The organism is Gordonia sp. PvP123 (genome assembly GCF_040547295.1).
Taxonomy (GTDB): Bacteria; Actinomycetota; Actinomycetes; order Mycobacteriales; family Mycobacteriaceae; genus Gordonia; species Gordonia terrae.
In genome coordinates this window covers 114,092-229,434 of record NZ_JBEPPN010000003.1, presented here as the reverse complement: position 1 = coordinate 229,434, position 115,343 = coordinate 114,092, and the positions used below count along the sequence as shown (strand labels likewise).

General features: G+C 66.6%; 96 protein-coding genes, 4 tRNA genes and 1 riboswitch (2 of these 101 running past the window's edge). Of the genes, 58 read left to right on the top strand and 42 right to left on the bottom strand.

From position 1 onward, the window contains the following. Window positions 1-584, top strand: the 3' portion of a protein-coding gene (locus ABIC25_RS06515; RefSeq protein WP_248644777.1) for a polyprenyl synthetase family protein. It extends 433 nt beyond the left edge of the window; 584 of the gene's 1,017 nt are visible here — the last part of the coding sequence; the start codon falls outside the window, past its left edge; its stop codon occupies window positions 582-584. A 27-nt stretch (window positions 585-611) separates the two neighbouring features. On the opposite strand, the gene htpX is transcribed toward ABIC25_RS06515, so the two are convergent. Together htpX and ABIC25_RS06505 are read right to left on the bottom strand one after the other, a co-directional pair. After that, window positions 612-1,469: a zinc metalloprotease HtpX gene (gene htpX / locus ABIC25_RS06510; protein WP_248644778.1), complete on the bottom strand. Its 858-nt coding sequence runs from the start codon at window positions 1,467-1,469 to the stop codon at window positions 612-614. Window positions 1,470-1,628: 159 nt separating this feature from the next. Further along, window positions 1,629-2,120 carry a YajQ family cyclic di-GMP-binding protein gene (locus ABIC25_RS06505; protein ID WP_004021740.1) on the bottom strand — a complete coding sequence of 164 codons (492 nt, stop codon included), beginning with the start codon at window positions 2,118-2,120 and terminating at the stop codon, window positions 1,629-1,631. A gap of 127 nt (window positions 2,121-2,247) precedes the next feature. Here ABIC25_RS06505 and ABIC25_RS06500 point away from each other — a divergent pair. The 11 genes from ABIC25_RS06500 (at window position 2,248) to rplA (ending at window position 9,106) form a co-directional block, all read left to right on the top strand. Next, window positions 2,248-2,328, top strand: a tRNA-Tyr gene (locus ABIC25_RS06500). Between the two features lie 117 nt (window positions 2,329-2,445). Continuing rightward, window positions 2,446-2,518: transfer RNA gene (locus ABIC25_RS06495), tRNA-Thr, on the top strand. Window positions 2,519-2,539: 21 nt separating this feature from the next. Further along, window positions 2,540-2,613 (top strand) — tRNA-Met (locus ABIC25_RS06490). A 93-nt stretch (window positions 2,614-2,706) separates the two neighbouring features. After that, window positions 2,707-2,874, top strand: coding sequence for a 50S ribosomal protein L33 (gene rpmG / locus ABIC25_RS06485; RefSeq protein ID WP_003929651.1), 168 nt, complete (start codon window positions 2,707-2,709; stop codon window positions 2,872-2,874). Window positions 2,875-2,971: 97 nt separating this feature from the next. Beyond that, window positions 2,972-4,069 carry a fused (3R)-hydroxyacyl-ACP dehydratase subunits HadA/HadB gene (locus ABIC25_RS06480; RefSeq protein WP_239399914.1) on the top strand — a complete coding sequence of 366 codons (1,098 nt, stop codon included), beginning with the start codon at window positions 2,972-2,974 and terminating at the stop codon, window positions 4,067-4,069. 250 nt (window positions 4,070-4,319) lie between these two features. After that, window positions 4,320-5,948 carry an ABC-F family ATP-binding cassette domain-containing protein gene (locus tag ABIC25_RS06475; RefSeq protein ID WP_435529051.1) on the top strand — a complete coding sequence of 543 codons (1,629 nt, stop codon included), beginning with the start codon at window positions 4,320-4,322 and terminating at the stop codon, window positions 5,946-5,948. A 222-nt stretch (window positions 5,949-6,170) separates the two neighbouring features. Further along, window positions 6,171-6,243: transfer RNA gene (locus ABIC25_RS06470), tRNA-Trp, on the top strand. Between the two features lie 39 nt (window positions 6,244-6,282). Then, the gene (gene secE / locus ABIC25_RS06465) at window positions 6,283-6,756 is read left to right on the top strand and encodes a preprotein translocase subunit SecE (protein ID WP_004021738.1); all 474 of its coding nucleotides are present in this window, start codon (window positions 6,283-6,285) and stop codon (window positions 6,754-6,756) included. 70 nt (window positions 6,757-6,826) lie between these two features. Next, window positions 6,827-7,705: a transcription termination/antitermination protein NusG gene (nusG, locus tag ABIC25_RS06460; RefSeq protein WP_239399910.1), complete on the top strand. Its 879-nt coding sequence runs from the start codon at window positions 6,827-6,829 to the stop codon at window positions 7,703-7,705. A gap of 164 nt (window positions 7,706-7,869) precedes the next feature. After that, window positions 7,870-8,304, top strand: a complete 435-nt coding sequence (rplK, locus tag ABIC25_RS06455) for a 50S ribosomal protein L11 (protein WP_004021736.1) — start codon at window positions 7,870-7,872, stop codon at window positions 8,302-8,304. Between the two features lie 85 nt (window positions 8,305-8,389). Continuing rightward, complete coding sequence (gene rplA, locus ABIC25_RS06450) at window positions 8,390-9,106, top strand: 50S ribosomal protein L1 (RefSeq protein ID WP_004021735.1); 717 nt, start codon at window positions 8,390-8,392, stop codon at window positions 9,104-9,106. 101 nt (window positions 9,107-9,207) lie between these two features. On the opposite strand, the gene ABIC25_RS06445 is transcribed toward rplA, so the two are convergent. The 4 genes from ABIC25_RS06445 to ABIC25_RS06430 all read right to left on the bottom strand — a co-directional run bounded on the left by ABIC25_RS06445 (window position 9,208) and on the right by ABIC25_RS06430 (window position 14,213). Next, on the bottom strand, window positions 9,208-10,974 hold the full coding sequence (locus ABIC25_RS06445; protein WP_354560526.1) for an HNH endonuclease signature motif containing protein: 1,767 nt from the start codon (window positions 10,972-10,974) through the stop codon (window positions 9,208-9,210). Window positions 10,975-11,215: 241 nt separating this feature from the next. Beyond that, window positions 11,216-12,295: an ABC transporter substrate-binding protein gene (locus ABIC25_RS06440; RefSeq protein WP_354560524.1), complete on the bottom strand. Its 1,080-nt coding sequence runs from the start codon at window positions 12,293-12,295 to the stop codon at window positions 11,216-11,218. Window positions 12,296-12,306: 11 nt separating this feature from the next. Then, window positions 12,307-13,110, bottom strand: coding sequence for an ABC transporter ATP-binding protein (locus ABIC25_RS06435; RefSeq protein WP_435529052.1), 804 nt, complete (start codon window positions 13,108-13,110; stop codon window positions 12,307-12,309). A 23-nt stretch (window positions 13,111-13,133) separates the two neighbouring features. Next, on the bottom strand, window positions 13,134-14,213 hold the full coding sequence (locus ABIC25_RS06430) for a FecCD family ABC transporter permease (protein WP_354560520.1): 1,080 nt from the start codon (window positions 14,211-14,213) through the stop codon (window positions 13,134-13,136). Window positions 14,214-14,260: 47 nt separating this feature from the next. After that, window positions 14,261-14,442: riboswitch (cobalamin riboswitch) on the bottom strand. Window positions 14,443-14,558: 116 nt separating this feature from the next. Between ABIC25_RS06430 and ABIC25_RS06425 the strand changes: the two genes are divergently transcribed. Continuing rightward, the gene (locus tag ABIC25_RS06425) at window positions 14,559-15,512 is read left to right on the top strand and encodes an L-lactate dehydrogenase (protein WP_101820155.1); all 954 of its coding nucleotides are present in this window, start codon (window positions 14,559-14,561) and stop codon (window positions 15,510-15,512) included. Window positions 15,513-15,518: 6 nt separating this feature from the next. Here the strand turns inward: ABIC25_RS06425 and ABIC25_RS06420 are convergent, their stop codons facing one another. Continuing rightward, window positions 15,519-16,403 (bottom strand): alpha/beta hydrolase, encoded by an 885-nt coding sequence (locus tag ABIC25_RS06420; RefSeq protein ID WP_354560518.1) that lies wholly within the window; start codon window positions 16,401-16,403, stop codon window positions 15,519-15,521. Between the two features lie 218 nt (window positions 16,404-16,621). Between ABIC25_RS06420 and ABIC25_RS06415 the strand changes: the two genes are divergently transcribed. From ABIC25_RS06415 to ABIC25_RS06405, 3 genes are all read left to right on the top strand, one after another. Next, window positions 16,622-16,894, top strand: coding sequence for an excalibur calcium-binding domain-containing protein (locus tag ABIC25_RS06415; protein WP_354560517.1), 273 nt, complete (start codon window positions 16,622-16,624; stop codon window positions 16,892-16,894). A 74-nt stretch (window positions 16,895-16,968) separates the two neighbouring features. Then, the gene (locus ABIC25_RS06410) at window positions 16,969-17,670 is read left to right on the top strand and encodes a YoaK family protein (protein WP_354560515.1); all 702 of its coding nucleotides are present in this window, start codon (window positions 16,969-16,971) and stop codon (window positions 17,668-17,670) included. Between the two features lie 10 nt (window positions 17,671-17,680). Then, complete coding sequence (locus ABIC25_RS06405) at window positions 17,681-18,511, top strand: DUF2786 domain-containing protein (protein ID WP_239399898.1); 831 nt, start codon at window positions 17,681-17,683, stop codon at window positions 18,509-18,511. Here ABIC25_RS06405 and ABIC25_RS06400 read toward each other — a convergent pair. Beyond that, complete coding sequence (locus ABIC25_RS06400; protein ID WP_354560513.1) at window positions 18,508-19,449, bottom strand: YhjD/YihY/BrkB family envelope integrity protein; 942 nt, start codon at window positions 19,447-19,449, stop codon at window positions 18,508-18,510. The genes ABIC25_RS06405 and ABIC25_RS06400 overlap by 4 nt on opposite strands. Before the next feature lie 83 nt (window positions 19,450-19,532). On the opposite strand from ABIC25_RS06400, the gene ABIC25_RS06395 reads away from it, so the two are divergent. Continuing rightward, complete coding sequence (locus ABIC25_RS06395) at window positions 19,533-20,051, top strand: TIGR04338 family metallohydrolase (protein WP_354560512.1); 519 nt, start codon at window positions 19,533-19,535, stop codon at window positions 20,049-20,051. Between the two features lie 82 nt (window positions 20,052-20,133). Here the strand turns inward: ABIC25_RS06395 and ABIC25_RS06390 are convergent, their stop codons facing one another. The 3 genes from ABIC25_RS06390 to ABIC25_RS06380 all read right to left on the bottom strand — a co-directional run bounded on the left by ABIC25_RS06390 (window position 20,134) and on the right by ABIC25_RS06380 (window position 25,965). Next, a complete protein-coding gene (locus ABIC25_RS06390) occupies window positions 20,134-21,747 on the bottom strand; it encodes a purine-cytosine permease family protein (RefSeq protein WP_004021723.1) in 1,614 nt (537 codons plus the stop codon). Between the two features lie 116 nt (window positions 21,748-21,863). After that, window positions 21,864-23,876: a hydantoinase B/oxoprolinase family protein gene (locus ABIC25_RS06385; protein WP_239399892.1), complete on the bottom strand. Its 2,013-nt coding sequence runs from the start codon at window positions 23,874-23,876 to the stop codon at window positions 21,864-21,866. A 37-nt stretch (window positions 23,877-23,913) separates the two neighbouring features. Beyond that, window positions 23,914-25,965: a hydantoinase/oxoprolinase family protein gene (locus ABIC25_RS06380; RefSeq protein WP_354560510.1), complete on the bottom strand. Its 2,052-nt coding sequence runs from the start codon at window positions 25,963-25,965 to the stop codon at window positions 23,914-23,916. A 308-nt stretch (window positions 25,966-26,273) separates the two neighbouring features. Between ABIC25_RS06380 and ABIC25_RS06375 the strand changes: the two genes are divergently transcribed. Beyond that, entirely contained in the window at window positions 26,274-27,806 is a 1,533-nt protein-coding gene (locus ABIC25_RS06375) for a PucR family transcriptional regulator (RefSeq protein ID WP_354560508.1), read from the top strand. Here ABIC25_RS06375 and ABIC25_RS06370 read toward each other — a convergent pair. The 3 genes from ABIC25_RS06370 to ABIC25_RS06360 all read right to left on the bottom strand — a co-directional run bounded on the left by ABIC25_RS06370 (window position 27,747) and on the right by ABIC25_RS06360 (window position 32,390). Next, window positions 27,747-28,865, bottom strand: a complete 1,119-nt coding sequence (locus ABIC25_RS06370) for a transporter substrate-binding protein (RefSeq protein ID WP_239399886.1) — start codon at window positions 28,863-28,865, stop codon at window positions 27,747-27,749. The genes ABIC25_RS06375 and ABIC25_RS06370 overlap by 60 nt on opposite strands. Window positions 28,866-28,960: 95 nt before the next feature. Further along, window positions 28,961-30,988 (bottom strand): CocE/NonD family hydrolase, encoded by a 2,028-nt coding sequence (locus tag ABIC25_RS06365; protein ID WP_033206350.1) that lies wholly within the window; start codon window positions 30,986-30,988, stop codon window positions 28,961-28,963. A 214-nt stretch (window positions 30,989-31,202) separates the two neighbouring features. After that, the gene (locus ABIC25_RS06360; protein WP_354560506.1) at window positions 31,203-32,390 is read right to left on the bottom strand and encodes a glycoside hydrolase family 76 protein; all 1,188 of its coding nucleotides are present in this window, start codon (window positions 32,388-32,390) and stop codon (window positions 31,203-31,205) included. Between the two features lie 279 nt (window positions 32,391-32,669). On the opposite strand from ABIC25_RS06360, the gene rplJ reads away from it, so the two are divergent. The 15 genes from rplJ (at window position 32,670) to ABIC25_RS06285 (ending at window position 54,082) form a co-directional block, all read left to right on the top strand. Next, entirely contained in the window at window positions 32,670-33,200 is a 531-nt protein-coding gene (gene rplJ / locus ABIC25_RS06355; protein ID WP_004019499.1) for a 50S ribosomal protein L10, read from the top strand. A gap of 86 nt (window positions 33,201-33,286) precedes the next feature. Next, a complete protein-coding gene (gene rplL / locus ABIC25_RS06350; RefSeq protein WP_004019500.1) occupies window positions 33,287-33,676 on the top strand; it encodes a 50S ribosomal protein L7/L12 in 390 nt (129 codons plus the stop codon). 435 nt (window positions 33,677-34,111) lie between these two features. Continuing rightward, window positions 34,112-35,338 (top strand): ABC transporter ATP-binding protein, encoded by a 1,227-nt coding sequence (locus ABIC25_RS06345; protein WP_064569568.1) that lies wholly within the window; start codon window positions 34,112-34,114, stop codon window positions 35,336-35,338. A gap of 2 nt (window positions 35,339-35,340) precedes the next feature. Beyond that, window positions 35,341-36,147 (top strand): MlaE family ABC transporter permease, encoded by an 807-nt coding sequence (locus ABIC25_RS06340; protein ID WP_004023366.1) that lies wholly within the window; start codon window positions 35,341-35,343, stop codon window positions 36,145-36,147. Window positions 36,148-36,149: 2 nt separating this feature from the next. Then, window positions 36,150-37,031 carry an MlaE family ABC transporter permease gene (locus tag ABIC25_RS06335; protein ID WP_004023367.1) on the top strand — a complete coding sequence of 294 codons (882 nt, stop codon included), beginning with the start codon at window positions 36,150-36,152 and terminating at the stop codon, window positions 37,029-37,031. A gap of 1 nt (window position 37,032) precedes the next feature. Then, window positions 37,033-38,403 (top strand): MCE family protein, encoded by a 1,371-nt coding sequence (locus ABIC25_RS06330; RefSeq protein WP_064569567.1) that lies wholly within the window; start codon window positions 37,033-37,035, stop codon window positions 38,401-38,403. Next, the gene (locus ABIC25_RS06325) at window positions 38,400-39,482 is read left to right on the top strand and encodes an MCE family protein (protein ID WP_004023369.1); all 1,083 of its coding nucleotides are present in this window, start codon (window positions 38,400-38,402) and stop codon (window positions 39,480-39,482) included. The genes ABIC25_RS06330 and ABIC25_RS06325 overlap by 4 nt, the downstream gene beginning before the upstream one ends. Window positions 39,483-39,487: 5 nt before the next feature. Continuing rightward, window positions 39,488-40,594, top strand: a complete 1,107-nt coding sequence (locus ABIC25_RS06320) for an MCE family protein (protein WP_064569590.1) — start codon at window positions 39,488-39,490, stop codon at window positions 40,592-40,594. Next, window positions 40,594-41,925, top strand: a complete 1,332-nt coding sequence (locus ABIC25_RS06315; RefSeq protein WP_354560504.1) for an MCE family protein — start codon at window positions 40,594-40,596, stop codon at window positions 41,923-41,925. Before ABIC25_RS06320 ends, ABIC25_RS06315 begins: the two co-directional genes overlap by 1 nt. Then, the gene (locus ABIC25_RS06310) at window positions 41,925-43,256 is read left to right on the top strand and encodes an MCE family protein (RefSeq protein ID WP_004023372.1); all 1,332 of its coding nucleotides are present in this window, start codon (window positions 41,925-41,927) and stop codon (window positions 43,254-43,256) included. The genes ABIC25_RS06315 and ABIC25_RS06310 overlap by 1 nt, the downstream gene beginning before the upstream one ends. Then, window positions 43,253-44,494 (top strand): MCE family protein, encoded by a 1,242-nt coding sequence (locus ABIC25_RS06305; RefSeq protein ID WP_004023373.1) that lies wholly within the window; start codon window positions 43,253-43,255, stop codon window positions 44,492-44,494. The genes ABIC25_RS06310 and ABIC25_RS06305 overlap by 4 nt, the downstream gene beginning before the upstream one ends. A 100-nt stretch (window positions 44,495-44,594) precedes the next feature. Continuing rightward, window positions 44,595-45,233: a hypothetical protein gene (locus ABIC25_RS06300; RefSeq protein ID WP_033206430.1), complete on the top strand. Its 639-nt coding sequence runs from the start codon at window positions 44,595-44,597 to the stop codon at window positions 45,231-45,233. Further along, window positions 45,233-46,213: a hypothetical protein gene (locus ABIC25_RS06295; protein ID WP_354560502.1), complete on the top strand. Its 981-nt coding sequence runs from the start codon at window positions 45,233-45,235 to the stop codon at window positions 46,211-46,213. Before ABIC25_RS06300 ends, ABIC25_RS06295 begins: the two co-directional genes overlap by 1 nt. Window positions 46,214-46,573: 360 nt before the next feature. Continuing rightward, window positions 46,574-50,062: a DNA-directed RNA polymerase subunit beta gene (rpoB, locus tag ABIC25_RS06290; RefSeq protein WP_004023376.1), complete on the top strand. Its 3,489-nt coding sequence runs from the start codon at window positions 46,574-46,576 to the stop codon at window positions 50,060-50,062. 63 nt (window positions 50,063-50,125) lie between these two features. Next, a complete protein-coding gene (locus ABIC25_RS06285; protein WP_004023377.1) occupies window positions 50,126-54,082 on the top strand; it encodes a DNA-directed RNA polymerase subunit beta' in 3,957 nt (1,318 codons plus the stop codon). Between the two features lie 78 nt (window positions 54,083-54,160). Here ABIC25_RS06285 and ABIC25_RS06280 read toward each other — a convergent pair whose 3' ends face one another. After that, window positions 54,161-54,865 (bottom strand): TetR/AcrR family transcriptional regulator, encoded by a 705-nt coding sequence (locus tag ABIC25_RS06280; RefSeq protein WP_354560501.1) that lies wholly within the window; start codon window positions 54,863-54,865, stop codon window positions 54,161-54,163. A gap of 111 nt (window positions 54,866-54,976) precedes the next feature. Here ABIC25_RS06280 and ABIC25_RS06275 point away from each other — a divergent pair, with 111 nt between their 5' ends. Beyond that, window positions 54,977-56,431: an MFS transporter gene (locus tag ABIC25_RS06275; RefSeq protein ID WP_354560500.1), complete on the top strand. Its 1,455-nt coding sequence runs from the start codon at window positions 54,977-54,979 to the stop codon at window positions 56,429-56,431. Window positions 56,432-56,440: 9 nt separating this feature from the next. Here ABIC25_RS06275 and ABIC25_RS06270 read toward each other — a convergent pair whose 3' ends face one another. The 5 genes from ABIC25_RS06270 to ABIC25_RS06250 form a co-directional block, all read right to left on the bottom strand. Beyond that, complete coding sequence (locus tag ABIC25_RS06270) at window positions 56,441-57,433, bottom strand: alpha/beta hydrolase (RefSeq protein WP_354560499.1); 993 nt, start codon at window positions 57,431-57,433, stop codon at window positions 56,441-56,443. Between the two features lie 46 nt (window positions 57,434-57,479). Continuing rightward, window positions 57,480-58,994: an acyl-CoA synthetase gene (locus ABIC25_RS06265; RefSeq protein ID WP_354560498.1), complete on the bottom strand. Its 1,515-nt coding sequence runs from the start codon at window positions 58,992-58,994 to the stop codon at window positions 57,480-57,482. A 34-nt stretch (window positions 58,995-59,028) separates the two neighbouring features. After that, entirely contained in the window at window positions 59,029-59,865 is an 837-nt protein-coding gene (locus ABIC25_RS06260; protein WP_101820171.1) for an SDR family oxidoreductase, read from the bottom strand. Window positions 59,866-59,918: 53 nt separating this feature from the next. Then, a complete protein-coding gene (locus ABIC25_RS06255; protein ID WP_354560496.1) occupies window positions 59,919-60,716 on the bottom strand; it encodes a maleylpyruvate isomerase N-terminal domain-containing protein in 798 nt (265 codons plus the stop codon). A 70-nt stretch (window positions 60,717-60,786) separates the two neighbouring features. After that, window positions 60,787-62,241 (bottom strand): aldehyde dehydrogenase, encoded by a 1,455-nt coding sequence (locus tag ABIC25_RS06250; RefSeq protein WP_354560495.1) that lies wholly within the window; start codon window positions 62,239-62,241, stop codon window positions 60,787-60,789. A gap of 114 nt (window positions 62,242-62,355) precedes the next feature. On the opposite strand from ABIC25_RS06250, the gene ABIC25_RS06245 reads away from it, so the two are divergent. After that, the gene (locus ABIC25_RS06245; protein ID WP_354560493.1) at window positions 62,356-63,441 is read left to right on the top strand and encodes an AraC family transcriptional regulator; all 1,086 of its coding nucleotides are present in this window, start codon (window positions 62,356-62,358) and stop codon (window positions 63,439-63,441) included. On the opposite strand, the gene glsA is transcribed toward ABIC25_RS06245, so the two are convergent. From glsA to ABIC25_RS06210, 7 genes are all read right to left on the bottom strand, one after another. Then, entirely contained in the window at window positions 63,372-64,586 is a 1,215-nt protein-coding gene (gene glsA / locus ABIC25_RS06240) for a glutaminase A (RefSeq protein WP_354560491.1), read from the bottom strand. The genes ABIC25_RS06245 and glsA overlap by 70 nt on opposite strands. Window positions 64,587-64,617: 31 nt before the next feature. Continuing rightward, window positions 64,618-64,989: a VOC family protein gene (locus ABIC25_RS06235; protein WP_064569555.1), complete on the bottom strand. Its 372-nt coding sequence runs from the start codon at window positions 64,987-64,989 to the stop codon at window positions 64,618-64,620. Window positions 64,990-65,194: 205 nt separating this feature from the next. Further along, window positions 65,195-66,010, bottom strand: coding sequence for an endonuclease domain-containing protein (locus tag ABIC25_RS06230; RefSeq protein WP_435529053.1), 816 nt, complete (start codon window positions 66,008-66,010; stop codon window positions 65,195-65,197). A gap of 410 nt (window positions 66,011-66,420) precedes the next feature. After that, complete coding sequence (locus tag ABIC25_RS06225; RefSeq protein WP_354560488.1) at window positions 66,421-67,302, bottom strand: AlbA family DNA-binding domain-containing protein; 882 nt, start codon at window positions 67,300-67,302, stop codon at window positions 66,421-66,423. Between the two features lie 67 nt (window positions 67,303-67,369). Further along, window positions 67,370-67,696: a hypothetical protein gene (locus ABIC25_RS06220; RefSeq protein ID WP_004021206.1), complete on the bottom strand. Its 327-nt coding sequence runs from the start codon at window positions 67,694-67,696 to the stop codon at window positions 67,370-67,372. Window positions 67,697-67,842: 146 nt separating this feature from the next. Next, on the bottom strand, window positions 67,843-68,382 hold the full coding sequence (locus tag ABIC25_RS06215; RefSeq protein ID WP_354560486.1) for an RNA polymerase sigma factor: 540 nt from the start codon (window positions 68,380-68,382) through the stop codon (window positions 67,843-67,845). A 63-nt stretch (window positions 68,383-68,445) separates the two neighbouring features. Then, window positions 68,446-68,796 carry a hypothetical protein gene (locus tag ABIC25_RS06210; protein ID WP_354560485.1) on the bottom strand — a complete coding sequence of 117 codons (351 nt, stop codon included), beginning with the start codon at window positions 68,794-68,796 and terminating at the stop codon, window positions 68,446-68,448. Between the two features lie 215 nt (window positions 68,797-69,011). On the opposite strand from ABIC25_RS06210, the gene ABIC25_RS06205 reads away from it, so the two are divergent. Genes ABIC25_RS06205 through ABIC25_RS06195 form a run of 3 tightly spaced genes read left to right on the top strand, consistent with a single transcriptional unit; the run spans window position 69,012 to window position 74,057 of the window. Beyond that, window positions 69,012-70,394, top strand: coding sequence for a dynamin family protein (locus ABIC25_RS06205; protein ID WP_354560483.1), 1,383 nt, complete (start codon window positions 69,012-69,014; stop codon window positions 70,392-70,394). A gap of 3 nt (window positions 70,395-70,397) precedes the next feature. Further along, entirely contained in the window at window positions 70,398-72,281 is a 1,884-nt protein-coding gene (locus ABIC25_RS06200) for a dynamin family protein (protein ID WP_354560481.1), read from the top strand. A gap of 45 nt (window positions 72,282-72,326) precedes the next feature. Continuing rightward, complete coding sequence (locus ABIC25_RS06195; RefSeq protein ID WP_354560480.1) at window positions 72,327-74,057, top strand: Hsp70 family protein; 1,731 nt, start codon at window positions 72,327-72,329, stop codon at window positions 74,055-74,057. A gap of 48 nt (window positions 74,058-74,105) precedes the next feature. On the opposite strand, the gene ABIC25_RS06190 is transcribed toward ABIC25_RS06195, so the two are convergent. Beyond that, a complete protein-coding gene (locus ABIC25_RS06190; protein ID WP_239399841.1) occupies window positions 74,106-74,693 on the bottom strand; it encodes an Rv1733c family protein in 588 nt (195 codons plus the stop codon). 306 nt (window positions 74,694-74,999) lie between these two features. Between ABIC25_RS06190 and ABIC25_RS06185 the strand changes: the two genes are divergently transcribed. Next, window positions 75,000-75,677, top strand: coding sequence for a hypothetical protein (locus tag ABIC25_RS06185; RefSeq protein WP_354560828.1), 678 nt, complete (start codon window positions 75,000-75,002; stop codon window positions 75,675-75,677). Between the two features lie 36 nt (window positions 75,678-75,713). After that, the gene (locus tag ABIC25_RS06180) at window positions 75,714-76,844 is read left to right on the top strand and encodes a DNA polymerase IV (protein WP_354560478.1); all 1,131 of its coding nucleotides are present in this window, start codon (window positions 75,714-75,716) and stop codon (window positions 76,842-76,844) included. 234 nt (window positions 76,845-77,078) lie between these two features. On the opposite strand, the gene ABIC25_RS06175 is transcribed toward ABIC25_RS06180, so the two are convergent. Together ABIC25_RS06175 and ABIC25_RS06170 are read right to left on the bottom strand one after the other, a co-directional pair. Further along, the gene (locus ABIC25_RS06175; RefSeq protein ID WP_354560476.1) at window positions 77,079-78,275 is read right to left on the bottom strand and encodes an alkaline phosphatase family protein; all 1,197 of its coding nucleotides are present in this window, start codon (window positions 78,273-78,275) and stop codon (window positions 77,079-77,081) included. Beyond that, the gene (locus ABIC25_RS06170; RefSeq protein ID WP_354560475.1) at window positions 78,272-79,096 is read right to left on the bottom strand and encodes a GNAT family N-acetyltransferase; all 825 of its coding nucleotides are present in this window, start codon (window positions 79,094-79,096) and stop codon (window positions 78,272-78,274) included. The genes ABIC25_RS06175 and ABIC25_RS06170 overlap by 4 nt, the downstream gene beginning before the upstream one ends. A gap of 73 nt (window positions 79,097-79,169) precedes the next feature. On the opposite strand from ABIC25_RS06170, the gene ABIC25_RS06165 reads away from it, so the two are divergent. From ABIC25_RS06165 to ABIC25_RS06150, 4 genes are all read left to right on the top strand, one after another. Then, window positions 79,170-79,685, top strand: coding sequence for a YtxH domain-containing protein (locus ABIC25_RS06165; RefSeq protein ID WP_248644807.1), 516 nt, complete (start codon window positions 79,170-79,172; stop codon window positions 79,683-79,685). 85 nt (window positions 79,686-79,770) lie between these two features. Then, window positions 79,771-80,502 (top strand): YcnI family copper-binding membrane protein, encoded by a 732-nt coding sequence (locus tag ABIC25_RS06160; protein WP_239399829.1) that lies wholly within the window; start codon window positions 79,771-79,773, stop codon window positions 80,500-80,502. Beyond that, window positions 80,495-81,043, top strand: coding sequence for a copper resistance CopC family protein (locus ABIC25_RS06155; RefSeq protein WP_239399827.1), 549 nt, complete (start codon window positions 80,495-80,497; stop codon window positions 81,041-81,043). The genes ABIC25_RS06160 and ABIC25_RS06155 overlap by 8 nt, the downstream gene beginning before the upstream one ends. A 6-nt stretch (window positions 81,044-81,049) precedes the next feature. Next, on the top strand, window positions 81,050-81,955 hold the full coding sequence (locus ABIC25_RS06150) for a CopD family protein (protein WP_354560474.1): 906 nt from the start codon (window positions 81,050-81,052) through the stop codon (window positions 81,953-81,955). Between the two features lie 486 nt (window positions 81,956-82,441). Here the strand turns inward: ABIC25_RS06150 and ABIC25_RS06145 are convergent, their stop codons facing one another. Next, on the bottom strand, window positions 82,442-83,365 hold the full coding sequence (locus tag ABIC25_RS06145; RefSeq protein ID WP_004023404.1) for an alpha/beta fold hydrolase: 924 nt from the start codon (window positions 83,363-83,365) through the stop codon (window positions 82,442-82,444). A gap of 30 nt (window positions 83,366-83,395) precedes the next feature. Here ABIC25_RS06145 and ABIC25_RS06140 point away from each other — a divergent pair, with 30 nt between their 5' ends. Further along, window positions 83,396-84,298, top strand: coding sequence for an alpha/beta fold hydrolase (locus ABIC25_RS06140; protein ID WP_354560473.1), 903 nt, complete (start codon window positions 83,396-83,398; stop codon window positions 84,296-84,298). 45 nt (window positions 84,299-84,343) lie between these two features. On the opposite strand, the gene ABIC25_RS06135 is transcribed toward ABIC25_RS06140, so the two are convergent. Then, complete coding sequence (locus ABIC25_RS06135) at window positions 84,344-84,682, bottom strand: hypothetical protein (protein ID WP_354560471.1); 339 nt, start codon at window positions 84,680-84,682, stop codon at window positions 84,344-84,346. A gap of 426 nt (window positions 84,683-85,108) precedes the next feature. Here ABIC25_RS06135 and ABIC25_RS06130 point away from each other — a divergent pair, with 426 nt between their 5' ends. Genes ABIC25_RS06130 through ABIC25_RS06115 form a run of 4 tightly spaced genes read left to right on the top strand, consistent with a single transcriptional unit; the run spans window position 85,109 to window position 91,860 of the window. Beyond that, a complete protein-coding gene (locus ABIC25_RS06130) occupies window positions 85,109-86,656 on the top strand; it encodes a hypothetical protein (RefSeq protein ID WP_354560470.1) in 1,548 nt (515 codons plus the stop codon). After that, the gene (locus ABIC25_RS06125; RefSeq protein WP_354560468.1) at window positions 86,653-88,095 is read left to right on the top strand and encodes a glycosyltransferase family 2 protein; all 1,443 of its coding nucleotides are present in this window, start codon (window positions 86,653-86,655) and stop codon (window positions 88,093-88,095) included. Before ABIC25_RS06130 ends, ABIC25_RS06125 begins: the two co-directional genes overlap by 4 nt. Then, window positions 88,088-90,049 (top strand): hypothetical protein, encoded by a 1,962-nt coding sequence (locus ABIC25_RS06120; protein WP_354560466.1) that lies wholly within the window; start codon window positions 88,088-88,090, stop codon window positions 90,047-90,049. The genes ABIC25_RS06125 and ABIC25_RS06120 overlap by 8 nt, the downstream gene beginning before the upstream one ends. After that, window positions 90,046-91,860, top strand: coding sequence for a hypothetical protein (locus ABIC25_RS06115; RefSeq protein ID WP_354560464.1), 1,815 nt, complete (start codon window positions 90,046-90,048; stop codon window positions 91,858-91,860). Before ABIC25_RS06120 ends, ABIC25_RS06115 begins: the two co-directional genes overlap by 4 nt. A gap of 61 nt (window positions 91,861-91,921) precedes the next feature. On the opposite strand, the gene ABIC25_RS06110 is transcribed toward ABIC25_RS06115, so the two are convergent. Further along, window positions 91,922-92,206, bottom strand: coding sequence for a hypothetical protein (locus tag ABIC25_RS06110; RefSeq protein WP_354560463.1), 285 nt, complete (start codon window positions 92,204-92,206; stop codon window positions 91,922-91,924). A 733-nt stretch (window positions 92,207-92,939) separates the two neighbouring features. On the opposite strand from ABIC25_RS06110, the gene ABIC25_RS06105 reads away from it, so the two are divergent. The 9 genes from ABIC25_RS06105 (at window position 92,940) to ABIC25_RS06065 (ending at window position 105,209) form a co-directional block, all read left to right on the top strand. Beyond that, window positions 92,940-94,451, top strand: a complete 1,512-nt coding sequence (locus ABIC25_RS06105) for a sugar transferase (RefSeq protein ID WP_435529045.1) — start codon at window positions 92,940-92,942, stop codon at window positions 94,449-94,451. Beyond that, on the top strand, window positions 94,451-95,752 hold the full coding sequence (locus ABIC25_RS06100; protein WP_354560461.1) for a UDP-glucose dehydrogenase family protein: 1,302 nt from the start codon (window positions 94,451-94,453) through the stop codon (window positions 95,750-95,752). Before ABIC25_RS06105 ends, ABIC25_RS06100 begins: the two co-directional genes overlap by 1 nt. Continuing rightward, window positions 95,749-97,860, top strand: a complete 2,112-nt coding sequence (locus ABIC25_RS06095) for a polysaccharide pyruvyl transferase family protein (RefSeq protein WP_354560460.1) — start codon at window positions 95,749-95,751, stop codon at window positions 97,858-97,860. Before ABIC25_RS06100 ends, ABIC25_RS06095 begins: the two co-directional genes overlap by 4 nt. Then, window positions 97,857-99,287 (top strand): oligosaccharide flippase family protein, encoded by a 1,431-nt coding sequence (locus ABIC25_RS06090; protein WP_354560458.1) that lies wholly within the window; start codon window positions 97,857-97,859, stop codon window positions 99,285-99,287. Before ABIC25_RS06095 ends, ABIC25_RS06090 begins: the two co-directional genes overlap by 4 nt. Further along, window positions 99,280-100,602 carry an O-antigen ligase family protein gene (locus ABIC25_RS06085; protein ID WP_354560456.1) on the top strand — a complete coding sequence of 441 codons (1,323 nt, stop codon included), beginning with the start codon at window positions 99,280-99,282 and terminating at the stop codon, window positions 100,600-100,602. Before ABIC25_RS06090 ends, ABIC25_RS06085 begins: the two co-directional genes overlap by 8 nt. Before the next feature lie 15 nt (window positions 100,603-100,617). Next, on the top strand, window positions 100,618-101,583 hold the full coding sequence (locus tag ABIC25_RS06080) for a glycosyltransferase (protein ID WP_354560454.1): 966 nt from the start codon (window positions 100,618-100,620) through the stop codon (window positions 101,581-101,583). A gap of 218 nt (window positions 101,584-101,801) precedes the next feature. Beyond that, complete coding sequence (locus ABIC25_RS06075) at window positions 101,802-102,491, top strand: polysaccharide pyruvyl transferase family protein (RefSeq protein WP_354560453.1); 690 nt, start codon at window positions 101,802-101,804, stop codon at window positions 102,489-102,491. After that, window positions 102,484-103,998, top strand: coding sequence for a tyrosine-protein kinase domain-containing protein (locus ABIC25_RS06070; RefSeq protein WP_354560451.1), 1,515 nt, complete (start codon window positions 102,484-102,486; stop codon window positions 103,996-103,998). The genes ABIC25_RS06075 and ABIC25_RS06070 overlap by 8 nt, the downstream gene beginning before the upstream one ends. A gap of 83 nt (window positions 103,999-104,081) precedes the next feature. Next, complete coding sequence (locus ABIC25_RS06065) at window positions 104,082-105,209, top strand: cellulase family glycosylhydrolase (RefSeq protein ID WP_354560450.1); 1,128 nt, start codon at window positions 104,082-104,084, stop codon at window positions 105,207-105,209. Window positions 105,210-105,299: 90 nt separating this feature from the next. On the opposite strand, the gene ABIC25_RS06060 is transcribed toward ABIC25_RS06065, so the two are convergent. The 9 genes from ABIC25_RS06060 to ABIC25_RS06020 all read right to left on the bottom strand — a co-directional run. Continuing rightward, window positions 105,300-107,426: an acyltransferase family protein gene (locus ABIC25_RS06060; RefSeq protein WP_354560449.1), complete on the bottom strand. Its 2,127-nt coding sequence runs from the start codon at window positions 107,424-107,426 to the stop codon at window positions 105,300-105,302. Between the two features lie 335 nt (window positions 107,427-107,761). After that, a complete protein-coding gene (locus ABIC25_RS06055) occupies window positions 107,762-108,757 on the bottom strand; it encodes a YveK family protein (RefSeq protein WP_354560447.1) in 996 nt (331 codons plus the stop codon). After that, a complete protein-coding gene (locus ABIC25_RS06050) occupies window positions 108,754-110,058 on the bottom strand; it encodes an O-antigen ligase family protein (RefSeq protein ID WP_354560446.1) in 1,305 nt (434 codons plus the stop codon). Before ABIC25_RS06050 ends, ABIC25_RS06055 begins: the two co-directional genes overlap by 4 nt. Continuing rightward, window positions 110,055-110,777, bottom strand: coding sequence for a hypothetical protein (locus tag ABIC25_RS06045; protein WP_354560444.1), 723 nt, complete (start codon window positions 110,775-110,777; stop codon window positions 110,055-110,057). The genes ABIC25_RS06050 and ABIC25_RS06045 overlap by 4 nt, the downstream gene beginning before the upstream one ends. Then, window positions 110,777-111,466 (bottom strand): hypothetical protein, encoded by a 690-nt coding sequence (locus ABIC25_RS06040; protein ID WP_354560443.1) that lies wholly within the window; start codon window positions 111,464-111,466, stop codon window positions 110,777-110,779. Before ABIC25_RS06040 ends, ABIC25_RS06045 begins: the two co-directional genes overlap by 1 nt. Then, on the bottom strand, window positions 111,463-112,119 hold the full coding sequence (locus ABIC25_RS06035; protein ID WP_004022695.1) for a YveK family protein: 657 nt from the start codon (window positions 112,117-112,119) through the stop codon (window positions 111,463-111,465). The genes ABIC25_RS06040 and ABIC25_RS06035 overlap by 4 nt, the downstream gene beginning before the upstream one ends. Then, entirely contained in the window at window positions 112,116-114,131 is a 2,016-nt protein-coding gene (locus ABIC25_RS06030; protein ID WP_354560441.1) for a GDSL-type esterase/lipase family protein, read from the bottom strand. Before ABIC25_RS06030 ends, ABIC25_RS06035 begins: the two co-directional genes overlap by 4 nt. Further along, window positions 114,115-114,963, bottom strand: a complete 849-nt coding sequence (locus tag ABIC25_RS06025; protein WP_033204992.1) for a glycosyltransferase — start codon at window positions 114,961-114,963, stop codon at window positions 114,115-114,117. The genes ABIC25_RS06030 and ABIC25_RS06025 overlap by 17 nt, the downstream gene beginning before the upstream one ends. Further along, on the bottom strand, window positions 114,950-115,343 hold the end of the coding sequence (locus tag ABIC25_RS06020) for a glycosyltransferase (RefSeq protein ID WP_354560439.1). The gene runs 740 nt beyond the window's last position; 394 of the gene's 1,134 nt are visible here — the last part of the coding sequence; its start codon lies beyond the right edge, outside the window — the gene reads right to left on this strand; its stop codon occupies window positions 114,950-114,952. The genes ABIC25_RS06025 and ABIC25_RS06020 overlap by 14 nt, the downstream gene beginning before the upstream one ends.

Here is a 115,343-nt window from a genome sequence, read left to right as displayed (position 1 = left end):
CCGAGACCTTCGCCGAACTCGTCACCGGGCAGATGCGCGAGACGGTCGGAGTCAAGCCCGGCGCCGACCCCATCGACCACTACCTGCAGGTCGTCTGGGAGAAGACCGGCTCGCTGATCGCCGCCGCCGCCCGTTTCGGCGCGATGGCCTCGGGGGCCACGCCCGACGACATCGAACGGCTCTCGCGCATCGGCGACATCGTCGGCGTCGCCTTCCAGGTGTCCGACGACATCATCGACATCAGCTCGGTGTCGGTGGAGTCGGGCAAGACCCCCGGCACCGATCTGCGCGAAGGCGTGCACACGCTTCCGGTTCTCTACGCCGTCGCCGGAGACGACGCGACGTCGGCCCGGTTGCGCGAACTGCTGGTCGCCGCCGATGGCACCGCCCGGCCGCTGACCGACGACGCCGAGGTCGCCGAGGCGATCGAACTGCTCGGCTCGTCGGCGGGTATGACCGCGGCCCGGGCCAAGCTCCAGGAGTTCGCCGACGAGGCGCACGCGATGCTCGCGGAGCTGCCGGAGTCGCCGGCCCACCGCGCGCTGGCGTCGCTGGTGGACTACACGATCGAACGCGTGGGCTGAGGGCTTCGCCCAACCGCAGCGACGCGGTCACCGACCGTCGCGGGCCATCTCCTGCAGCCTGCGGATGCGTTCCGCGGTCGGCGGGTGGGTGGCGAACATCTTGGCCATCCGGTCGGTGGCACGGAACGGGCTCTCGATCATCATGTGCGACTGCGCGGCGATGTCGGGCTGCGGCGGCAACGGGGCGGCCTGCACGCCCCCCGAGATCTTCGCGAGCGCCGACGCCAGGGCGAGAGGGTCCCCGGTGAGTTCGGCGCCGGACTGATCGGCCTGGAACTCGCGTGATCGGGAGACGGCCAGCTTCACCAGGGTGGCCGCGATCGGTCCCAGGAGTGCGATCAGCAGCATGGCCAGCGGGTTGGGTGCGTTGTCTCGACCGCCGAACGCGCCCATGAACATCGCGAAATTGGCGAGGCCGCTGATGACCGCCGCCATCGCGCCGGCGATGGAGCTGATGAGGATGTCGCGGTTGTACACGTGCGACAGCTCGTGACCCAGCACGGCGCGCAACTCGCGCTCGTCGAGCAGGTGCAGGATGCCGGTGGTGCAGCACACCGCGGCGTTCTTGGGGTTGCGACCCGTCGCGAACGCATTCGGTGACTCGGTGGGGGAGATGTAGAGCGCGGGCATCGGCTGATGTGCCGTCGTCGCCAGCTCACGCACGATGCGGTACATGACCGGCGCCTGCAGTTCGGTGACCGGCTGCGCGTGCATCGCCTTCAGCGACATCTTAGCGCTGTTGAAGTAGACGTAGGCATTCATGCCGACGGCGACGACCACCGAGCCCCAGAGGATCAGAGGGCTCTGGAACAGCGCGCCGATGCCGACGATGATCGCCGACATCAGGCCCAGCAGAGCCGCCGTCTTCAAGCCGTTGAAATGCATCGGGTCCTCGTCTGTCCGGCGCCGCGGGTCTCGGGCTCCTCGGGCCGGTGCGAGACAACCCGCTGCCGGCCGAGGAGTGCTGGCGCCCTCATCCAGTCAAACGACGCAGCACCCGTCTGGGTTTCCGCGGACGGATTCCGGTTCGGGCGCAGGCGCGGATCAGCGGTAGTTGACGAACTGCAGGGCGATGCCGAAGTCCTCGCCCTTGAGCAGCGCGATGACCGCCTGCAGGTCGTCGCGCTTCTTGCTCGACACACGAAGTTCGTCGCCCTGGATCTGCGCCTTGACGCCCTTGGGGCCCTCGTCGCGGATCTTCTTGGAGATCTTCTTGGCGTGGTCGGAGTCGATGCCCTGCACGAGCGAGCCCGTGATCTTGAAGGTCTTGCCCGAGCCGACGACCTCGCCGGCGTCGAACGCCTTGAGGGAGATGTCGCGGCGGATCAGTTTCTCCTTGAACACCTCGAGGCCCGCCTGCGCGCGCTCCTCGGCGTCGGAGGTGATCACGATGTTCTCCTCGCCGGACCACTCGATGCCGGTGTTGGTGCCGCGGAAGTCATACCGCTGGGACAACTCCTTGGCAGCCTGGTTGAGGGCGTTGTCGACCTCCTGGCGGTCGATCTTGCTCACCACGTCGAACGATGAATCAGCCATGTCCGACAGGGTATGTCATGGCCATGGGAGTCCGGTTGACCAGCCGGTTTGCGCGTGGACGTGGTGTTCGTTGTATTCTTCACGGCGTTGTTCGAACGGCTGTCGCGACGGCCTGGGAGAGCGGCACGGCAGGTTGCCCGAGCGGCCAAAGGGAGCGGATTGTAAATCCGTCGCGCAAGCTACATAGGTTCGAATCCTATACCTGCCACAGCGTGGTCCATCTTCGCGAAACTGCACTTCAGACGGTCTCCGACCAGCGATTTGTCTAGCGCAGACGCGAGTGTGTAACCTCGTTAAGGCTCTCGGGCTCAACCGCCCGGGGCACGCCCCCTTAGCTCAGTCGGCAGAGCGTTTCCATGGTAAGGAAAAGGTCGACGGTTCGATTCCGTCAGGGGGCTCGCTGGACGAGAAGTCCGCGGGGCGGTGTAGCTCAGCTGGTTAGAGCGCACGACTCATAATCGTGAGGTCGAGGGATCGAGTCCCTCCACCGCTACACATCGGGTCCGACCGGAACCGAGCGCAAGGGTCGCAAGCCCTGAGGGAACTTCCGAACCCGACCACGTACCACCCGAAAGAAGGCAATCAAGTGGCCTCCTCAACAGATGTTCGCCCCAAGATCACCTTGGCCTGCGAGGTGTGCAAGCACCGTAACTACATCACGAAGAAGAACCGCCGCAACGATCCCGATCGCCTCGAGATCAAGAAGTTCTGCCCGAACTGCGGCAAGCATCAGGCGCACAAGGAATCGCGCTGACGCTGTCGTCGGCCTTTCCGAAGTACATCCAGCAGCGGGCTGCCTCTCCACGAGGCGGCCCGTCTTGCTGTGGTGGGCCCGAAGGGAGTAGTGCTCAATGTCACAGGTAAGCGGAGCCGAGATCCGGGATCGTGCGGACGAGGCGTCGAACGGTGGTGCGAAGCCGACTCCCGAGGAGATCGCCGCCCACACCCAGAGCCTCGTCGGGTTCCACTACACCGTCGACGACTACTACGAGATCGGCCGCGAGGAGATCCGTAAGCACGCCATGGCCGTGCAGGATGCGCATCCCACGCACTGGAGCGAGGAAGGCGCCCGGGCCTTTGGCCACGATCGCCTGATCGCCGCACCCACTTACGTGTCCGTGCTCGGCATCATCGCCCAGCGCAAGCTGTTCGAGGACGTGATCACCGGCTACGACATGTGGCAGATCATGCAGACCGATCAGCGCCTGGTCTACCACCAGCCGATGAAGGTCGGGGATCGTCTGATCTGCGACGTCTCTCTCGAATCGTTCCGGCACGTCAGCAGCCCCGAGATGATCGACCTGATGGTCACCAAGAACGTCATCTGGAACCAGTACGACGAGCCGGTCATGACCACCTGGACGTCGTTGGCCGCGCGCCCCGGCATGGATGTCGATCCAGAACTCGAGGCCTCCCTCGACCACGTGATGATCAAGGTCGACGCCATCGGCGAATCCGGCCACACCGTCGAGCCGAAGGCCGGTCGTTATGACCTCGACGACCCGACGCAGTCGCCCGGTGCCTTCGGTGCCGTCGACTTCGACACCCTCACCGTGGGGCAGGAACTGACGCCCAAGCGCTATCTGCTGACGCGTGGCAACCTCGCGAACTACGCGGGCGTCGCCGGCGACCCCAATCCGATCCACTTCTCCGACCACGTCGTGAGCGCGGCCGGGATGGACGACGTGGTCGCCCACGGCATGCAGACGATGGGTCTCGGCGCGAGCTTCGTCTCCGAGTTCATCGGTGACCCGGCTGCCTTCTGCGAATACAACGTCCGCTTCACCAGCCCGGTGTACGTCCCCGCGGACGACAGCGCGGCCGTCGACTTCACCGGCAAGGTGAAGTCCCTCGATCCCGCGACCCGCCGCGGAACCATCGCGATCACCGCCAAGCAAGGCGATCGCCGCATCTTCGGGCGCGCTCAGGCGGTCATTCAATTCAATTGATCGGGCGTGATCGTCGCTGTTAGGGTCGCTACCCATGTACTCCGGCATCGCCTCGTTGAAGCTCTGGACTCGTCGCTGACGGCGACGAGTGCCTTGTGAGTCCCTCCCTGTAGTTCTCGTACGCCGTCCCGGTATCCGACGCCGGGCGGCACTGTCGTGTTGTCCGGCTCCCGACTCGATGAGAGCCCTGTTTCTCATCGGATGCAGACGAGCTGAGAACACATCCATGACTTCTGAACGCAGTTCCCACATGTCCGACCGGCAGCTGCCGACCGGTTCGGCCGCCCATGTCCGAGCCGAGGGCGTCAGCATCGTGCGCGGCGACCGCCGAGTCCTCCACGAGGTCGACGTGACCGTGTCCGTGGGGTCTCGGCTGGCCGTGGTCGGCGACAACGGTCGCGGCAAGACCACGCTGCTCCATGTCCTCGCCGGGACGATCAGTCCGGACGAGGGCACCGTCACCCGCGCCGGCAGCGTCGGGTTGGTCGAACAGGACCTGGCGACCGGCGACCGTCGAACCGTCGGAGACCTGATCTCCGATGCCGTCGGCGAGTCCCGCACGGCTCTGGCCAGATTCGAGGCGGCGACCGACGCGCTGGCCCGCGAGGAACCGGAGGCCGACGAGGCCTACGCTGCTTCGCTCGACCTGGTGACACGCCTCGACGCTTGGGATGCCGAGCGCCGTATCGACATCGCGCTCGCCGGGATGGCGGCCTGTACAGACCGCGAGCGACTCCTGTCGACCCTGTCGGTGGGCCAGCGGTACCGCGTGCGGCTCGCGGTGGTGTTGGGTGCGGCCACCGACCTGCTGCTGCTGGACGAGCCGACCAACCACCTCGACGCGGACTCGTTGACCTTCCTGACCCGCCGCCTGCGCGAACATCCAGGCGGTGTCGCGGTCATCAGTCATGACCGGGCGTTCCTGCGGGACGTCGCGACCGAGTTCCTCGATCTGGACCCCACGCGGGACGGGCGCCCGCGGTTCCATCGTGATGGTTACGACGGGTGGGTCGCGGGTCGAGCCCGGGAACGGGAGCGCTGGGTGCGCGACCATGCCGCGCAGCAGGCTGCCCACCAGGAACTCGTCCGGGCGGCCGGTGTCGCCCGCGGTCGTCTGCAGACCCACTGGACGCCTGGCAAGGGGACCGGCAAGCACCAGCGAGCGTCCCGGGCGGGCGGGGCCGTACAGCTGTTCAACCGCCGCGTCGAAGAACTGGAGCGGCATCGGATCACCGTCCCGGTTCCCCCCACGCCGTTTCGCTGGCCGGCGTCGGGAACGCGTGCCGGGCTTCGGCTCCTGGACGGATGGGATCTCACCGTCGACGGACGTCTCGACACGCCGGTGTCGGTCTCGCTCGTCGGAGGTTCACGCCTGCTTCTCGCCGGGGCGAATGGAACCGGCAAATCGACCCTTCTCGCGGTGCTGGCCGGACTGGTCCCGCCCGGTGGCGGCCGACTCGACGTACCACGAAGTACCCGGGTGGAGATCATGACGCAAGAGATCCCGCAGTGGGCGCCGGGGAGGACAGCCCTCGACATCATCGACGAGCAGCGACGTCGCCTCGACATGCGGGGCGACGATGCTCCGGCGTTGCGGAGCCTCGGGCTGCTCGACGCCGACGCCGTCCGCACGCCGGTGTCGAGGCTGTCACAGGGTCAGCAGCGACGACTTCACCTGGCGTCGTGTCTGATCGCCAGGCCGGACGTCCTGCTCCTCGACGAGCCGACGAATCATCTCTCGGCAGGCCTCGTCGACGAGCTGACCAACGGCCTCGACCAGGCAGACTGCGCGGTCGTGGTGGCCACGCATGACCGGCAGATGCGGCGGGATCTCGACAGCTGGCCGGTCATCGAACTCGTCGGTGGGCCTGTGACCTGAACGACGGTCTGACGGCGCGGGTGTACGGTCGTCGGGGGAGCGGAGGCGAGCTCGTTTTGGGTCCACCGCGCCGGTGATCTACACTGAAGTGTCTGATTGATTCAGACTTGCGCGCTACCCATAGGGTGGCGCGTTGGTTTTGTCGGCCACGAAACGCCGGCGGGTCGCGAGACCGGATCGAGAAAGACGGCAACGCCGACCACCCCGGTGGGGGCGTCGCAAAGGGGCGTAGCTCAATTGGCAGAGCAGCGGTCTCCAAAACCGCAGGTTGCAGGTTCAAGTCCTGTCGCCCCTGCCCTGGTGAAGGGCACACGCTGACGAGAGGACCGCGAAGTTGAGCAAGCGAGACCGGGCCGCCCGCGCCAAAGACGCCGCAGAGGGTTCTGCGGCCGATTCGGCTGCGGCTGAGCTCGACGGTCGCGACGAGGCCACCGACGCGGGAACGGTCGACGAGACGTCGACCGAGACCGCCAAGGAGCTGCGTCCGTCCGGTAAACGCTCTGCTCGCGGGCGTCGCTCGTCGGCGGGTGCAACCGATGGTGACACCGACTCCGGATCGGGGTCCGTCGCCGTCAAGGAACGCAAGACCAAGAAGAAGGCGTCTGCCGGGGAGAGCCGGAATCCGATCGTCAAGATCTGGCTCTTCCTGACGCAGGTCGTCGCCGAGCTGAAGAAGGTCATCTGGCCTACGCGGCGCGAGATGATCACCTACACGATCGTCGTGCTCGTGTTCGTCATCGTGATGACCGCGTTCATCTCCGGCCTCGACCTCGCCTTCGCCAAGGGCGTCCTCTGGTTGTTCGGCTGACCCACGCGGTGGGCTCGGCCGGCGACGAGGAGTACGACCGCCAGATGAACCATAAGGAGCGTGGGCTGCAGTGAGCACCCCGGAGAACGAACTCGCCTCGACCGATTCCGTCGACGTGGCCGATGCCGACGTCGACGCAGCCGATGTCGACGCGGCCGTGACCGACGCGGTGGACACCGAGGGTGACGCGGTTGCCGACGACGCTGTCGTCGAGGGTGACGAGGCCGCGGCCGAGGACACGGTCTCCGAGGATGCCGCCGACGCCACTGATGCGGACGCCGACGCAGCTCCGGCCGAGGAAGCCCCGGGTGAAGAAGCCGAGGTCGATCCGGTCGAGGAACTGCGCAAGCAACTCCGGCGCGCCCCCGGTGACTGGTACGTGATCCACAGCTACGCCGGCTACGAGAACAAGGTGAAGGCCAACCTCGAGACCCGCGTGCAGAACCTCGACGTCGGCGACTACATCTTCCAGGTCGAGGTGCCGACCGAAGAGGTCACCGAGATCAAGAACGGCCAGCCCAAGAAGGTCAACCGCAAGGTGCTGCCGGGTTACATCCTCGTCCGCATGGAACTCAACGACGAGTCGTGGGGCGCCGTGCGCAACACGCCGGGCGTGACCGGTTTCGTCGGGATGACCAGCAAGCCGTCGCCGCTGTCCCTCAACGAGGTGCTGCAGTTCCTGATGCCGCGCACCGAGGCGAAAAAGCCCGCCGCATCGCGCGGGTCTGCGGCCGACGGTGTCGAGGCCGCAGCGGCAGCAGCGTCGAACGTCATCGAGGTCGACTTCGAGGTCGGCGAGTCGGTCACCGTCATGGACGGCCCGTTCGCCACGCTTCCCGCGTCGATCAGCGAGGTCAACGCCGAGCAGCGCAAGGTCAAGGTGCTCGTGTCGATCTTCGGTCGTGAGACGCCGGTCGAGCTCGGGTTCAATCAGGTCGAGAAGATCTAGCCCTTCGAGGCTCGCTTCGCTCGCACCTCAGGGAGCGGGAGGGGCACGGCTTCGCTCGCACCTCAGGGAGCGGAGGGGACCCGGACCGGGTCCGGATTGAAAAACACAGACTTTCACGTCTCCAGCGGGCGTGAATTCGCAAGGAAACAAGCAAGGAACAGAAGATGCCTCCCAAGAAGAAGAAGCTCGCCGGGATCATCAAGCTCCAGATCTCGGCAGGCCAGGCCAACCCGGCCCCGCCCGTGGGTCCGGCGCTCGGTCAGCACGGCGTGAACATCATGGAGTTCTGCAAGGCGTACAACGCGGCGACCGAGTCGCAGCGCGGCAACGTCATCCCGGTCGAGATCTTCGTGTACGAAGATCGCTCCTTCGACTTCAAGTTGAAGACCCCGCCGGCTGCGAAGCTCCTCCTGAAGGCCGCCGGCCTGCAGAAGGGCTCGGGCGAGCCCCACACCAACAAGGTCGGGAAGGTGAGCATGGACCAGGTCCGTGAGATCGCCAAGACCAAGGCCGAAGACCTCAATGCCAACGACATCGACCAGGCCGCGAAGATCATCGCCGGTACTGCTCGGTCCATGGGCATCACGGTCGAGGGCTGATCTCCACTTACGAACATCCCGTGGGAGGGCCGGCTCGGCCCGCACCACACACCCTGCCGACTGACGGCGGAGAAGGAACAGAGCAATGAGCAAGAAGAGCAAGGCCTACGCGGCCGCGGCCGAAAAGGTCGACAAGACCAAGCTGTACAGCCCGCTGGAGGCTGTGGAGCTGGCCAAGGACACGTCGTCGAAGAACACCGACGCGACCGTCGAGGTCGCGATTCGGCTGGGCGTCGACCCCCGTAAGGCAGACCAGATGGTTCGAGGCACCGTCAATCTGCCGCACGGTACGGGTAAGACCGCCCGCGTGATCGTGTTCGCCGCAGGCGACAAGGCCGCCGAGGCCACCGCCGCCGGTGCCGACGAGGTCGGCGCCGAGGATCTGATCGAGCGCATCCAGGGCGGTTGGCTGGACTTCGACGCCGCGATCGCCACCCCGGATCAGATGGCCAAGGTCGGCCGCATCGCGCGTGTCCTCGGACCCCGCGGCCTGATGCCGAACCCGAAGACGGGCACCGTGACCACCGACGTCACCAAGGCCGTCAACGACATCAAGGGCGGCAAGATCAACTTCCGCGTCGACAAGGCTGCGAACCTGCACTTCGTCATCGGCAAGGCGTCGTTCGACCCGGCCAAGCTGGCCGAGAACTACGGCGCTGCGTTCGACGAGATCATGCGCGCCAAGCCGTCGGCTGCCAAGGGCCGCTACATCAAGAAGGTCACCGTCTCCACCACGACGGGCCCGGGCATCCCGGTCGACCCGGCGGTCACCCGCAACTTCGCGGAGGCACCGCAGGCCTGATCTCGCATCAGGCGTACTGAACACCCACGAGGGGTCCGGCATTTCGATGCCGGGCCCCTCGTGTTGTTTCTGCGTGGTTCGCCTCGCCGTATCGCGTGCACTCACGCGTGGTCGGCGAGGATGCGTGCGAGGGCTGCTTCGACTGGGGTCAGGGGCTGGGTGATGAGGCGCTCCGGCAGTGCCGGTGGGTGGATGAGTTGTCGGTAGGCGAGTTCGAGGCGTCGGCCGCGGTCGCCATAGCCGACGGCGTCGGGGCGCGACGGGTTTGGGCGCGACGGGTCGCCGGGCCCCTTGCTCCCTGAGGAGCGCCCGAAGCTTGCGGAGGGCGCGTCAGACCTGCTCCCTGAGGAGCGCCCGGAGCTTGCGGAGGGCGCGTCACGAAGGGTCCGGCGACCGAGTCTGCGAAACCCTCGGGTGGTCGGTCCGTGGATCTCGGCGCGTATGTCGCGTAGGTGTTCGGCGAATCGCCGGGGTATGTCGGGTAGGCGGTTGATGTGTTCGGGGTTGGGTGGTGCTCCGGGTTCGGCGTTGAGTCGCCAGATGCAGCGGCCTTCGTCGGGTCCGGTCCGTGCGATGTGGGTGGTGTATTGGCCGGGTTGGTCGCCGACCATGCGGTTGTGGCGTGGGCAGGCGGGTGCGAGGTCGTCGATATTGGTGAGACCGCCCTTGGCCCAGTCCTTGTGGGCGTGATGGAGTTCGACCTGGGTGGCGGGTTGGTCGCAGCCGGGTGCGGAACAGACTTCACCGTCGGGGCGGGCGAAGGAGACGAGGCGTTGTTCGCGGGTGGCGAGGCGTTTGCCGCGTCCGAAGTACAGCGGGACGGCGGTGGCGTCCTTGAATACTGCCAACCATGGTTGAAAGTCGCCGGCCATCGCGATCAGGTCGGGGATGGGCAGCAGGGTGCCGGTGGCGGTGGTGGCGAGTCCGGCTTCGCGGATCAGGTCGTTCAGGTCGGCTTTGATGATCAGATGGGCGGGCAGGCCGCGGTGCGAGGTTCCGAGTGTGCCGTCGGCGAAGCCGGCGGCCAGTGCCGCGTCGAGGGTGTCGTGATTTGTCTGGGCGGGGGTGCGTTGGTCGCGGTCGGCTGCGGTGGCCAGGGCGTCGGGGTCGGCGGTGCCGGCCGGTCCGGACGGTGAGTTGGGGTCGTCGGGGTTGTTGAGTCCGGGTGTGCCCCAGACGGCGAACATCATCGTGAGCCGGGCGGCGAGTTCGGGGGTGAGGGTGCCTGAGATCTTGGCGGTGCCGTCGGCGCGTTGGCGTCCGATCCACAGGTTGCGGCGTCGTTTCTGGTCGGTGTCGTCGGTGAGGGTGCCGTCGGGGTCGAGGTGGGCGAGGAGCCGCGCGCCGAGTTGGGTGATGTCGGCGGGTGTGTAATCGGCGGCGATCTCGGCCATCTGCCGCTCGGCGGCGACTCTGATGTCGTGGTCGATAGTGCCTGGGATGCGGTCGAGGACGTCGAGTGCGGCGTGTACGTGTGCAGAGCCAACCGCTCCCGCAGCGAACGCCTCAGCGAGGCAGGGGTGTTCGGGCGGTAGGACCTCGCCGCTGAGGCTGGTGCGGGTGGCGGTGGCGTCCATCTGCTCACGGCGACGCACCGGGTTCGACACCCGCAGCCGATGGGTCATGAACTGCATGAGCGTGCGGCAGCCGGTCTTGCGGGGGAGGTCGCGGGCCTCGGCCTGATCGATCTGCCGGTCACCGGCGACGGTCAGGCGTGCGACGGCGCGTTCGGTATCGGCTGCCACGTCGGCCAACTCAGTATCGGTGCACGGTGACAGGTCCACGGTCTGCAGTTCGTCGAGGATCGCATGCAATTCGGTGACGAGTTCGACGGCTCGCGGTTTCGGCGTGGCTGATTCGTCAGACATGGCCACCCCCCGAGAACCGTTGCTGCGAATGTATGTTCGAGTGTACACCGACACGGCTACATCGCAACCTCTGAAGCTCTGTTGTGCAACGGTATTCGTCGGCCAAGAGTTGTCGGTGCCTCATGGTAGGGGCCTGAATGCAGTCAGGTGTTGCGAACATCGACGGTGGGCGCACTGGATCCCCCAGGGGCGGCGGCACGACAATCGCCGCCGCCCGCGTGCTCTACGGGCGTTCGGCGACTCACTGCAGCCAGTTGTTGCCCCCGAGGTCCAGCTGCGCGACGTCGAGGCTCGGGGTGATTCCGGATTCCGGTGCGAGGCCGCGGTTCTCGAGGACATTGCGCATGATCTCGGCGGCGTCGATGTTCAGCGGGCTCGACACCCACATCGCGTACGGCAGGTTCACGAATCGGTTCTCGCGTACCGCCTTGAGATTGCGGCTGGCCGGGTTGGACCGCAGCGCGGCGATCTTCTCTTCGACCGTCTGGCCGGGGTAGTCCACGAACACGATGACGTCGGGGTCCGCGGTGGTGAGCCGTTCCCAGCTGACGGCGGTCCAGGTGTCCTCGATGTCCTCGGTCGCGTTGCGGGCGCCCGCGGCGTCGATGATGCCCTGCGGGCCGCCGTAGGCCCCGGAGGAGAAGATGGTGTCGGAGACGCTGTCGAAGACGAAGACCGTGGGCTTGTCGGCGGGTTGCGATGCGGCGCGGAGCTTCTCGAGGCGGTCGGCGACCTCGTCGGCCGCGGCGGCGCCCTGGTCCGGGTTGCCGGTGATGGTGCCGATGTTGCGCAGGTCGGTGTCGAGCGCGACCCACGGGTCCATGGTGCCGCGCTGCGCCTCACCCTCGACCTGCCGGCACGCCTCGGACAGCTGATAGACGTCGATGCCGTGGGACGCGAGGATCTCCGGCGTGATCCCGCGGGACTCGCTCATGCCGTAGTTGTATCCGGCATAGAGCACCTGGGGCTTCGCGGCGACGATGTTCTCGAGCGTGGGACGCTCGGCCGCGACCTCGTTCAGGGTGTCCACCTGAGGTCCGTACTCGAGCCGGAGAACATCTTTGTCGCGGGCGAGCGCACTGACCGCCACCATGTTGTCGCGGGCGCCCGCCGCCAGGGCGATCGCGATCATGCCACCGTCGTTGACGAACAGCCGGTCGAGCGGCTGGGGGAAATCGACGTCGGCTCCACAATTGGCCACCGTCACAGTGTCTTCGGTGGCCGCGGTGCTGTCGGTCGAGCATGCGGCAACTGCGCCCAGGGTCAGTGCGGCGACCAGGACGGCGGCGGTCGGGTGGACTCGGGAGGTGCGCGTACTCAAGGGATGTCCTCTCACAGGGTGTCTGTCGTCAGAGCTCGGGGAGCAGAAGTGTTGGGGGAGTTCAGCAGGAGGTGTGGCAGGCCCGTCGCCGGGTGGGTGACAACGGTCCCGGACACCTCGAAGACGGCCGCCAGCAGATCCGGCGTCAGCACTTCGACGGGTCGGCCCTGGGCGACCACGCCGCCGTCGGACACCACTGCGACACAATCGAAATGGCGCAGGACGAGGTCGAGGTCGTGCATCGCTGCCAGCACGGTGGCGTCGAGTTCGTCGAGGATCTCCATCAGCCGCAGGCGCCAGGCCGCGTCCAGATGATTGGTGGGTTCGTCGAGCACCAGGACCGGCGTCTGCTGTGCGAGCGCACGGGCGAGGACGACGCGATGCCGCTCGCCGCCGGACAGGTGGGTGCACGAACGGGAGCCCCAGCCGTCGAGGCCGACCTGCGCGAGCACCGCGCCGACCACCGTCGAGTCGTCGGGGCTCCCGGCCGACCAGGCCGAGCGGTAGGGGGTCCGGCCAAGGCCGACCGCCTCGGCGACGGTCAGTTCGGCCGAGGGCTGTTCCTCCTGGCCCACCACCGCTATCGAGCGGGCCCGCTGCCGCGACGGGAGTCGATGCAGGTCCTCGCCACCCACGTCGATGGTGCCGGCGACGGGACGTTCGAGCCCACACAGCGTGCGCAACAGGGTGGTCTTGCCGGAACCGTTGGGGCCGACGATGGCCAGTCGGGTGCCCGCCGGGACGTCGAGATCGACATCGCGCAGGACGACGCGGCCGCCCCGTCGACACGCGAGTGCGTTCGCGCGCAACGCCATCGAGCGGATCGGTGGTGGATTGGTCATGAGCCGCCGCCGAACACATACTGGCGTCGACCCATGAGGAACAGGAAGATCGGCGCGCCGATCAACCCGGTGACGATGCCCAGGGGCATCTCCCGAGGCGCGGCCGCGACCCGCGAGATGACGTCGACCCACACCAGGAACAGCGCGCCGCCGCATACCGCCACCGGCAGCATCGCGCGGTGGGTGGCGCCGACGAGCAGCCGGGCGGCGTGCGGGACGATCAGACCGACGAAGCCGATCCCACCCGCCACCGCGACGAGCACGCCCACCAGGACGCCCTGGATCCCGAAGAGCGCGTTGCGCATCGCGCGTACCGGTACACCCAGCGACGTCGCGGTGTCGGTGCCGGCCGCGTAGGCGTCGAGCCAGGAGTGGATGGCGAGCATCGCCACGATGGTGACCAGCACGACCACCCCGGCGATCTGCACCTTCGCCCAGGTGGCGCCGGCGACGCTGCCGAGCATCCAGAACATCACGTTGTCGGCGGCGTGGGGATCCGCGGCGGTGAACACGAGGAGCGACGACAACGCCATGAACGCCGAGGACAACACGACGCCGGACAGGATGAGTCGCAGCGCGGTCAACCCGCCCTGGGCGCGGGCGACGAGGTACACCGTGACGGTGGCCGCGAGCGCGCCGAGGAGCGCGCCGCCGGAGAGTGCCCACACCCCGAGGCCGCCCAGCACGCCGAGGGTCATGACGGCGGTGGCCCCGACCGCCGCGCCGGCGGACACGCCGAGCAGGTACGGCTCGGCGAGGGGGTTGCGGACCAGGGCCTGCATGAGAGCGCCGGCCAGTGCGAGTCCGGCGCCGACGAGCGCGGCCAGGACGGACCGCGGCAGCCGGAGATCCCAGATGATCACCGCGTGCGCGGAATCGGTCTCGGCGCCGGTCAGGCGTCCGGCGACGGTGTGCCAGACGTCGCCGACGGGGATGGTCTCGGCGCCGAACGCGGTGGCCAGGGCGATGCTGAGGAGCGTGAGGACGAGCAGAACTGCGGCTAGCGGCGTCGACGGGAGTCGCCGTACCGGCGGGGCGGTGGCGATCTCGGTCGTGCCGTCGATACGACGGGACACGGACTGTACTGCCTTACGGTCTGGGTATCTGTGCGCGAGATACACGGTGGACTCGAGCGAGAGCGGCCGGTATTCGGACTCGGGTTCGTCCGGAGCCGGCGCCTTCCCGGGTCGCCCCAGTGGCTGTGTGCCGGTTCCGTCCCCCATACCGCTGCGCGCCAGTCCCGGATTCGCACCGGATTCCCTGACACCCACGTGTGCGGGTGTGACCGTTCTCGCCGCACACGCTATCAACACCGTCCAGCGGATCGGTGGGCGGTCGGCGTGCGTCCCCGGACAGCGGCCGTGCGAGGACCTACGCTGGATGCCGACGATCGATGAACCCGACGCGGAAACGGTGAACCGATGGACGTACGAGACACGAAGCTGGCCATCATCGGGGCGGGTGCGGTGGGCACCGCGATCGCCTACTCCTCGCTCATCCGGGGTGTTGCACGGACCATCGCGCTCCTCGACATCAACGCCGCGAAGGTGACCGCCGAGGTGCTCGACATGTCCCACGGGCTCGAGTTCGTCCCGCGTGCCGACATCATCGGCTCCGACGACGTGTCGGTGTGCGCGGACGCCGACGTCGTCGTCTTCACCGCCGGTGCGAAGCAGAAGCCGGGTCAGTCGCGTCTCGAATTGGCCGAGGCCACAATCGGTCTGACGCGCGCCATCCTCCCGGGGGTGCTCGAGGTGGCCCCGAATGCGATCTACGTGATGGTCACCAATCCGGTCGACGTCGTCACCTACGCCGCCCAGCAGATCAGCGGGTTGTCGCCCAGCCGGATCTTCGGCTCGGGCACCGTGCTCGACTCGTCCCGGCTGCGTTTCCTCATCGCGCAGCATTGCGGTGTCGCGGTGCAGAGCGTGCACTCCTACATCGCCGGCGAGCACGGCGACACCGAGATCCCGCTGTGGAGCTCGGCGACGATCGGTGGGGTGCCGCTGACGTCGTGGACCCCGCTGCCCGGTCGTCCGGCGCTGGATGTGGTTGCACGCGAACGCATCCACCACGAGGTCGTGCATGCCGCCTACACCATCATCGAGGGCAAGGGGGCCACGAACTATGCGATCGGTCTGGCGTCGACGCGCATCGTCGAGGCGATCCTGAACAACGAGCACCGGGTGCTGCCGGTGTCGACGCGGACCGACGGGATCGAAGGACTCGACGGAGTGTGTCTCTCGCTGCCGACCGTCGTCGACCGCGGCGGCGCCCAGACCCGGCTCGACGTCCCGCTCTCGGATGCGGAGCGAGCCGGTCTGCTCGCGTCGGCGGAGACGCTGCGGGGGATGCAGGCCCGGTTCGGGCTGTAGTCGGGGTCAGGCCGGCACGGTGGTGCGCAGGAACTGCAGCTGGTCGGCGACGACCTTCTCGAAGTCCTCGCCGATGTAGATGTCGAAGTGCCCGACCGGGTATCGGATGACCCGGGCTCCGGGTGCGCGCCGCGCGTAGGCGATCGTCGAGCGTGCCGGTGCCACCGTGTCCCCGTCGCACACGCACAGCAGGGTCGGGCAGTCGAGATCTTTCAATGCCCGGCCGGGTGAGTGCAACGGAATGGTCAGTCCGACCCGCGCGGCCACCTCGTTGGGCAGTTCGAGACCGTCGGGAACCAGTGGGAGATATCCCGACACCGCGTCCGGTGCGGTCATCAGCGCCGCCGATCCCGGTTCGCCGGCCAGGCCGACCATGACCGGCGGCCTGCGCAGTGCGGATCCGGCCAGATCCGCGAGTGCCCGAACGGTCACCTTCGCCCCGGACACCACGCCCAGGGCCGCGGTCGACGCAGGTCCGCTGGTGAATGGGCACTGGGAGATCACCGCTGCCACCCGGCCGTCGCGTTTGCCGGCGACGAGCACGTGTCCGCCGCCGAAGGAGGTGCCCCACAGCACTATTCGTGAGGTGTCGACGCCGGCGAGAGTTCGTGCGAAGGCGATCGCCGCGGCCCAGTCATCGAGCTGACGGCGAATGGACAGGAGCTGGCGCGGTTCGCCGTCGCTGTCCCCGAAGTGGCGGTAATCGAAGACCAGACAGGAGTATCCGGCTTCGGTGAACCGTTCGGCGAAGGCATCGAGCCGCATCTGCCGGACCCCGCCGAGGCCGTGTGCCATCACGATGACCGGGGCCGGTGTGGCTCCCTCGGGCCGGTACCACCATGCTCGGCACGTCGTACCGTCCGAATCGAACTCGACGTCGTTCCTGATCATCGTTCCCCCGCTGGTCGATGTGTGGTCTGGGCGGACTTTATCAACACACGTTGTCATGCAACAGAGGCGGCGGCCCCCGCGACCGTGGACCCTGGTCGCTCGGCGTGTCCGTCGGCCGGACCAATCTTCGCGTCGAGCGCGTCTTTCATCGGCCGGACCCCGTAATGTCACCTCGTCACGATGAGGTGTCGGGGGACACACAGAAAAGGTCAAGCACGATGCGTTGCTCGCGAAAGATGGTTCTCGGATTCCTGGCCGCGGCGTCCATGACGGTCGCTCCGCTGATGGTGGCGGCGCCCGCCTCGGCGGCAACCGATTACGCCAACTGCTCAGAACTCAACGCCGACTATCCGCACGGTGTCGGCCAGACGGGCGCCGTCGACTCCACGTCGGGTACGCCGGTCACGAACTTCACCGTCGATGACGACCTGTACGACGCGAACTCCGAGTCCGATCGCGACAAGGACGGCATCGCCTGCGAGAAGCGCTGAGCGCGACCAGCGGCTGACGACGTCGCGGTCGACGTGCGCCTGCCGCCGGACATGCAGGCGTTAGATTCGTGCTCATGGCGGCCCGACTCGACAGGTTTCTGAGCAGCGCACACCCGGACATCGCGATCGCGGCCGCGCTGCTGTTCGTGGCCGGCTTGATCGACGCCATCGCGTTCTTCGTGCTCAAGGGCAGCTTCGTCGCCTTCATGTCGGGCAACTCCACCATCATGGGTGCCTCGGCCGCGGCGGGCCGGTGGTCGACCATCGCTCTCGTCGCCGGACTCGTGGTCGCGTTCTTCAGTGGTGCTGCCGGGGGTGCGGCGATCAGCCGCTGGGGCGGGAACCACGCTCCGGTGTGGATTCTCGGGGCGGTGACCGGCGCGCTTCTCGCCGGCACCGTCGTCGCGCTCACCGCGTCGCCGACCGCCGGGATGGTCGTCGTCGCGGTGGCCACCGGTGCGATCAACTCGGCGCTGTCGCACACGTCGACAGTGCAGGGCGGACTGACCTACGTCACCGGCACCCTGGTGAGGTCGGCACACGAACTGGTCGCGTCACTGGGCACCGATCGGCCGTGGGCATGGGTGGCGGTGTTCTGGATGTGGCCGGTGTTCGTGCTCGGCGCGGTGTGCGGTGGATTCGCCGAACGACACTGGGGTGTCGCCGGGCTGTGGGCCGGGGTCCTGATCGCCGCCTGCGCCCTGCTCTTGCGCGTCGTCGAGACGTCGTCTCGAGGCAATTCGCGCTCAGAGGGAACCGAACGGGCCGCTGGATAGTCTGAAACACATGCGCGACGACAAGCTGCTCACCCGGATCTCGGCCCTTCTGCGTCAGGCGGAGAACACCGACAACGAGCACGAGGCCGAGACCTTCATGCAGGCCGCCCAGCGGCTCGCGACCGCATCGTCGATCGACCTGGCCGTGGCCCGCGCCCATGATCCCGCGGCGCGCAAGAAGGTCACCCCCATCAGTCGGCAGATCGCCATCGGCGAACCGGGCAAGCGTGGACTGCGCACCTACGTGCAGCTCTTCGTGGCCATCACCGCTGCCAACGACGTGACCGTCGACGTGGCGAGCAACTCGACCTTCGTCCTCGCCTACGGCTACGAAGCCGACATCGACGCCTGCGAAGCCCTCTACACGTCGTTGATCGTGCAGATGGTCGCTGCCAGCGACGCGTACCTGCGATCGGGGGCGTACAAGGGCGAGACGTTCGCGCGGGTCGTCACCCGGGGGAGCGGGTGGCGTGCCCGGCGGGTGATCGAGGAGAAACCGCTGTCGCCGATCACGGCGCGCCTGAACTTCCAGTCGGCGTTCGCCGAACGCATCGGCAAGCGTCTCACCGAGGCCCGCGATGCAGCCCGTGCCGAGGCCATCGCCGCCGAACGCGACTCCGGCGAGTCGACTCGTTCGACGGCGGTCGCGTTGCGCAACAAGGAGATCGAGGTGACCGACTTCTATCGGACGGAATCGAGCGCGCGCGGCACCTGGCGTCCGTCGAGCGCGTCCGCGGGATACTCGGAGGCCGCGCGCCGGGCCGGCGACCACGCGGGACGACGGGCGAAGATCGGTGCCGACCGGGAATTCGGCGGCGCCCGCGGCGCGCTCGAGGGTTAGGGCTCGACGCCGGCGGCGGAGTCCTCCGCGGGCCTCGCGCCGGGCCGGTCGTACCACGCCACCGACGGTTGCGGGACGAACGGTGTCGGGGTGCCCGCCCACCGCCGCACCCATCGGCCGACGCGCCCCTCGTCGGTCGCCGCGGCGTGCACGACGATGGCGGTGACCACCAGGATCAGTGCGAACACGAACAGCCAGCTGATCGCGACGAAGACGATGCCGAGGGTGCCGTAACTGCGGATCGTGCCCGCGGCCAATGTCGGCAGCGCGACGCGGCTACCGGCGAGCAGCACGGTGATGAGGAGGCCGGTGCCGAGTCCGTTGAGGACGAGCAGCTTCATCGGCACCTGCGACGACACCAGGAGCCGGGGGATGAACGTGAACGTGGCCGACCAGATCAGCAGGGTCACGGCGGCGACCAGCACGATCCCCAGGACGCCGTGGTCGCCGACATGCACGCCGAAGATCGAGGTGGCCTGCAGTCCGGTGGACAGGCCCTGCACGGTCACCGCCGCGGGGATGAGGAAGACGACGACGACCCACCGCCAGAAACTGCGCCACGGCAGTTTGGCGACGTCCCAGATCGACACATACATTCGGCCGAGGGCACGGGACAGGGAGGTGGCGCCGGCGATGGTCATCAGCGCACCGATGATGCCGAAGGTCGTGGCCGATGTCGGGTCGTCGATCGTGGGCGCGTCGAGACTGCTGGCGGGGATACCGAGTTCGGTGAGCGCGTCGTCGACGACGTCGGTGCCCGGCAGGGTGAGCACGAGGATCACGATCGGGAGGATCGAGGTGAAGGCCTGCGCTGCCAGCGTCATCGATCGGTCGGTGAGGTTCCCCCGGGCGATGTCGATGACGATGCGGAGCACCAGGGAGGCGCCGGGCAGTCGCATCACGCGCTCGCGAACTGCATCGAGATCGGGACGGCGCATGAACTCTCCCATCGGCTCCGGGGTGAGCTTCGGCCCGCTCGCTTCGCTCCCGGCGCCGGGTACGTTCCATCATGGGCGATGCCGTGACTGAACGTGACACCGGGCGCGCCCGATTCTATGAGGCCGAGCACCTCGTGCACCGTCTGTTCGACAACGTGTCGTCGTCGCGGACGGTGCAGCTCGCCGGCACCGAGGTGACTCTCCCCGCCGAGGTTCGGTTCGCCTCGATCGACGCCGTCGACGACTACGTGCGCAGGGTGCTCGAGCTACCCGGGGTGCGGTCGAGCTTCGAGCGTGCGGCTCAACCGGTCTCGGTCCGCGAGCGGCGCGGCCAGCGGTCCGCGCACTACGCCGCCCGGGTTCGCAGATCCGACGGCGTGCCGGTCGGCGCCGAGATCGCCATCCCGTCCGCGGCCGAGGGGCGCTGGGCGCTGCGCGAACTGGTGGTGCTCCACGAGCTCGCCCACCACCTGGACGGCACGACCGGTCCGGCGCACGGACGCGGATTCGTGCTGACGCTCATCGAACTCGTCGGGCTCGTACTGGGGCCCGAAGCCGCGTTCGTGTATCGCGTCGTGCTGTCGGACTCCGGAGTCGGCTGACCGGCAGATCCACCGCCGATCGACAGGTCCACCCCCGGGTACGGCGGTGGACCTGTCGACCAGTGATGGATGTGCGCGAGTCCTAACGCGTCGTCGCCTCCCGGTCGGCGGCTCGCTGGAACTCGAGATCGTCGGATGCGCAGGCCAGACAGATCGGCGCGTGACCCGCGGACGGGTCGCGGTCCATCTCGTAGGCGATGTAGCTGTCCTCGCAGCGATGGCACCGGATGCGTGCCTCCCACATGTCGTCGACCTCGTCGCGGGGATCGTGCGGACGCACCATGGTGAACCAGCCCTCGCGGCGGAACGCCAGAGCCACCGCATAGATGAGACCGGCCACGACGAACGCGATGGGTGACGCCCAGACGGCGCCGAAGGTGCCGCCGAACAGGACGAGTGCGATGCCGATCACGGACGCGACCGCCCACGCGCCCACGCCTGCTGGGTTCACCGTCGGGACTCGACCCGGACGGAACTCCAGCGAATCGGCCGGGATCCTGCGCAGACGCATCCAGCCGATGTGCGTCAGCGCGATGGCGACCCACCCCACGATGAGGACACCCTGGTACTGCAGGGAAGTGGTGATCCAGGACAGCACGTTGGTCAGCATCATCAGGTAGACGATCACCGCGACGACACCTACCCAGAAGGTCCTGGGCATCGAGAACTTGACGGTCCGGGCGAAGAAGTTCTGGAAATTGGTGGACGCCAGGTAGAAATTGCCGCTGTTGACCCGAGTCTGGCTGACGACGACCCACAGCAGACCCCAGATCCCCATCATGCCGACGATCCCGAGGATCGCCGACTCCTCCGAGAGAGGTCCGGCGATGGTGATGGTCTGGGCGAGGAACATCCCGACAGCCGCGTTGACCAGGAGCGTGACGACATAGAACGGGGTGCCGAAGGACACGCGGGCATTGAAGCCGGCATCCTGCGGGCGGCCGAATCGGGCGTAGTCCCAGGCCATCATGGTGACGACCCAGACGCCCATGTAGATGACGAAGGCATACCACCAGCCGGGCACCCCGAGATCGGCTGCGGCTTCCGGCTCATAGGTGAGCCAGTCGTTGCTGTAACCGTATTCGGCGATCGCCCACACCACGGAACCGACCAGTCCGATGACGTAGAGCGGCAGCAGGACCCCGTTGAGCCGGTCGAGCCAGGTGGCGACGCCGCGCCACGCCAGGGGCGCCTGGTATGCGACGACCACGAACGCCCAGAACGCGATCGGGAGACCACCGAAGTAGGCGTGCAGGGCCGATGCGACGATCGCACCCTCGGCCACCACGTAGTAAGCGATGGTGATCCCGAACAGGGCTGCGGCGAAAGCGGATCCGGCGCGACCGAACACGACGCGGGAGAACAGCGAGACGCTGGTCCCGGTCTGGTTGGCGAACTTGGCGGCGACGGAGTTGATGGCACCGTAGGCCACCACCGAGAGTCCGATGCCGATGAGGGCGTCGGTGGCGCCCACGGAGAGGGAGACGGTGGCGCCGACGACCACGAAGAACATCGCGCTCATCAGGCCGAACCAGGCCATCGACACCGACGAACGCGACGTTCGCCACGAGTTGGGCACGATGTGCATGGAGTAGTCCTCGGCGGCGGCACGAGCCAGGACCTGGGGATCGTCGGTGTAGGTGACGTCCAGGGGCGGAACCCCGCCCGCCCTGGAGGATGAAATATCGAGAGTCATTGCTTTCCTAGGTGTTCGAGTGGTGGTCAGATGCGAAGCCAGCGGCGGGTGGATGGCGTCGATGCCACCACCCGCCGCTGGGTGTCGTACGAATCGGTCCCCGGAGCGGGGGGATGTCAGACGGTTGCCGGCTCCGACACCGTCAGCGTGCCCGGGACGAAATCGACGGCGGGGTCATCGGTCCAGTGGATGACGGTGCGCCGCTGCAACATCTGCCGGAACTGGGACGTCGTGTTGGTGAGCACCGCACCGCTGCCCCAGTCCAGGATCACGCCGTACTGGCGGACGCAGTCCATCTCGTTGATCAGACCGGAGCGATATTCTCCGGAGACCGCCTCCGGGTCACGCTCGATCCATGCATGCCGATTGCTGCGGATGTACTCGCGCGCACCAATGGTGGCTTCGAGATCGACTTCGTAGGCGAAGATCTCGGGATCGACCTCCTTGATGACCACGCCGTAGTCCTTCTCCGCGCGGGCGATCGAGACGTAACCGTCGATGACGTCCTCCAGCACCGCGTCGACGTCACGCTGGAGCGGGTCGCCGAGGCCGCCGCCACCGGCCGATGGGCGGGTGAACTCGTCTCCGGACTTGATGGGGACCGCGGCGAAGATCGAGCCGAGGTATTGCTCGTCGTCGGTGCCCTTGTTGAGCCAGACGCCATGGGGGATCGACGGCAGGCCGCCCCACAGTCCCCAGGTGACCGACCGTTCGCGATCGCAGCAGTAGGACATGACGGTGTTGTCGCTGGCCCACAGCTTTCCGCCCTTCTCGGCGCCGAGTCCGCCCCGGAACTTACCGGGGCCGCCGGAGTCGGGCACCAGGTCGTGGCACGACGTCAGAACCGGGGCCAGCCGTTCCTGTCCCTCGAAAGGCTGTGTGCCGTACTGGACTCCGAAGACGGCTGCGGACGCGTTGTAACCGTCGGCGCCGTTGCGGGCGCCCCAGCCGCCCATCATCCAGTCGTACCACATGAAATTCGGATTGCCTTCTCCGCGTTGATCGCGACCGCCCACCAGGAGGTACTCCAGGTTGAACGTGCAGGCCATCGCGCGCTCGGGCTGGATGTCCGACCAGATCTCGAAGACCGAACTCATGATCTTCTCGAACGGGCCCGAGCAGAAGCCGGCACACGGTGACGGCCAGTCGGCATTGACCACCGACCCGAGCGGCCCGAGGTCCGCCGTCACGACGCGGTAGAACCCGGAATTCAGTGGGATGTCCGGGAATTGCATCTTGGTACCGGCGACGATGCCGGCGAACGACCCGCCGAATCCGGCGTTGAGCATCGACGAGATCGACGCGTGCGACTCGCTGAGGTCGTAGTGGACGGTGTCCCCGGAGATCGTCATCCGTGTCTTGATCGGGATGAGGCCTTCGCCGCGCGCCGGGTCCTGGTCGATGTAGTCCTCGGTGTACCAGACCCCGTCCGGGAGCTCGGCGATCTTGGCGCGGGTGAGATCCTCGACGTAGTCCTGCACCTCGGCCATCGCGGTCTTGATGGTCTCGACGCCGTACTTGTCGCACAGACGCTGGATCTCGCGCTCGGCCACGCGGGTCGCCTCGGCCTGTGCCTGCATGTCGCCGATGATGTCGCGCGGGTTGCGGGTGTTCTTCGCGATGAGATAGGCCACGTCCTCGAGGAACAGGTCCTTGCTCCACAACCTCGTCGGCGGGATCCGCAGTCCCTCACCCATGTGATCGAGTGCTTTGACGTTGAACGATCCGGGAGTGGCACCGCCGACGTCGGCCCAGTGGCCGTTGGCCTGGGCGTAGCCGAGGAGTTCACCTTGGTAATAGATGGGCCGGATGATTCGGGTGTCGTTGAAATGGCTTCCGCCCTCGTAGACGTCGTTGATCACGAAGACATCGCCGGGATGGATGTCGCCTTCGAACTGCCGGATGACCGCCTTGGCGGTGTAGTGCAGGGTTCCGACGTGGGCGGCGATGTCGCCGGTGCCCTGCATGACCGTGTTGCCCTCGGTGTCGCAGAGGGCCGAGGAGAAGTCCCGCGAGTAGATGACGAACGAGTAGCAGGTGCGCAGGATCTGTTCGGCCATCTGGTCGACGGTGTTGATGAAGGCGTTCTTCAGCACCTCGAAGGTGACCGGGTCGAGTGTTGTTGCCATGGTGTGGTTTTCCTGTTCTGTCAGAGTCGATGGGAGATCACTCGGCGGCGGTGAGCAGGAGGTTGCCCCACTCGTCGACCCGCGCGGAGGTCCGCGGCGGGACGACGGTCGTCGAATCGAGCTGGTCGACGATGCACGGCCCGGTGAGTACGGCTCCGGGCGGCAGGCCGGCTCGGTCATAGACCGGCGTGGCCAGTCGTGCGACCTCGTCGGGGAACAGCACGTCCCGCACCTCGAGGGGTTCCGGGGTGAAGGTCTCTGGATCGACCAGGTCGGCGGGGGCCGCGTCCATCCGCGGCGTGAGTCCGATGGCGCGCAACGAGATCCGGTAGATCTCGACGCCGGTGTCCTCCGCCGCGAAGTTGTGCTCCTTGAGATGTGTCGCGTGGAAGGTCGCGACGACCTCGTCCAGGCTTGTCAGCGGCATCGAGACCGGCACCGCGATCGCCCGCCACTGTCCCTCGTAGCGCATGTCGAGGTAGTACTCGAAGAGCATGTCGTCGGGATCGACGTGCTCGGCCGTCAGACGCTCCCGTCCCTCCTCCTGCAGTTCGGCGAAGGTGGCGGTGAGGTGGTCGAGGTCGGCGCCCGCGGCGTCGGCGAGATACATCCGGGTGATGTCGTGCTGGATGTCGACCAGCATGCAACCCATCGCCGAGGTGACTCCCGGGTGCGGCGGGATGATGACGGTCGGGATGCCCAGGTCCTTGGCGAGATAGGCGGCGTGCAGGGGTCCGGCTCCGCCGAAACCGACCAGCGCGAAGTCCCGCGGGTCGTGGCCCTTGCGGATGGAGATCAGGCGGATCGCGTCGGCCATGTTGGCGTTGGCGACCTTGATGATCGACTGGGCCGCCGTCTCGACGTCGAGACCCAGTGGTGCCGAGATCTTCTCCAGGGCGGCCCGCGCCATCGACTCGTCGAGCTCCTTCACGCCGCCGGCCAGCTTCTTGCCGACGGTGCCCAGGATCAGGTTGGCATCGGTGTTGGTGGCGAGATCCCCGGACGCGCCGTAGCAGGCCGGCCCGGGGTCGGACCCCGCGGATTGTGGACCGTTGCGCAGTGAACCGGCGTCGTCGAGCCAGGCGATCGAACCGCCCCCCGCGCCGATGGTCAGCACTTCGATGCTGGGGAAGCAGATCGGGTGGCCGAACGCGACGCTCCACATGTTGGTCGTTGCCAGCACGCCGTTGTCGGTGAGCGACACGTCGGTGGAGGTCCCGCCCATGTCGAACCCGATCGAGTTGTCGAACCCGCACGTGCGGGCGATGTGTCGACTCGCGATGGCTCCCGCCGCGATGCCGGAGGCGGCCAGGCGGGCGCCGTATTTCTCGGCCATGGTCGGGGTCATGACCCCGCCGCCCGAATGGAGCAGCAGGACGTCGTTGTCGTATCCGGCTTCGGCGAGCCGGCCCTCGAGCGTCCGGGCGTAGGGGCCGATGATCGGGACCAGGGCGGCGTTGGCGACCGTCGTCGAGAACCGCTCGTACTCGAAGATCTCCGGCAGCACATCGCTCGAGGTGGTGATCGACACACCCGGCAGTTCCTCGGCGAGGATCTCGGCCATCCGGTTCTCGTGGGCGGGGTTGGTGAAGGAGTTGACGAAACAGACTGCCACGGTCTCGATCTCGCGTCGGCGCAGGATGCGGGCGACCTCGCGCGCGGAGCCCTCGTCGAGCGGCTCGAGGACGGTGCCGTCGTAACCGATCCGTTCGGGAACGGTCAGGCGGTGGCGACGCGGGACCACCGGCGGGGCGACCTCCTGGTACGGGTCCCAGGACTCACGGTCGCCGCGCCGGATCTCGATCACGTCCCGGAACCCCTCGGTCGTCACCAGCGCGACCTTCGGGAACTTCCTCGTGATGAGCGCGTTGGTCGCGATCGTCGTTCCGTGCGAGAAGAATTCGACATCTTCCCACGCGACGCCGGCCTGCTCCATACCGGCCAGCACGCCCTCGATGGGATTGCTCTGGGTCGGATACTTGGCCGTGACGATCGTGCCGTCGGACTGCTGGATGAAGACGTCGGTGAACGTCCCACCGATGTCGACGGCGGTGCGGACCTTGTCGGTCCGGCTGATGGCTTTCGTCATGGGTACTTCCTCGTGGCTCAGCGGTCTCGGGACGCTCATCACGAAACCCGGCGCGGCGCTGTCGAACAATTGGCTCACCAGCCAGTGGTGCGGCGCGCAGGGCTGGACGGACGCACGCGACCGACCGGCCGCGAGCACGCGACCTGCACGAACCGTCGTACTCGGCGCGTAACGCGGATGTGTCCGACATGGACCGGAAACGTGATGTCACACAACGGAAACAACGACGATGGTGCCCGGTCGGGTGGTGAGAACGACTGCGAGCGCCGATAATCGACGAACACCGATGGCGGCGAGGAGGCGATGGGATGGCGACCGTGGGCGACGTCGTCATCGGCGTGGGTCTGCTGTCGGTCACGCCGGGGGCCGCCGGGCGGACGCGACACGTCGAGGTGTCCGGCACCTGCGAGGCCGGCCGGATCGAGCCCGCGGACGTCGGCGCGGGCGACATCGTGCACATGGGGTCGACGGGATGGCCGGCTGTGGGCGCGCCGGAGGTGTTCGCGGCGACCCTGCGGCAGCGCGCAGCGGCCGCCGTGGTGGTGGACACCGACGACGACAACCTTTCCGCCGAGTTCGTGTCGGCCTGCGTGAGTCACGGTGTGCCGATCTACATGCTCCCCAGGACCAAGACGTTCCGTGACGTCGAGGTGGTCGTCACGCCGCATGCCGTCGTCGACGACACCGTCGGCGAATCCGGTCCGGTGGCCTCGATTCTGGCGTCCCTCGGAGCGTTTCACCGCGCGTCGGGCATCAGCGGGGCGGTGCTCCTCGACGGCGCGGTCCTCACCGCATCGTCGGCGACCGTCGATACCGATCTGCTGAGGAAGACCACCGCGTTGACCCCCGCCGTCCTGCATGCGATCGGTGGAACCGCGGCGGCCCTGCACATCACCCTGCCGAGGTCTGGTGCGGCGCTGGTCCTCTCGAACCCGCGCCGCCGACCATTCGAATCGACCCGGGTCCGCAAACTCGCGAACGACATCGACGCCGATGCGCACCTGCTGCGGGTGAACCGGGCGATGCGCAGACCGTTGGAGGGGGGCCTCGTCCGCGAGCTGATCGAGGCGCGGATCCCATCGTCGGCGATGGATTCGTGGGTGGGGTCCTTCGGCTACGGGCCGGGCGATCGCGTCCACTCGGTGGCGGTGGTCATCGGTCCGCACAGCGACACCTCGTCGGCGCGGGTCGTCGACGCCCTGCACGACCTGGGCGCCTGCGCCGGGTTGGCAACCGTTGCAGCAGCACATGACTCGGTGGCCTACGCGCTGATCAAGACCGGCACGGAGAAAGACTCGGTGCCACCGGCGGGACGCGACTTCGACGCACATCTGCAGGTGTTCACCGACGTCTTCGTCGCCCGGCACGCCGAGCTCGCCGTCGGCGGCAGCTCCTACGTCATCCGGAGCAGCGACGACCTGACCAGGGGGCTCATCAACGCGCGACAGATGGCCGAGCGGAACTCCCGCGCCGACGACGAGTCGCCGGCCACGATCGCGCTTCCGGTGCCGCTCGCCGCGACATTGCTGGCCGGTGACCCGGAACGGTCGGCGGAGCTGCGCCGTTCGCTGCTCGATCCCGTCCTCGCCTACGACAGGGAGAAGGACACGAGCTACGTGTCGACCCTCAGCACGTTCTTCGCGCTCGACTGCCACTCCGGCGCGACGGCCAACGAACTGGGCATCCACATCAACACACTGCGATATCGGCTGTCGCGCATCGAGAAGCTGACCGGACGTGGCTTGCAGTCGATGGTCGATCGCACCGACTACTACCTGGCCCTATGCGTCGGCGAGACGTCCCGCGGACGGGGGGACCGGAGCCGGCGGCCGACTCCCTGACCACCACGGATCGGGCTGGCGTGCGGCGAAGTCGGCGATGACCTCGTACCTGCCACCCGCGGCACGACCGACATAGGACGGGTGCGAGCTGTAGTGGTTGGCGCGGAAGAAGAACGGCGCGCCTTCGGGATTCTCCTCGAATCGGATGCCGATCAGGGCGCGGGACAGGGCGTCGACGTCGAGCGATCGGGCCTGCTCGGCGGCCAGCGCGAGCGCGTGCACCGCGTTGAAGGCCCCGACCTGGGCGGCGTGACTCCAGCGCTGGCCCCGCACGTCGGCCAGCTCGCGCCGGAACGTGTCGTTCACCGGCGACGACAGCTCGGCGAAGTAGGTCGCGACCATGTAGTGACCGTCGCTGACCGCGGTCGGCATGTGGGCCAGGTCCAGCTCGGTGGTGACGGTCGCCGCGATCGGCATCGTGTCCGCGGTCAATCCGCCGAGGTGGTACTGGGTGTAGAAGGCCGTCGTCGAGTCGGCGCCGACGAGATTGCAGACCACCACGTCGGGTCGCACGCGTCCGATGTCGTCGATGATCGATTCGAACCTGGTCTCTCCGAGGGGTGCATAGCGGTCGCCGACGATCTCGATCCCGAGGCTCCCGGCGAGTCGGCGGATGGCTTCGGCCAGAACCCGCGGATAGATGTAGTCCGAGCCGGCGATGTATACGCGCCGGCCGAGAGTGCCGGCGATCCACGCGAGATAGTCGGCGACGTACTGGTTGGGTGCGGCACCGCAGTAGAAGATGCGCGAGTCGGTCTCTTCGCCCTCGAAGTAGGTGGGATACATCAACAGCGAGGCGTTCGCATGGATGGCCGGGGTCAGCGCCAGGCGTGCCGCCGAGGTGTACCCACCGACGATGGCGTCGACGTTCTCGGTGGTGCACAGATGATCCACCCCGCGGGCGGTCGACGACACCTCGGAGTGGTCGTCATAGATCGCGACCTGGACGTCCGAGCCCAGAACGCCACCGCGCGAGTTGATCTGGTGGACCGCGAGCATCGCCCCGTCCAGGATCGACTGCTCCATCTCCGCCTGGGCGCCTGACAACGAATACAGCATGCCGAGTCTCACGTCGGTCCCCGATCGGCGCGATCCGTGTGCATGGCAGCCACTATGCCAGTTGGGCCGCCCCTCGGCTTGTCCGGCGAATGCCCTCAGCGCAGCCCGTCGCCGGCCAGCAGCGTCAGGTGGCTCGGGTGGTCGGGGTCGAGGACCAGACGCTGATGGCGACGCCCGCGTGCCTTGATGAGATCGGGTACCAGGGTCAGGTAACGCGGCAGGCTCGCGGCGTAGACATCGACCCGGAGACGATGGCCCGGCTGGAGGACCGCATCGGTGGGGACGAGGTCGACGTCGATGCGGATCGCTTCGTCGGCGGGTACGGGCAGCTTGCGCTTGCGGGACAGGTAGTGGTGCGCCGAGAGCAGGCTGCCGTCGTCGGCGTAGGTCGACTTCGACTGGTCCAGAGCGCGATTCGACGCCGACAACGCACCGTTGGTCAATACGACCGACGTGCCGTCGGGAGCGACATCGTTGACGGTCACCGCCCAAATGGCCTCGTGTGCGGTCGTCGCGACGTTGAGCCGGAGGTTCATCGCGCCGCTGATCGGGGTGGCCTCGCCGACCGGCTCCGTGGTGAACGACAATGCGCCACGCTCCTGGTATCGCGCATCCCGGGCGAAGTCGGCGCCGAGGGCGAGCGTCGCGCCCGCGGTCACCTGGGTCATGTCGCGGGAGCGGAGGCCCCGGCTGTCCGGGCGCACGTGCAGGGACGACACAGACTGTGCGGGAGCGGTGCTCAGTGAACCGTCGTGGACGCAGTGATCCGCGGTCGACGACGGTTCGCCGGTCAGGTAGAGCCGGGTCGGGGCCACCCCGGGACGGGGGAAGCTCTGCCCCGCGGTCCATGCGCCACCCTGCTGCAGCATCGTGACCGGCCCGTAGTACTCGATCCCGTTGCGGTGTCCCTTGAGCCAGCGGTCGAACCACGCGCGTTCGAGGACGTCGAGGCGTGGCGGCGCGAACTGCCCGCCGTAGCCCGACCCGACGTCGAGGTGATAGCCGTCGCCGACGATCATCTGTTTGCGGCCCGGCTCCATCTGCAGACGTTCGTACACCCCGGTTGCGCTGCGGCCGAACAGATCATGCCAGGCTCCGACGGTGAAGGTCGGCGCCTCGATGCGGTCGACGATCGGGTCGCGGTCATCGAAGTACGGGTCGTCGAAGATGCGGGGATCGCGTGCGGTGAGGAATCCCCACAGCAGCGAGGGGATCTCGGTGGCCGGGGACTTCACCCGATCGATCGCCCAGCGCACCGCGTCACCGCGCACGAGGTCGCGGATCACGTTGGCGGGGTTGGGAACCCACTTGAGCATGTTGACCGCGGACAGCCACACCGGGATGAAGGCCGACGGCATGCCGCCGGTGATGTAGATGTCGCGCACCAGGTCGTCGCACCCCTCGACGGCGAACACGGCCTTGAGTGCGGCGGGCCGCTTGTCGGCGGCCTGCAGCGAGTTGATGGCGGAGTACGACCAGCCCGCCATCCCGACGGTCCCGTCGCACCACTCCTGCCCGGTCACCCAGTCGATGACCTCCACCGAGTCCTGTTGCTCGCGAGGACCGAGGATCTGCCATTTGCCGAGGCTCGCACCGGTACCGCGGACGTCGACGACAACCTGCACATACCCGCTGCGCACCAGGTTGCGGTTGATGCCGAAGACGTCGAAGACGCCACCCGACAGCGTCTGCGTCAGCGTCGTGAGGCCCTCGAGGGCCGTTCCGGTCCCGTCGATGGAGCGGGAGGCGGTGTGCAACGCCTTCCCGAGCACCGGCGCGTGGAGGGTCTGGTCGATGAAGTCGATGGCCGCGCGGTTGTACGGGTTGATGTTGATGACCGCGGGGTACGGCGTGAGGACCGTCTGACCGAACCGGTTGGCGGGCCGGATGACCGTGGCGCGCAGGACCACCCCGTCACTCATGGTGATGGAGACGTCGCGGTCGATGACGACCCGAGGGTAGAGCTGCTTGCCGTCGACCTGCTCGCGCCAGCGGATGCCGTCGGCGCCGCCGGTGGGATCGCCGAGGGGGAGGGTGCCGAAATGCGGCGCACCGGTGGTGCGGGTGCGCGTCGACGGAACGACACGTGCGCGCGACCGTGTGGGATCCAGCTGGTACGTCATGGTGCATCACCCTGCCTGGGATGAGGTGACGCACCCGCGGGTTGTTGCACGGATCGAGACGGCCGGGTGGACACCGACACCCCGTCGTGTCGGTCGCTTGCTTCCCGGCCCGTCCGCTGGCTGCGGATTACAGTGTGGTCCAGGTCACTTCACGCATTTGCTGAAGGATAACTCAGCGTCGATATCGGATGGCTAACGAGGTGGCGTCTTTTGGTCATGGGCGAGTGTGTTCCTGGTCACATTCGGGTAAACCAAGGTCGATGGCGGCGGCCGCCTCGAGCACCATCCACGCCGACAGCTGGACCGACAGGTCTCGCTCCGGGATCTCCGACGGATTGACCGCACCCTCGACGAACTGGGCTTTTGCCCCGTTGCCGGTCGGGATCACCGCTTGCCGGCGCCAGTCGCTGGAGAACACCGCGTGGCCGGCGACCTCGCGGCGGTTGGCCCATGCGGCGTCGGCGCTGCGGGTGACGATCCGGGCGGCGCGCTCTCGCAGGTCATCCGAACCGTCGACGTCGGGCAGGTCGGTGGCGACGAGTGCCAGGTAACGGGCCAGCACGCCGTGGAAGAGCCCGCCGTCCCCGCCGCCGCCTCCGTTGATCACCCCGTCGGTGCAGGAGTGGCGTTCGACGGCGCCGAGGAGCCGGGTCAGACGGTCGAGGTGCCGACGATCTCCGGTCGCACGCAACGCCTCCAGCTCGGCGCCCAGGACGACGCCCTGACAGTAGGTGTAGGTGCCGGTCTCGGGCTTCAGCGAACCGTCGGGAAGCTTCTTGAGTCCGTCGATGACCAGATGGGTGTCGGGATCGATGAGGTTGGCGTCCATCCAGTCGCACATCGCCACCGCGCGCTCGACGTGACCCGTGCGCGCCAGCAGGATCGCGGCCGGACCGTTGGCCGGCGCGTTGAAGAACTGATCGGCCTTGCGCCACGGGATTCCGCCGCCGTCGTCGGGCACCCACGCGTCGAGCATCTGGCCGGCGAGGGTGCGGAGTCCGCCCGCGTGGTCGAGGTGAAGGTGACGGTCGGCGCGTTCGATGGCGAGGCCGAGCCAGGCCATGTCGTCGTAATAGTTGTTGGTCCAGCGGCCGCCGTTGCGGATTCGGATGCCGCGCAGCAGCCGGTTGACGTCGTCGGCGACGTCGGGGTCGAAGGAACGGTCCGCTCCCACTCGGTGGATCGCGGCGTCGACGAGGAGGTCCACGAGGTGCGCGTGCCACCAGTAGTGCCAGGATCCGAACTGCGCCTGCATTCGTCCGATCGGCCATGCCACGGCCGCGGCGCGTGTCCCCGGCAGCCAGAACGCGCGTTGCAGATGCCGGTCGTAGACGGCGCTCGCGGCGGCCGCTGCGCGGCCGTTCGGGTCGTGCCGGTCCGGCGATTTGGATTGTTCGTCCACGTCCGCGTAGCCTAGTCGTCGATGTGATGCACACCCGTGTGTCGTATCGGTTCAACCAGAGACCGTTGGTCGTCGGGATTTCCCGGACGAAGGCGCGACGAGGTCGCCGGCCCACGCAGGATGAACGAGGAATGTCGCCCCACACGAACAGTGTGTGCGTTCACGCCCCGTGCCTGTGTGCCGGGGCGTTTGTCATCTCCGCCCTCGATCGCCTCCCGTTGCCCGTCGCTCTCTTGTTGGACTCGACCAACTCATAGTGACGAGGAGAGGAGGCGAAGTATGGCCAAGTCCGAAAAGGTCGCCGCAGTTGCGGAGATCGCGGAGCAGTTCAAGAGCTCCACGGCGACGGTTGTCACGGAATACCGTGGCCTGTCCGTCACCCAGATCAGCACGCTGCGACGTTCCCTCGGTGAGGGTGCAACCTACTCCGTCGCCAAGAACACCCTGGTGAAGCGTGCCGCTGCTGAGGCGGGCGTGGAAGGGCTCGACGAGCTGTTCACCGGTCCGACCGCCATCGCCTTCATCGAGGGTGAGCCGGTCGTGGCCGCGAAGGCGATCAAGACTTTCGCCAAGGACAACAAGGCGCTGGTCATCAAGGGCGGGTACATGGACGGCCGCGCGCTGTCCATTGCCGAGATCGAGCAGATCGCCGACCTTGAGACCCGTGAGGTCTTGCTGGCCAAGCTCGCCGGTGCCATGAAGGGCAACTTGGCAAAGGCTGCCGGTCTGTTCAACCAGCCGGCTTCGCAGGTGGCGCGCCTGGCCGCGGCCCTGCAGGAGAAGAAGAACGAAGCCGGCGAGACCGAATAGGTCGCCCGCCGCACCACCGCAATCCCCGAACCGTACGGGGATGAACACCAAGCCCCGTACGGGGACATACAGGAAGGACGCCGATCATGGCGAAGCTCACCGCTGACGAGCTCATCGATCAGTTCAAGGAACTGACCCTGCTGGAGCTCAGCGATTTCGTGAAGAAGTTCGAAGAGGTCTTCGAGGTCACCGCGGCTGCTCCCGTCGCCGTCGCCGCTGCCGGTGCGCCGGCTGCCGGTGGCGCCGAGGCTGCTGCCGAGCAGGACGAGTTCGACGTCATCCTCGAGGGTGCCGGCGACAAGAAGATCCAGGTCATCAAGGTCGTCCGCGAGGTCGTCTCGGGCCTGGGCCTGAAGGAAGCCAAGGACCTCGTCGAGAGCGCTCCGAAGGCTCTGCTGGAGAAGGTCGACAAGGAGGCCGCCGAGGCTGCCAAGGCCAAGCTCGAAGAGGCCGGCGCCAAGGTTTCGGTCAAGTAAGACCGAGTCACGCGCAAGCGTTCACGAGCCCGGGACAGCATCGCTGTCCCGGGCTCGTTGCTGTCCGAGGGGTCGTAACGCCGAGTTCGGTTCGTTCGAATCAGTAACAGACATCACGTCGACACCCCGCCCGCCGAGCATCGTCCGGCGGGCGTCGGGTCGTCGATCCGATGTTCCGCAGGTGGAGCCCAGGTCTGCGGTGGCCGTCACATCGGGGGCCGTGACCCGACTTCCCTCACCGCGAACCATCGGATATTGTCATCGTCGCGGCGAGAGTTACCGGGCGGTAGGTTTCCCCGCAGCCAATGCTGAGAACCATGCGGTGGCGTTGTGGGGTGGGTCAAGTCGGTTAGAGTGACCGCAACCACAAATGCCACCGGTTGGTGCGCGGTCACACCGTGGCCGCCTCGGGGGCAGCGATCGTCTGGAGGAATTGTGGGTGTTGAGGTCAGCGTCGAAGGACTCACCAAGTCGTTCGGTTCGCAGAACATTTGGCGTGATGTCTCTCTGACCCTGCCGGAGGGGGAGGTCTCCGCGCTTCTGGGTCCGTCGGGTACCGGTAAGTCGGTGTTCCTGAAGACCTTGATCGGTCTGCTGCATCCCGAGCAGGGGTCGGTGATCATCGATGGCACCGACATCACGCAGTGTTCGGCCAAGGAGCTTTACGAGATCCGCAAGCTGTTCGGTGTGCTGTTCCAGGACGGTGCGTTGTTCGGGTCGATGAGTTTGTTCGACAACATCGCGTTCCCGCTTCGTGAGCACACGAAGAAGAAGGAGAACGAGGTCCGCGACATCGTGATGGAGAAGATCGACCTCGTCGGTCTGACCGGTGCCGAGGACAAACTCCCGGGTGAGATCTCCGGTGGTATGCGCAAGCGTGCCGGTCTGGCGCGTGCGCTGGTGCTGGATCCGCAGATCATTCTGTGTGACGAGCCGGACTCGGGTCTGGATCCGGTGCGTACGGCCTACATCAGCCAGTTGCTGATCGACATCAACGCCCAGATCGATGCGACGATCCTGATCGTGACGCACAACATCAACATCGCGCGGACGATTCCGGACAACATCGGCATGTTGTTCCGCAAGGAGTTGGTGATGTTCGGTCCGCGTGAGCAGTTGCTGACCTCGGAGCAGCCGGTGGTCAAGCAGTTCCTCTCCGGTGACCGGTTCGGTCCGATCGGTATGTCGGAGGAGAAGGACGAGGCGGTGCAGAAGCAGGAAGAGGCGATGCAGGCCGCGGGTATCTCCGGTGGTGGTACCAAGGAGGACTTCACCGAGATCATCCCGCAGGTGCAGCCCAATCCCGGTATGCCCGAGCGCAAGGCGATCGCCCGTCACCGCGAGCGCGTCCATCAGATGCTTCCCGACCTGCCGCAGAACGCCCAGGAGGCGATCCGCCGCAGCCAGGAACAGGAAGACCAGATCCGCGAGGAGAGCCGCGCCCACGCCGACAACATGGCGAACGGCAACGACCCGGGCGCGAACAACCAGGGCGGCAATGAGTGGACCCCCGCGCAGGGAAATGTGGCGGTCGCGGATTCCAAGACCGACGTCATCGACTACGGCGGCAGTGATGCCCCGACCGAGCAGTGGCACACACCCGGTGATGCACTGACCAAGCCCAGCCATCGTGCTGATGGGAACGAAGGGCGGAATCCCTAAGGATGAGCAGTGCCACCACGCGTGGCGTCGATCGAATCGCGCAAGCCGGGACAGGTGCCCTGTCGCAGACCGGCAATATTGTTCAGCTCTTCGTCGATGTTGCACGCCAGACCTTTGTGCGCCCGTTTCAGTGGCGGGAGTTCATCCAGCAGGCGTGGTTCATCGCCAGCGTGACGATCCTGCCGACGGCACTGATCGCGATTCCGTTCGGTGCGATCGTCTCGCTGCAGACGGGTTCGCTCATCAAGCAGCTCGGTGCGGAGTCCTACACCGGTGCGGCGAGCGTTCTCGTCGTCATCCAGCAGGGTTCGCCCCTGGTGACGTCGTTGCTGATCGCCGGTGCGGCCGGGTCGGCCGTCGCCGCCGACCTCGGGTCGCGGACCATCCGCGAGGAGATCGACGCGATGGAGGTGCTCGGCATCAACCCGATCCAGCGCCTCGTCGTACCGCGTGTGCTGGCCATGGTCCTGGTCGCGATGCTGCTCAACGGACTGGTCGCCGTCATCGGCATCGGTGGTGGCTACTTCTTCAACGTCGTCGTCCAGGGCGGAACGCCGGGCGCCTACCTCGCGTCGTTCGGCGCGTTGGCGCAGCTGCCCGACCTCTGGGTGTCGACCCTCAAGGCCGCGATCTTCGGTGTCCTCGCCGGAGTCGTGGCGTCCTACAAGGGCCTCAACCCCAAGGGCGGTCCGAAGGGCGTGGGTGACGCGGTCAACCAGAGCGTCGTCATCACGTTCCTGCTGCTGTTCCTGGCGAACCTGATCATCACTGCGGTCTACCTGCAGGTCGTCCCACCGAAGGGGAGCTAGAAGTGACCGATGGTGGGGGCGGTGTGACAATCGCCAAGAGCCGGCCCGAGTACTACATGTACGAGGCCCGCAAACAACTGGGCAAGCCGCTGAAGGTGCTCGACGGCGCAGGCGAGCAGATGTCGTTCTACGGCCGGACGCTCGCCTGGATGCCGAAGACGATCGTGCATTACACGCGCGAGGTCCTCCGCCTTCTCGCCGAAGTCGCGTTCGGTTCGGGCGGGCTCGCGGTCATCGGCGGCACGATCGGCGTGATGGTGCTGATGTCCGGGTTCACCGGCGTCGTGGTCGGCCTGCAGGGTTATGCAGCACTCGATCAGATCGGCTCGCAGGCCCTGACCGGCTTCCTCTCCGCCTACGTCAACACCCGTGAGGTGGCGCCGCTGGTGGCGGGACTTGCGCTGTCGGCGACCGTCGGCTGTGGCTTCACCGCCCAGCTCGGTGCCATGCGCATCTCGGAGGAGATCGACGCGCTGGAGACGATGGCCGTGCCGTCGATCCCGTTCCTCGTGTCGACCCGCGTGATCGCCGGGTTCATCGCGGTCATCCCGCTCTACGTGCTCGGCCTGCTGTCGGCGTATCTGGCGTCCCGGGTGGTGACGACGGTCTTCAACGGCCAGTCCGGCGGCTCCTACGACCACTACTTCAACCTGTTCCTGCCACCGGCCGACGTCTTGTGGTCGTTCGGCAAGGTGCTGGTCTTCGCGTTCGTGATCATCCTCGTGCACTGCTACTACGGCTACTACGCCTCGGGCGGTCCCGCGGGTGTGGGCGTGGCCGTCGGTCACGCGGTACGAGCGGCTCTGGTGCTCATCGCCGTCCTTGACTTCTTCCTGGGCCTGGCGATCTGGGGCACCACGACAACCGTGCGAGTGGGGGGTTAGCGTGACGCTGCTGCGTAAACGGTTGCTCGGGCTGGTCTTCTTCCTCGTGGTCGCGCTGTTCCTCACCTTGACGATCACGAAGTTCAACAAGACGTTCACCGAGTTCACCGACGTCACGCTGGTGACCGATTCGACCGGCAACGCCCTGCCGGCGAATGCCGACGTCAAGGCCCGCGGCATGACGGTCGGTGAGGTGCGCGAGGTCAAGCCCGGACCCGACGGTCGCGTCGAAGTCGTGTTGGGACTCAATCCCGACCAGGCCTCGACGCTGTCGGACGAGACCACCGCGCGCATCCTGCCGAAGACCCTGTTCGGCGAGCGTTACGTGGCCCTGCAGGTGCCGGAGGACAACTCGGGGCCGACACTGACCAACGGTGCGACGATCCAGACCGATCGCAGCGGCAACGCGCTGGAGATCCAGCAGTTGTTCGACAAGCTGCTCCCGGTCCTCGAGGCGATCCCGCCGCAGGATCTGAACGCCACCCTCACCTCCCTGTCGTCGGCGCTGTCCGGACGCGGCGAGCAACTGGGTACGACGCTGGAAGAGCTCGATCAGATCTTCGGCGAGATCAACGAGAACCTGCCCGAACTGGAGGGCACCCTCGAAGGACTGGCCAGCTTCTCGCAGACGTATTCGCAGGCGCTGCCCGACGTGGTCGACGCGCTCGACTCGCTGCGCACGACGACGAACACCATCGTCGAACGTCAGGACGACCTGCGCACGCTCATCGCCACCCTGGGCGTCGCGTCCGACGACCTGACCGGCTGGCTCCGGGCGAACCGCACGGACCTCATCGACCTCGCCGTCGACTCCGAGGAACTCCTCGTCGGCCTGGCCAAGCAGTCGCCGACCTTCGTGTGCACGTTCCGCAACTTCGCGGGCCTGATCCCGGAGTCGCGCAAGATCGTCGGCCAGGGCACCAAGAACCCGGGCGTGCGCGTGAACCTGCAGTTCACCAATCCTCGTGGCCGTTACCTACCGAACCAGGACGAACCCCGCTTCATGGACCTCGATCCGCCCGCCGTGTGTTACGACCCCAAGATGGGCGGCAACCGCCCGTTCCCGCAGTACCCGGGTGGTTCGCTCGCCGACGGCAGCTACCAGCCGCCGTCGCGTAACGCCGGCCCCCGCACCATGCGTGAGCTGCCGCAGCCGCAGTTCAGCGGCGTGCCCGCCGGCTCGGTCTCGGCCGCACCGGCAGGCGCGAAGCCCGTTGCGGTGGAGTCGAACCCGTTCGACGACCCGGACTTCCGCAAGCAGCTGCAGGTCATCTACGGCGCGACGTCGGGCAAGTCGCCGGAAGAGGTGCCCACCTGGGTGACCATGATCGGCGGCGGTGCGCTGCAGGGTGCGAAGGTCGACATCAAATGAAGTCGATCGTCGGACCGCTGATCAAGCTGGTCGTCTTCGGCGTGGTCACCGTGGTGACCACGAGTCTGCTCGCCGTGACCATCGCCAACGCGGGCGGTGACGGTGACGCGAAGTTCAACGCCGTCTTCACCGACGCCACCCTGCTCAACCCGGGCGATGACGTCCGTATCGCGGGTGTGCGTGTGGGACAGGTGGAGAGCGTCGAGGTCTATGACCGCAACAAGGCCAAGGTCGCGTTCAACGTCGACCGCGACCGTCTGCCCGACGGCACGCAGCTCTTCATCCGCTACCGCAATCTGACCGGACTGCGGTACCTCGCGCTCGAGCGCGGCGCAGGCGACCCGTCGCAGACGGTCGCGCAGGGCCACACGTTCGGTCTGACACCGGGCGTCAAGGACACCCACCCGCCGGTGAACCTGACCGAACTGTTCAACGGATTCCGGCCGCTGTTCCAGCAGTTGTCCGCCTCCGACGTCAACAAGCTGACCGAGCAGATCATCGCGATCTTCGACGGGCAGGGTGGTTCGATCACCCGTCTGGTCAGCGACACGGCCGACCTCACCAACGCGATCGCCGACAAGGACAAGGTCATCGGTGAGCTGATCACCAACCTCACCAAGGTCCTCGACACGGTCAATCGCAACGACGAGCAGTTCACCAGCCTCCTCGACAACACCGAGAAGCTCGTGACAGGGCTTGCGGCGCAGCGTGGTTCGGTGGGCTCGGCGATCACCTCGGTGTCCAACCTGACCTCGGTCACGGCCAACATCCTCGGTGCGACACGCCCGTCCATCCAGGGCGACATCGCGGGACTGAAGTCGCTCGCCGACCAGATCAACAAGCGCGACGCGGACATCGAGGAGACGTTGACCAACCTGCCGATCAAGCTCCAGAAGATCGGTCGCGCAGCGACATTCGGGTCCTGGTTCCAGTTCTATCTGTGCGGCATCGACGTGGTGGCGGGCAACGGCAAGTCGCCGGTGCTGACGCAACCGCTGGTCCCGCTACCCGACATCAATCATGTGCTCTACACCAGCGCGGCCACGCGCTGCTGGGCCGACGACCGGCCAGGGGGGTGACCACGATGGCAGACAACAACGATCCGAACCCACGCGGCGGTGAGCACGACGACACCGAACGCGATGAGGAGCAGGCCCCGGTGCAGCATCCGCACCGGCGTTTCGGTGGCCGGCGCAGCCCGGTCAGCATCGGTGCCATCGGCATCCTGATCCTGCTGATGCTCGGACTCAGCTCGTTCTATCTCGCCGAACTGCCGCTGCTGGGCGCGGGCGCCCGCTACACGGCGAAGTTCACCGAGGCCGCCGGGCTGAAACCGGGCAACGAGGTGCGCGTCGCGGGCGTCAAGGTGGGCGAGGTCGACGACGTGACCCTCGACGGCGATCGCGTCAACGTGACCTTCCGGGTGGAGAACACGTGGATCGGCGACCAGACGCAGGCGACCATCCAGATCAAGACGATCCTCGGTCAGAAGTTCCTGTCGCTGAACCCGCGCGGCAGTGAACCCGCCGATCCCGACGTCCCGCTGACCGACACGGTGGCCCCCTACGACGTCATCGAGGCGTTCTCCGGGGCGGCCGAGCAGATCGGCGAACTCGACAACGACCAGCTGGCGGAGTCCATGCGCGTCCTGTCGGACACGTTCTCGGGTACGGCGGGGACGACCGGTCCGGCGCTCGAGGGCATCGCGCGTCTGTCGGAGACGATCTCCAGCCGTGATCAGGAGGTCCAGCGGTTGCTCGCCGCGACGAAGGACACCTCGAAGATCCTCGCCGATCGCAATGAGGAGTTCGTGCGCCTCATCGGTGGTGCAGGCCAGCTGCTCGACGAGCTGAACAACCGGCAGCGCAACATCTCGGCGCTGCTGGCCAGCACGACGAGCCTGGGCGACTCGCTCACCGGCATCGTGCGGGACAACGAAGAACAGATCGGACCCGCGCTCGATGCGCTGAAGGGCGTCAATGAGCTGCTACAGCGTCAGAACCAGAACATTCGCGACTCCATCAAGTACATGGCGCCGTTCTACCGGTTGTACGCCAACGTGCTCGGCAACGGTCGCTGGTTCGAGTCGTCCGTGGTGAACCTGCTGCCGCCCGCGCTGCCGCAGCAGAACACGACGCGGCCGCCGAACAAGCAGGCCATGGAGAACAACGCCGGAACGGGGGTCGGCTGATGACCACACCGGATCTGACCCGGCACGCGGGTCCAGGCCGCTGGTTCACGCCGCGGCACATCGTGGTGCTCGTGATCGGACTGATCATCGCGCTCATCCTGGCGGGAGCGCTGTGGTGGGTGTTCACCTCGATCGGGACCACCAAGATCACCGCGACGTTCAAGCGTTCGGTCGGCATCTACGAGGGCTCCGACGTCCGCGTTCTCGGCGTGGCGGTCGGCAAGGTCGACTCGGTGACGCCGCAGGGCGAGACCGTGAAGGTGACCATGACGGTCGATCGGGGAGTGGAGCTGCCCGCGGATGTCCGTGCGGTGCAGATCATCCCGTCGGTCGTGGCGGACCGCTACGTGCAGCTGACCCCCGCCTACACGGGCGGGGAGAAGGCGCCGCGCGATCTCACCCTGTCGGTGGACCAGACGATGATCCCGGTGGAGGTCGACGAGATCTACGCGAGCGTCAAGGAGCTGTCCGACGCCCTCGGACCCGACGGCGCCAACAAGACCGACGGCACCGGCCGACAGGGCGCCGTGAGCGAACTGGTCACGACCGGCGCAGAGAATCTCGAGGGCAACGGCGAGAAGCTGGGCCAGGCGATCGAGGGATTGTCCAAGGCGTCGACGACGCTGAGCGATTCGCGCGGCAACCTGTTCGACACCGTCAAGAACCTCAACACCTTCGTCGGCGCACTGCGCGAGAACGACGCCCAGGTGCGGCAGTTCAACACGCAGATGGCCTCGTTCAACCAGTTCCTCGCCGGCGAGCGCGAGCAGCTCGCCGCCGCGCTGAACAAGCTGTCGATCGCGCTCGGCGATGTGGCGACCTTCCTCGCCGACAACCGTGAGCAGATCGGGGAGACGGTGAAGGACCTCCAGCCGACGACCCAGGCCCTGCTCGACCAGAAGAACAACCTCAAAGAGGTCCTGACCGTGCTGCCGATCACGGTGAACAACCTGATCAACGCGTACGACGCCGAGTCGGGCACGTTGTCGATGCGTCTGACGATCCCGGATCTGCAGGATCTGATCGGGGCCCAGTGCCGCCTGCTCGACCTCGGTGCGCTGCTCCCGGGCAACCCGGCTGCCGATCAGTTCAGCAACACGCTCCGGCCGCTGATCAGCCAGTGCGAGGAGATCGGTGACCAGATCCAGCGCGGTGTCCTGGAGCCGCTGTTGCCGGTGCTGCCGTTCGGCATCATGAGTAACAACAAGCTGCAGCGCGCACCGGTGCCGGGCACCGTCCCGGGCAACCCCGATCCCGAGATCGGCAACCCGTCGCCGTCGAGGTCTCCGGCGGCCCCGTCGTCCACCCCGCGCCCCCGGGGAGGTAACTGATGAACCGCAGGACGATGCGTACGGCGGTGGCCGGCGCCGCTCTGTCGCTCACCCTCCTGGTGTCGGGCTGTATGTCCAACGGCATCCAGTCGATCCCACTGCCCGGCGGCGTGAACACCGGCGACAACGCGCGCACCTACAAGATCCAGTTCGACGACGTGCTCGATCTCGTGCCGCAGTCGATGGTCAAGCGCGACGGAATCCCGGTCGGCCGAGTGACCAAGGTCGAGGTGCCCAACGACCAGTGGTTCGCCCAGGTCACCGTCGAGGTACAGAACAACGTCGATCTCTCCGACGAAGCCGAGGCGAGCGTCCAGCAGACCTCGCTGCTCGGTGAGAAGTTCGTGTCGCTGACCGAACCCGACGGCAGTGCCGAAGCGCCGCGCCAGAATCCCGACCAGCCGATCCCGGTGTCGCGGACACGTACCGCGACCGACATCGAGCAGGTCCTCGGGGCTCTGGCCCTGCTGCTCAACGGCGGTGGCCTCAATCAGCTTCAGCCGATCGTCACCGAGCTGAACAAGGCGCTCGACGGCCGGACCGACAAGGTCCGTGACCTCATCGGCGAGACCGAGGACCTGATCGCAGGCCTCAACCGGCAGCGCGACGACATCGTCACCGCGATCGACGGACTGGCCGAACTGTCCACCCGGACCGCGGCGCAGACCGCGCAGATCGACCGCATCCTCAAGCAGTTGCCCGCGGGCGTCGAGGTGCTGGAGGAGCAACGGCCGCAGTTCGTCGAACTGCTGACCAAGCTCGATCAGCTCGGTCAGGTCGGCACCGACGTGCTGGGCAAGTCGCGCAAGGCGTTGATCAATGACCTGAAGGCGTTACGGCCGGTGCTGACCCAGCTCGCCGCGGCGGCTCCGGATCTGATCACCGCGGCACCGCTGATGCTGACCCACCCGTTCCCGGACTGGTTGCTGCCGGGTGTGCGTGGTGACTCGACCAACCTGTTCATGACGCTCGACCTCCGCGTCCTCAACCAGCTCGAGGCGCTCGGCGTCGGCCAGGGGACCCCGAAGTACTCGCCGCCCGCACGGGTGAGCGTGCCGGTCGATCGCCGCAACCCGTACTACCGCGGCAACGGCCCGCGCTACGGCTGGCCGACCATCACCCTGCTGCCGCCGGGTCCGAACTGGCGTCCGGGACCGAACACGCCGCCGTCGGGCGGGCGCTACCCGGCGTCCTTCGCCCGGCCCGCGGAGGCTGCCGGCCCGATGCCGACCCCGGCGACACCGGGGCAGGGCATCCTCGACGGCCCGCTGGCCGCGATGGGACTCGCGCCGGCCGCGCCCACCCAGAACCCGTCAGGAGCAGGACGATGATCGGCAAGCTCGTCAAGATCCAGCTGATCGTGTTCGTCGTTGTCGGCCTCGTCGCCCTGGTGTACGTGGGTGCGAAGTACGCGCGCCTGGACAAGCTCGCCGGTGTCGGCATGTACACGGTCACCGCCCAGCTGCCCGACTCCGGCGGCATCTTCACGAACGCGGAGGTCACCTACCAGGGTGTGCCGGTGGGTCGGGTCGGCAAGCTGACGCTGACGCCCGACGGGGTCGACGTTGCACTCGACATCGACTCCGGTGGGCCGGAGATCCCGGCGTCGGCGACCGCGGTCGTCGCGAACCGGTCCGCGATCGGTGAGCAGTTCGTCGACCTGCAGCCGACGTCGTCGGAGGGGCCGTACCTGAAAGACGGCGACACGATCACCAAGTACGCGCTCCCCGAACCGCTCGAGGACGTGGTCGCCTCGGCGATCGACTTCACGGATTCGATCCCGGTCGACGACCTGAACACGGTCATCACCGAACTCGGCCGCGCGTTCAACGGCCAGGGGGAGAACCTCACCCGTCTGGTCGACTCGCTCGGCAAGCTGTCCCGGGCCGGCGTCGACAACCTGAGCGAGACGGTCGCCCTCATCCAGAACTCCGATGTCGTGCTCGACACCCAGGCCGATCAGTCCGACGCGATCCTCACGTGGTCGCGCAACCTGAACCTGGTGACCGCGACCCTGGCCTCCGCCGATCCGGACCTGCGTCGACTGCTGACGACGGGCACGTTGTCGGCGACGCAGATCTCGGAGCTGATCCAGAAGAACGGCAACGACCTCTCCAAGGTCGTGAAGGACCTCGCCGAGGTGGCCCGGACCATCGAGCCGGCGACGTACACGACGTCGACGACGTTCGCGATGCTGTCGGCGCTGTCGGCGGGCAGCCATGCCCCGGCTCCGGGCGATGGTCAGATCCACTTCGGTGTCGTGCTCGAGACCAACAATCCCGCCGCGTGTACGCGCGGATACGAGGGCACCGACGCGGTGCTCGCCGAGGCCCGTCGGAAGAACCCGAACTTCGACGTCCATTACGACGACTTCGCATTCAACACCGACGCGAAGTGCACCGTGCCGTTCGGTAATCCGACCGGCGTCCGAAGCGCCGAGCGTGCCCAGTACGCCAACCCGGCGTACCCGCAGCCGTGGGACAACACCCCCAAGAAGGATCCCGACAAGCTCAACCTGAACCCGCTCGCCCAGCAGCTCGCAGCGTTGCTCGGCGTCCGGCCGCGGTAGACCCCACCACCCGACGCGCGTCGCCGCCGGCGACCGGACCGCATGGTCCGGTTCCCGGCCTTGGCTTGCGCTCAGGAGCGATATATACAGTGTGTTCCCGATGACTGGCACCCCAGAACCGACAGAGAAGAAGCCCAGCGGCATCCGTCCCGCCGTGCGGCGGGCGGCGGGGTTCGCGCCCCGCGCCCTGGCCTCCGCGGCGATCGTGGTCGGCGTGGTGCTCGTCGCCGTGTTCGGTGTGCGTGCCTACAACGTCTACTTCGACGAGTACCCCGCACAGGAGACGCGCGACGCGGCGACGCAGGCGGCCGAACAGGCCGTCCTGAACATCACGACGATCGACCCCGCCGACGTCGACGGCTTCCGCAAGCGTGCCGAGGCCTCGCTGACCGGCAAGGCGAAGGAAGAGGTGCTGGGCGGCAAGGACGGCAGCGTCCTCGACATGCTCGGCACGGCCGGGCCCAACACCGCCAAGCTGAGCGCGCGCCTGTTGCGCAGCGCGCCCAGCGAGGTCGACGCCGACGAGGACAAGGCCAAGGTGCTCGTCTACGTGGTGACGACCCTGCAGCGTCCCGGCCAGGCCGGTATCGACGAGACGCGCGGCTTCGACGTCAGCATGACCAAGGACGGCGACACCTGGAAGGCCGAGAACGTCCTCGGCCTCGAGGGCATCGCCTACGCCGACGGTGGCGGCGGTGCGCCCGCTCCGGCGGCCCCGGCTCCGGAGGGAGGCAACTGATGGCCAACGATCGCGGTAAGAAGAAGCCCACCCCGAAGCGCCGCCCGACCCCGAAGGTCGCCGGCCGTACTTCCCTGCCCCCTGAGGTGCGAGGAGCGAAAGCGACGAGCCACGAAGGGCCCGCCGACGAACGCCTCGAGGCGAGCACGACGGACGCCCCGGAGAGCACGACGGAAACTGCCGAGACCACGACGGAAACTGCCGAGAGCACGACGGAAACTGCCGAGACCACGACGGAAACTGCCGAGACCACGACGGAAACCGCCGAGACCACGACGGACACCCCCGAGAGCACAGATCCGGCGGACACCTCGACGGTCTCGATCACCAAACCCAAGACCAAGCCGGTCGCGCGGGTCTCGACCTTGCGTCGGGGCGACGCGTCGGCAGCGGGTTCCGACACCTCGGGCACGCCGAATCGGCCGATGGGCCGGCGTCCCGGCCGGCGGGACCGGCGGGGGAGCGGTGCCTCGCGCGGTCCGCTCGGCATCCGCACCGGGGTTCTCGCGGCCATCGCGGCCGGCTTGTTCGTCGTCGCCGCGATCCTCGCGTTCCATCCCGGTGCCGAGATCGGGCCCAACAAGGCGTTCGTCGACCAGGAGTCGACGGCGCAGCTGACCTCGCAGGCCCAGGAGCGGATCTGCGCGGTGTTCGGGTACGACCACACCGAGCTCGACAAGTGGCAGCAGCGTGCGCAGGACGCCCTGACCGGGCAGGCCCGCACCGAGTTCGACGAGACGCTCAAGGCGCAGCGGGACCTCATCACGCAGACGAAGACGGGCGCCGAATGCCGCGTCGACGCGATCGGCGTGCGGGACCTCTCCGGGGGCGGCGACGGCGCCACGGCGACCGTCATCGCCAATCTGATCGTGAGCGAGACGCAGAACAGCATGGCCACCAACAGCGGTGCACCACGTGCCCAGTTCGCCATGGTGCGTGAGGGTGATCAGTGGCGGATCCGTGCGGTCGAGCCCTTCTGATCGTCCTGCGCCGCACCCTGATCACCAGGTCGGGAGCCGAGTTCGGCACCGACTTCACGAAATTCGCGCGTAGCGCTTGACGTGGCGGCGATGTCGGGCCAGTCTGTGACCAGCGATCGACGTGCAGGCAGCCACCCGCGCGAACTCGCTTTCCAGACGGCTTGACAAAGTGCGTCTATTTTCTGCTACAGTTGGACGTTGCGCTGGCTGCCTCCTGTCCATCTATCGATCCTTCTTCGGCCACTCCTAGACGTGTGTGCTGCGGTGATCGCCGATCCCAGGGTGTCACCAGCGAACGGCCCATCAAGCCACGTACTGCACATCTAGGTTGTGAATAACGTCGTGTTGGAAGGACGCATCTTGGCAGTCAACCGCCAGTCCACCTCAACAATCCCCGGCGCGCCGCATCGCGCGTCGTTTGCAAAGATCAGCGAGCCGCTGGAGGTTCCGGGCCTCCTCGACCTCCAACTCGATTCGTTCGAATGGCTCGTCGGTTCGCCGGAGTGGCGCGCCAAGGCGATCGCCCGCGGTGACGAGAACCCGACGGGTGGCCTCGAGGACATCCTCCACGAGCTGTCCCCGATCGAGGACTTCTCCGGTTCGATGTCCCTGTCGTTCTCCGAGCCGCACTTCGACGAGGTCAAGGCCTCCGTCGAGGAGTGCAAGGACAAGGACATGACCTACGCGGCGCCGCTGTTCGTCACCGCGGAGTTCATCAACAACAACACCGGCGAGATCAAGTCGCAGACCGTCTTCATGGGCGACTTCCCGATCATGACCGAAAAGGGCAGCTTCATCATCAACGGCACCGAGCGTGTCGTCGTGAGCCAGCTGGTCCGCAGCCCGGGCGTGTACTTCGACGCCTCGATCGACAAGACCACCGAGAAGACCCTGCACACCGTCAAGGTGATCCCGGGTCGCGGCGCGTGGCTGGAGTTCGACGTCGACAAGCGCGACACCGTGGGTGTGCGTATCGACCGCAAGCGCCGTCAGCCGGTCACCGTGCTGCTCAAGGCGCTGGGCTTCACCGCCGAGGAGATCACCGAGCGTTTCGGCTTCTCCGAGATCATGATGTCGACGCTGGAGAAGGACAACACCGGCAACCAGGACGAGGCGCTGCTCGAGGTCTACCGCAAGCTGCGCCCGGGTGAGCCGCCGACCAAGGAGTCCGCGGAGAACCTCCTGGAGAACCTGTTCTTCAAGGACAAGCGTTACGACCTCGCGCGCGTGGGCCGGTACAAGGTCAACAAGAAGCTGGGTCTGACCGGCAACCCGATGGTGGGCGAGTCGACCCTGACCCGCGAGGACATCATCGCGACCGTCGAGTACCTGGTGCGTCTGCACGAGGCCGACCCGCACACCACCACCTACATGACCGTCCCCGGTGGCGTCGAGGTGCCCGTCGAGGTCGACGACATCGACCACTTCGGCAACCGTCGCCTGCGTACCGTCGGCGAGCTGATCCAGAACCAGATCCGCGTGGGCCTCTCGCGTATGGAGCGTGTCGTGCGTGAGCGCATGACCACTCAGGACGTCGAGGCGATCACCCCGCAGACCCTGATCAACATCCGTCCCGTCGTGGCGGCGATCAAGGAATTCTTCGGAACCAGCCAGCTGTCGCAGTTCATGGACCAGAACAACCCGCTGTCGGGTCTGACCCACAAGCGTCGTCTGTCGGCGCTGGGCCCGGGTGGTCTGAGCCGTGAGCGCGCCGGCCTCGAGGTGCGCGACGTGCACCCGTCGCACTACGGCCGCATGTGCCCGATCGAGACCCCTGAGGGTCCGAACATCGGTCTGATCGGTTCGCTCTCGGTGTACGCGCGGGTCAACCCGTTCGGCTTCATCGAGACCCCGTACCGCAAGGTCGTCGACGGCAACGTCACCGACGACATCGAGTACATGACCGCCGACGAGGAGGACCGCTTCCTCATCGGTCAGGCGAACACCAACTTCGACGGCAACGGCCGCATCACCGACGAGCGTGTCCTGGTGCGCAAGAAGGGCTCCGAGGTGGAGTTCGTCGGCGCGACCGATGTCGAGTACCTCGACGTCTCGCCGCGTCAGATGGTGTCCGTCGCGACCGCGATGATCCCGTTCCTCGAGCACGACGACGCGAACCGCGCCCTGATGGGTGCGAACATGCAGCGTCAGGCCGTGCCGCTGGTGCGCAACGAGTCGCCGCTGGTCGGTACCGGCATGGAGTTGCGTGCCGCCGTCGACGCCGGTGACGTCATCGTGTCGACGAAGACCGGTGTGGTGGAAGAGGTCTCGGCCGACTACATCACCGTCATGTCCGACGACGGCACCCGCGACACGTACCGGATGCGCAAGTTCGCGCGGTCCAATCACGGCACCTGTGCCAACCAGCGTCCGATCGTGGACGAGGGTCAGCGCGTGGAGTCCGGCCAGGTCCTCGCCGACGGCCCCTGCACCGAGAACGGTGAGATGGCGCTCGGCAAGAACCTGCTCGTGGCGATCATGCCGTGGGAGGGTCACAACTACGAGGACGCGATCATCCTGAGCCAGCGTCTCGTCGAAGAGGACGTGCTCACCTCGATCCACATCGAGGAGCACGAGATCGACGCCCGCGACACCAAGCTCGGTGCCGAGGAGATCACCCGGGACATCCCGAACGTCTCCGACGAGGTGCTCGCCGATCTCGACGAGCGCGGCATCGTGCGTATCGGTGCCGAGGTCCGCGACGGCGACATCCTGGTCGGCAAGGTCACGCCGAAGGGCGAGACCGAGCTGACCCCGGAAGAGCGTCTGCTGCGTGCGATCTTCGGCGAGAAGGCCCGTGAGGTCCGCGACACCTCGCTGAAGGTGCCGCACGGCGAGACCGGCAAGGTCATCGGCGTGCGCGTGTTCAGCCGCGAGGACGACGACGATCTGGCTCCCGGCGTCAACGAGTTGGTCCGCGTGTACGTGGCCCAGAAGCGCAAGATCCAGGACGGCGACAAGCTCGCCGGCCGTCACGGCAACAAGGGCGTCATCGGCAAGATCCTCCCGCAGGAGGACATGCCGTTCCTGCCCGACGGCACTCCCGTCGACATCATCCTGAACACCCACGGTGTCCCGCGTCGTATGAACATCGGCCAGATCCTGGAGACCCACCTCGGGTGGGTCGCCAAGGCCGGCTGGAACATCAACGTGGCCGAGGGTGTGCCGGAGTGGGCGTCGCGTCTGCCCGAGGACATGTACTCGGCCGAGCCCGACACCAACACCGCCACCCCGGTGTTCGACGGCGCGCGCGAGGAGGAGCTGACCGGACTGCTGTCCTCGACGCTGCCGAACCGCGACGGCGAGGTGATGGTCAACGGCGACGGCAAGGCGACGCTGTTCGACGGTCGTTCCGGCGAGCCGTTCCCGTACCCGGTGTCGGTCGGCTACATGTACATCATCAAGCTGCACCACCTGGTCGACGACAAGATCCACGCTCGTTCGACCGGTCCGTACTCGATGATCACCCAGCAGCCGCTCGGTGGTAAGGCGCAGTTCGGTGGTCAGCGCTTCGGTGAGATGGAGTGTTGGGCCATGCAGGCCTACGGCGCCGCGTACACGCTGCAGGAGCTGCTGACCATCAAGTCGGACGACGTGGTGGGCCGCGTCAAGGTCTACGAGGCGATCGTCAAGGGCGAGAACATCCCGGAGCCGGGTATCCCCGAGTCGTTCAAGGTGCTGCTGAAGGAACTTCAGTCGCTGTGCCTGAACGTCGAGGTGCTGAGCTCCGACGGTGCGGCCATCGAGATGCACGACACCGACGACGAGGACCTGGAGCGCGCAGCTGCCAACCTCGGCATCAACCTGTCGCGCAACGAGTCGGCCACCGTCGACGATCTCGCCAACTGACCTGACCCTCACCCGGCCGGGTTCACCCCGGCCACTGACAACAGAGCTCTGGAAAGGTAACAAGTGCTCGACGTCAACTTTTTCGACGAACTGAAGATCGGTCTGGCGACAGCCGACGACATCCACAACTGGTCATACGGTGAGGTCAAGAAGCCGGAGACGATCAACTACCGCACGCTCAAGCCGGAGAAGGACGGCCTGTTCTGCGAGAAGATCTTCGGCCCGACCCGTGACTGGGAGTGCTACTGCGGTAAGTACAAGCGCGTCCGCTTCAAGGGCATCATCTGTGAGCGCTGCGGCGTCGAGGTGACCAAGGCCAAGGTGCGCCGCGAGCGCATGGGCCACATCGAGCTGGCCGCCCCGGTCACGCACATCTGGTACTTCAAGGGTGTGCCGAGCCGGCTGGGCTACCTGCTCGACCTGGCGCCGAAGGATCTCGAGAAGATCATCTACTTCGCCGCCTATGTCATCACCGCGGTCGACGACGAGCTCCGCCACAACGAGCTCTCGACGCTCGAGGCGGAGATGGAGGTCGAGAAGAAGGCCGTCGCCGATCAGCGCGACGCCGACCTGAACGAGCGTCAGCAGAAGCTCGAGCAGGACCTCGCCGAGCTGGAGGCCGAGGGTGCCAAGGCCGACGTGCGCCGCAAGGTGCGCGACGGTGCCGAGCGCGAGATGCGTCGCATGCGCGACGCCGCTCAGCGTGAGCTCGACGGTCTCGAGGAGATCTGGGACAAGTTCGTCAAGCTCAGCCTGGGCGATCTCATCATCGACGAGAAGCTCTACCGTCAGCTCGAAGAGCGCTACGGCGAGTACTTCCAGGGTTCGATGGGCGCCGAGGCGATCAAGAAGCTGCTCGAGACCTTCGACATCGACGCCGAGGCCGAGTCGCTGCGCGAGACCATCCGTAGCGGCAAGGGCCAGAAGAAGCTGCGTGCGCTCAAGCGACTCAAGGTCGTCGCGGCGTTCCAGCAGTCGGGCAACTCGCCGCTGGGCATGGTCCTCGACGCCGTGCCGGTGATCCCGCCGGAGCTGCGTCCGATGGTCCAGCTCGACGGTGGCCGCTTCGCGACCTCCGACCTGAACGACCTGTACCGCCGTGTCATCAACCGCAACAACCGCCTCAAGCGTCTGATCGATCTCGGTGCGCCCGAGATCATCGTGAACAACGAGAAGCGGATGCTGCAGGAGTCGGTCGACGCACTCTTCGACAACGGTCGTCGCGGCCGTCCGGTCACCGGACCGGGCAACCGCCCGCTCAAGTCGCTGAGCGATCTGCTCAAGGGCAAGCAGGGTCGTTTCCGTCAGAACCTGCTCGGCAAGCGCGTGGACTACTCGGGCCGTTCGGTCATCGTCGTCGGTCCGCAGCTCAAGCTGCATCAGTGCGGTCTGCCGAAGCTGATGGCTCTCGAGCTGTTCAAGCCGTTCGTGATGAAGCGTCTGGTCGACCTGAACCAGGCGCAGAACATCAAGTCCGCCAAGCGCATGGTCGAGCGTCAGCGTCCCGCGGTGTGGGACGTCCTCGAAGAGGTCATCGCCGAGCACCCGGTGCTGCTGAACCGTGCACCGACGCTGCACCGCCTCGGTATCCAGGCCTTCGAGCCGCAGCTGGTCGAGGGCAAGGCCATTCAGCTCCACCCGCTGGTGTGTGAGGCCTTCAACGCCGACTTCGACGGTGACCAGATGGCCGTGCACCTCCCGCTGTCGGCGGAGGCGCAGGCCGAGGCGCGCATCCTGATGCTGTCGTCGAACAACATCCTGTCGCCGGCGTCGGGCCGTCCGCTCGCCATGCCGCGTCTGGACATGGTGACCGGTCTGTACTACCTGACCACCCTCAAGGAGGGCGCGGCGGGCGAGTACACCGCGGCGAACGGCGACGACGTCGAGCGTGGCGTCTACTCGACCCCGGCCGAGGCCATCATGGCCGTCGACCGCGGAGTGCTGACCGTGCAGTCGCGCATCAAGGTGCGCCTGACCGACCAGCGTCCGCCGGCCGACATCGAGGCCGAGCAGTTCCCCGACGGCTGGAAGTACGGTTCGCCGTGGGAGCTCGAGACCACGCTGGGTCGGGTGCTCTTCAACGAGCTCCTGCCGATCGAGTACCCGTTCGTCAACGAGCAGATGCCGAAGAAGCGTCAGGCCGTGATCATCAACGATCTCGCCGAGCGTTACCCGATGATCGTGGTCGCCCAGACCGTCGACAAGCTGAAGGACGTCGGCTTCTACTGGGCCACCCGTTCGGGTGTCACCGTCTCGATGGCCGACGTGCTCGTGCCGCCGCAGAAGGCGGAGATCCTCGACAAGTACGAGGAGCGGGCCGACGGTCTGGAGCGCAAGTTCCAGCGTGGTGCCCTCACCCCGGACGAGCGTCGTGACTCCCTCGTCGAGATCTGGAAGCAGGCGACCGAAGAGGTCGGTGCGGCCATGGAGGCGCACTACCCGGACGACAACCCGATCCCGATGATCGTGAAGTCGGGTGCGGCGGGCAACATGACCCAGATCCGCTCGCTGGCGGGCATGAAGGGTCTGGTGACCAACCCGAAGGGTGAGTTCATCCCGCGTCCGATCAAGTCCTCGTTCCGCGAGGGTCTGACCGTCGCCGAGTACTTCATCAACACGCACGGCGCCCGTAAGGGTCTGGCCGACACCGCGCTTCGTACCGCCGACTCGGGCTACCTGACCCGTCGTCTGGTGGACGTCTCGCAGGACGTCATCGTGCGTGAGACCGACTGTGGCACCGAGCGTGGCATCACCACGACGATCGCCGAGAAGCAGGCCGACGGCACGCTCATCCGCGATGCGCACGTCGAGACCTCGACCTACGCCCGCACGCTGGCGCAGGACGCGGTCGACACCGACGGCAACGTCATCGTCGAGCGTGGTCACGATCTGGGCGATCCGGCCATCGAGGCACTGCTGGCCGCGGGCATCACGCAGGTCAAGGTCCGTTCGGTCCTGACCTGTGGGACCGGCACCGGGGTGTGCGCGATGTGCTACGGCCGTTCGATGGCCACCGGCAAGCTCGTCGACATCGGCGAGGCCGTCGGTATCATCGCGGCCCAGTCGATCGGTGAGCCCGGTACCCAGCTGACGATGCGTACGTTCCACCAGGGTGGCGTCGGTGACGACATCACCGGTGGTCTGCCGCGTGTCCAGGAGCTCTTCGAGGCCCGCGTCCCCAAGGGCGTCGCGCCGATCGCGGAGGTCTCGGGCCGGGTGCGCCTCGAGGACGACGACCGCTTCTACAAGATCACCCTCATCCCGGACGACGGTTCGGAAGAGGTTGTCATCGACAAGATCTCGAAGCGTCAGCGTCTGCGCGTGTTCAAGCACGACGACGGTTCCGAGCGGCTCCTCGCCGACGGTGACCACGTCGAGGTCGGCCAGCAGCTCATGGAGGGCTCGGCCAACCCGCACGAGGTGCTCCGCGTCATGGGTCCCCGTCAGGTGCAGATCCACCTGGTCAACGAGGTCCAGGAGGTCTACCGCAGCCAGGGTGTGTCGATCCACGACAAGCACATCGAGACCATCGTGCGTCAGATGCTGCGTCGCGTGACGATCATCGACCACGGTTCGACCGAGTTCCTGCCCGGTTCGCTCGTCGAGCGCGCCGAGTTCGAGGCGGCCAACCGTCAGGTCGTGACCGAGGGCGGCGAGCCCGCCGCCGGACGTCCGGTGCTGATGGGTATCACCAAGGCCTCGCTGGCGACCGAGTCGTGGCTGTCGGCGGCGTCGTTCCAGGAGACCACGCGTGTCCTGACCGACGCGGCGATCAACAGCCGCAGCGACAAGCTGATCGGTCTGAAGGAGAACGTGATCATCGGTAAGTTGATCCCGGCCGGTACCGGTATCAACCGCTACCGCAACATTCAGGTTCAGCCGACCGAAGAGGCACGCGCCGCGGCGTACGCGGTGCCGTCCTACGACGACACCTACTACAGCCCGGACGGCACCTTCGGTGCTCCGGCCGGCGCTGCGGTGCCGCTGGACGACTACGGATTCTCCAACGACTACCGGTAGTCGGGTTTTGTAGCAGAACCGAATACGACGACGGCCCCGCACTCGATGAGTGCGGGGCCGTCGTCGTGCGCGGGGCATCTATCGGGCGTCGGGGCGCTCCGCGTCGAGCCGTAACCCGGTGAGCAACAGTTCGAGCCCGGCACGGAACTGGTCGATGTCCTCGTGGCCGTCGAACTCGTCGACGATGTAGTGCATGAACGGATACTGCTCGCGGTCGAGCGCACGCCACTGGTCGGCGATCGAGCGCAGATAGTCGCCGGCGGCGACCGTTCCGTCGACGACCTCCTGAGGCGGATCCTGACCGAGGTCCGCGGCGACGCCGATGACGTAGCCGAGGATCGCGGACACGGCATGAAAGCAGCGTCGGGGGGACAGGTCGAGACGCATCACCTGTCGGCCGAGGCGCTCGTAGAAGAGCAGGGCGTTCGACTGGACCGTCGTATTGCGCATGAAATACGCAGCGAGCCAAGGACGCTCGGCGATGGCGGCGAACAGGGTCTCCGCCATCGTCCGGATGTTGTCGATCGCATCGGCGTCGGAGTCGATCCCGTCGAGCGCGGTGAGCACTCCCGCCAGCACGTGGTCGGTGGCGCGATCGAGGAGTTCGTCCTTGTTCGACACGTACCAGTAGACGCTTCCCACGCCGCCGCCGAGACGGGCGGCCAGGGCCCGGAACGTGAGGGCGGCCTCGCCGGATTCGTCGAGGAGTTCGACGGCCGCGTCGACGACAGCCTCGAGTGAATGCGCTACGCGACGCCGAGTGCCGCGCCGTTCGGGGGTCATGACGTCTATCCCATCACACCGCGGGACACGCACTTGCTCCGACTCGAACAACGTTCTAGTCTCGAACTATGTTCGATAACCGAACAACGTTCGATGAAAGGAGGTGCGGAGATGATCCCGATGCTTCAGTCGTCCCCGGCCCGGTCGTATACATCCCTGCGTGCCGCATGGATTCCCCTCGCCGCCCTGTGTCTGGCCTTCTTCGTGGAGATGGTCGACAACACGCTGCTCACGATCGCTCTGCCGACGATCGGCCGTGATCTCGGTAGTGGTACGACCGCCCTGCAGTGGGTCACCGGCGCCTACTCGCTGACGTTCGGCGGGCTGCTCCTCACCGCGGGTTCGGCTGCCGACCGCCTGGGCCGACGCCGGGTCCTGCTCGTCGGGCTCGCCGCGTTCGGGCTGTTGAGCCTGTTGGCGATCGCCGTGCATTCCGCGGGGGAGCTGATCGCCCTGCGTGCCGCCCTCGGTGTCTGCGCCGCAGCCATGGCGCCGATCACCAACTCCCTGGTGTTCCGCCTGTTCGACGCGGACGAACTGCGGATGCGTGCGATGACGCTGATGATCATCGTCGGGATGAGCGGCTTCATCCTGGGGCCGGTACTCGGCGGGACCGCGCTCGCCCACGTGAGTTGGGAGTGGCTGCTGGTCGTCAATGCCCCGATCGCGCTCCTCGCATGGATCGGGGTGCGGCTCGGCGTGGCGGCCGACCGCCCCGAGGGTCTGACCGGTGACGCCCTCGATCTGCCGGGCGCGGTCCTGAGCATCACGACGATCGGTCTGGCCTGCTATGCGCTGACCAGCGGAGTCGAGCACGGATGGGCGTCGATCGTCACGGTGGGATGCGTGCTCGGTGCCGTCCTCGCGCTCGTCGCCTTCGTCTGGCACGAACGTCGCACCGCACAGCCGATGCTCGACCTCTCGGTCTTCACGTCCGGCACGGTGCGCGGCGCCGCGATCGCCCAGATCGGGACCTCGATCGCGATGGCCGGTGTCATGTTCGGACTGATCCTGCATTTCCAGTACGCCTACGGGTGGAGCCCGGTGAAAGCCGGACTCGCGAACCTCCCGATGATCGTCACCATGATCGCGGCGACACCGATCTCGGAGGGTCTGGCGAAGAAGTTCGGTCACCGGATCGCGTGTCTCGTCGGCGCAGTGCTGCTCGCCGGCTCCCTGGCCGGCCTGGCCTGGGGCGTCGAGCACGGTTACCTCGCCATCGCGCTGTTCATGGTCACCCTCACGATCGGTCTGCGCACGGTCATGACGATCTGCGCGGTCGCCCTCGTCGACGCGATGCCCGAGAACCGGACCTCGATCGGTGCCGCGCTGAATGACACCGCCCAGGAGGTGGGGACGAGCGTGGGGACGGCTGTGGTGGGCACCCTCATCGCGGTGCTCGTGACTGCGACCCTGCCGGCCGGGGTGTGGAGCAGCGATCTGGTCGCGTCGTTCTTCACCGGGGAGCGGATCACGTATGCGGCTCTTGCGGTGGTCGTCGGTCTGATCGCCGGATGGGGTGCCCTGACCCTGACCGACTCTCGGACGGCGGAAGAGCCCCACTAGAAAGGGACGTCAGCGCACGGCGAGTGTGGTGATGGTGCGGGTGCCCAGCAACAGGTCGTAGTAGCGGCCGCCGGGATAGTAGGTCGCGCTGACTGCGTCGGCCACCATGTCCGACGACCAGCCGGTGGCCAAGGTCCGGAGGACCCGGCCGTTGCGGGGACGCGGGACGGCCAGTTCGGACAGTTCGCCGATCAGATCGGTCGACTCGCCTTCGGCGTCGATGTGGATCCCGGTGACCAGCCGCGAGCCGAGGAACGCCTGCCGCGTCGTCCGTTGGAGGACGGACACACCCTGCCCGAAGTTGTTGGAGACCGACGGTTGCGACGCGATGACCCGGATGGGAAGCCGCTCGGCGCCGAGAGATGCTGCGGCGGAGGCGAAGTTGACGCCGAAGAACGAATTCACGGGGTCGAACAGCATGAGCCCGGCGAGCCTGCGGTAGGCGACCGGGTCGGCGCGGCGGAGCGCGTCGGCGGCCACCACGACGAACTCGCCGCCGGCCGAATGTCCCGAGAAGATCATCCGGTAGGGCATCGTGACGTCGGTCCGTCCGGCGGCGGCTCGCGCTCGCACAAGGCTGTTCGCCAGCGGGCTGTCGAGGTTGCGCCCCGACCCGAAGACTCCGCCGATGGTCCGGGCGAAGGCCGCGTTGTCGGCGATGTTGTACGCGACCGCGCACCCGCCGAGGTTGACCGAGTCCAGCGTCGGGCTCACGACCAGGAACCCGTCATCGGCGTACGCGCGGGCCACGCGGTCGAGGTTGGCCGCGGTGCGGGAGAATCCGTGCTGCAGCCAGACGAGCGCCGATGGCTGCCCGGGTGGAAAGTACCAGCGGGCCGAGACCCGGACGGGCTTGCCCGCACATTCGGTGGCGATGTCCGATGACTCGACGACCGGGCCGCCGGTGCCGGGCGCGGCGCGGGCCGCTGGCGGCGCGGCACCGGCGAGCACCATCGCCGCAAGCGTTGCGATCAGGAACCAGCGGAACCATCTCCCGGACATCCGGCCAGTCTAGGACCGGCCGGATGACACGGTGCGTGGATTCCGCCTAGAGCTTGCGCTTGACCAGCTTCCCGGTCGGCGTGCGCGGCAACGTGTCCCGGAAGATCACCTCGCGGGGCAGCTTGAACTTCGCGATCCGCGGGCGCAGATGGTCCAGGAGCGCGTCGGCGAGATCGTCGTCCCCGCTCCGGCCCTCGACGGGTTGCACGACGGCCGTCACCCGCTCGCCGAGGTCGGGGTCGGGCACGCCGATGACCGCGGCGTCGAGCACCGCCGGGTGGGCGAGCAGCGCGTCCTCGATCTCCCGCGGATAGATGTTCACCCCGCCCGAGATGATCAGGAACGAGTCCCGATCGGTGAGGAACAGGTGACCCTCGTCGTCGACATATCCGACGTCGCCGGTCGTCGTCCACGTGGGGTGGTCGGGATGCTGTGCGGCGCGGGTCTTCTCGGGATCGTTGTGATACTCGAACGGAAGCGTGTCCCGCTCGAAGTAGATCGTGCCGATGGTGCCGGCGGGCACCTCGGCGCCGCTGGTATCACAGACCCGGATCGTGCCCAGCACCGCCCGCCCCACCGTCCCCGGATGCTCGAGCCACTCCGGTGTGTCGACGATGGTGAGACCGTTGAGTTCGGTGGACGAGTAGTACTCGGAGAGGATCGGCCCCCACCAGTCGATCATGGCCCGCTTGACGTCGACCGGACACGGTGCTGCGGCGTGCACCGCGACCTTCAGGCTCGAGGTGTCGTACCGCGCGCGCACCTCCTCGGGCAGGCGGAGCATGCGGACGAACATCGTCGGCACCCACTGGCTGTAGGTGACGCGATGCTCCTCGATCAGCGCGAGCGCGCGTTCCGCGTCGAACCGCTCCATCACGACGACGGTGCCGCCGAGCGCCTGCACCGATGCACAGGTCCGAAGCGGCGCAGCGTGATACAGCGGCGCGGGCGACAGGTACACCGTGTCGGGTCCGACGCCCCACACCGAGGCGTTCATCGCTGTCATGGTGTCGCCGGGCTCGTCGATCTGCCGGTTCGGCAGCTCGGGCTTGATGCCCTTGGGGCGGCCGGTGGTGCCCGAGGAATAGAGCATGTCCGCGCCCCGCGGCTGATCCACCGGCGGTGTGGTCAGCTGCGCCGACGCGGCGGCGTCGAGGTCGTCGTGACCCTCGATCGGCCCGGAGTAGGCGAAACGCGTCTCGACACCGGGGGTGAGCGGGATGAGCTCGGCACCGAGGTCGTCGAGAGCCGCGTCGACGATCAGTGCCTTGGCGCCGCAGTCGGTCACGATGTAGGCGCTCTCGGCCGCGGTGAGATGCCAGTTCACCATGGTCAGGTAGAGCCCTGAACGCATTGCCGCCCAGTAGATGTCGAAGATCCGGGCGGTGTTCGTGGCGAGCACCGCGAGGTGGTCGCCCGGGCGCAGGCCGCGATCGGCCAGGGCCCGGGCGATCTGGATGGACCGGGTCTCCAACTGCGTGAACGTGACCGTTTCACCAGAGTCGGCCATGATGACCGCGGGGTCGTGCGGTCGGGTGGAGAGGTGGGCTCCGGGGTACATCAACACTCCTCGTGCATGAGCGGGGTCGGTCGATCTAGTACAGGTAGTCCTCGCCGCTGGCGCGCACCGTGACGTCGGACAGGCTGATGCCCCAGGGCTGGTCGATGACGTGCACGACGGCGTCGGCGAGGTCGTCGGGCTTGATCAGCCAGTACTTGATGGAGTCGACGTCGGTGAGTTCGGCGGGTAGGTCATCGTTCATCAGAGCGGTGACGTGCTCGCCGTAGGAGGCGGCGCGTTGGCCGACGAGGCCCATGATCGCGGTGTCGTTGACGATCCAGCTGGCGAGGTTGGTGCCGGTGATTCCGGTGGGCTTCACGGTGGTGACCTTGATCTTGCCCTTGGCCTCGATGCGCAGCGAGTCCGAGATGGTGGTGACCGCGGCCTTCGTCGCGCTGTACACGCCCGAACCCTCGATGCCCGCGTTGCCGTAGATCGACGAGATGTTGACGACCTGGCCGCGCCCCTGGGCGATCATCTGGTCGTAGACGGCCGAGATGCCGTTGACGACGCCCTTGATGTTGATGTCGATGGCGGCGTGCCACTTCTGCCATGCGCGTGCGTGATCGGCGAAGTAGGCCAGCGGCATGACGCCTGCGTTGTTCACGAGCACGTCGATGGCGCCGAACTTCTCAACGGCGGCAGCGGCGGCCGCGGCGACCTGCTCCATGTCGGTGACGTCGGCGACCTGGGCCAGCGCCGAACCACCGGCCGCGCGGATGCCCTCGACGACGGTGTTGACGTTGTCGGCGTTGACGTCGACCCCGACGACATGGGCACCGGCCGCGGCGGTCTTCTCCGCGATGAGCTTGCCGAAGCCGCTACCGGCGCCGGTGATGACGATGACCTTGTCCTTCAGGTACTCGGACATGGGTGTACTCCGTTCAGAGGTGAAAACGATTGCGGGAGAGTAATTCGCGGTGATCAGACGATGTCGACGGCGTCGAGGACGCCGGCGACGTGTTGACGGTCGCCGCTGACGGTGACCGCCGACCGCCAGGCGCTGCGGGTGGTGCCCCAGCGCAGGAAGTCGGTGGCCGAGGACGTGGCGACGTCGGCCGGGAGGTCGGTGGTCTCGCGGACGGTGACGATGGTGCCGGCGGTGTCGCGGTCGAGGACGAACGAGCGGTCCGTCGCGCCGGTGAGGTGCAGACCGATGGGCCGCTCGAGCGTGGGATACAGTGCGGCGCTGTTCATCTGCGGCAGGCCGGCGATCATCCAGTCGATGGCGGGGTCGATGGCCGCGCTCACCGACACCTCGGCGGAATCCAGCGGACCGAACGGTTGCATCAGGTCGCTGGTCAGGTGCACCAGGTGATCGAAGGCGACGGCGTCGCTGAGCTGACGCAGCCGGTAGGTGCCCAGGTCGAGCATGTCCAGCGGCTGGTCCCGCAGGTCCTCGCCCTGCAGCGCCGACAGGGTGGCGAGCCCCGCTTCCGACTGTGCGCGGTAGTAGTCGACGGCCTGCGCTGACGTCCAGTCGGCGCGCTCGCGCACCGCGGCGTCGTTGAGCCGCTCGGACTTTCCGCTCGGATTGTCGGGGAAGACCAGGTTGGGGTCGGCGATGAAGTTGAAGAAGAACCCCATGTGGGTGACGACGTCGTGCACGCGCCATCCGTGGCATGCGCTGTCGGCCGCCCAGTCCGCGGGCGTGAGCCGGTCGAGCAGGGCGAGAGTGTCGTTCACCAGCGCCTTGGCGGCAGTGACTCCGGCATCGGACATGGCCGATCGCCTCCTTGAAAAGTGATGTGGAAGAGGTGTTGTGAGAAGAGATATGCGGGGAAAGGAGTGCTCAACCCGGCAGGAAGATCGACTTCAGGTTCTGGTAGGCCGCCAGTCCCTCGGGGCCGAGTTCGCGGCCGATCCCGCTGGCCTTGACGCCGCCGAACGGCGAACCCCAGTCGAGGTTGAAGTAGTTGACGCCGAACGAGCCGGTCTCGACGCGGCGGGCGACGTCGACGCCGCGGTCGGGGTCCGACGTCCACACCGTTCCACCGAGCCCGTACGACGAGTCGTTGGCCAGGCCGATGGCATCGTCGAGGTCGTCGTAGCGCAGGACGGTGAGCACCGGGCCGAAGACCTCTTCGCGGGCGATGGTGGACGAATTGTCCACACCGCCGAAGACGGTCGGCTCGACGAAGAACCCGCGGTCCAGATCGGACGGTCGGCTGCCGCCGGTGGTGATGGTGCCGCCCTCCTCGCGAGCGCTGTTGATCATCGCCAGCACGCGGTCGCGGTGCCGACCACTGGCGAGCGGACCCACCGCCACGGACTCGTCCATCGGGTCGCCGACCGGCAGCGACGCGCACATCGCACTGATGGCGTCGAGGTACTCGTCATAGCGGCTGCCGGGCACCAGGATTCGGGTGGACATGTAGCAGGTCTGGCCGGTGTTGAGCAGCGAGGCGGTGGCGAGGCCGCCGACGGTCTGCTCGAGGTCGGCGTCGTCGAGCACCAGGGCGGCGGACTTGCCGCCGAGTTCGAGGGTCACCGGGCGGATGAGTTCGCCACAGACACGGCCGATCTCGCGACCGGCCGGGGTCGAGCCGGTGAACGCGACCTTGTCGACGTGCGGGTGCGACACCAGGTGGCGGCCGATCTCGCTGCCGCCGTTGACGATGTTGAGGACGCCGGCGGGCAGTTCGGCGGCGATGGCCGCCTCGGCGAGGACGTAGGCGTCGAGGCTCGTCTCGGGGGAGGGCTTGAGGACCACGGTGCAGCCGGCGGCCAGCGCGGGAGCGATCTTGAACATCGAGAGGATCGCGGGGAAGTTCCACGGCGCGATCGCCCCGACGACGCCGATGGCCTCGCGACGCACGATCGTCGAACCGGGCAACGGCTGGCTGGTACGTGTCTCCTCGACCGGGGTCGACTCGACGAGGTCGGCGTAGTAGCGCAGCAGCTGGACCGGCGCGGCGCCCTCGGCGAACCGGGCCAGCGCGATGGGCATGCCGTTTTCGGAGGTCACCGCGGAAGCGCGGTCCTCGGCGCGCTTGTCGAGCTCGTCGGCGAACCGGCGCAGATGGGCGGCGCGGTCGGCGGGGGACAGGTCGCGCCAGCCCGATGACCGGAAGGCGGTCCGGGCGGCTGCCACGGCGGCGTCGACGTCGGCGGTGGTCGCCTCGGGGACCGAGCCGAACTCCTCCTCGGTGAGGGGCGAGATGACCGGGATCGTCGCCGAGCCGGACGGTGCGCGCCAGCCGCCGTCGATGTAGAAACTCGTGCGAACCGATTCGATGGTGGTCATCTCGTACTCCCTTGCTGTGTCAGCCGTCGAGCGTCCGGCCGTGTGTGTCCATGATCACTCCTCGAACCGGCTTATTTCTTGACATCTGATGACGACTATTTGACAGTTGAGACCATGGTCGACCTGATCTGCGCGTCGTCGCTCAGTCAGTTGCCCGAACTGATCGAGGAGTTCGACGGCGACGCCCGCTCGATGCTGGCGCGCGTCGGCATCGACCCGGCTGTGGTCGGTGCCTACGACCGGTTCGTCCCGTTCACCGCGCTGTCCACGATCATCGGGCTGTGCGCCGCCGAGTTCGGCGTGCCCGACTTCGGTCTCCGACTGGCCGCCCGGCAGGATCCCGACATCCTCGGGCCGGTGGCGATCGCGGCCCGCAACGCCGAGACCATCGGCGACTCCTTCCGGCAGGTCACCGAGTTCGCGCACGTGTACAGCCCGGCCATCACCGCGCAGTTGCACTACGGCGAACGCGAGGTCGCCTACGAGTTCGACACGGTGCTCAAGCGGGTGCCCTACCGCCCGCACGTCGTGGAGCTCGCGATGGGCGTCACCCGCTCGACGTTCCAGATGACTCTTGGGCACGATTTCCGGGCGAACCGGATCACGCTCGCGCACCCCGCCATGTCGGAGCCGCGGGTGTACGCCGAGTACTTCGGCTGTCCGGTGGAGTTCGAGGCGCGGGCCAATCTGGTGGTGTTTCCGCGCGGGGTGATGCAGCAGACGCTGCGCCGGGTCGACGCCCTCGCCTATGACGTGGCGATCCGGTTCATGACGGGCCACGACCGGGAGACGGCCTTCGTCGACGCGGTGTCGCAGCTCATCGTGCGGGCGCTGCCCGCCGGCGCCGCGACGCTCGACGCGGTGTCGAAACTGCTGATGATGCATCCGCGTGCAGTGCAGCGGGGCCTGGCGGACGACGGCGCGACCTTCGAGCAACTCGTCGACGACGCCCGCCGCGATCTCGCCGTCTCGCTGCTCGCGAATCGTGGTGTGCCGCTGTCGGCGGTGGCACGTCAGATCGGGTACTCCGAGCAGAGCACGCTGACCCGGAGTTGCAAACGCTGGTTCGGGATCCCGCCGCTGGCGAAGCGACGTGAGTTGAGCGCAGCCGGTCTCGGCGAGGCCGGGCGTCAGGTGTCCGGGTTCGCCGCGTCATCGGGGTCCATGAGATCGCTCGGGTCCTCGATGCGCACGTCGTAGTCGTCCCCGAGTCGCCGGGCGACCTCGTCGATCAGCCGGCGGGCGGCGTCGTCCATCACCCGGACGTGGGTCAGGTCGAGAACCACCGACTCGGTGTCGAAGCCCTCGCAGGCGCGGCTGGCGACGATCTCCGCCCCCGCGAAGCGCACATCGCCCTGTAGTTCGACGACGGTCGCGCCGTCGCGTTCGGTCACCGATCGCAGCGCGGGCCGACCGGTGGGGGCCACGTGCATCATGTGCAGTTCCATGTCGCGGGACAGACGCTCGAAGACCGCGACGCCGCGCACGCTGTTGCCCTGCTCGTCGAGCCGCGGCGACCACACCGCGAGCCCGACCTGACCGGGCAGCACGCCCAGGATCGCGCCGCTGACACCGCTTTTCGCGGGGATCCCGACGGTCGCCATCCAGCTGCCGCTGCCGTCGTACATGCCGCAGGTGGCCATGACCGACAGGACGTGTCGGGTGATCCAGCCCTCGATCAGGCGCTCGTCGTCGCCCGTCGACAGCCCGCCGTTGGCGAGTACGGAGCCCATCACCGCGAGATCGCGGCAGGAGACCCGAATGGAGCACTGGGCGGCGTAACCGTCGACGACCTCATCGGGTTCGCAATCGAGTTTGCCTGCCGACCGCAGCAGATATGCCAGCGCCGTGTTGTGGTCGTCGGAGGCGAGTTCGGCGCGGTGGACGTCCTTGTCGACCGTGACGCGGCGGCCGGCGAGGGTGCTGACGAGATCGATGACGCGGTCGGTCCGGTCGGTCGCGTCGGTGCCGTCGATCAGCCCGTGGACGGCGACCGCGCCCGCGTTGATGAGGGCATTCCGTGGCCGCCCGGTCTCCGCCTCGAGTGAGATCTCGTTGAACGCATCGCCCGACGGTTCGGTGTCGACGCGTTCGAGCACCGTGTCGAGCCCTCGGTCCCGAAGTGCGAGCGCGTAGGCCGGGACCTTGGAGATGGACTGCAGGGAGAACTCGTGGTCGGCGTCCCCGGCGGTGTATACGGTGCCGTCGATCGTGGCAAGCGCGATCCCGAACGACGACGGATCTGCATGTTCGAGTTCGCGATTGCCCGCCGCCACCTCACCGCCGTCGTCGTTGCGGCATTCGTGCAGGACACGTTCGAGGTAGTCCTCGATGGGGGAGCGCATATCCCACGGTAGCCACTCCGGGGCGGCGGGCTCAGTTCTGGCGGTACGGCATGTACTGCACAGACCAGGAATTGCCGTCCGGATCGTCGAAGTACACGAAGTGACCCCAGGCCTGCTCGTCGACCTCGCCGGGGTCGACGCCCGCCGCGAGCAGTTGTTCGCGAGCCTCGTTGATGTCGGTGACGACGATCTGCAGTCCCTTCACCGACCCGGGCTCGGCGTCGGTGAGCCCCTTGCCGAACGCGATGGAGCATGCCGAGCCGGGCGGGGTGATCTGGACGAAGCGGATCTCGTCGGAGACGACGTGGTCGTGGTCGACGTTGAAGCCGATCTTCGAATAGAAGTCCTTCGCGCGGTCGACGTCGCTGACGGGCAGGATGACGAGCTCGAGTGTCCAGTTCACGGTTCCTCCTGGGGTTGTGGTGTGACACCAGCCTCTCAGGAGATGCGGACAGTTACGGTCCTTATTCGACGATGTTCACCCGCCGCACCCTGAGGAGGCCCGGAGCTTGCGGAGGGTCGTCTCGCCCGCTCCCTGAGGAGGCCCGGAGCTTGCGGAGGGTCGTCTCGTCCGCTCCCTGAGGAGGCCCGGAGCTTGCGGAGGGCCGTCACGAAGGGTCGCCCCGTCGGCGGATGCGGTGACGGTCGGGACGTGTCAGCGCGCGAATCTCCTCGAGGACCTCCTCCCAGCCGTACAGCACGTCGTCGTAGGTGAGGCGCATCGTCATCCACCGGTTGAGCATCGTCATCCGGTCCCGCCGACGGTCGTTGCGGAATGCGGCTCGGTCAGAGTGGTACGACTCGCCGTCGCACTCGATGAGCAACGAACCCGTGCGGAGATCAGCGTGTTCGCGATCGCTGATCGACGCTTGCACCTCCACGTCGAATCCCGCGGCGATGAGCCGGAGCCGGACGAGCGATTCGGTTCCGGATTGCGAACGTGCGTCGCACCGATCGAACATCGCCGAGACAGCACGGGTTACACGACCCATCTCGGCCTGGATGTCCGGGATGGTCCAGTCGGTGGTGTTGAGGACCGAGTCGACCACCGCAATCCACTCCTCGGCCGAAAGGCACCGTGCGGCGCAACCGACCGCCACGGCGATCGGGTCGACGGCCGTTGTCACGGGGAGCGGGCGGCCGAAGCCCTGGCACCACCGGAACGGGCCGCTGGGCTTCGTGGTGGACTTCGCGTGTTTGCTCAGACGAACGTGGGTCTCGTTGTGACCCGGCGGTATCCAAAGATCAGGCAGGCCGCGCCGCTGATGGAACCGCAGCGCGCTGATGCAGGACAGCGCGCCGCCGGCCGTCACCGCGGACACGACGTGGGGGTCGGCGCCGGACGTCCGCACCCAGCCGTACCGTAGCGACGTCAGTGTCTCGGCCTTGCGCGCCTGCGCAATGGCATCGGGTGCCCAGCCCATCACGGTCAGTTCTCTCAGCGAGTACACGCCACAATCCGAAGTCACATCTGCTTTGACGCACGGAACCGGTCGGTGGTTTCGTCAGATCGGGCCGGGTGTGGAAAGTGTCGTCCCCGTGAGTGGCGTGGGAGGGCAATGTGCCCTTCGAGGTCGCTCATGGGGATGAGACTTCGGCTCACAAGGCCGAGAATCGGACGGTCGGCGCGGATCTGGGTGGCTCCGGGGGGGGTCTCAGGCGGTAGTCGTGTCAGCTTTGGGCGTGGCCAGGCGCGACGGCGGTCATGCCTGTGTGGACGCGGGCGGACCGGTTCCTCGGCTTCATCGGGCCGGGTGTGGAAAGTGTCGTCCCCGTGAGTGGCGTGGGAGGGCAATGTGCCCTTCGAGGTCGCTCATGGGGATGAGACTTTGACTCACCCCGCCGAGAACCGGATGGCAGCGCGGATCTGGGCGGCGATCGCGCGCCCGGCGCCGAGGGGCCAGCGGTGCATGACGTAGTCGGCGGCGGCATCGACGGTGAGCTGGCGGGTGGAGTTGCCTGCGCGAACCCAGAACTCGGGCGGATTGTTCTTGCCGGCCCGCAGATAGACCGGCCGCGGCGACGGCGAACACGTCACGCGGCACACCGGGACCGTTCCCGACTCCCCGGGCCGGCCGACCGATTCGACGGTGATCCCGACGGCCGCCGCCGTGTTCTGCCCGAGCGTGGTGGTCAGGAGATCGCGCAGCCAGAGCTCGAAGCGGTCGGCGTCGGGCACCTTCAACGTCGCGAAGTCGGGGTCGAGCCCGAGGGGTGTGCCGTCGTCGGCGACACCGATGAGCAGGGTCCCGCCGTCGGAGTTGAGGAACGCCGAGACCGTCTTGACGATCACCTGCTCCATCCGCGGGTCCTTCTCGCCGCTCCGCAGGTTCACCCGGGCGGTGGACTTGAACTCGAGCCGATCGGACTCGCCGTCGGAGAGCAGTTGGGCGACTGTGGCATTGGATTGCCGCTGTAACCGTGCGGCGAGTAGACCATAGGCCCCCACCGCGACGACCGAGCTGATCAGTCCCAGCACGACCGTTGTCACGCTCCACACCCGGAGATGTTTGTCGACGAGGCCGGCGATGTAGAGACCGAGCGCGGTGCCGAGGATCGACAGGACCATCGCCGTGGTCGCGTCGAGCCGAGCGCGCCTACGCAGCAACCATCGCGCGACGACGCCGAACATCCACGAGACCACCAGCACCAGGACCAGCGCGGTGGCGGTCGCCCAGACCGGTACCGCGAATTCGATTCCACCGATCGTTCCCACACCGTTTTATAGCCCGAAGCCGCGTGTACCGCGGCTTCGGGCTATGGATCGGGGGGGGGGGGTGGGGTCAGACGGCGTCGCCGCCGTCGATGCTGCCGAAGTCGCCGACCTCGACGTTGCCCTCGTCGTCGACGGCGGTGTCGAAGGTGCCGTCACCGTCGGTGTCGGCCACCGCGATGTCGGTGAGACCGTCGGCGTCGGTGTCGGCTTCGATGACGTCGATCTCGCCGTCGGCGTCGGTGTCGTAGGCGATGGAGTCGGCCTGGCCGTCGCCGTCGGTGTCGAGGATGGCGTCGGTGGTGCCGTCACCGTCGACATCGGTGAGTGCGGCGTCGACGGCTCCGTCGCCGTCGGTGTCGATGAGAACGGCGTCGGCGGGGATCTCGGTGCTCATGGTGGGGGTCCTTTCGGGAGTGGGTGCCGGGGCCGGCGTGTGCGGTTCTGGTTGCTTGGAGTCGAGCGTGCCGGGGTTTGTTCCCGTCCGTTCCGAAGTCGCGGTGAGGTCATTCACCTGGGCGACGACCAGGGCCGCAACCCCGACTATCGAAGGTCCGCAAGCAATTCGGACAAGATGGACCGCGCGCGCGAGATGCGACTACGTACCGTCTGCAGACCGATGCCCTGCGCCTCGGCGATCTCCGAGTAGCTCAACTCGCCGTAGACGCGCAGCACGAAGGTCGCCCGGTAGGCGTCCGGCACCTGCGACAACGCGTCGGCGATGCGGTCGGACACCACAACCTGCGCCGCGACGTCCAGATGGCTCATCGGGTCGTGATCGGCGATGTCGTCGGCGTCCGTGCGCTTCCGGATGCGGGCGAGCGCGGCGTTGGACCCGATCCGGTACAGCCAGGTCGACAGTTGCGCGTCACCCCGGAAGTTGCCGATCGCGCGCCATGCGGCGACGAGCGCGTCCTGCATCGCGTCCTCGGCGTCGTGCTGGTTGCCGGTGATGCGTAAGCAGATGGCCCACAATCGGTCTCGGTGCTGTTCGGCGAGTGTGGTGAAGGCCGCCTGGTCACCGGCACGGGCGCGCTCGAGCAGGTCTGCGCCGGAGGAGGATTCGTCGATCAACGACTGCACCCGCTCATCGTAGGACCGCCTCCCGGGCACGGCAGCGCATCGCGGTTTTCGATGCGGGCGATCTCAGAAGTCGTCATCGAGCGCTCCGTCGTCGAAGGAGTCGTCCGCAGAATGCTCGGAACCGCTGAAGACATCGTCGTCCTCGTCGAGGCCGGATGCCAGGTGATCCCCGGTCACGTCGTCCGCCGGCGGGTCTTCGAAGCCGCCGACGTCGGGGTCGGATTCGGAGTCGCCGTCGGAGTCCAGCGGATCCGGCCCGGGCGCCGCGGTCAGGTCGGTGGTGAGTTCGTATGACGGATCGAACGCGGTCTCGACGGCGGCGTCCCACGCGGCCTCGGGCACGCTCAGCTCGTCGGGCGGGTCGCCGGCACGTAGCCACGCCTCGAAGTCGTTCTCATCCAGATTGTCGGTCATGCTCTTCCGCCTCTGCTGGTGTGTCGGTCATCCGATATCGGTACCGATGGATTCGTCGACGCGCGGCGCCCGACACGGATACTGTCATCCGGTCGAGGGGTCGGCACGCCGACCCCGAGGGACATTCTCGGCATGTCCCTAGGAGTGTCGCCGAGCCCGGAATGTTCCCATCGGTCGACGAAGGTCTCGGGAGGTCGGATTCCGTGGAGCAGCGCATGACCGTGCGTGGTCGCGTGGAGCAGTTGCTCGACGAGGTCGGCCCGCTGTCGCCGGACACCGCGGGCCTGTCCGCCTTGCGCGCCCAACTGGCCGAGCCGTTGACCGTTGCGCTCGTCGGACGCGTCAGTTCGGGCAAGTCGACGCTGCTCAACGCCCTCGTGGGCGACCGCGTCGCCCCGACCGACCGCGCCGAGTGCACCCGCGTCGCCGCGCTGTACACCGAGGGCAACCCGCAGCGGGTCGAGGTGATCGGCCTCGACGGTACGGTCACCGAACTCCCCGGCCCCATGCGCGGCGACCTCGGCCGGCCACCCGAGGAGATCGACCACGCGATCGTCCACACCCCGTCCCGGTTGCTGCGTGAGCGCTTCCGGGTTGTCGACACCCCCGGCCTCTCCGGATTCACCGACACCGCCGAGATCGCCACCCGTCGGGTGTTCGGCCGACAGGGGAGGCTGGCCCGACCGGACGTCATCCTCTTCCTGCTCGACGACGCCGCGGGCCCGAAAGCCGACGAGGTCGCGTTTCTCGCCGAGGCCGGTGCGTCGGCGCAGAACACGATCCTGGTGATCTCGCAGGCCGACCTCATCGCCGCCGACAATCCGATGCTCAAGGCCCAGGAGATCGCGCGCCGGGTGTGGCGACGGTTCCCGGCGATCGCGGGCGCGGTGGTCGCGGTGTCCGGACTGATGGCCGAGGCCGGGGTCTGCGGGGTCACCGAACGTGAGACCGCGCAGATCTCGCGGCGCGGGCAGCTCGAGTCGTGGGAGTTGCTGACCATCCTCGACGGCGGGATGCCCGCTCCGCCGGGCATCGACGTCGATGAACTGGGCCGGCTCGAGCAGCTCGTGGGGACCTATGCGATGGATGCCGGGGGTGAGATCGCACAGCAGGGTGCGCGAGCGTACTGCGAATGGCTGCACCGGGTTTCGGGCATCGACGAGTTGCGGCTGGCGATCGGACGTCGATTCCTCGCCGTCGGCGACATCCTCAAGGCCCGCACCGTCCTGGCGGCGCTGCGCGAGACCGCTTACCGCAGCCCGCGCCGCGACGTCTTCCTGGAGGCCATCGACGAGGCCGAGACGTCACCGGCCCTGCACCGGTTGCGCGAGGTGTCCGCACTCGAGGCCCTCGCGCGGTGGCAACCCGACAGCGACCTGGTCGGGGAGCTCAATGTCGTGGTCGCGAGTCGTGATGTGCGGGTGCTGTTGTCGCTGCCGCCGACCGCCGGACCACCGCAGATCGCCGACGCCGCGCGAGCGCGGGCCACCGACTGCCGGTCGAGGCGCGCGTTCGCTGCGACGTCGGCGGAACGCGAGGCGCTGCTGGTACTCGAGCAGACCTATCAACTCGTCCGGCGCGGACTCTGGGTCAACTGACCGATGGTGAACGAGGAGCAGGCTGTGACCACCAGCGAACCCGGGCCGGCCAAGGGATTGGCGAAGGGGCCGGCGAAGACCACGACGCCGACGCCGGAGGCGGTCTTGCGCACCGCGATCGACGCGTTGCGCAAGCACGGTGAGGACGCGATCGCCGACCGGGCGCTGCGGGTCCGCGACCGGCCGGCGCCGCAGGGCACCGTGGTGGTCATCGGTGAGGTCAGCCGGGGCAAGAGCTCGCTGGTCAACACCCTCCTCGGGGTCGGCGACCTCGCGCCGGTCGACGCCGAGATCACCACCTCGGTCTACGTCCGGTTCACGCCCGCCACCGACGACGTCCCCGCCGGGACCGCGCTCGTGGAGTTTCCCGGTGCCGCCCACCGGATCCCGGCCGCCGAGCTCGCCGAGTGGGTGACCGTCGGCGGACGCCACGCGGCCGGCGTCCCCGCGGAACGTCTCGCGCCCGGTACACCGATCGATTCGGTTCTCGTGCCACCGGTCTCGGCACGCGTGGGTGTCGACGCCGTGGTGCTGCCCGGGGTCACCGTCGTCGACACACCCGGTGTCGGGTCGCTGGTCCCCGAACACGTCGAGGCTGCCGTCAGCGCGGCTCGCGGAGCGTCCGTTCTGGTCATGGTGTGCGACGCGACCGCACCGCTGAGCGCACCCGAACTCGACTTCCTGCGCAGCGTCAGCGAAGAGGTCGCATCCGTGGTGCTGGTGGTCACCAAGACCGACCTCGTCATGCGCCAGTGGCGGACGATCGTGGCCGAGAACCGAAAGTTGATCGGCGCCAACGCCCCCCGCTTCGCCCACATCCCGATCATCGGCGTCTCCAACCGCATCGCCGCCCAGGCCGCGGCGATCACCGACCCCGACCGACGCGAACGGGCCCTCGCGGCCTCCGGCGTCCCCGAACTCGTCGACGCCCTGACACCGCTGGTCCGCGACGGGGCCACGTCCCCGGTGCGCAACGCGCTGCAGCTGACCTTCGCCGGCCTCGACGACGTCCGCACGCGTCTCGTCCTGGAGATGAAGGCCGCGACCGCGACCCCCGCCGAGCGTTCTGAGATCGAAGCCGAGCGCGACCGACTCCAACGTCTCAAGGATCGCCGTCGGGAGTGGCGGGCGCGCCTCACACAGGACATCACCGCGGCTTCGCTGCGGACCGACGACCTCATGCGCGATCGCTTCGACACGCTGCTCGGCCAGTGGTCCACGCGGATCGACAAGCTGCGCTTCTACGAACCGCACCGGGCGGGTCAGGAGCTGATCGCGCAGATGACCGTCGATCTCGAGGCCGCCGCTCGTGAGGTGAGCGCCTCGTTCGTCGCCGGCATCGAGCGGATCGCCGACGCGCTGTTCGCCGACGCCGCCATCTCCGAGGAGCTCGTCGGGCAGATCGCCGGCGGAGCCGGCGAACTCAGGCTCCGTGAGCAGGAGAAGATCTCGCCCTGGAAGAACATGGTCGACCCGATCCTGCTGTCCATCGTCGCCGCGGGCGGCCCGCTGGCGATCATCCCGGTGGTCAATGTTGTCGCGGTACCGGTGTGGGCGGGTGTGGTGGTGGGGTTCCGCGCGTCGAAGGTGGGTAAGGAGAACCACCGCAAGTGGTTGACGAAAGCGGTCAACGACATGAAGGCCGACGTCCGGTCCCAGCTGCAGTCGATCAAGGCGCAGGCGAGCGGTGATCTGCAGATCGCCTACGACGAACTGCTCGAGCGGCTCCTGGCCGAGTCGACGAAGATCCTCAACGACGCCGCGGCGGAGTCCAAGAGATCGGCGGCCGAGCGCGAGAAGACGGCCGCGGATCTGCGTAATCAGATCGTCGCCGTGGACAACGTGCGCAAGGCGATCGCCCGCGTTCTTCGAGCGCCCACCGGATGAATGCCGGTGTCGTGTGCAACGATTTGCACCTGAGGAGGTGACCACGTGGCGCAGGAGAGCAGGCGGCGACTGTGTATCGACTTCGGCACCAGCAACACTGCGGCTGCGTACCGGGTCGGGCTGGGCGAGCCGGTCATCGTGCCGCTCGGACAGGGCGGACCCGCGATGCCGTCGGCGGTGTTCGCGGGGGACGGGTCCGTCGTCGTCGGTCACGAGGCGGTGCTGCGGCGGCTGCAGGCCCCCGACGCCTTCGAGGACACCCCGAAGTCGCGTATCGACGATGGTGAGATCGAGCTCGGTGACCGCTTCTGGCCGGTCGAGGATCTGATCGGCGCCGTCCTGCGACATGTGCATCAGATCGCGTTGCGCCACAGCGGACTGCCTGCCTTCGACTCGATCGTCCTGACCCATCCCGATCGCTGGAGCGAGCGGCGCAAGGACGTCCTCCGACGCGCGGCCGGCCGGGCCGGAATCGCTGCCGAGACGCTGCGAATAGCGTCCGAATCACTGGCTGCCGCTTGGTATTACGTCTACCGCGGGTACGACGTCAGCGGTGCCGAACGGATGTGCGTCTTCGACTTCGGCGCCGGCACGTGCGACGTGGCGCTCCTCGTCCGCGACGGTGTCGACGGGTTCACCGTCACCGGCTCGGGTGGCGACAACCATCTCGGCGGCCGTGACCTCGACGCCCGGATGATCCGCTGGGTGCACGACGAGGCCGCCGAACTCGATCCCGACCTCCCGGGCCGACTCCGCGCCCCGGCGGCCGCGATCGCCCTGGCCGATCGGGTGCGGACGGCGAAGGAAGCACTGTCCGACACCGCCCAGGCCGTCATCGAACTCCCCGGCACCCGGCACACGTTGCTGCTGACCCGGCGCGAGTTCGAGTCGATGATCGGGCCGTTCGTGGAACGGGCCGTCGAGCTGACCCGGGATGCGATCGCCCGCGCCGACGCCGCCGGCACGGGGCCGGGCGGACCCGTCATCGTCTACGTCACGGGCGGGACCAGCAGCATTCCGATGCTGCAGTCCGCGTTGTCGGCGGTGGGTCGCGTCGCCCGGATCGGCGACCCCAAGGTCGTCGTCGCGCAGGGCGGGCTCCTCCGGTCGACCAATGTCGTCCCGGGCGTCGACACACAGAAGGTCGGCGCGGAGGTGTCGGCTCGCCGTATCGCCTTCCCGCAGCTGCCGGCCGGCTCGGTGATCGCGGGTGTCTCCGTGCGTGACGGGCAGGTCGTGCGCGCAGGCGAGCCGCTGGCCACCGCGGACTCTCCGGCCGGCCGGGTGACGATCGACGCGCCGGTCGCGGGCACTCTGCACGGTCTCGACCTCCGGCCGGGCGTGGCCGTTCAGCCGGGGGCGGTCTTCGCGGCCGTCGGGCCGGTCGGTCTGCGGCCCGACCAGTGGCCGCGGTTGCACCGCACACCGGCTGGGACCTCGCCGGTGCGGGGCCACTCCGGTCCCGTGCCGTCGGCTCCGCACCGCGTCGTCCCCCAACCCGTTCCCGCGCAACCCGTTCCTGCGCAACCCGTGCTCGCGCAACCCGTTCCAGAGCAACCGGGGAAGGTGAACGGGTTCGGTCTGGCCGGATTGATCGTGGGCATCCTGGGCTTCCCGCTGTGTCTGGGCACGATCGTCGGGCTCGTACTCACGGTCGTGGGGATCACGCGTGCCGGCGGACGACGCGATGCCCTCACGACGACGGCGCTGGTCGTCAACGTCCTCGGTGCCGTGGCCTGGGTGGCGTTCGTCATCTGGGCGGTCGTCAGCGGCTGAGGCGGGGTTCTTTCGGCCCGTTCGCTCCGCTCCCGGCGCCGTCGCGGTTCAGGGGTGGCTGTCGATGTCGAACTGCCGCCACTCGGCATCCCAGCGTCGTGACCGGTGCTGATCGGCGACCATCCGGACGAGCACGGTCGAGCCCCACCAGCCGAGCACGACGAGCATCCCCACCGCGGCCCCGGCGATCAGGCCCTCCATCACGGCGTCCGTGGTGGTGACGGGTGGGTCCACCACCGAGCCGGAGTCGTCGAGCCAGACGACCCGGACCCGACCGACCGAGTCGAGCGGCTCGGCGGCGACGGCGGCAGTGAGCCGGTGACCGTTCGGGTCCTGCCACGCCACGGTGGTGAGGTCCGCGTCCGCCCCGCCGCCGCTCTGGGCGCTGCCCTGGCCGGGCGTACGAATGATCGTCGCGCTCACCGAATGTCGGGGTTCTTGATGTTCCGCGGCAGCCTTGTGCGCCGCATAGGTGTCGCCCCCGATGGTCAGGGCGATCATCATTCCCGCGACGGCGGCCAGCCACAGCATCACCAGCGTTGCGGTCTCCAGACGGTCACCGCGGCGGACCAGACCGTTCGACGATGCGTGCATGACACGCCAGCTGTGGAGTTCGCGGGCGAGGAATCGCAGCATGTGCACCCTCCTGTGCCGTTCGCCCCTTACATGGTCGCGGGCGGGCGAGCGCCGGGACAGGGCCTTTGGTCCCTATGCGCGCGGCGACACCCGTGTTTCAGTCATTCGACTCACAAACTACCCCGACTCCGCGTATTCTCACGGTGCGTCAGGGTGGCCGGCATCGCGCGGGGGGTGCCGGGGCGTAGGGGGTCGACTCGAGGGGCATCACATCGTGGCCCTCGTCGGTGTTCATGAATGTCACTGTTCGTGATCGTCACTGTTCATGATCTATGTGGAGGGGTTCAGTTGACCAGCGCATTGTCTGTGCGTGCATCTAGACGTGGTGCACGCACGTTTCTCACGTCGTCGGCGATCGTCGAGGCGATCGGTATCGAGGAGTCGATCGTCCTGTCCGGGTACGCGGTGCTCGCCGAGAACCCCGCGGAGTTCGGGGTGACCGCCGATCTCCTGGGGGAGGTCGCCGCCGCCATACGACGCCACCGGGCGATCGTGACGCGGCTTCGGCTGATGCACGACGAAGCCGTTGACGCCGAGCGGGTTTCATCTCCGCGCGATGAGGCGCTCGCTGTCCTTGGGCTCGCCGGACCCGACGCCGACGCGGATTCCGCCGTCGGCATCGTGGAAGGTCCCGCTGACCGGCGGCCGCCTCTGGTAGCGGTGGCTCTTCTGGTCTCTGCGGCCCACGCGTTGACCGACCCGACGAACTGCGGGACCGCTTCTCCGGCACTCAATCTCATGCCGCCGCCGCTGCATCGGGACCGAGCCCTGCTGGAGAAGGTGCTGACCAACGCCGTGTCGACGTCCGATGCTGCCGTGCGGGCGGAACTCGCCGATCACATCGCCGCCGCGAGTGCGGTCTTCGCCGAGGCCGGTCACGGATCCGACCGGCGGCTCTCCGTGCTGCGCTACAACCCGCACTCGTTGCGCACGTCGTGCCGAGCGGCGGGCCTCGGTGAGGTCGAGGTCTGTATCGCCGACTGACCGGTGACATGACAACCGGCGGTTACCCTGGGCGTCGTGACCACTTCGGTTCCACAGCGCTATCGGTGGCTGCTGCACGTCGATCTCGACCAGTTCCAGGTGGCGGTCGAGAGGTTGCGGGCTCCCGAACTCGTCGGGGTGCCGGTGATCGTCGGCGGCAACGGCGATCCGACCGAGGCCCGCAAGGTGGTCACCTGCGCGTCGTATGAGGCGCGTGACGTGGGTGTGCGTGCGGGTATGCCGTTGCGGGCAGCACACCGCAAGATGCCCGACGCGGTGTATCTGCCGCTCGACATGAGTGCCTACGATGCCGCGTCCGCCGACGTCATGGACGTCCTGCGCGCCACCGGCCACCCCGTCGAGGTCTGGGGCTGGGACGAGGCCTACCTCGGGGTCGACGCCCGCGGCGCGGAGGTCGATCCGTTCGACGACGAGGCCATCGTCGACCTCGCCGAACGGATCCGGTCGGAGATCCTGGACCGGTGCGGACTCAGGAGTTGCGTCGGGATCAGTGACAACAAGCAGCGGGCGAAGATGGCCACCGGGTTCGCCAAACGGCCGCCGGGCGCCGGGGCGAACGGCGCCGACGCCCCGCGGGTGTTCCTGCTCGACGATCGCAACTGGCTGGATTTGATGGGGGACAGGCCGACTCGCGATCTGTGGAGCGTCGGGCCGAAGACGGCGTCGAAGCTGACCGCCGCCGGCGTCACCACGGTGACCGAGCTGATCGCCACCCCTCGCGACGATCTGATCGCCATGTTCGGTCCGCACCAGGGCAATTGGCTGTACGTGCTGTGCCGCGGCGGCGGTGACTCGGCGATCACCGCCGAACCCTGGCTGGCCCGTTCGCATTCCAAGTCCCGGACGTTCGCGACCGACCTTAGCGACGCGACCGAGATGCGGGCTGCTGCCGGCGAACTCCTTCGTGAGTTGCTCGATAAGGTCGTCGGCGAGGAGCGACTGCCGTTCCGGGTCGCGGTCACCGTCCGCACCACGACCTTCTACACCCGCACCAAGTCCCGGAGGCTTCCCGCCCCGAGCCTCGACTTCGCAGAACTCGAGTCGGTGGTCGCCGACCTGCTCGCCAGATTCGACATCGACCGCCCGGTTCGACTCTTGGGCGTGCGCCTCGACCTCGTCACCGACGACGACCCCGCTGCTCCCTGAGCCGAGAGAGTGGCTTCGACACGGCTCCTCGCTGCGCTCGGTGCCGGCTCAACCAGCGGGACATCGACCCTGTGACCCCTCTGCTGGTCGAGCGACCCCCCTGCTGGTCGAGCAGCGTCGACCCCCCCTGCTGGTCGAGCAGCGTCGACCGAGCGAAGCGAGGACGCCGCGCCCGTCGAGGCCACTTGGCGACCGGCCCCGCGATCCCAGCCAGTGACTTCGACCAAACCCGCGCTACCCCGACGCCACGATCAGGGGCACGAGTTGTTCGGCAGCGGTCCAGGCGCCGTGATGGCCGAGCATCATCGACTCCATCGTCTCGCGGGTGCTGCGGGTGAGGGTGGTGGCGCCGCGGGCCACCGCGACGACGTCACCGATGCGTTGTGCGACCGCATCACTCACCACCGGGCCGAACCATTCTTCGTCGATGGTCTGCTCTCGGGACACCACGTGCGCGGCGTCGCCCAGGTACGACGACCAGCCGGCCAGGACGTCGTCGGCCGAACCCGGCGTCGCGTAGACGTGGCGGACCCGTGCTTCGCCGGCCACGGCGTCGACGCCGTCGAGCAGCGCGGGCGCGGTGTCGATGTCGATCGCCCGGTCGGCGGTGATCATCCCGTGGTCGCCGGTGACGAGAAGGGTTGTCCCATCGCCCAGTTCGGCGGCGAGGTCGGCGACAAGGCGCTCCACGACGCGCAACTTCTCCAGCCACTCCGGTGATCCCGGCCCGTGGATGTGGCCGGCCATGTCGAGTTCGCTGTAGTAGGCGTATACGAATCGTCGGTGGCGGCTTCGTCGGCGCAGGGTGGTCAGCACGGCCTCGCGGATGCCGTCGGGAGTCACGGCGGGCAGGAACTGGCCCGCGGCGCGGAACGCGGCCATCGTCAGGCCGGTTCCGCGGAACTCGCCGGGCATCACATAGGTCACTCGGACGCCGTCGGCGGCAATATCTTCCAGACTGCCGCGTTCGGTTCGGACGAGGGCCGGGGGATAGGTCATCAGCGCGGACGGACCCGACGCGTTGTCGAGAGTCCACCGGAGCGAGTTGAGCACGCGCCGGGACCCGCGGGTGCGGCATTCGTCGCCCGGGCGGAAGCTGTACCCGATGATCCCGTGCACGCCGCACGATGTCCCGCCGGTGAGGCTCAGGATGCTGGTGGCGGTGGTGGCCGGGAACCCTGCCCGCAGCGTCGTCGAGGTGAGCTCGCGCAGTGTGGGTGCGTGGTCGGCGTACTCGTCCAGCAGCGTCGCACCGAGTCCGTCGATCAGCAGCACCACGACCGAATCACCCGGCGGCACAGTCGGACCCGCGCCCGCATCGGTGACCCCGAGTGAAACCGACGCCGCCGGGAGGACGTCGGCGAGGGTGTGGGGAAAGGTGTGCCAGTCGGCCGGTGCCAGTTCGGCAGGAGCCACATCTGCGTCCGTCACCGGGCCCCCGAGCCGGCCGGACCGAACACATAGTGTCCGGAACGCAAGAAGCGCACGTCGCGGCGAGCGTCTCCGTCGACGAGCAGCGGCGACAGGGCATCCCGCAGCGCGATCCGCCACCGGGCGGCGTCGAGTGGAGCGGTGACCCGCATCGACTCGACGTCCCGCGGAACTTCGACGACGACGCCGGCGTCGGGGGTGACGCGATCGTGGTGCGCGACGGGTCGGGATGGCTGGTCGGCATCGATGATCGACACCGCGCCGTCGGCGAGCACGTCGTCCACCGACACCGGGGAGGCGGACGGGGCCGCGGCGTGCAGATTCCAGGACATGAGCACCCGGTCGGAGTCGGCATCGCCGCCCAATTCGTCGCCGAGTTCGCCGTAGAAATCCTCGTAGTAATGCACCGGCGTCGCACCCAGTTTGGCGAGGTTGAAGTAGGCGTTGCGCGCGACGAGCGGATCGAAGGTCCAGGTGATCGTCGACAGTCCGCGCTCCAGTGCCCAGCGGCGCTGGTGCATCTTCAGCGCGTAACCGACCTGGTGGCCACGGCCGCGTCGGGTGACCCCGGTGATGTGGCTGTGCAGGGTCTCGCCGACGGGCGCACCGAAGAACGCGACGCTGCCACCGGCGAGGTGGTCGCCGATGAACGCGCCGGCGACGTAGTTGCCGGCGTGGGTGAGCGCCCGCAGCATGTCGGTCCCCACGGGCCGGTTCGTCGGGTCGGGCCGCCACACGTCGTCGAAGATCCGCAGAAGGTCTTCGAGCTCGTCGGGGGACGAGAGTTCACGAACCTCCACACCGAGGCTTGCATCCGACATGGGAACGATTCTGTCACCGCCCGGCGACACCGTGGTCGGAGATGGCCCAGTCCACCGATCTAGGATGAGCCCCATGCCCCACACCGTCCGATCGCCCGACGCGTTCTCGCGCGCCGCCGCGGCCGGTGTGGTTCCCGCGGTCGCGGTCGCCGCGCACGGTGCGGCGAGCGGGGCGATCCCGAGTTCGTCGGGCATCCTGCTGAGCGCCGCGATCGGTGCGATCGCGGCGATGCTGCTCGCGCCGCGCCGAGGACGACTGCTGACCGCCGCGGCGTCGACCACGCTGGTGCTCTCCGTCGCGCAGGCGGCCAGTCACTGGGCCCTCGCGCTCGACGCGGGACATGCCGCCCACGGCACCTCGACGCTGCCGATGCTGCTCACCCACCTGGTGGCGATCCCGCTCAGTGCGGTCCTGATCGTCGTTGGCGCGCATCTGCTGTCGTCGATCGGCACGGTGATCCGATCCCTGATGCCGCCGGTCGCCCTCGCGGCGCGTCCGACTGCACCGGTCTTCTGGACGCAACCGTGTGTTCTGTCCGCACCTGCGCTGTGCGGCACCGGTGTTCGCGGACCGCCCGGCACGTTCTGACGCGCCTGGCCCCCGATCGCCCAGATCTGGGGTCGATGCGTGCGTCCACGCGCCCGATCCAGACAAACATCGAAAGACACTCCTGATGAAATCCAGTTCTCCGCGGGCCACGATCGCCCGCCGCCTCATCGCGCCCGCAACCGCCGCTGCCGTCGTCGGTCTCGCCTCCTTCACGGGTGCGGGTGCCGCGTCGGCCCACGTCACCGCCAACGCCCCGACGGTCACCCAGGGCGGGTACGGCGTCGTCACCTTCGTCGTCCCCAACGAGTCCGACGCCGCGGCGACGACCGCGCTGCGGGTGACGCTCCCCGGCCTGACCTCGGCCCGTCCCGAGGTGATGCCCGGCTGGAAGTCCGTCGTCACCAAGAAGGACGACAAGGTCACCGAGATCACCTGGACCGCCGACCCGGGTTCGCCCGGCGTGCCGGTGGGCCAGTTCGGTCAGTTCCGCTTCTCCGGCGGTCCGTTCCCCGAGCAGGAGACCGTCGAACTGCCGGCGTTGCAGACCTATGCCGACGGTGAGACGGCCGACTGGAACCAGCCGACGCCCGCCGACGGCTCCGAGCCGGAGAAACCCGCCCCGACCCTGACGCTGGCGCCCGACACCGGCGAGGGCCATCACGGCGGCTCGCACTCCGCCCCGGCGACCGACAGCTCGCAGGCATCGGACTCGTCCGAGTCGTCGGCATCGTCTGAGGACTCCGCCGCCCGGTGGCTCGGCGGCATCGGCCTGGTGGTCGGCACTCTCGGCGCGGTCATCGGCGTCGCGGCGCTGACAGCCCTGCGACGAAACGGCCGTGGCGGCGGCGATGCCTGACCGTCGCGCGCCGGTTCGACGCGTCGTCCTGGTCCTCGCGACGCTGCTGTGTCTCGGGCTCGTCGGATCGTGGGCGGCAGCCCCGGCGTCGGCGCACTCGCGGCTGGTCTCCTCCGACCCCGCCGAGGGGGCGACACTTCAGACCGGTCCGCAGGCGGTGACGCTGACCTTCAACGAGCCGATCCAGTCGTCGTATGCGGTGCTCAACGTCGTCGGGCCCGACGACCACTACTGGCAGAACGGCGACCCGACGGTCGATGGCCCCAACCTGCGTGTCGGGGTGCGCGAACTCGGCCCGGCCGGTGAGTACGTCGTCAACTACCGGGTGACCTCGGCCGATGGGCACGTCATCAGCGGACAGCGCACCTTCGAGCTCGCGGTCGCCGGCAACGGCGAGCCGGGCCCGGCGATCGAGGCCGTCGACGCGTCGTCGGACGAGGGAATCCCCGTGTGGTGGTTCATCGCCGGTGCCGCGGTCGTGTTGATCGTCGGACTCGGCGTCGTGTTCTGGGTGAGCCGGCGACCGTCGACACGGAGCTGACATCAGATGACCGTCCGCAACGGGTTCATCCTGGTGGTGACCCTCGCCGGCGGTCTGATGGTGAGCTTCGTGCTCGCCCGTCCCGACGGTCCGGACCTGGTCGCCGTGCCCACGACCCTCGCACTGGGTGTGTCAGTGGTATTGCTCGGACTGGGCGCCCTGCCGACGGTCGACGCCGAGCCCTCGACCAGAGTGATCGGCCTGCTGGCCGGGGTCTGGGTTCTGGCGACGCTGGTCGGCGCCTGGGTCCGGACAGCCGATCGGGCGGGCATCGAGGTGCTCGACGTCAAGGCCGACGACTTCGGTGACGTCCTGTTCTCGGGCGCGCCAGAGATGGTGGCGCTGGTCGCCGGGCTGCTGGTTCTGGTGTGGGTGGTCCTGGATCTGCTGACCGGGGTCGAGATCCCCGTCCTCGTGGTCGGCGCGCTCGCGGCGATCGGGGTGCTCGCCACCTCGATCGCCGGGCACGCCGGCAACGACTCGTGGGGTCCGTTCCTCATCGGTGCACACGCGCTGGCCGCGGCCTGGTGGTGCGGTCTGCTCGCGGCGATGCTGATCTCGGTGCGCGGCCGGTCCGGTTGGGCGCGCAGCCTGCCGGTCTTCTCCGGCCGCGCGCCGTGGGCGGTCGGAGTGCTCACAGTGACCGGCCTGATCTCCGGGCTGGTCGAGATCGACGGCCCGGCCAACCTCGTGAGCAGCGGCTACGGCCGCATCCTGCTCGCGAAGGCCGTGGTGCTCGTGATTCTCGTGGCCCTCGCCGCGTGGCACCGGCGACGCTGGCTACCGGCCGTGCAGCGGCACCGCAGCAGTGAGACGGCTTCCGTCCGTGCCGCGGTCGTCGAACTGGCGATCATGGCCTTGGCGCTGGGTCTCGCCGCCGGGCTGTCGGCCACGGCGCCGATCCCCGCCTGACCATTCCGCTGGTTGAGCAGGTGACTTTTTCTGCTGGTTGCGCAGGTGACTTTTTTTGCTGGTTGCGCAGGTGACTTTTTTTGCTGGTTGCGCAGGTGACTTTTTCTGCTGGTTGAGCCGGCTCCGAGCGCAGCGAGGCGCCGTGTCGAAGCCACTGCTTTTGGGTCGCCGGGTGGTCTCGACGGGCGCGGCGTCCGCGCTTCGCGCGGTCGGCGCTGCTCGACCAGCGGGGGGTTGTGCAGGTGACTTTTTCTGCTGGTTGAGCAGGTGGCTTTTTCTGCTGGTTGAGCCGGCTCCGAGCGCAGCGAGGCGCCGTGTCGAAGCCACTGGGCGACCACAGGGGAGTGGTCTCGACGGGCGCGGCGTCCTCGCTTCGCGCGGTCGGCGCTGCTCGACCAGCAGGGGTTGCGCAGCTGACCTTTTCTGCTCGTCGAAGCCACTGGTCCGCGCATGACGTCGGTCGCCCCTACTCGACCAGGGGAAAAATCACTCGCCCAGCGGCGGCCGCGACTGGTCCCACAGTGCGAGGAGTTCGTCGATGATGTCGGTCGCCATGTGCAAAGTGCTGAGGTGACTTTCGCCGGGCATCTCGAACAGCTTCGCGTCGGGCAGCAGCGACACCATGTGTTCCCCATGGGCGTACGGGATGATGTGGTCGTCGTCGCCGTGCCACCAGCGCACCGGCACGGTGACGTCGCCGACGCGGAAGCCCCAGTCCCGTGCGAACACCACGACGTCGGCGAACGGTGCGGCCATCCGGCGGCTGCCGCCGTGGAGCAGGTCGTCGAGGAACATGGCCCGGAACTCGGGGCGTGCCAACAGTTCTCGATCCGCCTGCGGGGACAGCCGACCGTAGATGGTGATCGCGGGTTCGGCGATCGGCCGGGCGAAACCGAGGGCGACGCTGAGTACCTGGCCGATCGGGGCACCGGCGACGCTGACGAGTGGCGCCAGCAGTGTGCCGAGTCGCATGGCGCCGCCCTCGATCCGGTCGGGCCCGACCGTCGGCGCGACGCCGCCGAGGATCCCGGCCGCCGTCACCCGGTCGGGCATGGCGTGCGCGACCCCGAGTGCGTAGGGTCCGCCGCCGGAGAGTCCGATGATCGCGAAGTCGTCGATGCCCAGGGCCTCGAGGACCTCGGCGAGGTCGGGCGCGAAGTCGGCGACGTTGTCGTATCGATGGGGGGTCGACGACCCCACGCCCGGCCGATCCAGGCCGATGAGCCGGACCTTGCGTTCCAATGCATACGCGCGCGCCTCGACGGGGATCTGGCGCCGCGCACCGGGTGTCCCGTGCAGCCAGACGATGGCCCGTCCGGTGGCCGATCCGTACTCGGCGAATCCGATCCGACGACCGCCGTCCGCAACGGCGATCGACCCCTCGATTTTCGGACGGGCGATGTCGATCATGTGATCAGCATCTCACGTACCGTTGAGTGCGTGATCCCCGAGTTCGTGCACGGCACCGCGCGCGCCATCCGACACGTGTTCACCCCTTACCCGGCCCGGGATATCCCCGAAGGCCGGATGGTCGAGCTCCCCGGGCGCGGACGCGCCTTCGTCACCGACTCGGGCCCGCGCGACGCTCCGGCGGTCTTCCTCTTGCACTCGGTGCTGACGACCGGGTTGCTCTGCTGGTACCCGACGATCCCGGCGATCAACGACCGCTACCGCGTCATCACCCTGGACGCGCGCTGGCACGGTCGCGGGATCGAGTCCGAGACGTTCGACCTGCGTGACTGCGCCGACGACGTCGTCGCCCTCGCCGATGTCCTGGGCATCGACCGGTTCACGGTCGCCGGGTTCTCGATGGGCGGGGGCATCGCTCAGCTGGTGTGGCGGCGACACCCCGAGCGGGTGGCCGGCCTCGTGCTGTGTTCGACCGGTCCGTACTTCAGTACCCACGATCCCCGGCATCGCGCATCGTCGGAACGCATGGGACGCATCCTGCGCCCGGTGTACCGGGTCCTGCCGCGGGTGTCCGACAAGAACCTCGACAAGGCAGCCCACACCACGATCTGGGCGCTCCGGCAGTTCTTCTCGACGCCGCTTGCACACCTCGGCGACTTCGGAAACGGGCTGGGGGAGTTCGATTCCCGAGGTTGGCTGCACGAGGTCGACGTCCCGACCGCCGTGGTCGTCTCCACCCGCGACCGGGTGGTCGAGCCCGAACGTCAACAGTTGCTGGTCGACGGCATCCCCGGCGCGCAGCGCTTCGAGGTCGACGGCGGTCACGCCTGCTGCGTCCTCGGGGCGCGGTTCTTCATCCCGCCGTTTACCGAGGCGGTAGACGCGGTGACCGAGGCATCGAACACTGCAGTCACAGAGGCTCCGGTCGGCTGACGACCCAGGGGCGAAGTCGGCCGTCGATCGGACCGAGACGATCGCTCAGGAATCGGCGCGAAGAGCTGCGCTGAGCCGGCCGGCGGCAAAGACTCGGGGGTCAGTTCCGGCTCGGTGAGCCCAGTGAGGCTTGCCGTCGAGCATGGCCGGTTCGAAAAGTCGGCCACCGATGTCCGGCCACACGATGTGGTGATAACCGGTGAGGTCTCCTTGAACAAGGTCGGCCGTCCAGTAGATCGCCTGAAGCGAGTCATGGAGCGACTGTGCCCCGGCGCGTTGGTCGACCGTGGACATCACGCGGTGAACGATCCCACCACCATTGCCTTTCATCAACTTTTGGTTGTTAGTGACCGTCCTCCAATCGAGCTCGTTAACGATCGTCAAGCGACCGTTGCTGATCGACAGGAGGCAATTGTGAATAGTTGTGCCGGAATAGTTTTCGCAATCACACTAGGACGACCGACCCAGTATCCATCTCCCGATGTCCGCGGCAAATGTGTGACATAAGTCAAGTGATTCGGTGCACGGTGATGGATCTGGGCGAGATCCGATCGCGCTCGCGATGACAGATCAAATGTACTGCTGCACAGTATGATCCAATCTTCAAGACGTTTCTGCAGCGGGCCGATCGCGGGCCGCAGATCGTTCCCTTGATCAGACGAACACCGGGGCGACGTGCTCCAACAACTTTCTTTTTAGCGTTACTCTGCTTGTAGTTCGCGATTCGGACGCCAGGGGGGCCACGGGGGTGGCGGCGAGTCGCGGCCGGCGCCGACGCTCGATGCTCAGGCGCTGTCCTGGGGAGGGCTCATGACTGTTCTTGATTCTGTCGCGCCTGCGTCACCGCCGTATGCGGACGCCGACAGCGGCACGGCTCCGCCGACCGCGCACGACACCGGCCGGCGTCCATGGCGGGAGACCCTGACCGCACCTCGCGAGATGTCGATGGGCGTTCGCTACGCGTCGACGATGGGTGCGGGCATGCTGGCGTTCGCCCCGGCGATCGCCGCCGAGTTCGATGCGCTGCGCCAGGGGTCGCCGACGGCGTATCTGCTGTTTGTGCCGCTGTGGTGTCTGATGATCGCGTTCGGGCTCGATGTGTCGTCGCGCGGCCGCGAGATCGGGGACGGCGAGTTCGACCGGATCCTGGTCGTCGTGGTGGGCGGCGCGCTCGGCCTCACCGCGGCGCTCGTCATCCCCCGGGTGCCTGCCGTGGCGGCGTTCTGGCACGCCGATCTGATCCCGTTGCTCATCTGGGTGTTCGCGGCGTCGATCGTGGTCTTCGGAATCCGGCGGGTTGTTCGCGATTACCTCGTCTGGCTGTTCCTGCTGACGTGCTTCCCGCCGAACTACCTGCTCATGGGGCAGCTTCTCGGCGGTTCGACCGTCGCGTTCGGCCTGTTGTCCGTGGCGGTTGCTCTCGTCGTGACGTTCATGTCCCTGCGTCGTCATCCGCGCGTCGCCATTGTGACCGCCGTGGTGTCGGGGGGTGTCGGAACCATGTGTGTGCTGGTTGTCCAGCACACACCGATCCTGGCCTACACGGTTCCCACAGCGGTGGTCACCGCGACCGCGATCGCCGTGCGATTCCGTTTCGGCAGAGCCGGTTCGGCGCACGCCGGGTTGCCCAAGCAGTCCGTCGCCACGCTCGCGTCGGCCTGGTTGGTGGCATTGGCGATCCTCGCGATGATGCCGCTCGCGCCGGATTCACCGAAGCCCGTGGCGTCACCGCCGATCGGTGAGGAGTGGCTCGAACAGATGCGGACGCTCGGCATCGGCATCACCGAACCAGAGGTGTTCGACTGGGGTCCGCGGGTCATGGGTTCCGGTGGCGACGTGCGCCGGTACCGGGTCACGACGGGGCAGACCGGCCCCGCGGACAGGCCGCTGTCCACCGCGTATCTCGACGTCTACTCCACCACCGATCTGGGGCGCTTCTCCAGTTACCGTCGTGGACTGTGGTACGAGACGGTGCCTCCGGCGACGATCGACGCGACGCCGGCCTCGTCGGGTGGGCGACACACCCAGATCGGCAGTATCGCCAACACTCTCGAGTCGGTACGCACCTCGGATGAGGCCCTGTGGACCGGTCGGTTCTGGGGGTGGCGAGTTCCCACGCCGGCCGGCGAGCGCTACTACGCCATCTACCTCATGGCGAACCGTGACCAGGCGAGTGGGTCGGATGTCGCGGAACCGCGGCCACCGAGCTACACCACCACCGTCGTCGAACCCCTCAGCTGGCTCGTGCGCGGTGGCACCGATGCCCGAGATCAGGTCGTCGGCAACCCCGACCTGGACCTCGCGCTGACCGACCTCGCCTGGTCGATGATCGACGCAGTCGAACGACCGTCGCGGTGAGCGCGTCCGGGCGTACCGGTTCGACTGCTGCCCATGTGACGGCGCTGTCGGCGCGCCATCCGCTGAGTCGTGGGCAGCGCCTCGGCCTGGTGGTCGTTGCGGTGGCGATCGCGGTCGCGTTCGCGCTGACGTGGCGGGTGTCGCTCGCGGTCGTTCTCAGTGTCTGCGCCGTGTACTTCCTGGCGTCGAGCATCGACAAGTTCGTGCTCATCACCCGCGGAATGTCCGGTCGGGGCGTCCTACGGGTGTCTGACGAGGACGCCCGGGTGATCCCCGACGACGATCTGCCGGTCTACACGGTCCTGCTGCCGGTGTACGGCGAGCCCGAGATCGTCACGAATCTGGTCGCCGGCGTCGGCAGGATCGACTATCCCGCAGACAAACTCGACATCTTTCTGGTCCTGGAGAGCGACGATCACGAGACGCGCGCCGCGGTCGAAGATGCCGATCTCGACGGGATCACCACGGTCCTGGTGCCGCCGAGCGAACCGCGGACCAAACCCAAGGCGTGCAACGTCGCCATGAGTCTGCCGTCGGAGCGCAGCGACATCGTCACGATCTACGACGCCGAGGACATTCCGGACCCGCTCCAATTGCGTAAGGCGGCTGCGGTGTTCGCCGCCTCCCCGCCGGACGTCGCCTCGGTGCAGGCGCGTCTCGGCTATTACAACGAGCGTGAGAACCTGCTGACCCGTTGGTTCGCGATCGAATACGACCAGTGGTTCTCCTACATGCTGCCGGCGCTGAGTGCGTCGAAGTGCGTCATCCCGCTCGGCGGGACGTCGAATCACATCCGCACCCACGTGCTGCGTGAGGTCGGCGGGTGGGACGCCTACAACGTCACCGAGGACGCCGATCTCGGAATCCGTCTAGCGCGCTACGGGTATCGAACCGTGGTCCTGGATTCGCTGACCGGTGAAGAGGCCAATGCCGACGTGGTGAACTGGGTCCGCCAGCGGTCGCGCTGGTACAAGGGCTATCTGCAGACGTTCCTGGTCCACACCCGCCGGCCACTCGACATGGTTCGGGAGATCGGACTCGTTCCCGCGCTGCGCATCTCGAATTTGACCGCGGGAATGCCGATCGCCAACACCCTCAACCTGTTGTTCTGGGCGCTGCTGCTGGTGTGGTTCGCGGGCAAGCCCGACTTCATGCACTCGTTGTTCCCAGGGCCCATCTACTACCTGTGCCTGCTCATGTTCACCGTCGGCAACCTGGCCACCATCATGCTGGGCGTCGTCTCCGCGCGCACCCAGGGCAAGCCGTATCTGCTCGGCGCAGCTCTCCTCGTCCCCGGCTACTGGTTCCTGCAGTCCATGGCGGCGATCAAGAGTATGGCCCAACTCATCTACAAACCCTCCTACTGGGAAAAGACCGTGCACGGGCTCTCTGCCATGCCCGGTGTGCCCGCACCGCCGAAAGGTCCTGAAGATGCCTAGCAAGACCCGTGTCCTCCGCCGCATCTGGTGCGCCGTCGTGACGGCCCTGATCGTCGGAGGGGTTGCGGTGGCACCTGCCGTCGCCGCCCCCGGGGACGGCCCCACGACGCTCGACTGGCGACAACTCGGGATGGGCAACTCGGTGACGTTCGACAGCGCCGACGTCCCGGTCGGTGTGAGCATCCCGGTGCCCGAGGGGATGTCACCGACCAGGCTGTCGGGAGTGGTGGCGTCGGCGACCAATGTGTCCGATGCCTTCATCCAGGTCGCCCGCTCCGATGGCACGATCGTCGGCACCGTCGTCGTCCCGCGATTCGGTCCGCGGCAGCTGAGCACACCGTTCTCGGTCCCGCTCTCTGCGGTGCCCGTCGGTGACAACGGCCGTGCGGATCTGCGTCTGACACTGCGCAACGGCGACGATGACTCCGTGTGTGGACCCATCCCGGACGTGTCTCTGACCGGCCTGAACGTCGCCTATGCCGGTGTTGCGTCGTCGCCCCGCACCATTCAGGAGTTCTTCGGCACCGTGGTCGGTGACGTCACGATCGTCACGCCCCAGGACCCGAGTGCAGCGGTCGCGCAGGCCACTCTGGGTACGGTTGCCGCGATCACGGATCACTATCGTCCGCAACGGGTGTCGATCGATGTCGTCGAGTCGGCCGGGACGCGCGTGCCGACCCCGGGCGGCCCGCTGGAGCGAACCGTCGTCATCGGCGAGGAGGATGGTCCGGGAGGTGTTCGTCTGGAACGTGCCGGACAACCGTCGGCTGCTCTGGTGATCGGCGGCAACGCCGACTCGCTGCCGGACCAGGTGGCGTTGTTCCGCGACGGGCTCACCGATCTGGCCCAGACCGGTTCTGCCGCCGTCGAATCGGTGTCTGGGCGTCCGGTACGGGGGTCGGATTCGGTGACCTTCGGCGAGTTCTCGGATCGATTGTCCACCGAGGTGCTCGGAATCACCACGCTGGTACCGGGTTTCGACCCGACGATGCTCTCGCTCGGACGTCCGGGTCTGGTGAACGTGCACCTGCTCGCGCGCTACACCCCGGTCCGGGAGGACGAGCGGGCGAACGTGCTGGCGGTCAGTGGCGGGGAGATCCTGCACACGAGCGCCCTGAACGCGTCGGGAAGCCTGGACACCGAATTCACCATTCCGGCTGCCCAGGTCGCGGCCAACGAACCGCTGGAGTTCCGGATCTCCTACGAACCGGGACCAGGTGCGTGCTCGCCGCGAAGTGTGCCGCTGAGCTTCCAGATCGACCCGTCGTCGACGGCGTCGTCGAGCACGACACCGGTTCGGATGGGCGGGTTCTCGTCGATCCCGCTGGGCTGGCAACCGACTGTTCAGGTCGCGCTGGACGACACGAACCCCGCCCAGCTCGACGCAGCTGCCGAGCTGATCGCGTCGGTGCAGCGGAGTTCGGTGACCCCGTTGGCGCCGGTGCTCGTCCCGCTCGAGCAGGCGATCGCCAGCAATACCGGCGCGCTCGTGGTGGCGTCGGCAGCGAACGCGCGTCCGCTGAATCCGCCGATCAACTCCGAGGATTCGTCCACCCTCGTCGATCTGCCGGCGCAGGTCCGGCTGGCGATCCCCGAGGGGCTGGGGACCATCCAGGCGTTCGCGCAGAACTCACGAACGGTCGTTCTCGTGAGCACATCGGGCTCGTGGGATCTCGTCGAGCCGCTGTTCACCTACCTTGATGAGCAGCAGGGCGATCTGGCGAATCTTCGAGGGGACGTGGTGGTGGCCGGGCGAGCGGGTCAGGCCGAGCTGATGACGATCCGGGCCGACGGCCCGCGGGCACAGGTCGATCAGGTCGGCGCCAGCTGGCTGATGTGGCTGGGGATCAGCATCGCGGTGGTGGCAGTCGCGGTCCTCGTCGCGGTCGGGATCACCGTCTATCGCAAGCGTTCCGACGATCCGTCCGACGACGCCGGCTTCGACACCCCGTGACAGTCGAGGTCCGTGAGCGTGCCGCGGAGACGACGACCGGTCCGGGGGCTGTCGCCTCGGGCCGTCGTCGGCTCACCCGGGTTCAGTGGTGGGGGATCTCCCTGTTCACCGGGCTGGCGTTCGCGTACCTTGCGGTCGGCGTCTATCTGTACCTGATCGTCGGGTACATCAACCCGGACGCGAGTAGTCGCGTCGGCAACGCCGGTTTCACGATCTGGAGCCGCGACCCACACCTGGGTGCGATCGGCTTCGTGTGGAATCCGCTGCCCAGTCTGGTCGAGATCCCACTGGTCGAACTGTCGGCGCACTGGCCTCTGAACCTGTGGCCGGAGTTGCGTCGCGTCGGGTTCGCCGGTGCGGTCATGAGTGCGTTGTTCATGGCCGGTGCGGGATGGCAGGTTCGACGCATCGCACTCGATTACGGCGTGGGCCGAGTTCTCCGGTGGATGGCAGTTGCGACGTTCGCACTCAACCCGATGATCGTCCTGTATGCGGGGATGGGGATGAGTGAGGCCCCGTTCCTGTTCTTCTTGCTGTGGACCTGTCGTCGAATCCTGCTGTGGGTGAATCGATTCCGCGTCGTCGATCTCGTCGTCGCCGGGGTTGCGCTGGGGCTGGCCTACCTGACCCGATACGAGGCGTTGCCGGTGGCCGCGGGTGTGGCGCTCGGCGTGTTTGTGATGTCGACTCGGCGGCACCGCCCGGCAGGGGTGAGAGGGCGCACTGCATGGCGGGCCGGCGCACCGTTCGGTCTGCACGATGCGACGATCGTGGCGTTGCCGACCGTGTTCGCGTTCGTCGTGTGGGCGGGGCTCGGATGGCTGCTCGACGGCAATGCGTTCTCCCAGTTCTCCTCCCAGTACGGCAACGCTGCTCAGGTGGAGGCGGCGGGGATCATCTCCGCCGAGGACGTCGGCGCCGGTCCGCTGGCCGAGGTCATCGCAGGCAATCTGCTGGGCATGCAACCGCTGCTGTTCGCGGTCCTGCCGATCGTCGGCTGGATCGCCGTTCGTCGGCACCGCGTCGACGCCGCCGTGGTGGGGGTGGTCTTCGGTTCGGTCCTGCTGTTCCAGATGTCTGCGGTGATCCTGGGGTCGACCTTCGGCTGGTTCCGCTTCTACATGGCGGCAACACCCCTGGTGGTCGTCGCCATCCTCGTCGCCCGCGGCCCCCGCTCCTTGAACCCTTTGCTCCCTGAGGTGCGAGGAGCGCAAGCGACGAGCCTCGAAGGGTCCTCCCTCGCCACCCCCGGCTCCTTGAGCAGCGACCGGAGCTTGCGGAGGTCGCGTGTCGTAAGGACTTCGCTCACCGCATTCATGGCGCTCGTCCTCGTGACATCGCTGCCGGTAACCGCGACGTCGATGCTGACCCCTTCGCTCGGCAAAGAGGAGTACGGCCTCCGGTCTGCAATCTGGCCGGACCGACACCCGCCGTCGGAGTTCTGGTTCTATTGGTTCGGCGACGTGTCACGCAACGTCGCGGGCTGGTTCGACGATCAAGCCCTGCCGCCGGGTTCGGTGCTCGTCGACACATTCGGTATCTCCCGGATCTGGCTGTTCTCCGACCGACCGGAGCAGTTCGTGGTCCGCAGCGATTACGACTTCTTCGCCAAGCTCAACGAACCGCGAGCGCAGGGCGTCCAATACATCCTGACCCCGCGGCCGACCGGCCTCGGCCGGCTCGACGCCATCAACGTGCGCTACCCGACGCTATGGGACGACGGTGCCGAGATCGCCACCCTGGAGATGACGGTCACCAGTCCCAGCGGGACGCCGCAATTCCGTATCTATCGGATCAAAGGGTCGGGTTGAGGTGACCGAGAGCGGTGACGGAAACCGCCTGCTGACAACGCAGTCGCCGTAAGTCTTCGCCTCAGCTTCGTCGCGCCCTGAGGCGGATCAGCACCACTCCGACGATTGCGAATGCGATGAACGACAGGACGTCGGACTCGGTCAAACCGCGGTCAGGACTGAATGCGATGAGCACGTTCCCTTCGAGCGGGTGGTTGAAGAACAGCCACGTGACGCTGAGAACGCCGAGAACGACTGCAGCCCTATATGACGGTCGCGCGAGGCACCACGCCCCAGAGACAATCAACAGATTCAGCAACGCGCAGGCGTGAAAGAGGGCAGGTTCATAGAGGACGTGCGGGATCATCAGTTCAGTATCGCGATCGCCGTACGCTCCGGGGGGCCGGGCTGCCGCCTGGATCCTGCGAGTGTGACGCTAATCCCTCGGGTATCGCAGAAGCGTGCTCAGCGAAGAGCAGTGTGCGAGACCTTGTGCGTGAAGTTGCTATCTTCCTAATCATCTGTTAACGAAATCGACGCCCTGCGGAAATGCGACTAGTTCGAGCAATTTAAGGGATCGTTAGCGATGTATACGGATCCCGATATCCGTCGTGAGGCGGCCCGTGCCGCCATCGTTCAAAACAGCGGAGCTCGAGCGAAACGCAAAACTGTGTCAAGTTTCGTCACTGAAAGTGCCGAGCGATCGTTGATTTAGGGTTTGTGATCGCTTGATTCTGTTTGCGAGCCACAACGAGGTTCAACCGTCCGAATGTTCCTGTAACACAGGCGTATTAGGTCCCGAATGACCGTGTGAACGCCCACCCTGGACGACGAAGCCGGAGCAAAATAGCCGCCGCTTGGGGCCAGGCTGATGGCGCCCGGTTTCACCCTGCAAGGTTGTGTTAACTTTTCGATCACTTTAACTATCGCTAAATTGTGTGCATTCATCACTCTCAGGTTGTGAGCGTGATCAGACTGAAATACTCTCGTTTCGATGCTTCGACTTCGTTGCCGCAAGCGGTCGAAGCTCATCCCGACGATCTCACCGCTGAGTTCTCGAATCTCGAACAGTCGGTTTTTAATTTCTGAGGAGGTGGCGGGTGGCCAATAGTCAGGCCTACGACACTCTGGGTCGTTCACACGGCCGAGCGACGCGACGGCTACGCATCGCCGGACGAGGACGCGAGCGATCCTGGATGCGCGGCTACCTGACGCGATTGGCTTGGACTGACGCCGCCATCATCGCCGGAGCCATCGCCATCGCACAGTTCGTTCGCTTTGGCGCGGGGAGTGCTTTCGAGCCGGTGGCAGCCACCAAGACTCCGATCGTCATCGTATCGCTGCTCCTTGGAGTCAGCTGGCTGCTGGCTCTGCGTGCGTTCCACACTTTGGACCGCCGCATCGCTGGATCAGGGTCGCAGGAGTACAGCAGGGTCGTGACAGCATGCCTGTCGGTGTTCGGGGTGCTGGCGATGATCGACCTCTTGTTCCGTCTCGATATCGCCCGTGGGTTCCTCGCCCTTGCCCTGCCGATCGGGACGGTGGGTCTTGTCTTGGCGCGGTGGGGCTGGCGGCAGCGTCTGGGGAATCAGCGCCTCCAAAAGAAGAACCTCGAGCAGGTGCTGATCGTTGGCAACCTCAGTTCCGCGGTCCCGTTGATGGAACGTCTCATCCGACAACCAACACTCGGTTACGGGGTCGTCGGGATCTGCCTTCCGGCCCACGCCGGGACGCGGGATTCCGTGGCGGTGGGCGACACCCGAGTTCCAGTGTGTGGGACATTCGACGAGGTATCGACGTCTGTCGTCGACTCCGGCGCGACCACGGTCGCGGTGACGTCTGCTGAGGCTCTGGGGCACGCCGCGATGCAGGCCCTGTCCTGGGACCTCGAGGGGCTCGATGTGGACATGGTGGTGTCGCCCGGTGTCACGGACGTCGCCGGCCCCCGCGTCATGGTTCGACCGGTCGCGGGCCTGCCACTTCTCCATATCGACAAGCCCAGATACGAGGGCGCGAATCGGTTTCGGAAGGCTGCGGTCGACCGAGTGGGGTCGGCCGCGATCCTAGCGATGCTGGCTCCGGTGTTTCTCGTCGTCGCGCTCGCCATCAAGCTCGATTCCCCCGGGCCGGTGTTCTACCGTGCCACCCGTGTAGGTATCAATAACCAACCATTTTCGATGTGGAAGTTCCGGTCGATGGTGCAAGATGCCGACTCACAGAAGTCGCAGCTGGCCGCGCACAACGAGGGGGCCGGGGTCCTTTTCAAGATGCGAGATGACCCGCGTGTCACCCGGGTCGGGGCCTTCATCCGGCGATACAGCGTTGATGAACTACCTCAATTGTTCAACGTGTTAGGCGGAACTATGAGTCTTGTAGGTCCACGACCGCCTCTTCCGGACGAGGTCGAGAAGTATGACGGGCGCGTTGCTCGAAGAATGTTGGTCAAGCCAGGTATGACAGGTCTGTGGCAGGTCTCAGGTCGATCCGATCTGTCTTGGGAAGAGTCTGTGCGACTTGATCTCTCGTATGTGGAGAATTGGTCGATCATGCAAGATGCCCTGATTCTGTGGAAAACAGTCAAAGCCGTCGTGGCGAAAGATGGTGCGTACTGATGCGAATGGTTGTATTAGGGCTGGGATACCTCGGCGCAACTCATGCAGCGTGTATGGCTGAGCTCGGACATGAAGTCCTCGGCGTCGAGGTGGTGCCGGACAAGCGTGCTCAGCTGGCCGCGGGAGAGGTGCCGTTCTACGAACCCGGGCTGCCGGAGCTGCTGAAGAAGCACATCGACTCCGGGATGCTGACGGTGTCGGGATCATATGAAGAGGCGGCAGAGTTTGCCGACGTCTTCTTCATCGCGGTTGGGACTCCACAAAAGAAGGGCGAGTACAGCGCCGACTTGAGTTACGTGGATTCAGCTGTTGAGGAGTTGGTTTCGCTTCTCACGCGCGACGCGTTGATCCTTGGCAAGTCAACTGTTCCGGTCGGGACCGCACGGCGACTGTCGGAGCGCGCGGACGAACTGGCGAAGGACGTTCAGGTCGAAATCGCCTGGAATCCCGAGTTCCTGCGGGAAGGATTCGCGATCGATGACACCCTTCATCCGGACCGTGTGGTCCTCGGAGCGTTTGCAGGTGGAAGCGCAGAATCGCGGTGCAGGGAGATTTACGCCCCGATGATCGAGGCGGGTACGCCTTTCATCGTTACCGATCCGCCGACCGCAGAGCTTGTAAAGACCTCGGCGAACGCCTTCCTGGCGACAAAGATCTCCTTCATCAATGCTATTGCGGAAGTCTGTGATGCCGCAGATGCGGACGTCAAGGCGATCGCCGATGCAATTGGCTTCGACGCTCGGATCGGCCGAAAGTTCCTCAACGCCGGGTTGGGTTTCGGTGGCGGGTGCCTGCCGAAGGACATTCGAGCCTTCATGGCTCGCGCAGGCGAACTGGGTGCGGCCGAGGCCTTGAGCTTCCTGCGCGAGGTCGACAACGTGAACATGCGGCGTCGGACTCGGATGGTTGAACTGGCACGAAACGTTTGTGGTGGGTCGCTACTCGGCAAGAGGATCGCGGTTCTGGGTGCTGCTTTCAAGCCGGAGTCAGATGACGTCCGGGATTCGCCGGCACTGAACGTGGCCGGACAGATTCAGTTGCAGGGTGCGTCGGTGACCGTCTACGACCCCAAGGCTATGGACAACTCGCGGAAAATGTTCCCCACCTTGGACTATGCCCTATCTGCGACTGACGCATGCGAGAAGGCCGACGCTGTTCTGGTCTTGACTGAGTGGTCGGAGTTCCAGAATCTCGATCCCTCCGCGCTCAGGACGACCGTGCGTTCTCCGGTCGTCATCGACGGGCGGATGTGCCTTGACGCTGTGGCTTGGCGACAGGCTGGATGGACCGTTCGCGTATGACCGGGGTGAATCACTCTGACGATCGGATCGTTGTGCTACACGCGATCAAGCCGCCGAGTTCGGAGACCCGATACGCCAATCAGCTCGAAGCCGGACGAGTTGACTCGTGCGAGTACATCTACTACACGCTGCGATCGGTGCTCAGGAGGCGGTGGAACGTTCTTCATATTCACTGGCCGGAGATTCTGATCGCCGACACCAACGTCATACGGCATGTTGGCAAGCTCGTGGTCTTGTTGTTCGTGGTGGCCAAGACTCGAGTGACGAAGGCCAAAGTCGTACGAACCGTGCACAACGAGGTTCCCCACGAGACAATCGGACGAATCGACAGCTGTGTTGTCCGGACGCTAGATCGCCTCGTCGATAACTACGTGGTTCTGAATGAGTCTCAGCTTGGCCGAGATCGCCGCAAGCCCACCTCCCATATCCAGCATGGACACTATGGCGATGTTTTCGCTCAACATGTTCGTACGAGCACCATCCAGCGAGACACCAATCGTTTCGTCTTCTTCGGCCGCATCAACCGGTACAAGGGTGTGGGAGAACTAGTTGAGGCATTTGCGACGCTTGACGACGAGGGTCTCGGACTCCGCGTTGTGGGGAAGCCGACCGACGATCTTCGGGACGAACTGGAGGACGCAATCGGGAAGGACTGCCGAGTCACGTACGACTTCGCCTTCATTCCTGATCGTCAGCTCGTCGAGGAGGTGATCGCGTCCAGCGTCGTGGTGTTGCCCTACGCAGAGATGAACAACTCGGGATGTCTACTCGTTGCGCTCTCGCTCAACCGGCCCGTCCTCGTCCCACGATCCCCGGCGAACGAAGCTGTCGCTAGAGAAGCAGGGGACGCGTGGGTCCAGATGTACGATGGCGACCTGACCGGTGAGCATTTAGAGGAAGCGCTGGTCCATGCTCGGGCGCTTCTTGCTGACTCGACTGGCAGGCCGCAGTTCACCGGCCGCGACTGGTCCCAGGTCGGTAGACGGCACTACGAGCTATACAAATCGATTGCGCCACAGCGGCGACGACCGAAATTGTTCGTCCTACTTCAAGGACAAGGGGACAATTTCGGCGATATCCTCATCCGCCGGAACCTTCTGGAACTCTTGCGAGAGTATGGAGAACCCAATGTCCTTCTGGGATCATCCAGAGACGTGTTCATCCCGCAGCTGAACAGTCGGGTTGACGACGTACTGTTCGAGAGTGCAGCGAGGTGGTATCTCTCCGCGCTGTACAACGTGTGCTTCCGGGGAGGAAGCTACGTGTACAAGCCAGGGGAAATACAGATAACCTTTGGGGGCATGAAGGAGCATCTCGCGGTGTTACCTCTCGCGTTGGCTTCGAAGCTCTCTTCGGGACGAATGATTCGGTTCGGCAGCGGAACTCGTGACGACCCATCCAAGCCGATGGCTACCGTGTTCCGCGCACTCCTGAGACTGGACGACGCGACATACTGGCGTGACAGAGAGACTCGAGCATCGGTGCGCCTCGGAGATGTCGCCCCAGACCTCGCCTTCTACTCGAATCCGACGAAGGATGGTTTGTCGGAGGCTGGGGTCCCAGCGCGCCACATGATAGTGGTCAGCGTGCGTGGCGACCGTGACAAGATCGCTTCTGAATGGCTGCAGGGATTGGAAGCCATTGCTTTGGAACGAAATTCGAAGATCGTATCCACATATCAGGTGGGGCGTGACAAAGAGAGGAACAAAGCGCTCGCCGAAGAGAACTCGTGGGAGTTCATCGATCCGGGTCTACTCGGCCCCGAGACTCCCGACGGCGAGCGATTGGCAGAGCTGTACGACGGGGCAGAAGTTGTCGTGAGTGACCGACTCCATGTTCTCGTATTCGCCTTGTCACGCGGCGCGGCTGTGGTCGGAATGGGGACCGATAGCGCAGGCAAATTGCGACGGTGTCTGGGAGTTGTCGGGCTTGCTCATCGAGTCGTCGACGTGGCAGGGCCGTCGTCGGTGCTGGTCGACGCGGTTCGGGCATCTCTGGCGGGTGTTGGCGAGGATCTTGTGGCGGTTCAGTCTGCCAGTAAAGCTGTCGAGGCCGAGTTCGACCGCGCGTTTGATCCAGACAGCGGCCTGACACGCGTTGCGACGTGACAGGGGTTCGAAGCACCGTGCCTAGCGTGGTCGTACGAGGTGTCTCGGTCGGCTTGATGGCCCAGGTGGTGAAGGCAGGCACGCTCTTCGTCGGAACCGTGTTGATTTCGCGCTATCTGGGAACCTCGTTGTTCGGCGTCGCTGCTGCGGTGATGGTTGTCGGTGGCATCGCGCAGGTGCTGGCAGATTTTGGACTCTCGACCGGTATCGCGCGGATTCCTGACGTCCCGAGGCAGGTGGCGACCAATCTATTCTGGGCGAACTTGCTGCTCGGGTTGATTCTCGGAGCAGCGGTTGCACTGCTCGCTCCAGTCCTCAGCAGCGCCGTGGGTGCTCCCGATTACACCGCACTCTTCTATCTGACCGCTGTTCTGTTCCCCTTGGGCGTACTATCCGGCCATTACAAGGCAATCGCTGCCTCTGAGTTGAGATTCTCACTCATAGCCATCAGCGACGTCGTGGGACAGGTGCTCAGCACGACGGCCGCGGTAGTGCTCGCAGCCAACGGTTTCGGCCCCGGCGCGCTCGTGATGCAGTTACTCCTGGCTTTCGCTATCACGGTCGTGCTCCTGCTGATTGCGATCCGGCAGGCGCCCGGCGTACCTCGAGACCTGCGAGAATCGCGCGAAGTGTTGAACGTCAGCAGCGGCTCGTTGGGAACCCAGGCGCTCGTGTACGCGACCCTCGCGATCGAGAAGGTGATCGTGTCGCGACTGGTGGGGCTGTCGGCATTGGGCGTATATGAGTTCGCGCAGCGAATCGCACGTATGCCGTCCATCCAGCTAGCGGTTCCCACCAATAGAGTCGCGATACCGGTGCTCGGTCGCCTGCAGAGCGACCCCGATCTGTTCTGGAATCGCTTCCGGGGATTCTATGTGCCCTTCGTGGTCACGGTGTCGGGGGTTCTGGCAATAACGATTTCAGTCGCGGACGTCGTGATTCCGGCGCTCATGGGCGGGAGTTGGAAGGGTGCAGTCGTCGTCGTCCAGGTTATCGCGCTGGGGACATTCCCCCAGATATTGGCGCTTCCGCTGGTCTGGATCTTCACAGCACTCGGCCTGACGACGCGCCAGTTCACTGTGTCGGTGCTGTCGCGGACTCTCGGCTTGGGCTTTGTGGCTCTCGGAGCGTCGTTCGGGCTCACATTCGCGGCTGTTGGATCGGCAGCTGCCAGCGCCGTCAACCTTATCCTGATGGCTGCTCTGGCCGTGCGACTGGTGCCCGCGCTCGCCCGCCGGTTGTTGCGCCTCATCGTGAGCCAAATGGCAATCTGCGGGGTCTTGCTCGTAGTGTGCTTCCTTCTTGGTCTCGTCGGAGGAGGCGTCTCTGCCGTCCTCGGCTCCGTCGCAGGGTTGGCGCTCATCGCATGGCAGGTGGTCGTCTTCAGTACCCGACGGCGTACCGGGAAGGTTCCACAGAATGTTTGAGACCTCAACTCTCACCGGTGACGCTCGTTCCAGGCGTGCTGAATTGACAAGTCGGCCAGATCTGTTCGCCGGGCTGGGACTTGGAGTTGCTGCCGCGACGCAGGGCGTCCAGATGCCTCTCGTACCCACGTCATTCGGCAACGTCGTGCTCTTGCTCACGGTGTTCGGGGTTGTGATCGCCAAGCCGGAACGCCTAATGTCGGGCCACCTGGGCGGGTTCGATTTCATCGTCGTCGCGTACTTTGCGGCCAAGATATTCTCAGATATCGCGTCAGCGGTCGTGGTGGGGCATCCGGTATCAGTCGGCAATATTTACGGCTCGATCATTTACCTGGGTGCTTACATATGTGTTCTCGCGCGAGCAGAGTCTATCCAGGCGGTTCGCTCGCTACTCTTCGGATTTGTTATCCCTGCACCCCTTGTCGCTCTGCTCGCAATCTTGCAGATCTCGGGGAACAGTGCAGCTATCGTTCTGATCTCAAGATATACAACAGGTGAAGCGGCTATTGACAGAATTTCCACCGACCGTTTGGTTCGTGGTTCTTCAACGCTCGGTCACTGGACAGCGCTCGGCGGTTATTGCATCGTTGTGACCGCCGCATGTCTCATATTGCTGGCAATTGGCCTCAGGCATGCGTATGTCTACTTTTCGATTCTGATGGTGACGCTTGGCGTGCTGACGACGTTGACATCTTCGGCGATTTTCGGTGTTGCGGCGCTGCTGCTGTTCGGGTTCGGGGTCATGCGGCGTTTCAGCATCCTTCTCTTGGCGGTGGTGGTGGCGGGCCTCGCTGCATTCCGCTCAGGCATCGAGTCTCGGTATGACGCACAGTTCACCGGAGCGGTGGTCAGTGACGCACCCAGTTGGGTGCCTGCAACACTCGGGGCGAGGTGGGAGTACTGGACGGAGCAAGGGATTCCGGCCTTCCTCCGGCAACCGGTCTTCGGTTGGGGGCACCGAATCTATGAGTTCAATCTGAGTTACTCGTACAAGCCAGACGTTCTGCTATGGCCATTCGCGGAGAGCGAGTACATTCGCGCACTTGTCACCGGCGGGTTCGTTCTGTTCGCTCTACTCGTGACAGTCCTGGCGGGCAGTCTTCTCCTGGGTTTACGGGGATACCGCAGCACAGGCAGGCGAGAGTTTCGAATATGGTTGGTCTTCGTCGTCGTGACGGTGCTCGTGTGTGTGGTCACGCCTTATCTCTCGACTGCTGGGTTGGGAGTCGGCTTCTTTATCCTGGCCGGCGCAATGCGTTCTCTGCTTACTCTCGGGGAAAATTCGAACCAACCGCCGCGATCTATAGATGGCTGAAAGTAGGAATGGTTGATGACTGAGATTATTAATGCCGGAGTGGCGGATGATCCTGCGGATCTGGGCGCTCAGGGTGTAGTGTTCGCTGCCTCAACAGGCGGCCATTTCCAACAGTCGATTCTCATTGCTACTCAGTTGAACAACCTTGAGTCGTCATCGTGGATCACGTTCGATCATCCTCAGACGAGGTCGATGCGTGAGAAAGTGTCGATGGCGATCGTCCCGTACATCGGGTCAAGAGACTATGTCGGTCTGCTTCGTTCCACGAGAGGGGTGGTCAGTGCGATCCGCAACAGCGATGCATCCACGGTGGTCAGCACAGGTGCGGCCATCGCTCTTATTGCTCTACCGACGGCTGTCCTCACCCGACGTCGCGCGATCTACATCGAAAGTGTCTCTCGGGTGGAGGGACCATCCACCACGGGCCGCATCATGCGTTACATCCCCGGGGTGTCGGTCTACTGTCAGCACCGGCGATGGGCCGGCGGTGCCTGGAAGTTGTGGCCATCGGTGTTGGGAGCTTACAAGCGTTCTGAGAGGACCTACTCGAACTCGGGGCCGTACAAGGTCTTTGTCACAGTCGGAACCCTCAAACAGTTTCGGTTCGACCGCCTGCTGGAGTCACTCTCGGCCCTCGACGGGCCGTACGAGTTCGTTTGGCAGACAGGCTGCACGGACGGGCATCAGTTACCCGGCGAGGTGCACACGAGTTTGTCGGCGGACGATTTCGACGAGGCAGTTCGAAGCTCCGATGTTGTCATCACCCATGCCGGAGTCGGTAGCATCCTGCGGATTCTAGAGCTCGGCCAGTTCCCGCTCGTCTGTCCCAGGGAGAGCCAGAAGGGCGAGCATGTCGATGATCATCAGTTACAGATATGTCGCCTGGTCACGGAGACCGGAGTCGGCCAGGTCGTCGAAGCCGACGCGATCACGGCGGAGGATATTGCTGAAGCGGCGCGGTGGAGAGTCGACGCTGCATGACGGTCGCGAGGGTTAAGGGAGTTGGAGTCGTCTACTGGGCTCCTCGTCGTTGGCGCACAGGTCGTCTGACGGACAGGGGGCGTCGACTGACGAACTTCGGAGACATGCTGGGCCCATGGCTTGTACGGCAGATGATCGATACTGTGCCCCCGTCATGTTCGGGACCTCGTCGCAGCCTTGCGGGCAGTTCGCACCCGCGACTGGTCACCGTAGGGTCCGTGATCAGGCTGGCTGCAGACGGCGACGTCGTGTGGGGCACCGGGGTCAATGGCAAAACTCGCGAGCTGCCCTTCGAGAGGACGCGGCTGGATATTCGGGCAGTGCGTGGTCCTTTGACGCGGGAGTGGCTCATCGGTAAGGGGTTCGACGTCCCGAAAGTATTTGGTGATCCGGGCCTGTTGACGGCGCGCTTCGCAGAATCAGTACCTGTGTGGCCTCGCGAACCGCGCGATGTCCTGGTCGTGCCCAACCTGCATGACTACGAACGGTTTCGCGTCGTATACGGGGACGATCATGACGTCCTCAATCCGCTGACGCAGCTGGATCAGTGCATCGCGCGCATTAGAGCAGCGAGGTTTGTGACCGGTTCATCGCTGCACGGGATCTGCATCGCCGAGTCATTCGGGGTGCCGGCACGACTGATGGCGTCCAGTACTGAGCCCGCATTCAAATATGAGGACTACTTCCTGGGGAGCGGTCGGGAGGTTCCTCGTGTAGCGCATTCAGTGGATGACGCTCTATCGTACGGTGGAGCCCCGCCGCCTCAATTTGATGAACAACGGTTGCTTGCGGCCTTTCCTCACGATCTGTGGGGATTCACAAACGGTGATAGTCGAGACGTGGCGCTGACCGATGACGCAGTCGCTGATAATCCAGCTTATAAAACGTTAGGTGACAGAAATGACTGACGAACGCGCAGACACGACAACTGCGAATTCGAACCGGAGGCCGGTCACTGAGCTCTTGAACGTATTGCGCCGCAGTTGGTGGATCCTGGTCGGGTCCGCCTTGGTGGTCGGCCTCGTCGGACTGCTCTTCTCAGTGCTTCAGCCAGCGGAGTATCGGTCCTCGTCGACGCTGTACGTCACCTCGGGCAGCGACCCCAACACGCAAAGCGCGTTTCAGGGCAGTCAAGCAGCTCAGCAGCGGGTCGCCTCGTACGTGAAGCTGGTCACCTCAGACGCGATCGTGCTCGAAGCGCTGCGTGACGGTTCCATCGACCTTTCGCCTGAGGATGCGCGCGAGAAGCTGACCGCGTCTGCCGCGCCCGAGACGGTTCTGGTCACCGTGAGCGCGACTGACACCGACGCAGAACGCGCAAGGGCTTTGACCACCGCGGTGGGTGAAGCGATGACTAGGTACATCGAGACTCTAGAGCAGCCGAGCGGCGGGGGGGATTCACTCGCGAAGTTGACTGTCGTGAGCTTTGCATCGCAGCCTGAGCAGGTGGCGCCGCGAGTGTTGCGGAACGTGGGCCTGTCTGTTCTGCTTGGATTCTTCGTCGGGATCCTGATCGTGTACTTACGCGAGCGGTTCGACACAGTGGTTCGAAACGTCGGAACGATTCCGGACGGCGTCGGATCCCCAGTGTTGGGCTCGGTTCCACAGGAACCTCAGTTGAGAGGTGGTGGAACGATCAATTTCGCGGCGGGTGCTACATCGGGCGCTGCCGAGTCCTATCGAAGGCTCCGTACAAATCTCACCTTCTCGAATGTCGATCATCCTCCTCGGATTGTGCTTGTGACGAGTGCTGCCCCCGGTGAAGGAAAGACAACCACGGCTTTGAACCTTGCCGCGTCCCTGGCAGACAGCGGAGACCGGGTCGTCATAGTCGATGGTGACCTGAGAAGACCCGAGGTCGCGAATCGAACCGGACGATTGCCGGCCGTTGGATTCACCAACTACCTTCGGGGCGATGCGGACATGTCTGACTTGGTTCAAGCAAGCGACTACCCGAATTTGGATGTCCTCACGAGCGGCGAGCTGCCGCCCAACCCGGCAGAACTTCTGGCTTCTGACCGAGCTGCACAGGGCATTCGCGAATTGGCCAGTCGGTACGATTACGTGATCGTTGATTCGCCGCCCGTGCTGCCAGTTACCGATGCTGCGGTCACGGCTCGAAGCGTCGACGGTGTGCTTCTCGTCGTCCGTGCGGGTAGCACCAAACAGCCGGATCTGATCGAAGCCGTCGGGTCGCTCCGCGCCGCACATGCGTCAATCCTCGGGTTGGTATTGAACGACGTGCGTTCGACTCAGAGCGGTTATCGGTACACGGGCTATGCCAGTACGGACGAGACGCTTTCGCAGTCAGCGGCTGTCGGCGCGTTCAAACGATCCGGCAAGTCAGACAACGGCGGTGGCCTCCCCGGTTCGAGTGGCCGATCAACGCTCAACACAGGTGCCGCACACAAATAGGTTGTAGAGACACCCAGTGAACCCTTGCATGCACTCGCGAAAAATGTAGCGGGTCCAGACTCTGGCCGAAGTCGTGGTTTGTGGTGCATCAAGCTGCGCGCGATCGTATCCTCAGATGCAGTCATTTGGCGGGCCCGGTAAGTACGGGTCCAAGTGTGGCATTGGAGGATATGGTGCGTCGCACCGCAATCGCGATGTTCTCTATCGTTGGTGTCGTCGGACTATTGGTCACCGCCCCTGGATCCACACAAGCAGCAGTGCGGGTTGCAGTAGGCGTGGCGTCCATCTCGACCCAGTATGCCGGCGCCGACTTCGCCGGAGAGGCCGAGCAGATCAGGGCCACCGGAGCGACGGCCATCCGGATCCCGGCGAAGTGGAACCTGCTTCAACCTTCGAACTCGAGTTCGTTCACGTGGACGCGATTGGATTCCGCGGTCGGTGCAGCCAGGTCAAAGGGGCTGTCGATCATGATGAATCTCGAGGGGCCGGCTCCGGTATGGGCACAAAAGTTCGGTGCAAATCCGCTTGCCAACGGGAACGGGCCCGCGGACCCGGCCACTTTCGGTGAGTTCGCGAGACAGGTTGCAGTGCGATACTCATCGCGAGTAGCCACCTGGGAGGTGTGGAACGAGCCGAATCTGGCGCACTACCTCATCCCGCCGACGGCCGGTGAGTATGTGCCGCTGCTCAAGTCGGCGTTCGGAGGTATCCGAGCGGGAGGCGGCAATCAGCCGGTGATCACCGGCGGTTTGTCGAGTCTTCGAACCGAGACTCGGGACGTCACCTTCATCTCGGACATGTACGCACTCGGCGCGAAGCCGTACTTCAATGGGATCGGCGTCCATCCGTATACGCTGCCGTACCCGATCACCGCGGACCCGCGCGCCGGAGACGGAGGCGGCGCGGCGGTGCTTCCCGAGGGGCGCGCGATCATGGTGGCGAACGGGGACTCCACCAAGTCCATCTGGGTGACCGAATTCGGGCAACCGACCGGGAACACGCCTGCCTCGACAACCGAAGCCGTCCAATCCAGCATCATCACCGACGCGGTCAACCGCGCGAACGGACTGTCGTGGATCGCGGCGATCTTCCTCTTCACATCCCGTGACCTGTCCACGAACAAAGCGGATGACAACTCGAACTTCGGTCTGTACCGCTTCGACGGCTCGCCCAAGCCGGTCGTCGGTGCGTTGCAGACTCTGTTGGACTGATTCTTACGCCTCCTGACATTCGAGGGTCTGTTCGCACATGGGCCGGGGACTCATCCGCGAGCATTGAGACACGCATTCTCGGTCCGTTGGTCAGTGCAGTGCGTCGCGCACCGCGGTAACGAGCTGCGGCGCCAAAGTTTGTGAGTAGGTGGCGGTCATATGTCCGGCCGTGTCGCGGTAGACGATGACGTCCCCGATCACCGCTGGGCACCGATCCCCGTTGCAGAACGAGTCCGTCATATCCAGCACGCGTATGCCGGGAACCTGCCCGGCAGCGGCGAGTAGCGGATCCGGCTCGGCGAGGGCGACGGAACGGGGCGTCGCGCACTCGCCGCTGCTGTCGCGCCCGATGGACACGCGGGTCACGCAGCTGAGCGTTTCCTCGCTGACCGACGGGTTGTCGGCTACGACGAGGACTCGCGAGCCGCCTTCGACGACCGGACGCCAGGTCGCCGCGTACTCGTTGGCCGATCGGGTGGTGCGAGTGGCCGTCGTGATCACTAGGTCGTACTTCTGGGCGAGCAGCCGCTTCTGCACCTCAGGCATGACCGTGCGATCGCAGTCGCCGGACTCGCGTAGCGCCCACTGGCAGCCGTAGCCGACGAAAGTGGTGAGGCTCCACTTGTTCTCGTTGAGGTGTCGGGCGAGCCCGGGCAACAGCATGGCGGCGTGCGAGTCGCCGACGATTGCGAGGCGTTTGGCGGCGGGACCGGTGTAGCCGTAGGTGCAGCTGCTCAGTGCCCGCCCCTTCTGGCGGTAGCACTCGTAGGCTCCCTGGGTGTCGTCAGTGAACCTGTCGATGTCCGGGGTCAACCCCTTCGCTGGATCGCGCAACGCGCACCCGGGTGTCGACAGGGCTGCGGCGCCGAAACACGGCGCGTCGTCGGCGGTCCCGGGGTTCATTCCGGCATCGGGGCCGGCGCCGGTGACGACCAGCTTCTGGTTGGCCTGCGATGTCGAACTCTGGTTGCCGGCGTTTTCCTGCAGCACGGCGCCGACGAGGCATGCAACTGCCACCAAGGCTCCAAGGGTGACCCACGCGGTCGGGTTGGGTCGCGGGATGCGGGTACGTGGTCGGTACCCGATGGGCTGCTCGAGCCAGTTGGAGCGACGGATGCGGTTCTCGTAGAGGTGAAATGTTGCGATAGTCAATATCGCAGTCACGCCAATGACCGTCAGGTTGTAGGTCAGCCCCTGGGCCATGATGGCAGTGAGCAGCACGATGACCGGCCAGTGCCATAAGTAGAGCGTGTAGCTGACCTCACCGATGTAGACCGCGCCGCGGTTGGTCAGGTGAGGCACGGCACGCGCCGGTGAGCCGACGAACGCAATGATGACCAAGGCGGTGGAGAGAACAGGCAGAGCCGCTGTAGGTCCGGGGAACACGCTGCTCGGTGTGATGACGAACAGCGACACGGCGACGCCGACGAGCCCGATGTAGGACAGCGCCGGTCGGATCGAGTGCGGGATCCGCGAAAGGACCGGCACGCTGATCGCGATCAGCGCTCCGAGTCCGAGTTCCCAGATTCGGGTGAATGTGGAGAAATAGGCCGCGGTCGGCTCGGACGCCGATTGCACGCAGGCCCACACGAACGACGCGATGCAGATCGTGGCCATCGCCGTGATCAGCCATGCCTGACGCGTCGCACTGTACCGCTGACCAGGGCGTGAGTACCGGCGCGTGAGTGCGAACAGGCCGAGAAGCAGCAGCGGCCACACGAAGTAGAACTGTTCCTCGATGGACAGTGACCAGTAGTGCTGGAGGGGGGAGGGTGGAAGGCCTTCGGCGAAGTAGTCGGTGCCTACTCGCTCGAATCGCCAGTTCGAAAGGAATATCGTCGCCCACAGCCCGTCAATGAATGTTGCCTGCGCCCGGGTCTCGGTGAGCAAAATGTAGCTGGCGGCGACGGTGGCTACGATGACGAGCATCGCCGACGGGATAATCCGGCGGGCGCGGTGGGCATAGAACTTGCGGAAGGAAATCTCGCCGGTGCCGGTGCGCTCGCGGATCAGGACGCCGGTGATGAAGAATCCCGATAACACGAAGAATATGTCAACGCCGACGAAACCACCGCTTGGCCAGCCGAACAGGTGATCAGCGAACACCGCGAGTACAGCGACGGCACGCATTCCCTGCAGATCCAACCGGATATGTGACGGCCGGGGGGCGGGCTCACCTGGTATCGATCGATGGCCCCGCTCGGCGATGATAGTCACAGATAGTCTCCCTCGAATATATCGGCGCAGTGGCCGATATCGAATCATCCATGATGGTGATTCGAGACGCATCTCGGGGCTACATATTGTCCTGATTTTGCGCTGCTTACCATTAGCTCGCAGATAGTTCGACGGATCACTAGACCAATACTTCGACGGCGGTCTACTCGAGACTTTGAATCCAAGTGACAGCGGGGGCCTTTCGTGAAGGGATGGTTTCGACGTGGTCAACACCTTTAGCTAAGTGCGCTGCTGGCCTACCGGCAGACCAAGACGAAGACTCGATGCCGCCGCGGCCCAGTCTGGAACAGGCGCCCCCGATGTTGCGGTCACCGCTATGTCCCGCAGTCACCGTTCAGCTGACCCCACCCACCAAACCCGCCCCGTCCGGTCGCCGAATGTCGGCTGACGGTGTGGCGAGCGGTGTAAGTCGCGGAGCGGCTGCTGGTTTCGACACGGCTCCTCGCTTCGCTCGTCGCCTGCTCAACCAGCGGGGAACGGCTGGTTGCGTGGGTCGGTGCCGGGTCAACCAGCGGGGAACGGCTGGTTGCGTGGGTCGGTGCCTGCTCGATTAGCGGGGAACGGCTGTTTGCGTGGGTCGTCGCCTGGTCAACCAGCGGGGGTCGGCTCGTCGGCACATGCTGGCTCCTCATCGCGCTGGACGGGCGGTTGATGGTGACCTCGATGTCGCCGGTGGTCGGACCGTCCGGGATGCGGTCGGACTGCTCCACATCGGACACGCCGCCGCGGCGACGATGGAGCAGCAGTGCGATCAGGGAGCCGGCGAGCGCACCGCCGACCGCGCCGATGCCGAGGAGCACCGGGTCGATGAGTTGCTGACGCACGGCGCCTTGGGTATTCGGGTCGACGACCACCAGTCGAAGTGCCCCGGGGCCGCCGCTGGCCGGCTCCTGCAGAGCGGTGACCGTGCCGACGAGTTCCTGCGCGAGGGCGGTGGACAGCCGTTCAGCGTCGGCCGACGTCGAGTTCTGGACGGACACATCGAGGATGACGGTCTGCGGCGGGACGCTGACCGAGATCTCGGAGATGAACTGTGGCAGAGAGATGTCGACCCCCGATCTGGCGATCGCCCGCTGCGCGACGGTCGGGTCGGTGGCCAGCACAGCGAACGTCTGGATGCTCGCCCGGGCCGCTTGGTTTCCCTGGTAGGCCTCCAGCATGTCGGAGGTGCCGGTGGCGATGTAGGTCCGAACGGTCGCCACGTAGGTCTGCGGTTGAAGCAGCGAGTAGCCGATGGCGGCGATGAGGCCGATCAGCGTGAATGCCACGACGAGCATCCATTTCGCGGCAACGATGTTGAGGACTTTCATCGGGACTCCATCTGTGACTCGGTGGACACCTCGTGACCGGGCACGGGCGACAGGGATTGGGACGAACGGTGAACGGGCGGACGGTGGTGGTACAGGAAGTACGGGAGCAGTGCCGCAAACGGCGCGATGCCGAGGAAGTACGGCACATACACGGCCTCCAGCGAACTGAGTGCCAGGATCGTGCTGAAGTAGGCGAGCAGGTAGGCCCGCGTCGTTCCGTCGGTGGTCTGGACCACCTTGACAACGGCGGCGACGACGATGAGCAGAACCCCCCAGACCCCGACCGACAGCAGGATCTCCAGCCAGCCGTTGTGCGGGGAGTAGTTGGCCTTGAACAACAACGACGCGCCGGATTCCACCCAGAACGCCGGATTGTGGCCAAAGAACCACTGGTCGGGGATCTCCCGCAGCGCCTGGTTCCAGAGGTAGCCCCGCAAGCTGTAATCGGCGTTGGTGTAACCGATGTAGAGCGGGAACAGCGAATAGACGGTGCTCGCAACCAGCGCGAGACCCAGCAACAGGTTCCGAACCCGAGTGGTGATCGAGGGGATCGCCAACACGACTCCGAGCAGACCTGCGACGGCGATACCGCCGAAGGCGGTTCGGCTGCCGGCGAGGAGGCCGATCAGCGCAACCCCGGCGACCGCGGCGAGTACACGCCACATGGACACGCGGTACACCGCGAACGGCAGCAGGGCCGTGATGGTGATTCCCGCGAGATTGCCGTTGCCGGCGAACGGTGAGGTGAGCACCGCACCGAGGTCGGTGCACTTGTCGATACGGCACGCCCCGACGACGCGAGATGAGTTGAACAGCACCGACACCAGCAGGCTCCCGGTGGTCACGACGAGCGCGATCCGGGCGTACCTGGCCACATCGTCGAGCCCGAACGACCGGTAGCGGAACACGAAGCCCACCAGCAGTGCCATCGACATCACGAGATTGACGATCCTGCCCGAACCGTCGACAATCATCGCCGCGCAGGCGTACAGCATCAACAACGCGAGGATCGCCGCCGCGCCGTCGATGCGCAGATCGCTGGTGGAGACCGCACGAAGCGCTGCAGCCACGCTGATTCCCGCCGCAGGCCCGTACAGCAGAACCGCGAAGATCGGCCCGGCGGCGTCGGCCGTCGACCACAAGGCCGGGGCCACGGCGTAGATGACGATGACCGGCCATGCCGTCAACGCGATCAACCAACTGCACAGGAACCGATCGACATGCCGGGCCCACTGCCTGTCGTGGGCAACTGCGACGAAGAGTCCCAGTGCGACCAGCAACGTCACGAGAATCAAGGTCATGACGCCCACAACTCCCGGAATGACGCGGGACTCGTGCCCGGGGCGTCTTCGTAGAGTTCCCAGGTCGCCCAGCTCCCGGCGAATTCGGCGATGCGGCCGTCGGTGAACACGATCGACGTGGCGTCGGGAAGGTAGACCTTCGCCCGGTCTCCGTCGAGTTCGATCTCGAACCGAGCGGCGTCGCGGTCGAAGGCGGTCCGATAGGTGCCCTGGCCCAGGATCGTCTGTCCGGCATCGCCCGCCTGCCAGATCGCATACGACCATCCCGTCCGCGTCGCGACGAAATGCACCGCCGCATCGGGTGCCGCGTCGGACTCGTTCTCCGGCACCGGTTTCGCGCTGACGAGGAGCGCGATGGCCCCGGAATCGTCTCCGGTGAAGCTCGCGGTCGCGCCGATTCGTGTGACTCGGGCGGGCGCGAGATCGGTCGAGATGTACGACGCCGCATCGGATGCGGAGGACGTGCCGTGCAGCAGACGCCCGTCCGCGACCCGGAGTGGGTGCAGACTGCGGCCCCGCTCGACGGCGACGAAACCGGGCGGTACCGCAGCCGCCGTGGCGTAATCGACGTGCACGGTGGCGCCCCGCGCCGAGGCGACCCGATCGTCAGACCGTTCGGCCTGTGCCGCGGTGGTGCACGCCGAACCCAGGACGACGACAGCGACGGCCAGGACTACGATGGCCATCGACGACAACCGGGGCGTGGAGGTCGGAACCATCAGAATCCCTCGACCTCCCGCACCGGGGTCATGTACGACGACCGGTACCACCACTTGCATTCGGGGAGATCGCGTCGCCACCGTGCCGGCGCCCCGGCGTACAGCCCGGCGTCGCCGACGGCGGATTCGGTAGACGCAGTCACCACCGATCCGGCGGCGACGAGCGAATAGGGAGGGATCACAGCGTTTTTCAAGATGAGGCACGCGGTCGCGGTCAGACTCCGCTCGCCGATGGTGATGGTGCCGATGGTGGTCCGGTCCTCGACGATGTCGATCTCGTGGGATTGCAGGAGACTCCGCGTCCCGCCCACTGCGCTGTAGGGCTCCATCTCGATCCGGCCCGAGCAGTCGAAGTAGTGGCGGTTCGTGACGGCGGCCTGCTCGGCCATCGACAGCACGCCGGCGCGCTCGCTGAATTTCTGGTACGACGGCGCGGCCGTGAACTGGTTCAACCGGCCGATGAAGTTGTCCTTTTCGAGTTCGACTCGCGCCATCTGCCGAAAGATGTTGAACGGCGCGATCACTCCGTGGTCTCCGACGCGGAATGGTCCGCACCCGAGCACGAGGTTCGGTCCGAGGCTGACGCCGTGACCGATGGTGTTGCCGAGGATGCGCAGCATCGCGTTCTTTGCCGTGGACGCGGGGAGCAGCCAGACGATCAGGCTGAGCCACTTGTTGGGTCGCTTCATGGTGTCCTCCAGACAACTGCGGTCGGTGTGGGTTGGGGGAGTGGTTGTCGGGCCGGGCGGCGCGCGAACATCGCGGCGAGAACCAGTGCGGTCAGTCCCGCCAGGGTCGCCAGCAGTGCGGTGCGCACCGGCGCATCGGGGAATGTCCGATCGGCGTCCACCGGTCCGAGGACGAGTGATTCGATCGGCGCCGGTGACTCGAGTTCGGCGAGGGCCGCGGTGAATTCGCGCCCGACGCCCAACGCTGCTGCTTCGACGATGCGCGCGTCGTCACCCCGGACGGTGAAGTCCATGATCGTCGTCTCGGGCGGAGCGGTGATCGACACCGCGCGCCGGAGTTCGGCGGGACTCATCGCGATGTGGTGGGTGTCGATCACGCGACGGAGGAAGTTCTCGCTGGTGACCAGCGACGAGTAGGACTCGATACTTCGCGTCAGCAGCATGGTGGGTGCGGGGTCGAAGTCCTGCGGTAACTGCATCGCATCGCGTTCATAGGTGAGGACGACGCGCGATGTCGCCTGGACCGTCGTGTGTTGCGTCGAGAAGGTGGTCACCGCCATCGCGAGGATCAGCCCGAGACATGCGGTGACCCCCAACGCGGTCGCCGCACGGATGACCCGTGGGCGGTTGTGAATGACGCGCGGCCGGTTCATTCGCAGCTCCCCTTGCGCGCCAGACTTTCCAGGACCGGTGTCATGTGGTCGGCGATGATGGCATGCCCCTCGTCGGTCGGGTGACGCAGATCGGCACCCACGATCGAATGGTCGCGGGGGGCGGCGTACCAGCCGCTTCTGATCGGATCGACGAAGGAGGCCCCGTGCCGCTTGGCGGCGCCGCCGAGCAACCTGTTGGCGCGCAGATACTCTGGCGCAACCGGGGCGTCGTGAATCCAGGAGAGCCCGACGATGACGACCGGCAGTTCGGGCCGGGCCTTGCGCACTGAGCGGATGGTGTCGTCGACCGCGTCACGGTACTGCTTCGACGGATGGGAGAGGTCGTTGCCACTGCCCACGAGCACGATCGCCGAGACATCGGGAGTGAGCAGTCGCTGCGCCTCCGAGGCGAACGTGGTGTGCCGGATTCCGGTGGTGAGGTAACCGGCGCCACCCCGGCCGGACACCCGTAGCAGCACCGGGCACGTGTTGAGGCGGGTCGCTGAGAGACGGCCCTGTGCGATGCGGGTCCAGTTCGAGCTGCCTTTGCCGCCGTACGTTGTTCCCTCGGTGAAGCTGTCACCGACGACGAGGATTCTGACGGCCGTGCCGTCTGCCGAGGTGCCGGTCGCCGACCGCGAGGTCGACGCGGCGGAGCTGACCTCGGCTCCGGCGTTGTGCGTCTCGGAACCGGGTTCGCGCGCGCCGGCGAAAGCCACCCCGCCGGTCAGGGCGAGAACCACGACGGCGGCCGTCAGAAGAGCTTTCTCCCAGTGAGTTCGGATGAGTCGGGTCATTCTCCCACCTTCGTGGACGTCGGAGAGCAGTGCGGCGAGTACGAGTAGTTGACCGGCGACGGGTGCGAGCCAGAGGGCGTCGAGGTGGTCGAGTGCGCCGGCGAGGAGCAGGAGGGCCAGCGTCACCGCGCCGCCCAGGATGATCGCTGTGGTCACCGTGCCGGGACGGCCCGCGGCGATGTGCTTGGAGCTGATCGCCTGCGAGAGCGACGAGATGCCGGCCGCGATGATCATGCCGATCAAGAGGGTCTGGGCCGGTTCGTATTTGGTGCCGACGATCTGCACGATGACCCAGGCGACGGGCCACGCCGCGATGACGACGACGACGCAGTAGGCGATGACGATGTTTCGGTAGCGTCGGTAGATCCGGTCGAAAGCCGACGCGTCGTCGACGGTGCGGGCGAGTTCGGGGACCGCAACCGTCGACAGCGCGGCAGAGAGCAGTGTCAGCGGCCCGGTGACGCGCGTGGCCATCGCGAAGTAGCCGACGGTCAGGGGCGGCGCGACCACGGCGAAGGCGGAGACCTGCAGCTGCGCCAACGTTCCCGACATCGCGAGCGCCCAGTAGCGGGCGGTCTCTGCGTCTGGCGCGTGGAGTGCACCGGCGGCGGTCCGAAGCCCCCGGACTCCGATGGAGACCGCGGGGACCACCAGCGCGGTCACGGCCGTACACGCGAAGATCAGCGCGAGTGCGGAGGCGTCGAGACTGCGGCCGGACACTGCCAACCCACCCCACACCAGGAGGGGTGCGGCGCGCTGCACGACGACGAGGCAGCTGGCGGCAGTGTGCGCGTGGGTGCCGGCCAGGAAGTTCTGCGCGAAGTTCTGCGCGGTGTCGGAGTAGGCGAACAGCGCGCCCGCCACGACGATGAGCGGAAACCCGCACGAGACGAGTCCGGCAACGGCGACGACGAAGACGGCGGACACGGCGATGGTGTGCGCGACGTACAGGCCTGCGGCGGTGTGGTTGTCTCCCGACGCGCTGACGCGCATCACCCGGATGGGTGCCCCGAAGCCCGCGGCGAGGCCGGCCACCACGCCGAGCGTGTACGCGAGGACGAACTGGCCGAAGGCGTCGACCGGGAGGGCTCTGGCCAGGAGCAACAGGAAGACACCGAGCATCGCGGAACTGGCCACCCGGGCCAGAATTCGCACGGAGGCATCGGTGCGCAGCCGGTTGCCTGCGCCTGCGCTCTGGTCAACTGCGGAAGACACCGCGCACCCTTCGGTAGCCGGGAGTCAGCCGGATGCGGAAGACCAGAAACGAGACGAGCTGTTCGAGGGTGCCGACCAGACCCAGCACGCGGTCCGTGGGGGACGTTGCATAGCGCAACCGGAGACGGAACGACTCGACGAGGAACGTCTGCCACAGGTTGGCCGACTTCGAGGCATCGTGAAAACGCAACGCGCCGATCGGAACCGGGATCGCCTGCTGTACCGGTGCGGTCTCGGCGATGCGGAACTGCAACGAGTAGTCCATCGTGCAGTGCAGATCCTTGTCGAACCCGCCGAGCGACGTCAGGTAATCCCGACGGATGAGAACCGAGCCGGAGAACGATGCGCAGGTGGATCGTCGCAACAGGGTTCGTGTCTCGATGGGCTTGCCGCGGTAGGTCCCGACCACCTCGCCACCGGCGCGCAGCAGTTGGTGATCTCCGGTCAGCACCGCTGCGCCGGGTGAATCGCGAAGCGCGGCACGAACAGCGTTCAGTGCGCCCTCGACGAGGATGTCGTCGGCATTGAGCCAGAGAACCCAGTGGCCGGCGGACCGGGCCAGTGCCCGGTTGAGCGCATCCGACTGGCCGTCGTCAGCCTCGATCACGGCTTTCACCCGCGAATCCGATTCGGCGAGAGCGGCGATGAGGATCTGGGTTCCGTCGGTCGATCCGGCGTCCTGGATGAGGATTTCGTCGTGCGGGCTCATCTGGCCGAGTGCCGAACGGATCGCCGGTTCGAAGTGAGCACCCGGGTTGAAGGACGGGACGAGGATGGAGACGCTGACCGTCCCCACGCTGTTCGTCGGGTCGGCGAGATCAGCGGGCCGCATCGTAGCGCTCCTCCAGTTGTCGGGCGATCGACGAGATGCCCCAGTGCTTTTCGACAGCGATTCGTCCCCGCAGTCCTTGCGCGCGGGCCCGCGCCGGGTCGGTGAGGAGTCCGGTCAGAGCCGCCGAGAGGGCGCCGATCGAGTCGTCGACGACGAGACCGGCGTCGGCGCCGGCAACCAGACCGGCGAATCCGCAGGTGTCGGTGACCACCACCGGCAGACCGGCGGCCATCGCCTCGAGAACCGACATCGGTAGCGGTTCATGAATCGACGGGAGCACGTAGATGGTCGCCTGTGCGAGACGCTCCGCCACCAAGCGTGCAGGAATCGGTGCCTCCCGACGGATGCGGTCGGCGACCTCGGGGTCGTGGGAGGCCCGG

Excerpts from the sequence above, each read along its gene's own strand:
- ABIC25_RS06130 (WP_354560470.1), top strand. The coding sequence starts at position 85,109 with ATGACTGTTCTTGATTCTGTCGCGCCTGCGTCACCGCCGTATGCGGAC.
- ABIC25_RS06375 (WP_354560508.1), top strand. The coding sequence starts at position 26,274 with ATGGCGACCGTGGGCGACGTCGTCATCGGCGTGGGTCTGCTGTCGGTC.
- ABIC25_RS06190 (WP_239399841.1), bottom strand. The coding sequence starts at position 74,693 with ATGCTGCGATTCCTCGCCCGCGAACTCCACAGCTGGCGTGTCATGCAC.
- ABIC25_RS06480 (WP_239399914.1), top strand. The coding sequence starts at position 2,972 with ATGTCACAGGTAAGCGGAGCCGAGATCCGGGATCGTGCGGACGAGGCG.
- ABIC25_RS06340 (WP_004023366.1), top strand. The coding sequence starts at position 35,341 with ATGAGCAGTGCCACCACGCGTGGCGTCGATCGAATCGCGCAAGCCGGG.
- ABIC25_RS06025 (WP_033204992.1), bottom strand. The coding sequence starts at position 114,963 with ATGCGGCCCGCTGATCTCGCCGACCCGACGAACAGCGTGGGGACGGTC.
- ABIC25_RS06405 (WP_239399898.1), top strand. The coding sequence starts at position 17,681 with ATGCGCGACGACAAGCTGCTCACCCGGATCTCGGCCCTTCTGCGTCAG.
- ABIC25_RS06425 (WP_101820155.1), top strand. The coding sequence starts at position 14,559 with ATGGACGTACGAGACACGAAGCTGGCCATCATCGGGGCGGGTGCGGTG.
- ABIC25_RS06505 (WP_004021740.1), bottom strand. The coding sequence starts at position 2,120 with ATGGCTGATTCATCGTTCGACGTGGTGAGCAAGATCGACCGCCAGGAG.
- ABIC25_RS06295 (WP_354560502.1), top strand. The coding sequence starts at position 45,233 with ATGGCCAACGATCGCGGTAAGAAGAAGCCCACCCCGAAGCGCCGCCCG.
- ABIC25_RS06050 (WP_354560446.1), bottom strand. The coding sequence starts at position 110,058 with ATGACCTTGATTCTCGTGACGTTGCTGGTCGCACTGGGACTCTTCGTC.
- ABIC25_RS06435 (WP_435529052.1), bottom strand. The coding sequence starts at position 13,110 with ATGGCGTTGCGCGCGAACGCACTCGCGTGTCGACGGGGCGGCCGCGTC.
- ABIC25_RS06320 (WP_064569590.1), top strand. The coding sequence starts at position 39,488 with ATGGCAGACAACAACGATCCGAACCCACGCGGCGGTGAGCACGACGAC.
- ABIC25_RS06420 (WP_354560518.1), bottom strand. The coding sequence starts at position 16,403 with ATGATCAGGAACGACGTCGAGTTCGATTCGGACGGTACGACGTGCCGA.
- ABIC25_RS06475 (WP_435529051.1), top strand. The coding sequence starts at position 4,320 with ATGTCCGACCGGCAGCTGCCGACCGGTTCGGCCGCCCATGTCCGAGCC.
- ABIC25_RS06390 (WP_004021723.1), bottom strand. The coding sequence starts at position 21,747 with ATGACTCTCGATATTTCATCCTCCAGGGCGGGCGGGGTTCCGCCCCTG.
- ABIC25_RS06170 (WP_354560475.1), bottom strand. The coding sequence starts at position 79,096 with ATGTCGGATGCAAGCCTCGGTGTGGAGGTTCGTGAACTCTCGTCCCCC.
- ABIC25_RS06040 (WP_354560443.1), bottom strand. The coding sequence starts at position 111,466 with ATGAAGCGACCCAACAAGTGGCTCAGCCTGATCGTCTGGCTGCTCCCC.
- ABIC25_RS06205 (WP_354560483.1), top strand. The coding sequence starts at position 69,012 with ATGACCGTGCGTGGTCGCGTGGAGCAGTTGCTCGACGAGGTCGGCCCG.
- ABIC25_RS06110 (WP_354560463.1), bottom strand. The coding sequence starts at position 92,206 with ATGATCCCGCACGTCCTCTATGAACCTGCCCTCTTTCACGCCTGCGCG.
- rplL (WP_004019500.1), top strand. The coding sequence starts at position 33,287 with ATGGCGAAGCTCACCGCTGACGAGCTCATCGATCAGTTCAAGGAACTG.
- glsA (WP_354560491.1), bottom strand. The coding sequence starts at position 64,586 with ATGCGCTCCCCCATCGAGGACTACCTCGAACGTGTCCTGCACGAATGC.
- ABIC25_RS06070 (WP_354560451.1), top strand. The coding sequence starts at position 102,484 with ATGACTGACGAACGCGCAGACACGACAACTGCGAATTCGAACCGGAGG.
- ABIC25_RS06270 (WP_354560499.1), bottom strand. The coding sequence starts at position 57,433 with ATGTCCGGGAGATGGTTCCGCTGGTTCCTGATCGCAACGCTTGCGGCG.
- ABIC25_RS06230 (WP_435529053.1), bottom strand. The coding sequence starts at position 66,010 with ATGGGCTGGGCACCCGATGCCATTGCGCAGGCGCGCAAGGCCGAGACA.
- ABIC25_RS06305 (WP_004023373.1), top strand. The coding sequence starts at position 43,253 with ATGATCGGCAAGCTCGTCAAGATCCAGCTGATCGTGTTCGTCGTTGTC.
- ABIC25_RS06085 (WP_354560456.1), top strand. The coding sequence starts at position 99,280 with ATGTTTGAGACCTCAACTCTCACCGGTGACGCTCGTTCCAGGCGTGCT.
- ABIC25_RS06385 (WP_239399892.1), bottom strand. The coding sequence starts at position 23,876 with ATGGCAACAACACTCGACCCGGTCACCTTCGAGGTGCTGAAGAACGCC.
- ABIC25_RS06200 (WP_354560481.1), top strand. The coding sequence starts at position 70,398 with ATGGTGAACGAGGAGCAGGCTGTGACCACCAGCGAACCCGGGCCGGCC.
- ABIC25_RS06400 (WP_354560513.1), bottom strand. The coding sequence starts at position 19,449 with ATGCGCCGTCCCGATCTCGATGCAGTTCGCGAGCGCGTGATGCGACTG.
- rplK (WP_004021736.1), top strand. The coding sequence starts at position 7,870 with ATGCCTCCCAAGAAGAAGAAGCTCGCCGGGATCATCAAGCTCCAGATC.
- ABIC25_RS06280 (WP_354560501.1), bottom strand. The coding sequence starts at position 54,865 with ATGACCCCCGAACGGCGCGGCACTCGGCGTCGCGTAGCGCATTCACTC.
- ABIC25_RS06095 (WP_354560460.1), top strand. The coding sequence starts at position 95,749 with ATGACCGGGGTGAATCACTCTGACGATCGGATCGTTGTGCTACACGCG.
- ABIC25_RS06370 (WP_239399886.1), bottom strand. The coding sequence starts at position 28,865 with ATGCTGTATTCGTTGTCAGGCGCCCAGGCGGAGATGGAGCAGTCGATC.
- ABIC25_RS06160 (WP_239399829.1), top strand. The coding sequence starts at position 79,771 with ATGAAATCCAGTTCTCCGCGGGCCACGATCGCCCGCCGCCTCATCGCG.
- ABIC25_RS06365 (WP_033206350.1), bottom strand. The coding sequence starts at position 30,988 with ATGACGTACCAGCTGGATCCCACACGGTCGCGCGCACGTGTCGTTCCG.
- ABIC25_RS06080 (WP_354560454.1), top strand. The coding sequence starts at position 100,618 with ATGACTGAGATTATTAATGCCGGAGTGGCGGATGATCCTGCGGATCTG.
- ABIC25_RS06145 (WP_004023404.1), bottom strand. The coding sequence starts at position 83,365 with ATGATCGACATCGCCCGTCCGAAAATCGAGGGGTCGATCGCCGTTGCG.
- ABIC25_RS06120 (WP_354560466.1), top strand. The coding sequence starts at position 88,088 with ATGCCTAGCAAGACCCGTGTCCTCCGCCGCATCTGGTGCGCCGTCGTG.
- ABIC25_RS06325 (WP_004023369.1), top strand. The coding sequence starts at position 38,400 with ATGAAGTCGATCGTCGGACCGCTGATCAAGCTGGTCGTCTTCGGCGTG.
- ABIC25_RS06165 (WP_248644807.1), top strand. The coding sequence starts at position 79,170 with ATGCCCCACACCGTCCGATCGCCCGACGCGTTCTCGCGCGCCGCCGCG.
- ABIC25_RS06275 (WP_354560500.1), top strand. The coding sequence starts at position 54,977 with ATGATCCCGATGCTTCAGTCGTCCCCGGCCCGGTCGTATACATCCCTG.
- ABIC25_RS06410 (WP_354560515.1), top strand. The coding sequence starts at position 16,969 with ATGGCGGCCCGACTCGACAGGTTTCTGAGCAGCGCACACCCGGACATC.
- ABIC25_RS06150 (WP_354560474.1), top strand. The coding sequence starts at position 81,050 with ATGACCGTCCGCAACGGGTTCATCCTGGTGGTGACCCTCGCCGGCGGT.
- ABIC25_RS06250 (WP_354560495.1), bottom strand. The coding sequence starts at position 62,241 with ATGACCACCATCGAATCGGTTCGCACGAGTTTCTACATCGACGGCGGC.
- ABIC25_RS06210 (WP_354560485.1), bottom strand. The coding sequence starts at position 68,796 with ATGACCGACAATCTGGATGAGAACGACTTCGAGGCGTGGCTACGTGCC.
- rplA (WP_004021735.1), top strand. The coding sequence starts at position 8,390 with ATGAGCAAGAAGAGCAAGGCCTACGCGGCCGCGGCCGAAAAGGTCGAC.
- ABIC25_RS06265 (WP_354560498.1), bottom strand. The coding sequence starts at position 58,994 with ATGTACCCCGGAGCCCACCTCTCCACCCGACCGCACGACCCCGCGGTC.
- ABIC25_RS06045 (WP_354560444.1), bottom strand. The coding sequence starts at position 110,777 with ATGGTTCCGACCTCCACGCCCCGGTTGTCGTCGATGGCCATCGTAGTC.
- ABIC25_RS06255 (WP_354560496.1), bottom strand. The coding sequence starts at position 60,716 with ATGTCCGATGCCGGAGTCACTGCCGCCAAGGCGCTGGTGAACGACACT.
- ABIC25_RS06220 (WP_004021206.1), bottom strand. The coding sequence starts at position 67,696 with ATGAGCACCGAGATCCCCGCCGACGCCGTTCTCATCGACACCGACGGC.
- ABIC25_RS06415 (WP_354560517.1), top strand. The coding sequence starts at position 16,622 with ATGCGTTGCTCGCGAAAGATGGTTCTCGGATTCCTGGCCGCGGCGTCC.
- ABIC25_RS06055 (WP_354560447.1), bottom strand. The coding sequence starts at position 108,757 with ATGAAAGTCCTCAACATCGTTGCCGCGAAATGGATGCTCGTCGTGGCA.
- htpX (WP_248644778.1), bottom strand. The coding sequence starts at position 1,469 with ATGCATTTCAACGGCTTGAAGACGGCGGCTCTGCTGGGCCTGATGTCG.
- ABIC25_RS06155 (WP_239399827.1), top strand. The coding sequence starts at position 80,495 with ATGCCTGACCGTCGCGCGCCGGTTCGACGCGTCGTCCTGGTCCTCGCG.
- ABIC25_RS06445 (WP_354560526.1), bottom strand. The coding sequence starts at position 10,974 with ATGTCTGACGAATCAGCCACGCCGAAACCGCGAGCCGTCGAACTCGTC.
- ABIC25_RS06100 (WP_354560461.1), top strand. The coding sequence starts at position 94,451 with ATGCGAATGGTTGTATTAGGGCTGGGATACCTCGGCGCAACTCATGCA.
- ABIC25_RS06300 (WP_033206430.1), top strand. The coding sequence starts at position 44,595 with ATGACTGGCACCCCAGAACCGACAGAGAAGAAGCCCAGCGGCATCCGT.
- ABIC25_RS06035 (WP_004022695.1), bottom strand. The coding sequence starts at position 112,119 with ATGAACCGGCCGCGCGTCATTCACAACCGCCCACGGGTCATCCGTGCG.
- ABIC25_RS06260 (WP_101820171.1), bottom strand. The coding sequence starts at position 59,865 with ATGTCCGAGTACCTGAAGGACAAGGTCATCGTCATCACCGGCGCCGGT.
- ABIC25_RS06245 (WP_354560493.1), top strand. The coding sequence starts at position 62,356 with ATGGTCGACCTGATCTGCGCGTCGTCGCTCAGTCAGTTGCCCGAACTG.
- rplJ (WP_004019499.1), top strand. The coding sequence starts at position 32,670 with ATGGCCAAGTCCGAAAAGGTCGCCGCAGTTGCGGAGATCGCGGAGCAG.
- ABIC25_RS06315 (WP_354560504.1), top strand. The coding sequence starts at position 40,594 with ATGACCACACCGGATCTGACCCGGCACGCGGGTCCAGGCCGCTGGTTC.
- ABIC25_RS06380 (WP_354560510.1), bottom strand. The coding sequence starts at position 25,965 with ATGACGAAAGCCATCAGCCGGACCGACAAGGTCCGCACCGCCGTCGAC.
- ABIC25_RS06310 (WP_004023372.1), top strand. The coding sequence starts at position 41,925 with ATGAACCGCAGGACGATGCGTACGGCGGTGGCCGGCGCCGCTCTGTCG.